At 72.5% G+C, this 115,343-nt stretch carries 95 protein-coding genes and 1 pseudogene (2 of these 96 running past the window's edge); 50 read left to right on the top strand and 46 right to left on the bottom strand.

The genetic code is table 11. From position 1 onward, the window contains the following. Window positions 1-1,583, top strand: the 3' portion of a protein-coding gene (locus AC0VYL_RS14860) for a calcineurin-like phosphoesterase C-terminal domain-containing protein (protein ID WP_475483517.1). 253 nt of this gene lie to the left of the window's left edge; 1,583 of the gene's 1,836 nt are visible here — the last part of the coding sequence; its start codon lies beyond the left edge, outside the window; the stop codon is at window positions 1,581-1,583. Between the two features lie 52 nt (window positions 1,584-1,635). Here the strand turns inward: AC0VYL_RS14860 and AC0VYL_RS14855 are convergent, their stop codons facing one another. Continuing rightward, a complete protein-coding gene (locus tag AC0VYL_RS14855) occupies window positions 1,636-2,199 on the bottom strand; it encodes a snapalysin family zinc-dependent metalloprotease (protein WP_475453409.1) in 564 nt (187 codons plus the stop codon). A 243-nt stretch (window positions 2,200-2,442) separates the two neighbouring features. Here AC0VYL_RS14855 and AC0VYL_RS14850 point away from each other — a divergent pair, with 243 nt between their 5' ends. Together AC0VYL_RS14850 and AC0VYL_RS14845 are read left to right on the top strand one after the other, a co-directional pair. Continuing rightward, window positions 2,443-3,156, top strand: a complete 714-nt coding sequence (locus tag AC0VYL_RS14850) for a class I SAM-dependent DNA methyltransferase (RefSeq protein ID WP_475483516.1) — start codon at window positions 2,443-2,445, stop codon at window positions 3,154-3,156. A 472-nt stretch (window positions 3,157-3,628) separates the two neighbouring features. Next, on the top strand, window positions 3,629-3,952 hold the full coding sequence (locus AC0VYL_RS14845) for a hypothetical protein (RefSeq protein ID WP_475480489.1): 324 nt from the start codon (window positions 3,629-3,631) through the stop codon (window positions 3,950-3,952). On the opposite strand, the gene AC0VYL_RS14840 is transcribed toward AC0VYL_RS14845, so the two are convergent. Together AC0VYL_RS14840 and AC0VYL_RS14835 are read right to left on the bottom strand one after the other, a co-directional pair. Beyond that, a complete protein-coding gene (locus AC0VYL_RS14840) occupies window positions 3,939-4,559 on the bottom strand; it encodes a GNAT family N-acetyltransferase (protein ID WP_475480488.1) in 621 nt (206 codons plus the stop codon). The genes AC0VYL_RS14845 and AC0VYL_RS14840 overlap by 14 nt on opposite strands. Next, complete coding sequence (locus tag AC0VYL_RS14835; protein WP_475480487.1) at window positions 4,552-5,175, bottom strand: TetR/AcrR family transcriptional regulator; 624 nt, start codon at window positions 5,173-5,175, stop codon at window positions 4,552-4,554. The genes AC0VYL_RS14840 and AC0VYL_RS14835 overlap by 8 nt, the downstream gene beginning before the upstream one ends. A gap of 132 nt (window positions 5,176-5,307) precedes the next feature. Between AC0VYL_RS14835 and AC0VYL_RS14830 the strand changes: the two genes are divergently transcribed. Next, window positions 5,308-6,234, top strand: a complete 927-nt coding sequence (locus AC0VYL_RS14830) for a UTP--glucose-1-phosphate uridylyltransferase (protein WP_475480486.1) — start codon at window positions 5,308-5,310, stop codon at window positions 6,232-6,234. A 91-nt stretch (window positions 6,235-6,325) separates the two neighbouring features. Then, complete coding sequence (locus AC0VYL_RS14825; RefSeq protein WP_475480485.1) at window positions 6,326-8,515, top strand: NB-ARC domain-containing protein; 2,190 nt, start codon at window positions 6,326-6,328, stop codon at window positions 8,513-8,515. A gap of 48 nt (window positions 8,516-8,563) precedes the next feature. Here AC0VYL_RS14825 and AC0VYL_RS14820 read toward each other — a convergent pair whose 3' ends face one another. Then, complete coding sequence (locus tag AC0VYL_RS14820; protein WP_475480484.1) at window positions 8,564-10,285, bottom strand: translation initiation factor IF-2; 1,722 nt, start codon at window positions 10,283-10,285, stop codon at window positions 8,564-8,566. A 109-nt stretch (window positions 10,286-10,394) separates the two neighbouring features. On the opposite strand from AC0VYL_RS14820, the gene AC0VYL_RS14815 reads away from it, so the two are divergent. Next, entirely contained in the window at window positions 10,395-10,955 is a 561-nt protein-coding gene (locus AC0VYL_RS14815; protein WP_475480483.1) for an AAA family ATPase, read from the top strand. On the opposite strand, the gene AC0VYL_RS14810 is transcribed toward AC0VYL_RS14815, so the two are convergent. Continuing rightward, the gene (locus AC0VYL_RS14810; RefSeq protein ID WP_475480482.1) at window positions 10,936-12,288 is read right to left on the bottom strand and encodes a PepSY-associated TM helix domain-containing protein; all 1,353 of its coding nucleotides are present in this window, start codon (window positions 12,286-12,288) and stop codon (window positions 10,936-10,938) included. The two genes, AC0VYL_RS14815 and AC0VYL_RS14810, sit on opposite strands and share 20 nt — an antisense overlap. Before the next feature lie 150 nt (window positions 12,289-12,438). Further along, window positions 12,439-14,700, bottom strand: coding sequence for an ATP-binding cassette domain-containing protein (locus AC0VYL_RS14805; protein WP_475480481.1), 2,262 nt, complete (start codon window positions 14,698-14,700; stop codon window positions 12,439-12,441). Window positions 14,701-14,771: 71 nt separating this feature from the next. Here AC0VYL_RS14805 and AC0VYL_RS14800 point away from each other — a divergent pair, with 71 nt between their 5' ends. Further along, on the top strand, window positions 14,772-15,854 hold the full coding sequence (locus AC0VYL_RS14800; protein WP_475453384.1) for a helix-turn-helix transcriptional regulator: 1,083 nt from the start codon (window positions 14,772-14,774) through the stop codon (window positions 15,852-15,854). On the opposite strand, the gene AC0VYL_RS14795 is transcribed toward AC0VYL_RS14800, so the two are convergent. Next, the gene (locus tag AC0VYL_RS14795) at window positions 15,748-18,048 is read right to left on the bottom strand and encodes a penicillin acylase family protein (protein WP_475480480.1); all 2,301 of its coding nucleotides are present in this window, start codon (window positions 18,046-18,048) and stop codon (window positions 15,748-15,750) included. The genes AC0VYL_RS14800 and AC0VYL_RS14795 overlap by 107 nt on opposite strands. Window positions 18,049-18,312: 264 nt before the next feature. Between AC0VYL_RS14795 and AC0VYL_RS14790 the strand changes: the two genes are divergently transcribed. Beyond that, complete coding sequence (locus AC0VYL_RS14790; protein WP_475480479.1) at window positions 18,313-19,059, top strand: thioesterase II family protein; 747 nt, start codon at window positions 18,313-18,315, stop codon at window positions 19,057-19,059. Window positions 19,060-19,111: 52 nt separating this feature from the next. Here the strand turns inward: AC0VYL_RS14790 and AC0VYL_RS14785 are convergent, their stop codons facing one another. Next, the gene (locus AC0VYL_RS14785) at window positions 19,112-20,941 is read right to left on the bottom strand and encodes a glycoside hydrolase family 13 protein (RefSeq protein ID WP_475480478.1); all 1,830 of its coding nucleotides are present in this window, start codon (window positions 20,939-20,941) and stop codon (window positions 19,112-19,114) included. A 214-nt stretch (window positions 20,942-21,155) separates the two neighbouring features. Between AC0VYL_RS14785 and AC0VYL_RS14780 the strand changes: the two genes are divergently transcribed. Further along, entirely contained in the window at window positions 21,156-21,677 is a 522-nt protein-coding gene (locus AC0VYL_RS14780; protein WP_475453375.1) for a GNAT family N-acetyltransferase, read from the top strand. 91 nt (window positions 21,678-21,768) lie between these two features. On the opposite strand, the gene AC0VYL_RS14775 is transcribed toward AC0VYL_RS14780, so the two are convergent. Both AC0VYL_RS14775 and AC0VYL_RS14770 read right to left on the bottom strand, forming a co-directional pair. Then, window positions 21,769-22,647: an aldo/keto reductase gene (locus AC0VYL_RS14775; RefSeq protein WP_475480477.1), complete on the bottom strand. Its 879-nt coding sequence runs from the start codon at window positions 22,645-22,647 to the stop codon at window positions 21,769-21,771. 158 nt (window positions 22,648-22,805) lie between these two features. Beyond that, a complete protein-coding gene (locus AC0VYL_RS14770) occupies window positions 22,806-23,663 on the bottom strand; it encodes an NAD(P)H-binding protein (protein WP_475480476.1) in 858 nt (285 codons plus the stop codon). Window positions 23,664-23,776: 113 nt separating this feature from the next. Between AC0VYL_RS14770 and AC0VYL_RS14765 the strand changes: the two genes are divergently transcribed. Beyond that, window positions 23,777-24,355, top strand: a complete 579-nt coding sequence (locus AC0VYL_RS14765) for a TetR/AcrR family transcriptional regulator (RefSeq protein WP_475480475.1) — start codon at window positions 23,777-23,779, stop codon at window positions 24,353-24,355. Here AC0VYL_RS14765 and AC0VYL_RS14760 read toward each other — a convergent pair whose 3' ends face one another. Next, complete coding sequence (locus AC0VYL_RS14760; RefSeq protein WP_475480474.1) at window positions 24,356-24,514, bottom strand: hypothetical protein; 159 nt, start codon at window positions 24,512-24,514, stop codon at window positions 24,356-24,358. A 26-nt stretch (window positions 24,515-24,540) separates the two neighbouring features. Between AC0VYL_RS14760 and AC0VYL_RS14755 the strand changes: the two genes are divergently transcribed. From AC0VYL_RS14755 to AC0VYL_RS14735, 5 genes are all read left to right on the top strand, one after another. After that, the gene (locus AC0VYL_RS14755; protein WP_475480473.1) at window positions 24,541-25,089 is read left to right on the top strand and encodes a CGNR zinc finger domain-containing protein; all 549 of its coding nucleotides are present in this window, start codon (window positions 24,541-24,543) and stop codon (window positions 25,087-25,089) included. 59 nt (window positions 25,090-25,148) lie between these two features. Further along, window positions 25,149-27,041 (top strand): helix-turn-helix domain-containing protein, encoded by a 1,893-nt coding sequence (locus AC0VYL_RS14750; protein WP_475480472.1) that lies wholly within the window; start codon window positions 25,149-25,151, stop codon window positions 27,039-27,041. 120 nt (window positions 27,042-27,161) lie between these two features. Next, entirely contained in the window at window positions 27,162-28,430 is a 1,269-nt protein-coding gene (locus tag AC0VYL_RS14745; protein WP_475480471.1) for a hydroxymethylglutaryl-CoA reductase, degradative, read from the top strand. After that, window positions 28,430-28,879: a hypothetical protein gene (locus AC0VYL_RS14740; protein WP_475453359.1), complete on the top strand. Its 450-nt coding sequence runs from the start codon at window positions 28,430-28,432 to the stop codon at window positions 28,877-28,879. The genes AC0VYL_RS14745 and AC0VYL_RS14740 overlap by 1 nt, the downstream gene beginning before the upstream one ends. Beyond that, the gene (locus tag AC0VYL_RS14735; protein WP_475453357.1) at window positions 28,876-30,264 is read left to right on the top strand and encodes a tripartite tricarboxylate transporter permease; all 1,389 of its coding nucleotides are present in this window, start codon (window positions 28,876-28,878) and stop codon (window positions 30,262-30,264) included. The genes AC0VYL_RS14740 and AC0VYL_RS14735 overlap by 4 nt, the downstream gene beginning before the upstream one ends. 63 nt (window positions 30,265-30,327) lie before the next feature. On the opposite strand, the gene AC0VYL_RS14730 is transcribed toward AC0VYL_RS14735, so the two are convergent. Then, window positions 30,328-31,131, bottom strand: a complete 804-nt coding sequence (locus AC0VYL_RS14730) for an IclR family transcriptional regulator domain-containing protein (RefSeq protein WP_475453355.1) — start codon at window positions 31,129-31,131, stop codon at window positions 30,328-30,330. Between the two features lie 179 nt (window positions 31,132-31,310). Between AC0VYL_RS14730 and AC0VYL_RS14725 the strand changes: the two genes are divergently transcribed. The 8 genes and pseudogenes from AC0VYL_RS14725 (at window position 31,311) to AC0VYL_RS14690 (ending at window position 37,997) form a co-directional block, all read left to right on the top strand. Beyond that, window positions 31,311-32,177: a CoA transferase subunit A gene (locus AC0VYL_RS14725; protein WP_475480470.1), complete on the top strand. Its 867-nt coding sequence runs from the start codon at window positions 31,311-31,313 to the stop codon at window positions 32,175-32,177. After that, window positions 32,174-32,929, top strand: coding sequence for a CoA-transferase subunit beta (locus AC0VYL_RS14720; protein WP_475480469.1), 756 nt, complete (start codon window positions 32,174-32,176; stop codon window positions 32,927-32,929). The genes AC0VYL_RS14725 and AC0VYL_RS14720 overlap by 4 nt, the downstream gene beginning before the upstream one ends. Window positions 32,930-32,992: 63 nt before the next feature. Then, window positions 32,993-33,148 (top strand): annotated as a pseudogene (locus AC0VYL_RS14715) (3-oxoadipyl-CoA thiolase); the annotation flags it as partial. A gap of 50 nt (window positions 33,149-33,198) precedes the next feature. Then, window positions 33,199-33,951, top strand: coding sequence for a protocatechuate 3,4-dioxygenase subunit beta (gene pcaH, locus AC0VYL_RS14710; RefSeq protein WP_475453347.1), 753 nt, complete (start codon window positions 33,199-33,201; stop codon window positions 33,949-33,951). Then, complete coding sequence (gene pcaG, locus AC0VYL_RS14705; protein WP_475480468.1) at window positions 33,948-34,529, top strand: protocatechuate 3,4-dioxygenase subunit alpha; 582 nt, start codon at window positions 33,948-33,950, stop codon at window positions 34,527-34,529. The genes pcaH and pcaG overlap by 4 nt, the downstream gene beginning before the upstream one ends. Before the next feature lie 34 nt (window positions 34,530-34,563). Continuing rightward, complete coding sequence (gene pcaB, locus AC0VYL_RS14700; RefSeq protein ID WP_475480467.1) at window positions 34,564-35,937, top strand: 3-carboxy-cis,cis-muconate cycloisomerase; 1,374 nt, start codon at window positions 34,564-34,566, stop codon at window positions 35,935-35,937. Then, window positions 35,927-37,066 (top strand): bifunctional 3-oxoadipate enol-lactonase/4-carboxymuconolactone decarboxylase PcaDC, encoded by a 1,140-nt coding sequence (gene pcaDC / locus AC0VYL_RS14695; protein WP_475480466.1) that lies wholly within the window; start codon window positions 35,927-35,929, stop codon window positions 37,064-37,066. Before pcaB ends, pcaDC begins: the two co-directional genes overlap by 11 nt. 97 nt (window positions 37,067-37,163) lie before the next feature. Then, a complete protein-coding gene (locus AC0VYL_RS14690) occupies window positions 37,164-37,997 on the top strand; it encodes an isocitrate lyase/PEP mutase family protein (RefSeq protein WP_475453339.1) in 834 nt (277 codons plus the stop codon). 18 nt (window positions 37,998-38,015) lie between these two features. Here the strand turns inward: AC0VYL_RS14690 and AC0VYL_RS14685 are convergent, their stop codons facing one another. From AC0VYL_RS14685 to AC0VYL_RS14665, 5 genes are all read right to left on the bottom strand, one after another. Next, complete coding sequence (locus AC0VYL_RS14685) at window positions 38,016-38,852, bottom strand: SAM-dependent methyltransferase (protein ID WP_475453337.1); 837 nt, start codon at window positions 38,850-38,852, stop codon at window positions 38,016-38,018. A 109-nt stretch (window positions 38,853-38,961) separates the two neighbouring features. Then, window positions 38,962-39,705, bottom strand: a complete 744-nt coding sequence (locus AC0VYL_RS14680; RefSeq protein WP_475480465.1) for a hypothetical protein — start codon at window positions 39,703-39,705, stop codon at window positions 38,962-38,964. Next, the gene (locus AC0VYL_RS14675) at window positions 39,702-42,710 is read right to left on the bottom strand and encodes a DEAD/DEAH box helicase (protein WP_475483515.1); all 3,009 of its coding nucleotides are present in this window, start codon (window positions 42,708-42,710) and stop codon (window positions 39,702-39,704) included. The genes AC0VYL_RS14680 and AC0VYL_RS14675 overlap by 4 nt, the downstream gene beginning before the upstream one ends. 73 nt (window positions 42,711-42,783) lie before the next feature. Further along, window positions 42,784-44,181: an MFS transporter gene (locus AC0VYL_RS14670; protein WP_475453333.1), complete on the bottom strand. Its 1,398-nt coding sequence runs from the start codon at window positions 44,179-44,181 to the stop codon at window positions 42,784-42,786. A 9-nt stretch (window positions 44,182-44,190) separates the two neighbouring features. Then, window positions 44,191-45,006, bottom strand: coding sequence for a glycerophosphodiester phosphodiesterase family protein (locus tag AC0VYL_RS14665; protein WP_475480464.1), 816 nt, complete (start codon window positions 45,004-45,006; stop codon window positions 44,191-44,193). Window positions 45,007-45,164: 158 nt separating this feature from the next. Between AC0VYL_RS14665 and AC0VYL_RS14660 the strand changes: the two genes are divergently transcribed. Continuing rightward, on the top strand, window positions 45,165-45,626 hold the full coding sequence (locus tag AC0VYL_RS14660) for an Rv3235 family protein (protein WP_475453329.1): 462 nt from the start codon (window positions 45,165-45,167) through the stop codon (window positions 45,624-45,626). 34 nt (window positions 45,627-45,660) lie between these two features. Here the strand turns inward: AC0VYL_RS14660 and AC0VYL_RS14655 are convergent, their stop codons facing one another. Beyond that, window positions 45,661-46,284: a YdcF family protein gene (locus AC0VYL_RS14655; RefSeq protein ID WP_475453327.1), complete on the bottom strand. Its 624-nt coding sequence runs from the start codon at window positions 46,282-46,284 to the stop codon at window positions 45,661-45,663. Window positions 46,285-46,531: 247 nt separating this feature from the next. Here AC0VYL_RS14655 and AC0VYL_RS14650 point away from each other — a divergent pair, with 247 nt between their 5' ends. From AC0VYL_RS14650 to AC0VYL_RS14635, 4 genes are all read left to right on the top strand, one after another. Further along, window positions 46,532-48,430: a S9 family peptidase gene (locus AC0VYL_RS14650; RefSeq protein ID WP_475480463.1), complete on the top strand. Its 1,899-nt coding sequence runs from the start codon at window positions 46,532-46,534 to the stop codon at window positions 48,428-48,430. Between the two features lie 477 nt (window positions 48,431-48,907). Further along, window positions 48,908-49,915: a C40 family peptidase gene (locus tag AC0VYL_RS14645; protein WP_475480462.1), complete on the top strand. Its 1,008-nt coding sequence runs from the start codon at window positions 48,908-48,910 to the stop codon at window positions 49,913-49,915. 83 nt (window positions 49,916-49,998) lie between these two features. Next, on the top strand, window positions 49,999-50,175 hold the full coding sequence (locus AC0VYL_RS14640; RefSeq protein WP_475453321.1) for a hypothetical protein: 177 nt from the start codon (window positions 49,999-50,001) through the stop codon (window positions 50,173-50,175). Window positions 50,176-50,356: 181 nt separating this feature from the next. Further along, entirely contained in the window at window positions 50,357-52,036 is a 1,680-nt protein-coding gene (locus tag AC0VYL_RS14635; protein WP_475480461.1) for a glycosyltransferase family 2 protein, read from the top strand. A gap of 162 nt (window positions 52,037-52,198) precedes the next feature. Here AC0VYL_RS14635 and pstS read toward each other — a convergent pair whose 3' ends face one another. After that, window positions 52,199-53,338, bottom strand: a complete 1,140-nt coding sequence (gene pstS, locus AC0VYL_RS14630; RefSeq protein WP_475453317.1) for a phosphate ABC transporter substrate-binding protein PstS — start codon at window positions 53,336-53,338, stop codon at window positions 52,199-52,201. A gap of 301 nt (window positions 53,339-53,639) precedes the next feature. Here pstS and treY point away from each other — a divergent pair, with 301 nt between their 5' ends. From treY to treZ, 7 genes are all read left to right on the top strand, one after another. Next, on the top strand, window positions 53,640-56,009 hold the full coding sequence (treY, locus tag AC0VYL_RS14625) for a malto-oligosyltrehalose synthase (protein WP_475480460.1): 2,370 nt from the start codon (window positions 53,640-53,642) through the stop codon (window positions 56,007-56,009). 167 nt (window positions 56,010-56,176) lie between these two features. Further along, a complete protein-coding gene (locus AC0VYL_RS14620; protein WP_475453313.1) occupies window positions 56,177-57,058 on the top strand; it encodes a TetR/AcrR family transcriptional regulator in 882 nt (293 codons plus the stop codon). 47 nt (window positions 57,059-57,105) lie between these two features. Beyond that, a complete protein-coding gene (locus tag AC0VYL_RS14615) occupies window positions 57,106-58,005 on the top strand; it encodes a beta-keto acid cleavage family enzyme (protein WP_475453311.1) in 900 nt (299 codons plus the stop codon). 30 nt (window positions 58,006-58,035) lie between these two features. After that, window positions 58,036-59,025 (top strand): 3-hydroxyacyl-CoA dehydrogenase NAD-binding domain-containing protein, encoded by a 990-nt coding sequence (locus AC0VYL_RS14610; RefSeq protein WP_475480459.1) that lies wholly within the window; start codon window positions 58,036-58,038, stop codon window positions 59,023-59,025. Further along, on the top strand, window positions 59,022-59,474 hold the full coding sequence (locus AC0VYL_RS14605) for a thioesterase family protein (protein ID WP_475453307.1): 453 nt from the start codon (window positions 59,022-59,024) through the stop codon (window positions 59,472-59,474). The genes AC0VYL_RS14610 and AC0VYL_RS14605 overlap by 4 nt, the downstream gene beginning before the upstream one ends. A gap of 94 nt (window positions 59,475-59,568) precedes the next feature. Then, complete coding sequence (locus AC0VYL_RS14600) at window positions 59,569-60,417, top strand: putative RNA methyltransferase (RefSeq protein WP_475480458.1); 849 nt, start codon at window positions 59,569-59,571, stop codon at window positions 60,415-60,417. Between the two features lie 67 nt (window positions 60,418-60,484). Beyond that, window positions 60,485-62,302, top strand: coding sequence for a malto-oligosyltrehalose trehalohydrolase (gene treZ, locus AC0VYL_RS14595; RefSeq protein WP_475480457.1), 1,818 nt, complete (start codon window positions 60,485-60,487; stop codon window positions 62,300-62,302). Between the two features lie 415 nt (window positions 62,303-62,717). On the opposite strand, the gene AC0VYL_RS14590 is transcribed toward treZ, so the two are convergent. Continuing rightward, the gene (locus tag AC0VYL_RS14590; RefSeq protein WP_475480456.1) at window positions 62,718-63,302 is read right to left on the bottom strand and encodes a hypothetical protein; all 585 of its coding nucleotides are present in this window, start codon (window positions 63,300-63,302) and stop codon (window positions 62,718-62,720) included. A gap of 30 nt (window positions 63,303-63,332) precedes the next feature. Next, entirely contained in the window at window positions 63,333-64,208 is an 876-nt protein-coding gene (gene erm / locus AC0VYL_RS14585; protein WP_475480455.1) for an ErmE/ErmH/ErmO/ErmR family 23S rRNA (adenine(2058)-N(6))-methyltransferase, read from the bottom strand. A 532-nt stretch (window positions 64,209-64,740) separates the two neighbouring features. On the opposite strand from erm, the gene AC0VYL_RS14580 reads away from it, so the two are divergent. After that, on the top strand, window positions 64,741-65,442 hold the full coding sequence (locus AC0VYL_RS14580; RefSeq protein WP_475480454.1) for a class I SAM-dependent DNA methyltransferase: 702 nt from the start codon (window positions 64,741-64,743) through the stop codon (window positions 65,440-65,442). Window positions 65,443-65,458: 16 nt separating this feature from the next. Here the strand turns inward: AC0VYL_RS14580 and AC0VYL_RS14575 are convergent, their stop codons facing one another. Together AC0VYL_RS14575 and AC0VYL_RS14570 are read right to left on the bottom strand one after the other, a co-directional pair. Then, complete coding sequence (locus tag AC0VYL_RS14575; RefSeq protein ID WP_475480453.1) at window positions 65,459-66,286, bottom strand: aminoglycoside phosphotransferase/kinase family protein; 828 nt, start codon at window positions 66,284-66,286, stop codon at window positions 65,459-65,461. A gap of 69 nt (window positions 66,287-66,355) precedes the next feature. Next, complete coding sequence (locus tag AC0VYL_RS14570; protein WP_475480452.1) at window positions 66,356-67,633, bottom strand: MFS transporter; 1,278 nt, start codon at window positions 67,631-67,633, stop codon at window positions 66,356-66,358. A 90-nt stretch (window positions 67,634-67,723) separates the two neighbouring features. On the opposite strand from AC0VYL_RS14570, the gene AC0VYL_RS14565 reads away from it, so the two are divergent. Beyond that, complete coding sequence (locus AC0VYL_RS14565; RefSeq protein ID WP_475453291.1) at window positions 67,724-68,272, top strand: helix-turn-helix domain-containing protein; 549 nt, start codon at window positions 67,724-67,726, stop codon at window positions 68,270-68,272. Window positions 68,273-68,305: 33 nt separating this feature from the next. On the opposite strand, the gene AC0VYL_RS14560 is transcribed toward AC0VYL_RS14565, so the two are convergent. Beyond that, entirely contained in the window at window positions 68,306-70,555 is a 2,250-nt protein-coding gene (locus AC0VYL_RS14560) for a DUF6351 family protein (RefSeq protein WP_475480451.1), read from the bottom strand. Between the two features lie 240 nt (window positions 70,556-70,795). Continuing rightward, window positions 70,796-71,356: a pyridoxamine 5'-phosphate oxidase family protein gene (locus AC0VYL_RS14555; protein WP_475480450.1), complete on the bottom strand. Its 561-nt coding sequence runs from the start codon at window positions 71,354-71,356 to the stop codon at window positions 70,796-70,798. A 279-nt stretch (window positions 71,357-71,635) separates the two neighbouring features. Here AC0VYL_RS14555 and AC0VYL_RS14550 point away from each other — a divergent pair, with 279 nt between their 5' ends. Further along, complete coding sequence (locus AC0VYL_RS14550; protein WP_475480449.1) at window positions 71,636-72,292, top strand: response regulator; 657 nt, start codon at window positions 71,636-71,638, stop codon at window positions 72,290-72,292. A gap of 16 nt (window positions 72,293-72,308) precedes the next feature. Here the strand turns inward: AC0VYL_RS14550 and AC0VYL_RS14545 are convergent, their stop codons facing one another. From AC0VYL_RS14545 to AC0VYL_RS14520, 6 genes are all read right to left on the bottom strand, one after another. Continuing rightward, window positions 72,309-74,081 carry a sensor histidine kinase gene (locus AC0VYL_RS14545; protein ID WP_475453283.1) on the bottom strand — a complete coding sequence of 591 codons (1,773 nt, stop codon included), beginning with the start codon at window positions 74,079-74,081 and terminating at the stop codon, window positions 72,309-72,311. Between the two features lie 221 nt (window positions 74,082-74,302). Beyond that, the gene (locus AC0VYL_RS14540; RefSeq protein ID WP_475480448.1) at window positions 74,303-77,578 is read right to left on the bottom strand and encodes an NACHT N-terminal Helical domain 1-containing protein; all 3,276 of its coding nucleotides are present in this window, start codon (window positions 77,576-77,578) and stop codon (window positions 74,303-74,305) included. 130 nt (window positions 77,579-77,708) lie between these two features. After that, entirely contained in the window at window positions 77,709-79,094 is a 1,386-nt protein-coding gene (locus tag AC0VYL_RS14535; protein ID WP_475480447.1) for an FG-GAP repeat domain-containing protein, read from the bottom strand. A gap of 279 nt (window positions 79,095-79,373) precedes the next feature. Then, complete coding sequence (locus AC0VYL_RS14530) at window positions 79,374-80,735, bottom strand: MFS transporter (protein WP_475453277.1); 1,362 nt, start codon at window positions 80,733-80,735, stop codon at window positions 79,374-79,376. Window positions 80,736-81,438: 703 nt separating this feature from the next. Continuing rightward, the gene (locus AC0VYL_RS14525; RefSeq protein ID WP_475453275.1) at window positions 81,439-82,122 is read right to left on the bottom strand and encodes a nucleoside/nucleotide kinase family protein; all 684 of its coding nucleotides are present in this window, start codon (window positions 82,120-82,122) and stop codon (window positions 81,439-81,441) included. Window positions 82,123-82,262: 140 nt separating this feature from the next. Beyond that, window positions 82,263-82,799, bottom strand: a complete 537-nt coding sequence (locus AC0VYL_RS14520; protein ID WP_475453273.1) for an NUDIX hydrolase family protein — start codon at window positions 82,797-82,799, stop codon at window positions 82,263-82,265. 459 nt (window positions 82,800-83,258) lie between these two features. On the opposite strand from AC0VYL_RS14520, the gene AC0VYL_RS14515 reads away from it, so the two are divergent. Further along, window positions 83,259-83,612 carry an STAS domain-containing protein gene (locus AC0VYL_RS14515; RefSeq protein ID WP_475463073.1) on the top strand — a complete coding sequence of 118 codons (354 nt, stop codon included), beginning with the start codon at window positions 83,259-83,261 and terminating at the stop codon, window positions 83,610-83,612. 133 nt (window positions 83,613-83,745) lie between these two features. Here AC0VYL_RS14515 and AC0VYL_RS14510 read toward each other — a convergent pair whose 3' ends face one another. Beyond that, window positions 83,746-85,548 (bottom strand): PH domain-containing protein, encoded by a 1,803-nt coding sequence (locus AC0VYL_RS14510; RefSeq protein ID WP_475480446.1) that lies wholly within the window; start codon window positions 85,546-85,548, stop codon window positions 83,746-83,748. Beyond that, window positions 85,545-86,042, bottom strand: coding sequence for a PH domain-containing protein (locus tag AC0VYL_RS14505; protein WP_475453269.1), 498 nt, complete (start codon window positions 86,040-86,042; stop codon window positions 85,545-85,547). Before AC0VYL_RS14505 ends, AC0VYL_RS14510 begins: the two co-directional genes overlap by 4 nt. Before the next feature lie 120 nt (window positions 86,043-86,162). Between AC0VYL_RS14505 and AC0VYL_RS14500 the strand changes: the two genes are divergently transcribed. Further along, window positions 86,163-87,071, top strand: a complete 909-nt coding sequence (locus AC0VYL_RS14500) for an SPFH domain-containing protein (protein WP_475453267.1) — start codon at window positions 86,163-86,165, stop codon at window positions 87,069-87,071. A gap of 16 nt (window positions 87,072-87,087) precedes the next feature. Further along, on the top strand, window positions 87,088-87,336 hold the full coding sequence (locus AC0VYL_RS14495; protein WP_475453265.1) for a type II toxin-antitoxin system antitoxin: 249 nt from the start codon (window positions 87,088-87,090) through the stop codon (window positions 87,334-87,336). A gap of 53 nt (window positions 87,337-87,389) precedes the next feature. Here the strand turns inward: AC0VYL_RS14495 and AC0VYL_RS14490 are convergent, their stop codons facing one another. Together AC0VYL_RS14490 and AC0VYL_RS14485 are read right to left on the bottom strand one after the other, a co-directional pair. Continuing rightward, on the bottom strand, window positions 87,390-88,049 hold the full coding sequence (locus tag AC0VYL_RS14490; RefSeq protein WP_475480445.1) for a Uma2 family endonuclease: 660 nt from the start codon (window positions 88,047-88,049) through the stop codon (window positions 87,390-87,392). Between the two features lie 167 nt (window positions 88,050-88,216). Continuing rightward, window positions 88,217-89,881, bottom strand: a complete 1,665-nt coding sequence (locus AC0VYL_RS14485) for an FAD-binding dehydrogenase (protein ID WP_475453261.1) — start codon at window positions 89,879-89,881, stop codon at window positions 88,217-88,219. A 245-nt stretch (window positions 89,882-90,126) separates the two neighbouring features. Between AC0VYL_RS14485 and AC0VYL_RS14480 the strand changes: the two genes are divergently transcribed. After that, on the top strand, window positions 90,127-90,993 hold the full coding sequence (locus tag AC0VYL_RS14480) for a hypothetical protein (RefSeq protein WP_475480444.1): 867 nt from the start codon (window positions 90,127-90,129) through the stop codon (window positions 90,991-90,993). 43 nt (window positions 90,994-91,036) lie between these two features. Here AC0VYL_RS14480 and AC0VYL_RS14475 read toward each other — a convergent pair whose 3' ends face one another. Further along, entirely contained in the window at window positions 91,037-92,131 is a 1,095-nt protein-coding gene (locus AC0VYL_RS14475) for an alcohol dehydrogenase catalytic domain-containing protein (protein ID WP_475453257.1), read from the bottom strand. A gap of 247 nt (window positions 92,132-92,378) precedes the next feature. On the opposite strand from AC0VYL_RS14475, the gene ddaH reads away from it, so the two are divergent. Together ddaH and AC0VYL_RS14465 are read left to right on the top strand one after the other, a co-directional pair. After that, window positions 92,379-93,218, top strand: coding sequence for a dimethylargininase (gene ddaH, locus AC0VYL_RS14470; protein ID WP_475480443.1), 840 nt, complete (start codon window positions 92,379-92,381; stop codon window positions 93,216-93,218). A 208-nt stretch (window positions 93,219-93,426) separates the two neighbouring features. Next, a complete protein-coding gene (locus AC0VYL_RS14465) occupies window positions 93,427-94,050 on the top strand; it encodes a TetR/AcrR family transcriptional regulator (RefSeq protein WP_475453253.1) in 624 nt (207 codons plus the stop codon). Between the two features lie 45 nt (window positions 94,051-94,095). Here AC0VYL_RS14465 and speB read toward each other — a convergent pair whose 3' ends face one another. Beyond that, window positions 94,096-95,055 (bottom strand): agmatinase, encoded by a 960-nt coding sequence (gene speB / locus AC0VYL_RS14460; protein ID WP_475453251.1) that lies wholly within the window; start codon window positions 95,053-95,055, stop codon window positions 94,096-94,098. 144 nt (window positions 95,056-95,199) lie between these two features. On the opposite strand from speB, the gene AC0VYL_RS14455 reads away from it, so the two are divergent. Both AC0VYL_RS14455 and AC0VYL_RS14450 read left to right on the top strand, forming a co-directional pair. Continuing rightward, a complete protein-coding gene (locus tag AC0VYL_RS14455) occupies window positions 95,200-96,762 on the top strand; it encodes a PucR family transcriptional regulator (RefSeq protein WP_475480442.1) in 1,563 nt (520 codons plus the stop codon). Window positions 96,763-97,173: 411 nt separating this feature from the next. Further along, entirely contained in the window at window positions 97,174-98,523 is a 1,350-nt protein-coding gene (locus AC0VYL_RS14450) for a GAF domain-containing protein (protein WP_475480441.1), read from the top strand. Between the two features lie 305 nt (window positions 98,524-98,828). Here the strand turns inward: AC0VYL_RS14450 and AC0VYL_RS14445 are convergent, their stop codons facing one another. Further along, window positions 98,829-99,443 (bottom strand): hypothetical protein, encoded by a 615-nt coding sequence (locus tag AC0VYL_RS14445; protein WP_475453245.1) that lies wholly within the window; start codon window positions 99,441-99,443, stop codon window positions 98,829-98,831. Window positions 99,444-99,999: 556 nt separating this feature from the next. Here AC0VYL_RS14445 and AC0VYL_RS14440 point away from each other — a divergent pair. Beyond that, on the top strand, window positions 100,000-101,232 hold the full coding sequence (locus AC0VYL_RS14440; protein WP_475463071.1) for an aminotransferase-like domain-containing protein: 1,233 nt from the start codon (window positions 100,000-100,002) through the stop codon (window positions 101,230-101,232). Between the two features lie 55 nt (window positions 101,233-101,287). Next, window positions 101,288-102,238 (top strand): D-alanine--D-alanine ligase family protein, encoded by a 951-nt coding sequence (locus tag AC0VYL_RS14435; protein ID WP_475483514.1) that lies wholly within the window; start codon window positions 101,288-101,290, stop codon window positions 102,236-102,238. A 115-nt stretch (window positions 102,239-102,353) separates the two neighbouring features. Here the strand turns inward: AC0VYL_RS14435 and AC0VYL_RS14430 are convergent, their stop codons facing one another. After that, window positions 102,354-103,097 carry an SDR family oxidoreductase gene (locus AC0VYL_RS14430; RefSeq protein WP_475480440.1) on the bottom strand — a complete coding sequence of 248 codons (744 nt, stop codon included), beginning with the start codon at window positions 103,095-103,097 and terminating at the stop codon, window positions 102,354-102,356. A gap of 56 nt (window positions 103,098-103,153) precedes the next feature. On the opposite strand from AC0VYL_RS14430, the gene AC0VYL_RS14425 reads away from it, so the two are divergent. Further along, a complete protein-coding gene (locus AC0VYL_RS14425) occupies window positions 103,154-103,501 on the top strand; it encodes a MerR family transcriptional regulator (RefSeq protein ID WP_475453239.1) in 348 nt (115 codons plus the stop codon). Window positions 103,502-103,577: 76 nt separating this feature from the next. Here the strand turns inward: AC0VYL_RS14425 and AC0VYL_RS14420 are convergent, their stop codons facing one another. Continuing rightward, window positions 103,578-104,594, bottom strand: coding sequence for an FAD binding domain-containing protein (locus AC0VYL_RS14420; RefSeq protein ID WP_475480439.1), 1,017 nt, complete (start codon window positions 104,592-104,594; stop codon window positions 103,578-103,580). Then, window positions 104,591-107,200: a molybdopterin-dependent oxidoreductase gene (locus AC0VYL_RS14415; RefSeq protein ID WP_475480438.1), complete on the bottom strand. Its 2,610-nt coding sequence runs from the start codon at window positions 107,198-107,200 to the stop codon at window positions 104,591-104,593. The genes AC0VYL_RS14420 and AC0VYL_RS14415 overlap by 4 nt, the downstream gene beginning before the upstream one ends. 219 nt (window positions 107,201-107,419) lie before the next feature. Here AC0VYL_RS14415 and dctA point away from each other — a divergent pair, with 219 nt between their 5' ends. Then, window positions 107,420-108,850, top strand: coding sequence for a C4-dicarboxylate transporter DctA (dctA, locus tag AC0VYL_RS14410; protein ID WP_475480437.1), 1,431 nt, complete (start codon window positions 107,420-107,422; stop codon window positions 108,848-108,850). Between the two features lie 93 nt (window positions 108,851-108,943). On the opposite strand, the gene AC0VYL_RS14405 is transcribed toward dctA, so the two are convergent. From AC0VYL_RS14405 to AC0VYL_RS14385, 5 genes are all read right to left on the bottom strand, one after another. Then, window positions 108,944-110,386, bottom strand: coding sequence for an NCS2 family permease (locus AC0VYL_RS14405; protein WP_475480436.1), 1,443 nt, complete (start codon window positions 110,384-110,386; stop codon window positions 108,944-108,946). Between the two features lie 216 nt (window positions 110,387-110,602). Next, window positions 110,603-113,038: a xanthine dehydrogenase subunit D gene (pucD, locus tag AC0VYL_RS14400; RefSeq protein ID WP_475480435.1), complete on the bottom strand. Its 2,436-nt coding sequence runs from the start codon at window positions 113,036-113,038 to the stop codon at window positions 110,603-110,605. Further along, a complete protein-coding gene (locus AC0VYL_RS14395) occupies window positions 113,038-114,396 on the bottom strand; it encodes an 8-oxoguanine deaminase (RefSeq protein ID WP_475480434.1) in 1,359 nt (452 codons plus the stop codon). The genes pucD and AC0VYL_RS14395 overlap by 1 nt, the downstream gene beginning before the upstream one ends. Further along, window positions 114,393-114,911, bottom strand: coding sequence for a (2Fe-2S)-binding protein (locus AC0VYL_RS14390; protein WP_475453227.1), 519 nt, complete (start codon window positions 114,909-114,911; stop codon window positions 114,393-114,395). Before AC0VYL_RS14390 ends, AC0VYL_RS14395 begins: the two co-directional genes overlap by 4 nt. Beyond that, window positions 114,902-115,343, bottom strand: the 3' portion of a protein-coding gene (locus AC0VYL_RS14385) for an FAD binding domain-containing protein (protein ID WP_475480433.1). 428 nt of this gene lie beyond the right edge of the window; 442 of the gene's 870 nt are visible here — the last part of the coding sequence; the start codon falls outside the window, past its right edge; the stop codon is at window positions 114,902-114,904. The genes AC0VYL_RS14390 and AC0VYL_RS14385 overlap by 10 nt, the downstream gene beginning before the upstream one ends.

Genomic DNA, 115,343 nt, shown 5'->3' with positions numbered 1-115,343 from the left:
CCGTGTCGATCACGCAGCCGTCCGGCTACCAGGTGCCGCTGGACGAGTACAACATCCCGCAGTTCCACTACAACCACCTGCCCGAGGGCTCCCCGGAGCTGCGCTACGGCGGGATCGAGCCCACCGGTCCGCTGCCGTTGCCCGAGGGCTCCCCGGAGCTGCGCTACGGCGGGATCGAGCCCACCGGTCCGCTGCCGTCGGAGGTCAACTTCCCGCTCGTCGAGAGCGAGCTGACCGCCGCCGAGGACCAGAGCTGTGTCATCGCCGGTGACCTCCAGACCTACGACAGGCAGGAGATCGAGTACGCGCGCGCCGGGGCCATCAAGGACCTGTCCGAACGCGACGACTACGCGGGCTGCGGCACGCTCTTCGTCGGTGACGTGGCCGGTGACGACCTGTCGCTCTACCCCGACATCAAGGAACTGGTGGCCGAGACCAACGGCCCGGCGCGGTTCCTGCCCGGCAACCACGACCTCGACTTCGACGCCCCCGGCGCGGAGCACTCCTTCGACACCTTCCGCGCGGCGCTGGCTCCCGCGTACTACTCCTACCAGGTGGGCGACGTGCACGTCGTCGCCCTGAACACCGTCGACTACCCCTGCACGGCGGCCGACGACAGCCCCGAGGGCATCGGGGAGCACTGCGCCCCCGGCGGCAAGGCTGCCTACAACGGTCGGATCAGCGACGACCAGCTCACCTGGCTCGAACAGGACCTGGCCAACGTCGACGAGGACAAGCTGGTCGTCGTGGCGGGCCACATCGGCCTGCTCAACTACGCCGACGAGGGCTCCCCGGTCCACCAGGTCGACCAGGTGGCGCGCGTCCACGAACTCCTGGAGGGCCGTGAGGCCGTGGCGGTGGCCGGTCACAGCCACAGCATCGAGAACCTCAGGACCGGCGACGACGTCGAGGGCTGGCGCGACCTCTTCGGGATCGAGGGGCTTCCGTTCCCGCACCTCACCGTGGGCGCGATCTCGGGTGACTGGTACTCCGGCGAGGTGGGTGAGGACGGCTACCCCACGGCCGTCGGCCGCGACGGCGGGCGTCCCGGCGTGGTGACCCTCGACATCGAGGGCAACCGGTTCCAGGAGCGCTACACCGTCACCGGTGAGCCCGACGGGGTGCAGACCCAGCTCGGTCTGAACAGCCCGACCTACCGCGAGTGGTACACCGAGCGCCGCGAGTGGAACTCCGACCCCGTCGGTGACGCTCCCGAGCTCGCGGAGCCGCTGGAGATCGGCGCCGACGACCTGGCGGGCGGCACCTGGTTGACCACCAACCTCTTCCTCGGCTCCACGGGCGCCACCGTGGAGGTCAGCCTCGACGGAGCCCCCGCTGCGGAGGCCGAGCGCACCCAGCAGCTCCGGGGCGAGGGCGTCCGCGTCGGCGCGGAGTACTCCGACCCCCACGCCGTCGCCCAGCAGCTCGTCCACGGCGGCAGCCTCGCGGACCGCACCATGCACCTGTGGCGGTTCGACCTGCCCGAGGACCTCGCCACCGGAGTGCACACCGCCGAGGTCACCGCAACCGACGCCCACGGGCGCACGTTCACCGACACCCTGGAGTTCGAGGTCGTGGAGTAGCCCCGATCAGCAGGAGGAGGGCCGACGCAGCCGCGTCGGCCCTCCCGTGTCCCTAGTGGCGGTCGACCAGGAGCTGTCCGTCAGCGGCCTGCTGACCGGCCGGTCCGCCGCCGTAGTTGGCCTCGACCCGCGCCCGCTCGGAGGCGTTGGGCTGGGCGTTGGTGCAGCCCACGCCGCCGGTGGAGCCCGACATCAGGGAGGAGCAGGGGCCGGGCTTGGCGTCGGGCAGGCCCAGGCTGTGGCCCAGTTCGTGCGCGGCGATCCGCAGCGGGTCGTGGCCCTCGGCGGTGCCCTGGCGGCCCATCCAGACGGTGACCTGCCCGCCGGGACGCACCGGACCGAGGTGGGCGCGGGGCCAGCCGTCGTCAGCGATGACGCGGATCTCGGCGCGCTGCCCGGCGGAGGCGGGCTCCAGACGGACGTTGTCGACGCTGGAGTTCCACACGTCGACGGCCGAGGCGACGACCGAGGTGAACTCGGCGGCTTGGCTGGAGTCGTAGTAGAGGACGGTGGCGTTCCGGGCCTGCTCGGAGGCGCTCGCCGTGGCGGTGCCCGACAACGTGAGCGCCAGTGCGCTCAGCGCGACCAGGAGGGGTGTGAGGACGCGTCTCAGCATGGGGTCTCCCTGGGGTGAGGGTGCTGATGATCTTCGTGACCCGGTGGGGTCGCGCTGATGCTATGTGTAGTGACAAAGGACCACAAGGAGGGCAGAACGCTAAGATTCCGCAGTGCGGAGACGGGTCCGGAAATCCTCTGGCGCTCGGAGGCGGACCGGCGTTACCGTGCCCGGATGACTGACGTTGAACCGGCACCGGAGCCCCACGAACCGTCCGCGCCGTCCCCGGTGTGGGACGCCGAGATGGCGAGTTCCTACGACACCCCTGGTGAGGGCATGTTCGCCCCCGGGGAGGTGGACCCCGCCGTGGCGGCGCTGGCCGCGCTCGCGGGTAACGGCGGGGCCCTGGAGTTCGCGGTCGGCACCGGGAGGATCGCCGTGCCCCTGGCCGCCCGGGGTGTCCCCGTCACCGGTGTCGAGCTGTCCCCGGCGATGGTCGAGCGGCTGCGCGCCAAGGCCGACGAGGCGACCATCCCGGTGGTGGTCGGTGACATGGCCGCCACGCGGGTCCCCGGCGACTACGCGCTGGTGTACCTGGTCTACAACACGATCTCGAACCTGCTCACCCAGGCCGAACAGGTCGAGTGCTTCCGTAACGCCGCCCGCCACCTCGGGCCCGGCGGACGGTTCGTGGTGGAACTGGGCGTGCCCAGCCTGCGGCGGCTTCCTCCCGGCCAGGACGGCCTGGTGTTCGCCCACCGGGACGGGTACGTGGGGCTGGACACCTTCGACCTCGAACACCAGCACCTGGTCTCGCACCACATCCGGTTCGAGAAGGGCGGCGAGCCCAGCGTGATCCGGGTGAAGCAGCGGTACGTGTGGCCGTCCGAACTCGACCTCATGGCGCAGATGGCCGGCTTCGGGCTGGAGTCCCGGCACGCCGACTGGAAGGGCGCCCCCTTCACCGGGGACTCCCACTCGCACGTGTCCGTCTACCGGTTGCCCGAACGGGCCTAACCACCCCGTCGTACTCCGGGGCGACCACGCCGGTCCGGCCGAGGAAGGGGCCTGACCTGGCCGCCGGAACCAGGATGGAGTGCGGCCCTCGGATGGGGAGCCTGCGTGGAGCAGCGGATTCGGGTGCGCAGGGTCCAAGACCGGGGCGCCCCGGCCGGATCCGGACGGGATCGACCACCACCGGCGGCTCCACGAGGGCTAACGGGACCACCTGGGCTTCGACGTCGCCGCGCACACCCTGTTCGTCCGGGGCAGCTCCCGGGTCTTCCGTGAACAGGGTGCCGCGCTGCGTCCGCTCAGCGAGGAGGGGCCTGCCACCGGTACCGGGATCAGCTCACCTCGGGCCTGTGGACTCTCTGAGGGAGTTGTCCACAGCCGGGAACCACCCGCTTGTGGCCGTCGCACCCGCCGCGCAGACTGGAAACCGGGGTGAACACGCCCCCCTCGCACCCTCCGAGCAGTAGGGACGGCCATGCCGGAACCCATCTTCGACACGCACGCCTGCCTCGACTCCATCGTCCTGTACACGTCCAGGGCCCAGGAGTGCCGGGACTTCTACAACGCGCTCGGTCTGGCCTTCGGGGAGGAACCCGACCCGGACGGGCCGAGCCGCTACTCCAGCAGGCTTCCCCTGGGACCCGTCCTGGAGATCCACCCGGCCCCCGACAGTCTGCGGGCCAGCGACCTCCGGCTGAGCCTGGCCCTGGACGTGACCGAGACCGACCCGCCGCTCTCCCGGGGCGAGCACCTGCTGACCGATCCCGACGGCCGCAGGGTGGCCGTCACCGTGCTGTAGTGAGCCTCATGGACACGTACGCGTGGAACCCGCTCCGCCGGGAGTGGCTGACCCCGCGCCGTTTGTACTCGCGGAAGCCGAGGTGTTCGTAGAGCCCGAGGGCGGGCGCGTTGTTGTCCTTGATGTCCTCCAGCGTGTACTCGTCGTACCCGGGCAGGGCGAGGAGGTGGTTCAGGACGGCCTTGGCGGCCCCTCGGCCACGGAAGCGCCGCGCGCTGGCGACGAAGCCGATCTCGGCGCGGCCGGGCCTGGACCTGGTGGCGCCACCCTGGAAGTGCGTCCGGAACACCCGGTCCGCGATGGTCCCCTTGACCAGGCCCAGATGCCCGCGCAGCGTGCGGGCGTCGTGGTCGATCGCCTCCTGGTCGCCCTCGGTGAGGCTGGCCAGCGCCGCGGGCCGCCCGTCGATCAGCGCCACGTGGAAGCGCTCCAGTACCAGCATGTGCTCGACGGCCTCGGTGAGCCGGGCCGGGTCCTTGGCGAAGTACGCCAGATCATCACCGAACCCCTCGACGAACACCTCCGCGATCGCCCTCCGGTACGCCTCGCCCAGCTCGTCGCCGCGCCTGACCTCGATCACCACCGGTTCCCCGGTTCCGTCAACCATCGTTTCCCTCCTTGAGGAGCAGACCCATCACCGTGGACGTACTCGGCAGCACACACCGCTCACCCAGGGCGGACCGCATCGTCACCAGACCGTCCAGCAGGGCGAAGTAGCAGGTCGCCAGCTCGGCGGCGGGGCCGCGGCGCAGCGCGCCGCCGGACTGCCCGCGCTCCACCAGTTCCACGGTCGCGGCGAGCAGTTCCGTGTTCCGGGTGACCAGCGCGAGTACGGCGGGCGTCCCTCCCTCCGGAGAGTTCCCCTGTGTGAACGCCTGGTGCATGAGCTGGAAGAACTCGACGAAGTCCCCGGTTCCGGCCAGGTCCGACAGGAACTCCTCCGTGAACGCCCGCAGGGACTCCACGGGGTCCCCCGGCCCCCGGAACAGCGCCACGACCTCCCCCATCCCGGCGGCGGCCTCGGTGACGAGGTCCTCGAACAATTCCTCCTTGGTGGTGAAGTGACGGTAGATGGAGCCGGTACTGATGCCCGCCTCCTCCGCGATCCGCCGCATGTTCACCGCCGCGAACCCCTGACGCGCGAACAGCTGAACGGCGGCGGAGCGCACCCGTTCGCGGGTGGCGGCGCGCATCGCCTCGTGCTGTTCCGGACTCCGTGGCATCGAACCTCCGATTTTTGAATGAACACATGTTCATTCTATACCGGTGCGCACCCGGCCCTGTCCTCCGTGCCCGCCGACGATCGCGCGGATACGATCGGCCTCCACCGCACCAGCCACGACCAGGGGAGACACATGACCAGGACGATCCGACGCGCCGTGATCCCCGCGGCCGGTATGGGATCGCGGCTGCTGCCGCTCACCAAGGCCACCCCCAAGGAGATGCTCCCGGTCGGTGACAAGCCGGTCATCGAGCACACCGTCCGCGAACTCGTCTCCTCCGGCATCACCGACATCACGATCGTCGTCTCCGGCGGCAAGTCCCTCATCCAGGACCACTTCCGCCCCGACCCGGCCCTGGTCGCACGCCTGCGCGGCGACGGCAAGCAGGAGTACGCCGACGCCGTGGAGGAGGTCGCGGAGCTGGCCCGCCTGGGGCACATCACCTACCTGGACCAGCACGGCCCCTACGGCAACGGCACCCCGGTCCTGAACGCCTACCGGGACGCCCGCGACGAACCGACGCTCGTCCTGTGGCCCGACGACGTCTTCGTCGCGGACGTCCCCCGCGCCCAGCAGCTCGTGAGTGCCCACGAGCGCACCGGCCACCCCGTTCTCGCCCTCATGCCCATGGACCGCGAGGAGTCCCGCCGCTACGGGGTGCCCCGGGTGGCGGAGGACCTCTCCGAGGGGCTCCTGCGCATCTCGGGGCTGGTCGAGAAGCCCAAGCCCGAGGACGCGCCCTCCGCCTACGCCGCCATCGGGGGCTACGTGGTCACGCCCGACATCGTCGACCAGCTGCGCGCCCAGACCGAACGCTGGTACACCCACCGCACCGGCGAGATCTACCTGACCGACGCCATCAACGCCCACGCCGCCGACCACCCGGTCTACGGGCAGGTCATCCAGGGGCGCTGGTACGACACCGGCAACCCCGCCGACTACCTGGTCGCCCAGTTCGCCTCCGCCCTGGCCCACCCCGAGTACGGCCCGCTCCTGCGCCGCCTGGCCTCCGACCCCGGAACCCCGTCCGGACGACCGGAAGCGGACACCGTCGGGTGACCGGGCCCCCGCCTGACGGCGGGCCCCTAGGATCGTCGGAGGCCATGACCACCCGTCGCGCCCGCGCGAAACCACCCCCAGGAGGCCAGCGGTGCCGGAATCCCACCGGAACGACCTGTCGGGACACGCGGACGCCGCGGTCCAGGCCCGGAGCGTCGGCAGCGTCCACTTCGGGGAGCCCCGGCCGCCCGCACCGCCCCACCAGGCACCCTCCGCCGACCGCAGGTTCACCAACCGGGTGGACGACCTCGTCCGGCTGGACGCCCTCGCCGCCGAGGTCCGGCGGGACCGCCGGGGCGCGCTGGCCCTGCTCCTGGGGGAGTCCGGGATCGGCAAGAGCGTCACCCTCGCCGAGGTCGGCGCCCGCCTGTCGGACCGTTTCGAGGACGGGGTCCTGTACCGGGACCTCGACACCTGGCGCGACCGTGAGGGCAACCTCGACCTCGCCGGAGTCCTGCGCGGCCTCCTCCAGGACCTCCACGTGCGGGACGTGGACGCGGAGACCGACGTCAACGTCCTCATCGGCCGTCTGCGAGGGGTGACCGCGGGAAGGCACCTCCTGCTGCTCCTGGACGGCGCCGCCAGCGACACCGAGATCGACCACTTCCCGCTCGGGTCGGGACCGCACCTGGTCGTGGCCGCCTGTGAGGAGGGCTTCGCCGGAGCCGCCGGGCGGATCGCCCGGGGCGCGGAGGCCCTCACCCTGCGCTCCCTGCCCGAGGCCGACTCACTCAGCCTGTTCCGCTCGTTCCACGCGGTCGACCGACGCATGTCCGACCGCGTGGAGTACGAGGCCGCCACCCGACTCGTGCGACTCTGCGGCGGACTGCCCTCGGCCATCCGCATGGCCGCCGGGCACGTGGACGCCCAGGGCCTGAGCATCAGCGCGCTGGTCGACGCCGTGGTCGCCCGTCAGCGGTCCACGGTCCCGCCGCTGGCGGGGGTGGACGCCGTCATCGACGTGGCCCTGTCCGGACTGGGCGCGGACGACCTGGAGTTCCTGAAGTTCCTGTCCGCCTATCCGGGCCGATCCTTCCCCGCCGAACTGGGTCACGCGGCGGCGGGGGAACGGGCCCCTGAGGTCATGGGCAGGCTCACCGACGCCAGCCTGCTCCACCCGGAGACCGGCGCCGGGAGGGGGATCGTCGAACTCGTCCGCGACCGGGTGCGCGAGGGCTCCACGGAGCGCTGGAGGTTGAACGCCGCCGCCGTCCTGCGGTTCTTCACCGTCACCCACCACCTGGCGGACCGGGCCAGCCTCGGCGAACGCCACCGCCTGACCAACGCGCTGGACACCGCCGAACTGACCGTCGCGCCCGCCGACCACCGGCTCCCCTTCGGCCGCAGGAGCGAGGCGGCCGACTGGCAGGACCGGAACCTGGCACACGTCCCCGCCCTCATGCGGCTGGCCCACGAACTCGACAACCCCGTCGCCGTCCTGGTCCTGGCCGACGCCGTGTGGCCCGCCTGCCACGGCAGACGCCGCCTGGAGATCGGCACGCGCGTCTACGGACACGCCCTGGAAGTGGCCCGCCAGACCGGACAGCGGAGCGCCGTCGCGCGCTGCGCCGTCTACCTGGCCCGCGTCCACGCCGAGCTGGGCCAGGGTGAACGCGCCGCCGCCCTGGTGGCGGAGGCGGCCCGGGCGGCGGAGGGGTCGGAGCCGGACCAGGCCGTGGTGCTGGAGACCCAGGGACTCCTCCGGGGCCGCTTCCCCGAACTGGAGGGGCGGGCCGGTCCGGGGTCGGAACGGAGCCCGGAGGAACTGCTCACCCGGTCCCGGGACATCCACCGGCGCGCGGGTCGTCCGCGCGGTGACGCCCTCCAGACCTACCAGCTGGGAGAGCAGGCCCGGCGCGGGGGAGACGCGACCCTGGCGGAGACGGAGCTGCGGGAGGCCGAGCGGATCGCCGACCACCGGCTGGCCGTGCTCTCCCGCGACGGGGGAGGACGCGAGACGGACTGGGCGATCCACGACTGGGAGCTGCTGCGTGCCCGGGTGCGACTGGCACGGGCCCGCGCACTGGCCGACCTGAACCGCCTCGACGAGGCCGAGACCGGGGCCGACGCGGCCAGGATCGTCTTCGAGGAACTGGCCGAACCGGTCAAGCAGGTCCAGGCGGCGCGGGCCCTGGCCGCTGTCGCGGAGCGGCGGGGAGAGAGCTCCCGGGCCCGCGCGCGGCTCGCCTGGGCACTGAAGATCACCGAGTACTACCACCTCGACGGCGTCGCCCAGCGGATCTCCGAGGACCTCCGGGGCCTCACCGCGCCGGAGGACTGACCCGCACCGACCGGTTGACCCGTCGCCCGGCTGACCCGCCCGCGCCGGTCAGCCCGGGGCCACCTCAACATCCCCTAGGAAGCCCAGTTCCCGCGGGGGGGGGGGGTACGCCCTCAGGTGCAGGGTGCGCCCGCCCAGGCGGACCTGAACGCGGTGGTGCCAGCGGTGCCACGGCAGGCCCTCGCGGGCCCAGCCCACGGCGGCGGCCGCGACGACCGACGCGTCGACCCACGGACGGACGCCGTCCGCGTGGCGCACCCGCATCGCGGCGCCGGAACGGTGCATCAGCAGCACCGACCCCTCACCGAGCGCGGCGACGGCCAGCAGGGTCTTCGGGTAGGTGTCGACCCGCTCCTTCAGCCAGGCCACCGCCTCCTCCTCCGTGCGGCCCCGGCGGTTCGACCACGCGTCGGTCGAGCCCCAGCGCGGCATCACCGCGTCCTCGGCGTCCACCACCAGCGGGCGCACGGCCGACCTGCCCGCCCGCGGCAGGGGAGCCCCGGCGGGGTAGCGGCGCAGACACACCTCGGTCCCGCCGGTGGCGGGTTCCGCAACGTCCGGTGAGGGACGGTCCACCCGGAGGTCCACGCGCCAGGCCGTGACGTCGTCGGGGGAGTCGGGCAGGTCCGGCAGGGGCCGGTAGTACGCGGTCCGCTCCGGTTCGGGCAGGTCGAGCAGGGAGTACAGGAGCGACCGCAGCCGGGGAGCGGACTCGGCGCGGTGCTCCATGAGCAGGTCGGAGACCGGGGGCACCGGCATCCGCACGACGTCCTCCACCTGGTCCGCCACGCCCGCCGGGGTCAGCCTCGGCAGCGCCGCGCCGAACTCCAGCAGCGGGGAGCGCGGGTCCAGGTCGCCGGTGGAGAACGCGGCGAGCAGCACCGGCCGTCCCAGGGCCGCGGCGTAGTAGGTCACCGATCCCACGTCACCGACGACCAGGTCGGCGGCGACGAGCGCGGCCCGCCACCCCTCGGCCGGGGGGACCAGCACCAGCCCGGCCTCGATCTCGTCGGCGAACCACAGCTCCAGCTGGGCCCGGCCGTGCTGACTCCACACGTTGGGATGCGCGACCAGCGCCACCCGGTACTCGTCGCAGGGGAGTTCGGCGAGCAGTCGGCGCACGACCTCTCGCCGCGCACCCAGCAGCGACCCCCGGTTCCAGGTGGAGGAGACCACCACGAGCCGACGTCCGTCCAGGTGCAGGGCGGCCCGGTAGCGTTCGCGGCGCCCCAGGGCGGCGAGCATCCGGTCGAAGGCCGGGTCCCCGACGACCGCGCCGCGCCCTTCGGCCTCGGGGCACGACTCGTGCAGGCGGTCCTCCTGCTCCCGGTGGGCCAGCACGAACCGTTCGGCGATCAGCCGTCCCTCGTGTACGAGTTCGGACGCGTCCAGTCCGGAGGCGTTCGACAGTGATCCGGGGCCGTCCCCCACGCGGCGGTTGTGTCCGGCACCGTGCGGCATGAGCACCAGGGGTGCCTTGATCCGGTGCAGGTCGCCCTTGGCGCTGGCGGCCAGGGCCAGGTCGAACCGGTCCGACCCCGCGACCGCCTCGTCCCAGGGCAGCAGGTCGACCCCGGCGGCGCTGAGCAGGGGTTCGATCCCCGCCTGGGAGGCCGAACCGGGGGTGACCGTGAAGGTCACGCCCACCCGGTCGTCACCGAACAACCCGACCACGTCCAACAGGCGTCCGGCCGCCGGGACGCTGCGCACGACCGCCAGGACCTCGCGGTCGGGGGTGACGGTCGCCCACACGTCGGTTGGGTGCTTCATGCCAGGTTCTCTAGTCGTCGCGCCCGGATGATCCCGGTTCGGCAGGTCAGCCTACGGGAACCGCGTCCCGGCCCCGAAACCCGACCGTCGCCGCGAGTAGTCTGCGCGCATGCTGCTGCTCATCAACGGTCCCTTCGGCGGCGGGAAGACCACCACCGCCGAACTGCTGGTCGAACGGGTGCCCCACAGCCGTCTCCTGGACCCCGAGGAGATCGGCTTCATGCTCCGCCACCTGCTGCCCGACCACCCCGGAGACTTCCAGGACCTGCCGCCCTGGCGCGCCCTGTTCGCCACCGTCGCCGCCCAGGTGCACGCCTTCACCGGCCAGACCCTCGTCGCCCCGATGAGCGTCCTCCGCCGGGAGTACGCGGAGGAGATCCTCCGCGGCCTGTACGCCGAGGGACTGGAGGTCCGCCGGGTCCTGCTGCGTCCCGACCGCGCCACCCTGGCCGCGCGCATCGCGGCCCACGACGTCGCCCCGGGCCACCCCGAGCTCAACGAGGACGCCCGGGCCTTCCGGCGGTCCAGGGTCGACCCGTTCTACCAGGCCGAACAGGAGTGGTTGGGCACGTGGGCGGACCTGGCCGTCGACAACACCGACCTCACCCCGGCCCAGGTGTGCGACCGGGTGCTGCGGCGGTTCCCCGAACTCACCCCGAACCGGACCTGAGCCGCCCGGTACCCCCGGAGAACCGGCCGACCACGACGTCGACCACCAGGAAGGCCAGCAGCGACACCCCCAGAACGGGCAGGGCCAGACCGACCCCGGCGCAGACCAGAACGACCGCGGCCCTCAGGGGCCGGGACAGTGCCAGGAAGGAGCCGCGCGGGTACGGGCGCCCCAGCGCCCAGGCTCCGCCGCGCGTCGGCCTGCGCTGCCACCACATGCGGTAGCCCAGGGCGATCACCCAGATCAGCCCGCCGCAGACCGCCGTGAGGACGAGCTGGTTGGGCACGCCGAACAGCAGCCCCATGTGGGCGTCCACACCCCAGCGGCTGAGTTTGGCCATGAGCGGGTGGTCCTCGAAGCGGACGACGTCCACGACCTCACCGGTGTCCTGGGCGACGGCGACCGAGTCCGCCTGGGTCGGCCAGGAGCGTTCGAGCTGGGTGACCACGTAGGGGGAGGTGTGGTCGGCGGGCAGGTCGACGGTGACCCGCCCGTCGAGCCCGGCCTCCCGGGCGCTGGCCAGGACCGCGTCCGGGCCGACGTCCACCCCGGGGCTGGCTGAGGGGACCTGGGTGGAGACCGCCGGAGTGGTCCAGGACATCCGCTCACGCAGATCGGAGACGTTCGACCCCGCGAACTGGGACCAGGTCAACCCGGTGGCGGACAGGAACAGCAGAGCCAGGAGGACCCATGCCCCCACGGTGGCGTGCAGGGAGACCGAGCGCGCCCGCCCCGCCCGCTGGCGACCGCGTCGGCGCCGGGCGACCCACAGCGCCAGGCCGCCCAGGGCGACCACCCCCAGCCAGCTCGCGGCGAGTTCGCTGTACAGCCGACCGACGTCACCCAGGTGCAGCTCCCGGTGGAGCAGGTCGATCCAGGTGCGCACCGGCAGCGCGCCGCTGGTCCCGTAGCTCTCGGACACCCCCAGGACCTCGCCCGCGTGGGGGTCGACGAACACCGTCGTGCGCGCCCCGGTACCGCTCTCGGCCAGGTCCATCAGCACCCACGTGGAGTCCTCGGGGGCGGTGGCCGGGCGTACCGAGTGCACGGCGGCGTCGGGCACCTCCGCCCGGGCGATCCGCACCTGTTCGGCCAGGGGCAGGGACCCCTCGGCGGCGGGGACCCTCAGCTGGTCGGCGTAGAGCGCCTGTTCGACCTGGGGCGTCCACACGTACAGCAGCCCGGAGACCGTCGCCACCAGGAGGAAGGGCGCCACCAGCACACCCGCGTAGAAGTGCAGCCGCATCACCAGCGGCCTGAGCTGGTTCCACACGCCTGGCCCGGGCGGGGGCGCCCCGTCCTCGGTCACGGGCTTCGTGCTCGCCGGTTCCATGGGTCTCCTCCGCCGTCGCCGTTCCGGTCGACAGTGACGTCGTTCGGAGGGCCCCGGGAGTTCCCGCGACATCCGCATCATTCGGGGGACTCCGGGCCCGGCCGACCGCCCCCGCGGCCGTCGGGCGGCCCGGTCGGAGGGCGCCCGGAGTCATCCGGCCAGGTGGGCGCGCAGGGCGTCCGCGGTCGCCCCCTTCCCTGCGGCGGCCATCCGCGCGGGCGTCCCCTCGAACACCACACGGCCGCCCTCGTGTCCGGCGCCGGGGCCGAGGTCCACCACGTGGTCGGCGGCGGCCACCACGTCCATCCGGTGTTCGACGACCACCACCGTCGCCCCCGCGTCCACCATCCGGTCGAACAGGGCGACGAGCCCGGCCACGTCGCCGCCGTGCAGACCGGTGGTGGGTTCGTCCAGCACGTACAGCCGCGCGGGCTCCGCCAGCTCACGGGCCAGCCGGAGGCGCTGGCGCTCCCCGCCGGAGAGCGTGTCCAGGGACTGCCCCAGCCTCAGGTAGCCCAGCCCGACCCGCTCCATCCGGTCCAGCGACTCCGCGACCGGCCCCTCGAAGACCTCCCGGACGCGTGCCGCCGTCAGCGCCAGCACGTCCGCGATGGTGCGGCCGTCCAGGGTGTACGACAGCGCCCGGTCGTTGAACCGCAGCCCTCGGCAGTGCTCGCACACCGTCTCGACGTCGTCGAGGAAGGCGAGGTCGGTGACGATCACCCCGCGCCCCCGGCAGGTCGGGCAGGCCCCGGTGGAGTTGGCGCTGAACCAGCCGGACGCCACCCCGTTGGCCCGGGCGAACAGTGTGCGCAGGGTGTCCTGGATCCCCAGGTAGGTCGCGGGAGTGGACCGGGGGCCGCCGTGCAGCGATCCCTGGGTGAGCACCACCGCGTCCGGGCGTACCCGGGGCAGCTCCCCGTGGACGAGTGAGCTCTTGCCCGACCCCGCCACCCCGGTCACCGCCGTCAGTACTCCGGTGGGGACGAACACGTCGATCCCGCGCAGGTTGTGCAGACGGGCGTCGCGGACCTCCACCGATCCGACCGGGGTACGGGTACGGGACCGCACCGAGCGGGGCTGGCGCAGGTAGCGGCCGGTGGGGGTGGGCGCGCGGCGCAGCCCCTCCACCGAGCCCTCGTAGACGACGCGGCCGCCCTCGTGTCCGGCGCCGGGGCCGAGGTCCACCACGTGGTCGGCGGCCGCGATCACGTCCGGGTCGTGTTCCACCACCAGCACCGTGTTGCCCTTGTCTCGTAGGCGGCGCAGCAGGGCGGTGAGCCGGTGCACGTCGGCGGGGTGCAGCCCGGAGCTGGGTTCGTCCAGCACGTAGGTCAGGCCGGTCAGCGCGCCGCCCAGGTGCCGGACGAGTCGCACCCGCTGGGCCTCGCCGCCGGACAGGGTGGCCGAGTGCCGGTCCAGGCTGAGGTATCCAAGTCCGACCTCCTCCAGCCCGCGCAGGCGCTCCAGCAGGGCCGAGGTCACCGGGGCCACGCGCGGGTCGTGGATGGCGGCGACCACCGGGCCGAGCCGGGAGACCGGCATGGCGGCCAGTTCGGCGATGTTGTGCCGACCGATCCGGCAGGCCAGCGCGGCCCGGTTCAGCCGTGCGCCCCCGCACTCGGGGCAGGGGCCGCGCCACACCACCCGTTCCAGTTCGTCGCGGTCCCGCGGGTTGACAGACTCCGCGTCCAGCAGGCTGCGGGTGATGCGGGGGACCACCCCCTCGAACACCCCGGTGACCGGGAACTCCGGGTCCGGGTCGGTGAGCCTGAGCCCCTCGGCGTGCAACAACAGGTCGCGTTCCCTGGCGGTGTAGCGGCCCACCGGCTTCTCGCGGTCGAACAGCCCGGCGTGCACGTAGCGCTTCCACCGCCAGGTTCCCGGCGCGAAGGTGCGCAGCCGGATGGCACCCTCGTCCAGTGAGAGGGAGTCGTCCAGGAGGGCTTCGGCGTCGATGCGCCGCAGGGTGCCCAGACCCTGGCAGTCCGGGCACATGCCGCTGGGGTCGTTGAACGAGAAGGCGGGTGAGTAGCCCGCCCAGGGCCGGCCGATCCGGGAGAACAGCAGTCGCAGGAGCGGTGCGAGGTCGGTGGCGGTGCCCAGGGTCGAGCGCGCGTTCCCGCCGAACCGCCTCTGGTCCACGGCGAGCGTCACGGTGAGGTTCTCCAACCGGTCCGCGTCGGGCACGCCCAGGTGGGCCATCCGGCTGCGGGTGAAACTGTCGTGGGCCTCGTTGAGCTGACGCTGGGACTCGGCGGCGATGGTGCCGTACACCAGGGACGACTTGCCCGACCCCGACACTCCGGTGAAGACGACGAGTCGTTCCCTGGGCAGGGTCAGGTCCACCCCGCGCAGGTTGTTCTCACGGGCCCCGGTCACGGTGATGCCTGGTGTGGATGTGGTGCTCATGGCGGTCACACTAGATCGGATTGTGGCCAGAAACCGGCCACAACTGCTCGGTGGTCGGGGAGAATGCTGGTATGGCCGACACCAGTCAGCGCATGCTGCGCCTGCTCTCCCTGCTCCAGAACGGACGGGCCTGGTCCGCCGCCGCCCTCACCGAGGCGCTGGGCACCAGCCCCCGGTCCATGCGGCGCGACATCGACCGCCTGCGCGAGCTCGGCTACCCGGTGGAGAGCCTGCGCGGTCCCGGCGGCCACTACCGTCTGGTGGCGGGCAACGCCGTGCCACCGCTGATGTTCGAGGACGACGAGGTGGTCACCGTGGCACTGGGGCTGCGGATGGTCGCGGGCGGGCTCAGCGGCGTCCAGGGCGCGGAGGAGGGCGCGGAGCGGGCCCTGGGCAAGATCGAACGGGTGCTCCCCTCGCGTCTGTCCCGCAGGGCCAGCACCCTGGCGTCGGCGGTGGAACCCGGGCGGAGCGTGTGGCCCGGAGCCTCGGTCGACGTGCTCACCGGGCTGAGTGAGGCGGTCGCCGCGGGACACCGGATCCGGATGAGCCACCGGGGTCGCGACGGGCGGGAACTCCGCCGCCACGTGGACCCCTACCGGCTGGTCCTGCTGCGACGGCGCTGGTACCTGTTCGCCTGGGACCGCGACCGAGGGGACTGGCGCTCCTTCCGGCTGGACCGCATCACCGACATCACCCCGACCCGCGCCGCGTTCACCCCCAGGGCGCTCCCCGCCGAGGACCTGGCCGCGCACCTGGAGGAGGGGTTCGGTCCGGGCCGGGAGCGGCACTCCGTCACGGTTCTCTTCCACGCCTCGGCGGCGGAGGTGGCCGCCCGTCTCACCCGGGTGGACGGCTCGCTGGAGGCGGTCGGCCCCGACCGCTGCCGGTACGTGGCCCTCGTGGACTCCTACGAGTGGATCGTCATCGTGCTGGCCCTGGCCGGTCTGGACTTCACCCTGGAGGCGCCGGAGGAGTTCGTCGCGCGCACCGCCGAGCTCGCCACCCGGCTCGGGCGGGCGGTGCCACCCGAGGCCCGGGGGCCGCTCACGGCGCGGGCGGGAGCAGGTGGAGGGTCGAGACGCGGTGCCGGTCCACGGCCGCGCGGGAGTAGAGCAGCGGGAAGTGACGGCCCCGAGCCCACAGGTCGGTGAGGTCGTCGTGGTGGGGGCTGCGCGGGTCACCGGACTGGCCGGGGGCGTTGACCGCCACGGACCCGTCCCAGGCGTCCACGTCCACCACGATCCGGAAGGACGCGCCGTGGTACTGGCGGCCGGAGGAGTCCGCCGCGGTCAGGTCCACGGTGTCCGCGCTGCCCGGACGCGCGACACGCCGTCCCCGGGCCCACAGCGGAGGGTCCGGAAGCGCGGCGAGGGGGTGGTCCAGCCGGGCGAAGTGGTGCTCTCCCCAGTGCCAGGCCGGACCGGGGGGACCGAGCCGCCCGGTCAGGTCCCGGTGGGCCGCCCCCAAGGAGCGCGCCACCAGCGCGCGTCCCCGCTCACTGAGGACCGCCTCCGCCAGCAGGCGCATGGTCACGCGCGGGTCCGCAGCCCGGTCCGCATCGGGGGTGAGGGCCGCCACCGCCGCCTCGACGCGGTCGGGGGCGACCAGCTCCAGCAGGCGCTCACGCAGCAGTGCGGGACGCAGACGGTGCGCGAACCAGTGCTCGAACAGGGTGGGCTGGGGCAGGTCGACCGCCATGGTCCCGTCCCAGCCGCCGGCCCTCAGCAGTCCCAGGGCCCGCGCGGTCCCCGGGTCGGTGTCCGGTAGTGCGTCGAGCACCCCCAGGGCGGCGCGCGCGACCGGGCTCAGGTGGTCTCCCTGGAGGCGGCAGGCGTCCTCGACGGACCAGTCGGCGCGTGCGGACAGCTCCGCCGCGATGCGTTCGTGACGCAGCGGGGCCGCCCAGTCCCGGGTCACGGTGAACGGGTCCCAGTCCGGGGCCCGGTGCGTGTTGTACTCGTTGGCGGAGGCGAACCACCCCTGTTCGGGCCGGTGCACGGCGGGCAGGCCGGTGTGGAAGCCCGCCCACTCGTGGCTTCCGTCACCGGGTACGGGCAGCGAGCCGTCCCAGTTCGGGCGTACGGGGACCCGGCCCGCCGCGATCCAGCCGATCCCCTCCGCGTCGGCGTACACCTGGTTCTCACCGGGCGCGCCCCACACCCGCAGGGCGTCGCGGAAGTCCCGGCTGTTCCGGGCCCGCATGTACTGGACGCTGCCCAGGTAGGGCGCCATACCGGGACCCAGCCAGGCGGCGCGTACGGCGAAGGCGGCGTTCCGCTCGGGGTCGGAGCGTACAAGCGGTCCGTGCACGGTGAACTCCAGCCGCACCTCGCGGTCGGGGCCGCCCCGCACCGGGACGCGCTCGGTGACCGTATCCAGCTCCCGCCAGCCGCCGCGGTGCCGGTACCGGCCGGGGTCGTCCGGGTGGAGTTCGTAGACGTACAGGTCCTCCTGGTCGATCGGGAAGATGGTGAGACCGAAGGCGACGTGTCCGTTGTGTCCGATGGACACCCCGGGCAGGGCGGGCTCGCCCGCACCGATCACGTCGAACTCCGGGCAGGTCAGGTGGGTGACGTAGCGCAGTGCCGGGGCGCCGACCGCCCGGTGGGGGTCGTTGGCCAGGATCGGGCGGCCGGTGGCGGTGCGCTCGGCGCCGATCACCCAGTTGTTGCTGCCGTCGGGTTCGAGGGGGGCGGTGGACGGCGCGGCGCCCGACAGGTCCAGGGGCGCGCAGGCCAGCCGGTACACGTCCAGGACCCCGGGGTGGAGGACGTCCAGGTCCAGGCCCGCGGGTACGCGCAGGGGCCCTTCGGGTTCGCGGACCGCGCGCAGGTCCTCGGCTCCGGGGCCGAAGTCGCGGAGGGTGAGGGCGCGGGCGAGCTCCTTCTCCACGTTGGCGTAGAGGCCGTGGGAGCGGATCCGGGCCAGGTCCTCGGGAGCCCAGCGGTCGGGGGTGAACCCGAGCTCGGCGAACTCCGGTCCGAGCAGCGCGGGCTCGCGTTCGGTGAGGGCGACGTAGGCGTTGATTCCCGAGGTGAAGAGCTCGGCGGTCCTGCGCACGCCCTCGCCGTAGGCGGCCCACTCGGCCTCCATGTCACCCCGGTAGAGGAAGAGCCGGGCCGCGCGGTCGCGTTCCAAGTACCCGTCGCCCAGGACCTCGGAGAGCAGGCCGAGGCCGCGGCGCCGCCACAGGTCGAGCTGGAACAGCCGGTCCCGGGCGGCGGTGAAGCCTTGGGCGACGAACGCGTCGTCGGCGCTGGCCGCGCGCACGTGGGGGACGCCCCACCGGTCGCACACCACCTCGACCGGTGAGGCGAGCCCGTCGACGACGTGGGTGTGTTCCATGCGGACCTCTCGGTGCGGGGCGTGGGCGGGGCGCCGGAGGCGCGGGTGGTTCGTACCCTTCGTTGGCCTTTGTCACCGCGCGGAGCGGGAAGGTTTCCCTTCACGGCGGAGTCGGGGGACCCGCCGTGGGCGAGGGGCGGCGCCCGGACGCGGGTGTGGCCGTGCTCACGCGGGGGAGCGGGCCGGGTTCTCCGGGTTACCCGAAGCTCATTACCGACTGGTAGGTTCGCGTGGTTACCCATCGGTAGAAAGGAGGGGAGAGCCGTGCACGAGGGCGCCCTGAACCGGCTCAGACCCGTACCCCACAGCCGGTTCCGGCTCTTCGTCCTCCACCACGCGGGCGGCTCCCACCTGGGCTACCGGGGCTGGGTCCGCCACTTCCCCGAGGACTGGGAGATCTGCCTCCTGGACGCGCCCGGACGCGTCCGCAGCGCCCACGAGCCGCCCCTGCGCGACGCCGACGCCCTGGCCGAGCGCATGCACGAGGTGATCCGTCCCGAGCTCGACCGGCCCTTCGGCCTCTTCGGCCACAGCATGGGCGCACTGGTCGCCTACGAACTCACCCTCCGCCTGACCGACGCCGGGACCCCGCCGGTCTGGCTCGGTGCCTCCGCGTGGAGCCCGTCGCCCGGACCCGAACGCGCCGAACCCCGTCACCTGGTCTCCGCCGACCGCCTACGCGAGACCATCGCCCGCATGGGCGGCACCCCCCGGCGGGCCCTGGACGACCCCGACCTGTGGTCCTTCGTCGAACCCCTGGTCCGCGCCGACCTGCAACTGGTCGACACCTGGAGCCCCGACCCCCGGACCCCGCCCCTGCGGGTCCCGCTCTCGGTCTTCGGCGGCGCGCGGGACCAGGGCATGACACCCGAACGCCTCGCGGGCTGGTCCGACCACGTCGAGGGCGGCTTCGCCCACCACACCCTGCCCGGCGACCACTTCTACTTCACCGGTCGCACCGTGGACGTGGTCACCCGCATCACCCAGGACGTGGAGCCCCTCCTGGGGTGAGGCCCGGCTCCGCCGGTCCGGGCACGGGGCGGGCGCCCCGTGCCCGGACGCGTCAGCCCTGCGAACGGGTGCCGACCGCGAACAGGTAGCCGGGGCCGTCGGCGGACAGCGCCACCGGGTCACCCAGGCGAACCCGCACCGCGCCGTCGCTCTCCACGACCTCCAGCCCCGCCGCGTCCAGATCGCCGGGGGCGGCGACCCGTTCCCCGTGCGGCCCGTCGGTCAGGTGCACCAGCACCACCTGGTCGCCCAGCGTCCGCAGGAACGTCATGTGGTGCTCGCCCGCGTCGAGCCAGCGCAACCCGCCCTCCTGGAGCGCGGGGAGGTTCCGGTGCAGGGTGAGCAGGCGCCGATGGGAGTCCAGGACCCGCCGGTCCCAGTCCTGGGGGCGGTGCCAGGGCATCGTGCGGCGGGAGTTCTCCCCGTCGCGCCCCTCCAGCCCGATCTCGTCCCCCGCGAACACGAACGGCACACCCGGTAGCGCCGCCTGTGCCGCCACGCCGACCGCCTGCCGGAGCGGGTCGCCCACCACGGTGCGGAACCGGGCGGAGTCGTGAGTGCTCAGCGCGTTGACGCTGTGGGTGCGCACCCGCCAGGGCAGCCCCGCGTTGGTGGCCCGTATCGCCCGCACCGCCTCGACCGCCCCGCTGCTGGGCAGCGGCGCCGACGTGTGCGTGGCCGCGTACCGGACCCCCTCCGGCCCGGTGTTCAGCCAGGCCCACACCGGCCGCGTGAACCCGGCGTAGTTCATCACCCCGTGCCAGCCGTCGTGGCGGGTGTCGGGTCCCGCGTCGTAGAAGTGCTCGGCCAGCAGCCAGGCCCGCGGGGCGGCCTCGCGCATCCGTGCGGCGATCTCGCCGGACACCTCGTGGTTGACGTCCTGGCTCCCCAGGCGCCCGGTCATGTTGGCCACGTCGATCCGCCAGCCGTCCAGGCCCTCCTCGCCGCCCAGCCGGTTCACCAGGACGGAGTCGTCGGCACCGTAGACGCGCTCGCGCAGGGCGGCCGAGGAGTAGTCGAGCTTGGGCAGCGAACGCACGCCCAGCCAGCTCACGTAGCTCTCAGGGTGCTCCTCGAAGTAGTAGTACCCGGCCTCCTCCGAGTCCGGGTCGGTCCGGGCGGCCAGGAACCACTCGTGCTCGTCACCGGTGTGGTTGGTGGTGAGGTCGCCCATCACCCGCATGCCGCGCGCGTGCGCCTCGCGGGTCAACGCGAGCAGCGCCTCGTCGCCGCCGAGCAGCGGATCCACGCGGTCGAAGCTGGAGGCGTCGTAGCGGTGGGTGGAGCGGGCCGGGAAGAACGGGGTCAGGTACAGCACCCGGGCTCCGATCTCCTCCAGGTGGTCCAGGTGGCGGCGGACCCCCTCCAGGGTGCCGCCGTAGTACTCGCCGGGCGCGGCCGGGCCGAACCCCGAGGGTTCGTCGTCCCAGGCGCGCGGCACCGCCCACTCCGGGTGCTCGGCGAGGGGTTCCACGGAGTCGTCGTCACGCGCGAAGCGGTCCGGGAAGACCTGGTAGACGGTGGTCCCCGGGACCCAGGAGGGCGGGTTGGGCGCGTTCACCAGCCGGAAGTCGGCGTCGTCGGTGACCTCGTGGTCGTGTGCGCCCTCCTGGTTGAGCCAGGTGTAGCGGCGGTCGCGCACGATCGCGAAACGGTAGGGGGTCGCCACGGGCTGGAGGGGGATCTCCACCGCGAACCAGCCCACCCCGTTCGCGGTGCCCTCCGGTTCCGCCTCGACCAGCCCCGCCTCGCCGTCCTCCACCACGTACGCGTACACGGCGTCGGCGCCGCCGGGCACCCGGACCCGAAGCCGAGCCCGGTCGCCGTCGAGGGTGACGTAGTCGGGGGACCCGTCGTGGTGGGGGTCGTGGCTGAAGAGCATGTGGGACTCCAGGTGCCGGAGGGAAAGTGCACGTCACATGATGGCAAGAAAACGTCGCGAATGCGAAAGTTTTTGCGCACTGTTCTTGCAGGGTGGCGGTGTTGCGCATCCCTCGCGGCCCCAGGCCCCTTCCCCCGTCGCGGTTTCCGTCGCGGGGGCAGTCTCTTGCTCCGCACCCCTGTCCCGCCGGATTCTTCCGGGTTACCGTTGGTATATGAGCCTTGAGCTGCCAACCGAACGACTCCTGATCAGGGAGTGGGAGCTGGGCGATGCCGACGCGGCCCTCCAGATCTACGGGGCCGAGGAGGTCGCGCACTGGCTGACACCGGAATGGCACCCGGTGACCGACATCAGCGCGATGCGCTCCGTGCTCCACGCGTGGATCGAGGCGGGACCGAACCTGATCCCACCCGCCGGGCGCTGGGCCATCGTCAACGAGAAGGACGGACAACTGGTGGGAGGGCTGTCCCTTAAGCTCCTCCCGCCCTTCGAGGAGGACTTCGAACTCTCCTGGGTGCTGCGTCCGGACGTGTGGGGGCGGGGCTACGCCACCGAGGCGAGCCGGGCCATCATCGACTGGGCGTTCAGCCAGGGGATCGAGGAGGTGTTCGCGGTCGCGCGCCCCCACAACGAGCGGGCGATCGCCGTGGCGCGCCGACTCGGGATGGAATGGGTCGGTGAGACCGAGAAGTACTACGACATGCGCCTCCAGGTGTTCCGCATGCGCCCCGGTTGATCCGGGAGCCCACGGCCGCCCGTGCGAACGGACGGCCACACGGGCGCGGCCCAGCGAAGGACTCCTCCGCTGGGCCGCCCCCGTGTCCGGATCAGGACAGGAGCTGGCTGATCCGCTCGACCTCCTCCTCGGACAGCCGCACCGCGGCCGCCGCCGTGTTCTCCTCCAGGTGGGACACCCGCGAGGTGCCCGGGATCGGCAGCATCACGGGGGAGCGGTGCAGCAGCCAGGACAGGGCGAGCTGGACCGGGCTCACCCGGTGCTGGGCGGCGATCCCGGCCAGAGGGGAGTCGGTCGCCGCCATCTCGCCCCGGCCGACCGGCGCCCACGGCAGGAAGGCGATCCCGTCCTTCTCGCACTGCTCCAGGACGTCCTCGGACTGGCGGAAGGACGGCGCGTACTGGTTCTGCACCGAGGCGATCGGGGTGATCGCGCGGGCCGCCGACAGCTCGTCCACGCTCACCTCGCTCAGCCCGATGTGCCGGACCTTGCCCTCCCTCTGGAGGTCGGTGAGCACACCGAGCTGGTCGGCCAACGGCACCTCGGGGTCGATCCGGTGCAGCTGCATCAGGTCGATGCGCTCCACCCCCAGGTTGCGCAGGCTCAGCTCCACCTGCTGCCTCAGGTACTCGGGGCGCCCCAGCCGGTGCCACTCCGAGGGTCCGGTGCGCACGAAGCCGGCCTTGGTGCCGATGACCAGGTCGTCCGCGTACGGGTAGAGCGCCTCGCGGATCAGCCGCTCACTGATCTGGGGGCCGTAGGAGTCGGCGGTGTCGATGAAGTTCACCCCGAGCTCGGCGGTCCGGCGCAGGACGGCCAGGGCCTCGTCCCGGTCGCGGGGCGGTCCCCACACCCCCTCGCCGACGATCCTCATGGCGCCGAACCCCAGGCGGTGGACGGGCAGGTCTCCTCCGAGGAGGAGGGTGCCCGCCTGTTCTGCGACGGGGGGAGTGGTGTGTGCGTCGGTCACGGTCTTCCTTCCACTGCGGCACGACGGCCGGGTTCGTGCCATGGTGCCAGGTCGGTGCGGGTGCGGCTCGTGTCCGCCGCCCCGTGTCGCCCTGGCCGGGGACCGCAGGATTCCAGGTGGCGCGGGGGCGCGCAAGGAGTTCGGGGCCCGGGTGCGGGTCAGCGGAAGGCGTCGAGGTGGTCGTCGACCCACCGGGCGTAAGTGCGCCCGGGGCGGCCCATGACCCGCTCGTAGTCCGGGGACACGCAGTCGCCGGGGTCGGCGTCTCCGTCCCCGTGCGGTTCCCACAGCAGCCAGTCGCAGATCTCCGGCGGGACGCCCTGTGCGAGCCACAGGTCGCGGGCCTCGGCCAGGGTCAGCTCCACGAAGGTCACCTCCCGCCCCAGGGCCCCGGCGATCACGGCGGCGCGCCCGGCCGGGGTGACCGGCTCGGGGCCGGTGATCTCGTAGGCGTGGCCGTGGTGGCCGTCCTCCAGCAGCGCGGCCGCCGCCACGTCCGCCATGTCGGCCTCGTGCACGGGAGCCCCGGGCTCGTCTCCCCTCGGAGCGCGCACCACCCCCTCGGTGCGGATGGAGTCGGGGAGGGAGTCGAGGTCGTTCACCATGAACTCGCCCCCGCGCAGGTGGGTCCACTCCAGGCCGGAGCGTTCCACCGCCTCCTCCACGGGGCGGTGGTGCAGGTGACCGTGGTTGTGCTCGGTGTCGGCGTCGGGGTCGGTCTGGACCGAGGCGGAGGACATCAGGACGATCCTGCGCACCCCGGCCCGGCGGATGCGGTCCACGACCTCCTCGGCGGTCTCGGGGTGCGGGTAGAGCATGACCGCGTCCACACCGTCGAAGACTCCGTCCAGGGTCGCGGGGCGTTCCAGGTCGCCCGCGACGGGGTCGACGCCCTCGGGGAAGACCCGGTTGGCGGGGTCGCGGCTGAGCGCGCGGACGGCGGCGCCGCGTTCGAGGAGTCTCGGGACCACCAGGGAGCCGACGGTTCCGCTGGCTCCGGTCACCAGGATGCGCATGGCGAGGGTTCCTCTCCAGGAGGTGATGGGAACTCCACCAATCATAATGGGACATTGATGTCCCATAAAAGGGATCCGGGTTCTCTTTTTGGTGCGGGCGGTAGGTTGGCGCCATGACGAGCACGGAGAACCCGAGGACGGGGGTGCGGGCCCGGACGCGGGGGGCGATCCTGCGCGCCGCCGCCACCGTCCTGGCCCATGACCGCAACGCCCCGCTCTCGGAGGTGGCCGAGGCGGCGCGCGTGGGTCGCAGCACCCTGCACCGCTACTTCCCCGACCGCGACGTGCTGCTGGCCGCCACCTACGCGGAGGCGCTGTCGGAGATCGGACGGGTCATGGACGAGGCGCGCGTGGACGAGGGGTCCGCCCTGGACGCCATGCGGCGCGTGGTCGCCGCCCACGTGGAGGTGGGCGACTGGGTGGTCTTCGCCTTCGGTGACACCGCCAACGAGGTCTTCGACGACAACCCCGACCCCGCCGGCCCCGAGCCCGAGGTCCTGACGGGCCTGGTCCGGAGGGGGCAGACGGAGGGCGTCTTCGACCCGGGCGCCGATCCGGCCTGGGCGGTCCAGGTCCTGTGGGCGCTGGTCTTCACCGGGCTGGAGCGGGCCGGGCGCGGGCAGATGCCCCGGCACGCGGTGGCCCCGGCGGTCGTGCGCACCCTGGAGCGGGGGATTGGCGTCGGGGCGTGATCAGCGGCCGTGTCGCCCGGAAGTGGCCGTGTGTGCCTGGAGGACCGGTGCGGCCAAGGCCACGCGGTGCTCTCCGCAGCGGCAGCGCTGGTAGATGACCACGCCCTCGCTGGTCGGGTGGGAGGAGTCGGTGGTCCACTGGTGTTCGTGCTCGGTCATGGCCCCCAGTCTGGTGTAATGGCATTATGCATCTCAACCCTTACGGCCAGGGTCCGCTCACCCTGGCCGTGGACCTGACCAACCGGCCCTGCTCCGGCACCGCCGACCTGGAACGGCGCTGTGCCGAGGTGGGCTTCCTCCTCGAACGCGCGGTGGGGGAGGACGACCTCTCCGAGGTCCGCGACTTCCTGACCGGATGGGCCGCCGTCGTCGACGGCGCGGACCCGCCCACCCGCGCCGAACGCCTCAACACCCTGCTCACCGAGTACTCCGGCCCACCGAGGCTCACCGACCACGCGGGCACCGGCTGGCACCTGCACTACCGCCCCGACGACCTGCCCGCCCACCGGCAGATCGCCTCCCTCATCGCCGTCGGCACCGCCCTGCACCTGACCGGCCGGGGCATGCACCGCCTCGGCCGTTGCGCGGCCCGGGGGTGCGCCCACGTGTACGCCGACTTCTCCCGCAACGGCCGACAGCGGTACTGCTCCCCCGCCTGCGGCAACCGCGACGCCGTCCGGCGCCACCGAGCCCGCACAGCCGAGGAGGTCGAGGGGGCCGACGCCGGGCTCTGAGCCCGCTGCCGCGGGGGTCGCCCGTGCCGCCTCACCAGCCCGGATGTGAGACTGGTGCGATGGAAGAAGGTCTCCCGCGTTTCGACGCGAGCAGCCAGCGGGCGCTCGCTGCGCTGCTGGTCCGCTTGGAGGAGGGCGAACACCCGTCCACGGACGACGTCACCGACCTCCTGGGGCCCGTGGGCGGCGCACTGGTCGAGCGGGTCAGGAGCCTGTCCTCGCGCCTCACGCGCCTCCGGCGGCGCGAGGGGGAACTCTCCGCGCTGATCGCCAGCACACGCGACCTCGTCGAGGTCCGGGACGTGGAGCCGCTGCTCAGGCGGCTGGTCGACCGCGCGCACGACCTCGTCGGAACGGACGTCACCTACCTGTCGGTCCACGACAGGGACACCGACGAACTCTTCGTCCGGGCCAGCCGGGGCACCGTCTCCCCGCGCTTCCCGGGCCTGCGCGTCCCGGCCGGAGCCGGGATCGCCAGCCGCGTGGTGCGGACCAACACCCCCCAGTGGACCTCCGACTACGGCGTTCGGGACGACTTCGACCGCGACCCCGGAATCGACGCCGCCATCGCCGAGGAACAGCTGCGCTCCCTCGTCGGGGTACCGATGTCCGCGAACGGAGAGATCCTCGGGGTCCTCTTCGCCGCCGACCGCGCCTCGCGTCCCTTCGCCCGTGAGGAGATCGCCCTGCTGTCCGCCTTCGCCGACCAGGCGGCGGTCATCCTGCACACGGCCCGCCTCTTCGCCGCCGCCACGGAGGCGGCGGACCGGGCCGAACGCCACTCCGAGGCGATGGCCGCCGCGGCCCGCGTGCACGAGCGGCTGACCGCCCTGGTCCTGTCCGGCCACGGCCCACACGAGGTGGCCCTGACCCTGGCCGAGTCCCTGGGCCGCCCCGTCGCCGTCGCTGACCGCGACCACCGCACGGTCACCCGCACCTCGGAGGAGGCCGCCGCGTGGTGGCCGGGCGGCCGACTCGCCCCGGCCACCGCGAAGGCCCTCGCCCGCAGCCGCGAGTCCGGTCACTGCGCCCCGGTGGAGGGCCCGGGTCCGGACGTGGTGGTCGCCGTCTCCGCCGGGGCCGAACTGCTGGGGGTACTGCTCGTGGGGCGGGGCGACGGCAACCTGAGCGACGTCGAGCGCCGCACCATCGAACGCTCCGGGCAGATCCTCGCCCTCCTCACGATGCAGAGCGAGGCGGTCACCCACGCGGAGGAACGGGTGCGCGGGGAGCTCGCCCTCGACCTGTTCTCCGGCACCGCGGACACCGACACCCTCCGGCGGAGGGCCTCGGCGCGCGGCATCGTCCTCGACCAGCCCTGGACCGTGGTCGTCGTTCCCGTCCCCGACCGACACCGGCACGCCCCGCACCGGGCCCTGGCCGTCCATGAAGGGTGGATGGCCGCGGCTCAGGGGGAGGGCGTGAGCGTGCTCGTCCCCGGCCGGGACCCGACCGCCGCCGCCGAACGGGTCGCCCATCGGGTCGGGGCGGCCACGGAGTCACCCGTCCTGGCGGTGGGCTCCGCCGTCGGTTCCCTCTCCGACCTGCCCGCCGTCCTCACCGAGGCCTGGGAGTGCGCCGCGTTCCTGCCCGCCCTGGGCGTGCGCCACGGAGCCTTCGAGGTGGACGACTACGCGCCCTACCTGGCGATGTTCGGCACCGACGGCGGCCGTGCGCTCTCCTTCGTCGACCGCGTGATCGGCCCCGTCGTGGCCTGGGACGCCCGGCACCACACCGACCTCACCGGAACCATCACGGCGCTCGCCGGAAGCGGCGGGAGCGTGACCCGCGCCGCGCGTGCCCTGTACGTCCACCCCAACACCGTCAAACAGCGGCTGGAGCGGGTGGCCTCGCTGCTGGGTGAGGACTGGCGGTCCGCCGACTCCATGTTCCGGGTGACCGTGGCCACCCGCCTCCACCTGCTCCGACAGGGCGGGAAAGTGACAGGTTGACCGCCGGTTTCCTGTCCGTTTCGGACATGTCGCCGGGGTGAACGGCGCTGCTTGGATGGACCAATCCTCAGTGACGTACCCCACATCGGGGGCGCCCTTCCCTCAGGAGTGAATCCACACGTGGTGCAAACCAGCAGGTTGTCCGGTTTCCGTTCCCTCAGCGTCCAGGAGCGGCGCGCGAGCCTGGCCTCCGTCAGCGGCCTGGACGCGTCCGTGTTCGACGCCCTCGACCAGCACGGACTGAGCGTGGCCGCCGCCGACCACATGATCGAGAACGCCGTCGGAGTGATGGGCGTCCCGGTCGGCGTCGCCACCAACTTCACCGTCAACGGACGCGACGTCCTGGTGCCGATGGCCACCGAGGAACCCTCGGTGGTGGCCGCCGCCAGCAACGCCGCCCGCATCGCCCGGGTCCTGGGCGGCTTCCACACCAGCTCGACCGGCCCGGTCATGCAGGCACAGATCCAGGTCGTGGACGTGGCCGATCCCGAGGCCGCCCGCCTGCGGGTCCTGGAGGCGCGCGCCGAGCTCGTCGCGCTGGCCAACGCCCAGGACCCCCGGCTCGTCGAGGTCGGCGGCGGCGCACGCGACCTGACCGCGCGCACGGTCACGGCGTTCGAGGAGACCTACGTCGTCGCCCACCTCGTGGTCGACGTGCGCGACGCCATGGGGGCCAACGCCGTCAACACCATGGCCGAGGCGGTGGCGACGCGTCTGGCCGAGGTGGCCGGGGGCCGTCCGGTCCTGCGCATCCTCACCAACAAGGCCGACCTCCGGCTCAGCCGAGCGCGGGCCGTCCTGGACACCGAGGCCCTCGGGGGCGAGGCCATCGCCACCGACATGATCCACGGTTACCGCCTGGCCGCCGCCGACCCCTACCGCGCCGCCACCCACAACAAGGGCATCATGAACGGCGTCTCCGCCGTCGTGCTGGCCACCGGCAACGACACCCGAGCGGTCGAGGCCGGAGCCCACTCCCACGCGGTCGACGCCGAGGGACGCTACACCTCGCTGTCCACCTTCGAGCGCGACGCCGACGGCAACGTCGTGGCCACGCTGGAACTGCCCACCCCTGTGGGCCTGGTCGGCGGCGCGACCCGCACCCACCCGGCCGCCCAGGCCGCCGTCGCCCTCACCGGGGTCGCCGACGCCACGGAGCTCGGTGAGCTCGTCACCGCCGTGGGGCTGGCCCAGAACATCGCCGCGGTGCGCGCCCTCGCGGGCGAGGGCATCCAGCGCGGCCACATGTCGCTGCACGCCAGGAACATCGCGGTCGCCGCCGGAGCGAGCGGTGACGAGGTGGACCGCGTCGTGGCCGTCCTCGTCCAGGAGAAGGCCGTCCGACAGGACCGGGCCGAGGCGGTCCTCGGCCAGCTGAGGGGACGATGATGACCGAACCCACGACGGAGCAGGAGGAGGACGGCGGCCGCCTCCTGGAGATCTGGGGCGACACCGTCGACTCCCGCCACACGATCTGGGCGATCGCCCTGGGCGTCGGTCTGACCGTGCCCCTGTACCTGGGGGCGGAACTGCTGTTCTCCCGCCTGGTCGACGACCAGACCGTCGCCGGGACCTACGCCCTCCTGGTCGGACTCGTCGGCTGTCTGCTGGCCGGGTTCGGTGGGGCGCTGCTGTTCCCGCCCAAGCGCGTGGTCACCGAACACGCACCCACCGAGCAGAGCAGGCGGGCCGCCATGGACGCCGTCGAGGCCGACTACGGCCCGCTCGGCGACCCCACCGAACTGTCCGAACCCGTACAGAGGGAACTGCGTGCGCTCGGACTCTTCGACGACCTGCTGGCGCAGCACCGCCGCCGCAGCGAGGAGCAGAACCCGTGAGTCCCGAACTGCTGACCGACGCCTCCTGGGCCCTGGGCATGGGCCTGATCGGAGCCGTGGTCTTCGCTTTCATCGGCCTGGCCTCCTACACCGACGAGACGGCCACGATCGCGCCGCTGACCCTGCTGGTGGTGCTGCTCGGCGTTCCGCCCGCCGGGGTGTTCACCTTCTTCATGGCGGGGATCGTCGCCAAGCACATCACCCACGCCATCCCCACGGCCCTGTTGGGCATCCCCGGCGACACCCTCGCCGTGCCCATGCTCAGGGACGCCCAGCTACTCCGTGAGCTCGGCGTACCGCACATCGCGCTGCGCAAGGCGATCTCCGGCGGCGTGATCGCCGCCTTCCTGTCGGTGCCCCTGGCCGTGCTGTTCGCGTGGGCGCTGAGCCCCTTCGCTGACGCCATCGGCGAGGCGGCGCCGTGGATCTTCGTGGTCGCGGCCGTGCTCATCGCCTACACGTCCAAGGGCAAGCTGGCGGCGGTACTCGCCCTGGTGCCGTTCGTCCTGCTGGTCGTGGGCATGCAGGCCTTCGTGTCCCAGACGACCGGGGGGACGCTGACCATCAGCTTCTTCCTGGGCATCGCCACCGGGCCGCTGATCGCTGACCTGTTCCTGTCACTGGCGCCCTCGGGGCGGGAGTCGCTGCGGCGCCGCGCGAGGCGACGCTTCGACCTCGCTCCCGACACCCGGACCTGGTCCGGGCGCATCCCCAACCCGCTCAAGGTGCTGGACCGCAAGCAGGTCGCCTACACGAGCGCCGCCGCCGGGGTCTCCAGCGCGACGTTCGTGTTCTCCCCGGTGGCCATGACGGTGCTCATGGGCGAGATCGTCGGTGCCCGGATCAAGAACGGGTACCACCGGCTCACCACGGTGATGTCGGTGCGCAACGGCACCACCGAGTCCACCTACATCGCCGAGACGCTGATCCCGCTGATCGCGCTGGGTCTGCCGCTCTCGCCGATGGCCGCCGGACCGGCCGCGCCGCTGTTCAACGCGCCGCCGGTGCACACGGTCAACACCGAGACCGGGGAGACGCACAACCTGCACGACCTGATGTCCAGCGGCGAGTTCCTCGTCTACGGACTGCTGGGCGTGGTCATCGCGTCCGTCATCGCCTACCCGTTCGCGATGACCTACGCGCACCGGGCGGCCTCGTTCGTCATGCGCCGGATCTCGCACGAGGCGATCATCGGCGCCTTCGCCGGGCTGATCCTGGTGATCTGCCTGTACGAGGGCGGCCTGCTCGCGGTGGGTGTGACCCTCACGGTGGGACTGGTCGGAGGGCTGTTCGGCAAGATGTTCAACATGCACAGCGGCGTGCAGTTCATGGGCTTCTACGTCGCGGTCCTGACCGTTCCCCAGCTGCTCGCGCTGGCGGCCTGAACCCACCCGGACGCTCCGCGGCCCGACCCCGTCCTGGTCGGGCCGCGGAGCCGTGTCCGGTGGTCAGTGCACGGCGTCGCGGCGGGCGACCGCGGCGAGGTCGGCCTCGATGCGCGCGGTGGTCTCCAGCAGGGCGGGGAGCAGGTCGCGGCGCACGTCCTCGATCGAGGAGCGGTTGGCGTGCGCGGACACGTTGGTCGCGGCGATGACGCGACCGCCCGCGTCGCGGATGGGGGCGGCGAGCGAGCGCAGGCCCTCCTCCAGCTCCTGGTCGACGATCGCGTATCCCTGCTCGCGCACGCGCAGGACCTCGGCTCGCAGGTCGGCGGGGCGGGTGAGGGTGTACCTGGTCAGCGGACGCAGTTCGACCCGGTCCAGGTAGGCGTCGAGCTCGGCGTCCCCGTACCCGGCCAACAGGACCCTGCCCATCGAGGTGGTGGAGGCGGGGAAGCGGGTGCCCACGGCGATGGACACGGCCATGATCCGCGAGGTCGCCACGCGGGCGACGTACAGGACGTCGTCCCCTTCGAGCACCGACACCGAGGCGGACTCGCGCACCTTCGCGGACAGGTCCTCCAGGTGCGGCTGGGCCACGTCGGGCAGTCCGGCGGAGGCCACGTAGGCGTACCCCAGCTCCAGCACGCGCGGTGTGAGGGCGAACATGCGACCGTCGGTGCGCACGTACCCGAGGTCCACCAGCGTCAGCAGGAACCGCCGGGCTGCGGCGCGGGTGAGGTCGGTGGCGCGGGCGACCTCACTGAGGGTCATCGACGGGCGCTCGGCCGAGAAGGCGCGGACGACCATGAGTCCCCGCTCCAGGGACTGCACGAAGTGTGCGCCGCGTCCGGGGACGTCTTCGGTGGTCATGGGGCCTTCCAGGTCCGGGTTCGGGGGTCGTTCTGGCGCCGCGTCGGGTCGCGGCCATCGCGATGTTCTCATACCGAACAGCCGGACCGTGCCTTGACCGGCCCTGTGATCGGCGCTACCGTCATACCCAGATGTTCGCACTGTGAACATTTATTCGCTATACGAACGGGAGGGTCGCCATGGCCGTGCCCCTGGACGAGGCGGTCCGGCAGCTCATCCACGACGGCGACACCGTCGCCCTGGAGGGGTTCACCCATCTCATTCCCGTGGCCGCCGGGCACGAGATCATCCGCCAGGGTCTGCGGGACCTGACCCTGGTCCGCATGACGCCCGACATCGTCTACGACCAGCTCATCGGTGCCGGATGCGCGCGCCGCCTGGTCTTCTCCTGGGGCGGCAACCCCGGTGTGGGCTCGCTGCACCGCTTCCGTGACGCGGTCACCCGTTCCTGGCCGGTCCCGCTGGAGATCGAGGAGCACAGCCACGCGGGGATGGCCAACCGCTACGTCGCGGGCGCCTCCGGCCTGCCCTTCGCCGTCCTGCGCGGCTACACCGGCACCGACCTGGTCGAACACAACCCCCACATCAGGACCATCACCTGCCCCTTCACCGGGCAGGAACTGGCCGCGGTCCCCGCGCTCAACCCCGACGTCGCCGTGATCCACGCCCAGCGAGCGGATGCCCGGGGCAACGTGCAGCTGTGGGGCATCACCGGCATCCAGAAGGAGGCCGCCCTGGCCTCCGAGCGGGTCCTGGTCACCGTGGAGGAGGTCGTGGACGCCCTCGATCCCGTCCCGGGCCAGGTGATCCTGCCCAGCCGGGTCGTGGACGCCGTCAGCGTCGTCCCCGGCGGCGCCGCCCCCTCCTACGCCCACGGCTACTACGAGCGGGACAACGCCGCCTACCGGGCCTGGGACGAGATCGGACGCGACCGCGCGGCCTTCACCGCCTGGCTCAGCGACCTCAACGCCGCCCCCCGGACCACCCCCTCCTCGCCCGCCGCCACCGGCGAGGGCGGGACCGCACCCGTTGGGGGAGGCGCGTGACCACCGTGACCTGGACGTCCGACGAGATCATGACCGTGACCGCCGCCCGTTCGCTGCGGAACGGGATGGCCTGCTTCGTCGGCATCGGTCTGCCCAGCACCGCCGCCAACGTGGCCAGCCGTACGCACGCCCCCGACCTGTGGATGATCTACGAGTCCGGCACCCTGGGCGCCTCTCCCGACCACCTGCCGCTGTCCATCGGGGACGGGATCCTGGCCGACACCGCCGACACGGTGGTTCCGGTCCCGGAGGTCTTCAACTACTGGCTCCAGGCCGGGCGCATCGACGCGGGGTTCCTCGGTGCCGCGCAGATCGACCGGTACGCCAACATCAACACCACCGTCATCGGGGACTACGCGAACCCGAAGGTGCGCCTGCCCGGAGCGGGCGGCGCTCCCGAGATCGCCGCGTCCTGCCGCGAGGTCGTCGTGATCATGCGCCACAGCCGCCGGGCGTTCGTGGAGAAGGTGGACTTCGTGACCTCGGTGGGCCACGGATCGGGTCCCGGCGACCGCGAACGGTTGGGTCTGACCGGGTCCGGCCCGGTGCGGGTCATCACCGATCTCGGCGTCCTCGAACCCGACCCCGACACACGCGAACTCACCCTGGTGGGACTGCACCCCGGTGTGGAGCTTCCGGCCGTACGCGAGGCCACCGGCTGGGACCTGCGCGTCGCCGACGACCTCTCCCGCACCCCCGCGCCCACCGACACCGAACTCTCCGTGGTCCGCTCCCTGACCGGCGCCGCCTGAGCCGTACGACGGACCCACCCCCGGCCCTGGAGGTCCACGGTGACCGCAGTCCCCGTCCTCGACGCCGTCCGCACCCCCTTCGGCAGGTACGGCGGCGCCCTCGCCGGAACCCGCCCCGACGACCTCGCCCACGAACTGCGCCGACGCGGTGGAGGAGGGGGCCTGGCCGCCCTGTGCATCGGGGTGGGCCAGGGCCGCGCCGTCGTCCTGCACGTCTGAAGACCCGGGCCCCGGCCGTCCTCCGGGGCCCGTCCGAAAGGAAGGACCGCATGTCCACCACCTCCGACGAAAGCGGGTCCCACGTGCCCGGCTACGTCCGGGACCACGGCTCCCACCCGCCCCTGGACTTCCCCGGCTACGGGAGCACCGCGCTGCGCCACCCCCGGCGCCCGCTCACCCTGCTGCCGCACACGCTCACCGAGATCACCGCACCCGTCCTGGGGGAGGACCGCCTCGGCCCCCACGACCACGACCTCACCCGTCAGCACGACGGCGAACCCCAGGGCCAGCGCGTCATCCTGCACGGCCAGGTGCGCGACAGCGACGGCCTACCCGTCCCGCACACCCTCGTGGAGATCTGGCAGGCCAACGCCGCCGGACGCTACCGCCACGCCGGGGACACCTGGCCCGCCCCGCTCGACCCCAACTTCACCGGGGTGGGGAGGGTCCTCACCGACGCCGGGGGCCGGTACCGGTTCGTCACCGTCCGGCCCGGCGCCTACCCCTGGAAGAACCACCGGAACGCCTGGCGCCCCGCCCACATCCACTTCTCGCTGTTCGGGCGCGCCTTCACCCAGCGCCTGGTCACCCAGATGTACTTCCCCGACGACCCCCTGTTCTTCCAGGACCCCATGTGGCAGTCGGTCCCCGACGAACGGGCGCGCGAACGCATGCTGGCCCGGTACGACCACGACGCCACCGAACCCGAGTGGGCCCTGGCCTACCGGTGGGACATCGTGCTGCGCGGACGCGAGCAGACCCCGTTCGAGTCCGAGGAAGAGGTCCTGGAGGAGGACGAATGACCCCCCGCCCCACCGGCGACGAGGTGCCCACCACCCCGTCGCAGACCGTCGGCCCCTACCTGCACATCGGTCTGCCCTGGCCGGACGGCCCCTTCGCCGTCGCCGAGGGCACGCCCGGCGCGGTCCGGCTGCGCGGCACCGTGTACGACGGTGCGGGAGCCCCGGTCACCGACGCCCTGGTCGAGACCTGGCAGGCCGACCCGGACGGGCGCTTCGACCACCCGGACGATCCGCGCGGGGCCCGCTCCCTGCCCGGCTTCCGGGGGTTCGGCCGGTGTCCCACCGACGCCACCGGCTCCTACGAGATCCTCACCCTCAAACCCGGCCGGGTCCCGGGACCCACCGGCACGCAGGCGCCCCACGTCGACGTCTCCGTCTTCGCGCGCGGCATGCTGCACCGGGTGGTCACCCGCCTGTACTTTCCCGAAGAGGAGACGGCCAACGCGGCCGACCCCGTCCTGGGCTCCATCGAGGACCCGGCGGCCCGCGCCACCCTCGTGGCCGACCGGGAGGAGGACGGCTACCGTCTCGACATCCGCCTCCAGGGGGAGGGGGAGACCGTCTTCTTCGACGTCTGACCCGCCCCGATCCCACCCGACCCAGGGAGCACCCATGACCGGCCTGTTCGACGGTGTCCTCAACCACGGCCCCCTCGGACCGCTCACCGACGACACCGCCTGGATCCAGGCCATGCTCGACGCCGAGGCCGCCCTGGCCCGGGCCCTGGCCGACACCGGCGTCATCACGCGGGGACGGGCCGAGACCATCGCCGCCGCGTGTGTGGCCGCCCGCCACGACCCGGCGGCCCTGGGCCGGGCGGCCGAGGGCGGGGGCAACCCCGTCATCCCACTGGTCAGGCAACTCACCGCGGACGTGCGCGAGACGGACCCCGAGGCCGCCCGCCACGTTCACCAGGGAGCCACCAGCCAGGACGTCATGGACACCGCCGCCATGCTCCTGGTCCGCCGGGCCGGCCGCGCCCTGCGCACCGAACTGACCGCCCTCACCGAGGAGCTGCGGGCCCTGGCCGACCGCCACCGCGCCACCCCCGTGCCCGGCCGCACCCTGCTCCAGCAGGCGCTGCCCACCACCTTCGGAGCCGTCGCCGCGAGCTGGACCTCGGGCCTGGCCGGAGCGGCCGACCGGCTCGACGAGGTGCTGGACCACCACCTGGCCGCCCAGCTCGGCGGAGCCGTGGGCACCCTCGCCTCCCTGCACCCGCACGGTCCGGCGGTGGCGGCCGCCTTCGCCGTCCGCCTCGGCCTGCCCGAACCCCTCCTGCCCTGGCACGCCGAACGCGGCCGGATCACCGAGATCGCCGCCGCGCTCGGCCGGGTGGGCGGGGCGGCCGGGAACGTCGCGCAGGACGTCGTGCTGCTGGCCCAGACCGAGGTCGGCGAGGTCACCGAGGAGGGCGGGAGCGGCGTGGGCGGATCCTCCACCATGCCGCACAAGCGCAATCCGGTCGCCGCCGTCAGCTCCCTGGCCGCCGCCCGGCAGACACCCGGGTTGGTGGCCACCCTGTTCGCCGCGCAGATCCAGGAGCACCAGCGCGCCGCCGGGGCCTGGCAGGCCGAGTGGCTGCCCCTGACCGACCTGCTCCGGCGCACCGGCTCCGCCGTCTCCTGGCTGCGCGTGAGCGTCGAACGGCTCCGGGTGCACCCCGAACGCATGGCCGCCAACCTCGACCTCACCGGAGGGCTGGCGCTCAGCGAACGCCTCACCGCCGACCTGACCCCCGAACTCGGCCGCCTGGCGGCCCACCAGCGCGTCACCGCCGCCTGTCGGGCCGCCGTGGACGGGGGCGGCGACCCGGTCGAGGTCCTGGCCGAGCACCTCCACGGCCTGCGCACCCGCGACCGGATCAGGACCCTGCTCGACCCCGCCGACTACCTCGGCGCCGCACCGGTGTTCACCGACCGGGTGACGGGTAGGACCGGCCGGACGGACCCCACCGACCAAGAAGAAGGAACCGATGAGCGTTGACCTCCACCACGTCGTGAGCGGACCGGCGGACGCACCGCCCCTGGTGCTGGCCGGGTCCCTCGGCACCACCGGGCGGATGTGGGAACCGCAGGTGGACGCGCTCTCCACCGTCTTCCGGGTGATCCGCGTGGACCTGCGCGGACACGGAGGCTCGCCCGCGCCTGAGGGCCCCTACAGCATGGCCGACCTGGGCGGGGACGTCCTGGCCCTGCTCGACCGGCTGGGGATCGGCCGCGCACACTTCGCGGGCCTGTCCATCGGCGGCATGGTCGGCCAGTGGCTGGCCGTCCACGCCCCCGAACGCGTCGACGGCCTCGTGCTCCTGGCCACCTCACCCCACATGGGGCCCGCGCGGAACTGGCGGGACCGCGCCGCCCTGGCCCGGGAGCGGGGCACCGCCGCCCTGGCCGACGGGGTGGTGCAGCGGTGGTTCACCCCGGCCTTCGCCTCGGAGCGCCCCCACGACGTCACGCTCCTGCGCGACCAGATCGTGGACACCCCCGACGAGGGGTACGCGGGCTGCTGCGGCGCCATCGAGCACCACGACGTGCGCGAGGACCTGCACCGGATCACCGCGCCCACGCTGGTCGTGGCCGGGGCCGACGACCCCTCCACCCCGCCCGAGGGCCACGGGGCACTCATCGCGGAACGCGTGCCCGGGGCGAGGTTCGTGGTGCTGGAGGGCGCCGCCCACCTGCTCTCGTGGTCGCACGCGGACCGGGTCAACACGCTCATCACCCAGCACCTGGCCGGGACCGACCGCCACGGCGCCGGGACGCGGGTGCGCCGGAGCGTGCTCGGTGACGCCCACGTGGACCGGGCCGAGGCCCGCACGACCACGTTCACCGAGCCCTTCCAGGACCTCATCACCCGCTACGCCTGGGGTGAGGTCTGGACCCGGCCCGGCCTGGACCGGCGCACCCGGAGCTGCATGGTGCTCACCGCCCTGGTCGCCCAGGGGCACTGGGGCGAAGTGGCCATGCACGTGCGGGCCGCCCTGCGCAACGGTCTGGCCCCCGACGAGATCGGCGAGGTGTTCCTCCAGGCGGCGGTCTACTGCGGTGTCCCGGCCGCCAACAAGGCGTTCGCCATCGCGCAGGAGGTCTTCGAGGAGGACGGGACCGGGTGAACCAGGTGCTGGAGCGGAGGCGGTGAACCGGTGTGGGTGACCGCTCCGTGCACGCCCGTTCCCGGTTCTGTCGGTGGCCGGGTGTACAAGGGAGGGCATGGACCACAACGGACGGGAACTGACGGCGCGGGGCGAACGCCTCCGTGAGCTGCACCGGGGGCCGGAACCCTTCGTGATCGCCAACGTCTGGGACGCCGGGTCGGCCCGGCTGCTCGGCGGTCTCGGCTTCACGGCCCTGGCCACCACCAGCGGAGGGCTCGCGCACGGGCTCGGGCGCCGGGACGGCGCCGGTCTGGTCTCGCGCGAGGAGACCCTGCGCAACGCCTCGGTGATCGCGGCGGCCACGGACCTGCCGGTGTCGGCGGACCTGGAGGACGGGTTCGGACGCTCCCCTGAGGAGGTGGCCCGCACGATCACGGCGGCCGGGGCCACGGGGGTCGTGGGCGGTTCCGTGGAGGACACCACCGCCGACCCCGACGCACCGATCCACGAGTTCGGTCTGGCGGTCGAGCGGGTCCGGGCCGCCGTGGAGGCGGCGCGGACCCTGCCCTTCCCGTTCACGCTCACCGCCCGCGCGGAGAACCACCTCCACGGCCGCCCGGACCTGGAGGACACCATCCGTCGGCTCAGGGCCTTCGAGGAGGCCGGGGCCGACGTGCTGTTCGCCCCGGGGCTGCCGGACGCGGACGCCATCCGTGCGGTGTGCTCCTCGGTGAACCGCCCCGTCAACGTGCTGGCCTCGGGGGCGGCGGCCGGGATGTCCGTGGCGGAGCTGGGTGCCCTGGGGGCCCGGCGGATCAGCCTCGGGTCGGGGCTGTCGCGGTCGGCGCTGGCCGGGGCCCTGGACGCCGCCAGGGAGGTCGCTGAGCGGGGGACCTTCGGACGGATGTCGGCCGCGGTGTCGAAGTCGGAGATCGACGGACTGCTCTGATCGGAGCGGTGCCCGGGGTCAGCGCTTGAAGGCCACCCCGGCGGTCTCCCACCGCTTGACGTCGGCGTCCGCGGGGCGCAGGCGCGGTTCGTGCTCGGGATGGCGCCAGCTGGCGCAGTCCACCAGGCTCGGGGTCTGGTCCCGGCCGTCCGTCCAGGGGCTGACCGGCTCCAGACCGTCGAACACCCGGGAGGCCTCCTCCTGGGTGCGGACCCGCCCCCACGCGGTGCCGAACTCCAGCATCATGCCGTCCATCCAGGCGGCGGCCTCGGGGTCGTCGGAGACGACGTGCGAGTAGATGACGGCGGACCCGGGGGCGACCCGCTCCATGAGGGAGCGCACCATGCCGAAGGGATCGCTGTCGTCGGGCAGGCAGTGCAGCAGGGAGACCAGCATGACGCAGAGCGGCCGGTCGAGGTCGATCAGCTTGGCGGCCTCGGGGGAGTTCAGGATCTCGTCGGTCTCGCGGACGTCGGCGTGCAGGAACGCGGTCGACTGGCTGTCACCCAGGAGCGCCCGTCCGTGGGCGAGCACGATGGGGTCGTGGTCGACGTAGAGGACCCGGGCCCCCGGCTCGGTCCGTTGCGCGACCTGGTGGGTGTTGTCGGTGGTGGGAAGCCCCGCGCCCAGGTCGAGGAACTGGTCCACCCCGCTGGAGACGACGTGGTCCACGGCACGACCGAGGAAGGCCCGGTTGTCGTTGGCACAGGCGACGAGCTCGGGCATGTGCTCGGCCAGCGCCTCACAGGCCTTGCGGTCCGGCGCGAAGTTGTCTTTCCCTCCCAGGAGGTAGTCGTACATCCGCGCGATGCTCGGAGTGTCCATGTCGATGTGTGGGGGGAAGCGATCGGCCATAGAGAGAGGTACCAATCAGGACTAGTCGTGCGGGGTCATCTCCAGGCGAATCGTAACCGTGTTTCGGTGTTCTTACCGGCGTTTTCCACAAGAAAATCGATCGGGAACGTCAGGTGTCATCCCCGGTCTCCGAATAGCGCTTCACGGAACGGTCGAAACCGGGCAGGTGATCCGCGACATGCCCTGGGGCCACGGCCCTGACACGGTCTCCGACCCCCTCAGGGAGGGGAGGTGGCGGGGGTGTGACGGGGGAGGACCAGAAGCCCGCCGGGGAAAGGGGATTGGTCGTTCGCGCCTGTGCGGCGCAAACATCGATTCCGGTTTCACGGAGTTCACGGGAATGGTCTCCGTCCCCGCCGTTCCCGAACTCCGTGCCCCCGGAGGCCGTGCCCTTCGCGCCGCCCGGCAGCCCCCGGACCAGTTCCACCAACGCGCGCCGTTCCCGGCCCGCCCACCGGGTGAGGACGAAGGGGTCCCGGTCGGCCTCGGCCCCCAGCGCGGCCGCGGCCGCCACCAGGTGAGCGCACCGTCCGCCCCAGTGGTCACAGGAGCACGTCGCGACGAGACCGGCCCAACCGTCCGGCACCAGGTCCAGGCCGAGCAGCGCGAACACGCGGGCCGCCGCCTCGGGCAGTTCCCCGGCGAGCACACGGGCACGGAACACCGGCTGCGAGGCCAGCGCCGCACCCACACGGTCCCACTCCGGCCCCTCCCACACGGTCCGGATCAGGCTCACCTCGTGCCCCCGGACCCGGGCGGCCACCTCACCGGGCCGCACCGAGAACCGCTCCACCGCCCCGGCACCGCGGCCGACCGCGCCCAGGGCCCCGCCCACCAGCTCCGACCAGCTCATCCCGAGACCGCCTCCGGCGCCAGCCGCACCACCTCGCGCAGGTCCGCCACCGACAGACCGCCCAGCCAGCCCTCCCCGGTGGCCACGGCGCCGTCGGCCAGCACGCTCTTGCGTTCGATCATCTCGTCCACCCGTTCCTCCACGGTGCCCACGCACACCAGCTTGCGCACCTGCACGTTCCGGCGCTGACCGATCCGGAAGGCCCGGTCGGTGGCCTGGTTCTCCACCGCCGGGTTCCACCACCGGTCCACGTGCACCACGTGGTTGGCGGCGGTCAGGTTCAGCCCGGTCCCGGCCGCCTTGAGCGAGAGCAGGAACACCACCGGCCCCGCCACCGTCTGGAAGTGCTCCGTCATCCGCTCGCGGTCGGCGCGGGAGGTCCCGCCGTGCAGCCACAGCACGGGCACCCCCAGCCGCGACCTCAGGTAGGGAGCCAGCCGCTCACCCCAGCGGGCGTACTGCGTGAAGCACAGCGCCTTGTCCCCCTCGGCCACCGCCTCGCCCAGGATCGACTCCAGACGGTCGAGCTTGCCCGAGCGGCCCGCCAGCGCCGATCCGTCCCCGAGGAACTGCGCCGGGTGGTTGCAGATCTGCTTGAGCCGGGACATGGACGACAGCACCAGACCCTTGCGCTCCTTCTCGTCGGCCTCCGCCATCCGCTCGGCCAGGTCGTCCACCACCGCCTTGTACAGCGAGGCCTGCTCCGGGGTGAGCGTGCACCAGGTGCGCATCTCCTGCTTCTCCGGCAGGTCCGCGATGATCGAACGGTCGGTCTTCAGCCGCCGCAGCACGAACGGCCCGGTCAGCCGCCGCACCAGGTCCGTTCCCTCGCCCGCGCCCTCCTCCGCCTCGGCGCGGTCGGCGACCGCGCGCTGGAAGTCGGCCGCCGTCCCCAGCAGTCCGGGGTTGGCGAACTCCATCACCGACCACAGCTCGCCCAGGTTGTTCTCCACCGGGGTCCCGGTGAGCGCGATCCGTGTGGCGGCGGGCAGCGAACGCACCGCCCGCGCCTGCTGGGTGGCGTGGTTCTTCAGCGCCTGGGCCTCGTCGCAGACCACCCGGTGCCAGGGCATGCCCGACAACTCCTCGGTGTCGCGCGCCACCACCCCGTAGGTGGTCACCACCAGGTCGCAGGCGCCCACGATGCGCGCCAGCGCGTTGCCGGTCGGCCGCTCGGGCCCGTGCTGGACGTGGACCCGCAGGCCCGGGGCGAACTTCTCCGCCTCCTTGCGCCAGTTGCCGACCAGTGACACCGGGCACACCAGCAGGGTCGGCCCGGGCGCCGGGCCCTCGGCGCGCTCGTCGGTGAGCAGCGCCAGCAGCTGCACGGTCTTGCCGAGCCCCATGTCGTCGGCGAGCACCGCGCCCAGCCCGAGCTCGCCCAGGAACCGCAGCCAGGCCGAACCCCGGTCCTGGTAGGGGCGGAGCGTCCCCTCGAAGCCCGGTGGGGTGCCCATCGGCCGGGGCACGGCCTTGGCCCCGCCGTCCAACAGGGCGCCCAGCGGCCCGTCGGCCACCACGTCCGCCACCGGCAGCGGGGTCGGCTCGGCGCCGATCGCCGTCCGCAGCGCCTCCTCGCGCCGGATCGGTCCCCGCCCGCTCCGCCGCATCAGGTCCAGTGCGGCCTCGACCCGTTCGGGGTCCATCTCCATCCACCGGCCGCGCACCTGGACCAGGGAGCGCTTGAGCCGGGCCAGCTCAGCGAGCTCGTCCAGCTCCGCGTCGTCCAGCGGCTCCTGTGCGCCGGGGCCGCGCAACAGCGCCTCGAAGGAGACGTTCACCAGTTCGGTGGGCCCCACCCCGCCGCGACCGCGCCGTTTCGGTTCCCCACCGACCGTCATGCGCAGCTCGAGGGCGCCGCGACCGCTCCATTCGGGCAGGACCACGCCGAACCCCGCCGAGGTGAGCCGGGCGGCGGCCCCGCCCACGAAGGCCTGCGCCCGTGCGGTGTCCATGGTCAGACGGGCCGGGGCCAGGTCCGCGAGCGCGCGGTGGAGGGCGGGCAGGTGGCGTGCGGCCCGGCGTAGGTCGGCGAGGGCGGTGGTCCCCACGTCCTCGGGCAGCCAGGCGGCGCCCTCGCCCAGCCAGACCCGCTCCAGGGGCAGGCGCAGGCCGGGGTCGGAGGTGGAGCGCACCCAGAACTCCAGTGTCCAGGGGCGCGGGCCGCCGTGCGCGCCCTCGGGCTCGGGTTCGCGTAGGACGAAGAGGAGCTGGGCCCGGCCCCCGCCCCGGACCCGGGAGCGCCACTCCCGCAGGGGGCCGCGCAGCGCGTGGGCGGTGTCGGCGTCCACCCGGGTGCGCTCCCCGGTGAGCGCGGCCGCGAGCCGGGCGGCCGGTGGGGCCCCGGAGTCCGTGCGCGTGTCCGCACCGGCCCCGGGCGCGGCGGTGGCCAGGCGCCGGGCGACGGCGTCGGTGAGCAGTTCGAGCGGGGCCAGCACGCACAGCCGGGCCGCCTCGGTCCGCTCCCCGGGGGACAGGTGCGCGACCGCCGCCGGGGGGAGCGCACGGGTGAGGGCCGACAGGTGCTCCTCGGCGGTGTCCAGGGGGGCGGGGCGCCACCGTGCACGGGGCGGGTCACCGACGAGGTCGGGCAGGACGCCCCCGGCGCGGACCAGGCTCTCCGCGAGGGCGTGCACCGCGCCCAGGTGGGTCAGGGCGGGCCCGGCCGTCACGGGCAGGGAGTCGAGCGCCGACAGCAGGGTGTCGGCCTCCGCGGCGGTCAGCTCCAGCCCGGGCACCGTCCAGGATCGGAACTCCGCGGAAGCGGAGTCGTCGGTGTCGGACGGGGCGGGGGCCGAGGAGTTCCCCGGCAGCCGCAGGAGCGGAGCGGTGGCGCCGGGGGAGTCGGGGTCGATCCCCGCCTTGGCGGCCACCGCGCGCAGCTCCGCCACCCCGGCGGCACCGGGGTGCGCCCCCGTCCCCGGGGCCGTGGGGCACTCGCGCTCCCCGCCCTCGCCCCAGAGCACCAGCGTGTCCCTGGACCACACCGCGTGCAGAACCCGCACCGCACCCCCCGCACCGAACACGAACGTCGTCGGCACCCAGTATCACCGGGGCCGACGACGTTCCGGGACGCGGTCAGAGGTTGTTCGGCACGGTGTTGCCGACCGACTCGATGCCCTTCCTCAGGTCGGTGCGCCACAGCAGGACGCCGCCGATGACGAAGAAGACCACCAGCGAGAAGATGGCGGTACGGAATCCGCCGGTCAGGTTGACCACCAGGGTGATCGAGGCCGCGCCCAGCAGCACCGAACCCCGGTCGGCCAGCTGGAACAGGCTGAAGTACTCCGCCTCGCGCCCGCGCGGGATGAGCAGCGAGTACAGGGCCCGGGCGAGCGACTGGGTCCCGCCCAGCACCATGCCGATACCCGCGCCCAGCAGCAGGAACAGCGCCGGGTCGTCGGGCGGCAGGTAGTAGCCGCAGGTGACCAGGGCGCACCAGGCGACCAGGCTCGCCAGGACGGTGTTCTTGGTACCGAACCGGCGGCCGACCCACCCCATGAGCAGCGCGCCCGCGAAGGCGACGAACTGGATGAGCAGGATGGTGGCGCTCAGGACGGCCAGCGACAGGTTGAGGTCCTGGCTGGCGAAGCTGCCCGCGAAGTAGATGACGGCCTGGATGCCGTTGTTGAACAGCACGAACGCGATGAGGAACTTCAGCGTGTTCGGGAAGTGGCGCATCTCCCGCAGCGTGCGCCAGTACTGCTTCAGGGACACGCCCAGCTTCGGGGGACCCGCCTCGGCCGCGAGCCCGCCGTAGCGGTTGCGCAACAGGCGGATGCCGATCACCGAGAAGACGAACCACCACAGGCCCACCGACGCGAAGGCGATGCGGACCGCGTGCCCCTCCGAGACCCCGAGGGAGTCGGCCGAGGCCAGCAGGCCCATGTGCGCGGCGAGCAGGAGCCCGCCGCCCAGGTAGGCCATCGCCCACCCCGTCACGGACACGCGGTTGCGCTCCTCCGAGGTGGCGATCTCCGGCAGGAAGGCGTTGAACACCACCAGGGACATCCCGTAGAAGGTGTTGCCGGTGATGAACAGCAGCGCGGCCACCTGGTAGTCGCTGGTGAGGTACAGCGAGCTGACGCACACCGAACCGGCGGCGGCCAGCCAGAACAGCCAGCGCTTCTTGTGCTGGGTGTGGTCGGCCAGGGCCCCCACGATCGGCAGCATCACCAGGAGGATGAGCCCGGCGACCGTGGTCACCATCGGGTGCAGGGAGTTCGGGTGCATGCTGATCCACTCGACCCCGAGCGGGTAGAGCACCAGGCCCGGCTGTGAGCAGTCACCGGCCGCCCCCGCCTCCGAGCAGGCCAGCCCCGACAGGTAGGGGCCGATGAGCACGGTGACCACCGAGGTGATGAACACCTGGTTGGCCCAGTCGTAGGTGTACCAGCCGCGCTGCTCGCGTCTGCGCTGGGCGGGGTCGGCCGCGGGGGAGTTGTCCGCCGCCGGTGGCGAGGGTGTGGTGGACATGGAGGGGGGCTATCCGTTCTTCGTTGTTCTGGGGCCGGGCTGGTTCCAGCGTCCCCGTCGGACGAGCACCTCGCGCAGGGCGACGGTGTTGTCGGTGATGATGCCGTCCACGCCCGCGTCCAACAGGCGCTCCATCACCTCGGGCTCGTTGACCGTCCACACGTGCACCTGCATGCCGAGCCGGTGCGCGGCGCGGATCACGTCCCGGCTGAGGATGGGGAAGCCGCCGTGGCTCATGGGGATCTGCGCGCAGACCGGGACGCGGCTGGCGGTGGGACGCAGCAGCGGGGAGAGCGAGGCGAGCCGCAGCCGGGCCACGTCGACCGGGCCGCAGGAGGTGGCCACCCGGGGGCCGTAGAGCCGTCGCGCGCGCTCCAGGCGGGCCTGGTCGAAGGAGCCCACGCACACGCGGTCCCAGGCCTGGGTGCGGCGCAGTACCTCCAGCATCGGAAGGACGGCGCCGTCCGACTTGAGGTCGATGTTGAACCGTGCCTCGGGCCAGGCGCCCAGCAGGTCCTCGAGGAGGGGGACCGGTTCCTTGCCCGCCACCCGGGCGCGGGCGACCTCCCGGTGGGGCAGCGCCGAGATGGCGCCGTCCCGGTCGGTGGTGCGGTCCAGGGTGTCGTCGTGGAAGGCCATGAGCACACCGTCGCTGGTGGCGTGCACGTCCGTCTCCAGGTACGTGTAGCCCAGGTCGACGGCGTGTTGGAAGGCCACCGCCGTGTTCTCCAGCTCGGTGCGGCGCACGCCCTGGTCGTCGGTGAGCCATCCGCCCCGGTGGGCGAGGGCGACGGGAACGGGGGAGGAAAGGTACGCGTGAGTCACGTCTAGAAGTATGACGGTTCCCAGGTGGGGGGCGCTCGTCGAGGGGTGGCCGTGTCGACGGTCGTGCGGAACCTGGAATGCCAGGTGGCACGGACCCGCGCCCACACGCTCCTGGAAGGGCGTCAGGGTGTCGTTCCTCCCCCGGAAGGAATCCGTTCATGTCGCACACCTCCCACGGCCACCCCTGCCGACAACGGCTCTGCTCCCGCGCCGCCGCCCATCCCTGGCGGCCGGTACGGACCCCCGCCCGTTCCCCGCGCCGGGGCATGACGTCGGGCCGGTGCGCCGCGTCCCCGCTGGCGGGCCATCGGACCCCCGGTGACGTGCACCGGCTGGCGCAGCAGATGGCGGAGGTCCTGGTGGGCAGGCGCGCCCCGGAGGTGCTGCGCGACCACGTGACCGTTCCGGTCCGGGAGGAGCTGCGCCGCCTGCGCGGCACGGTCGACTGCGCGATGGCGCCCCGGCTGACCCGGGTGTTCCACCAGCCGCTCGGCGCCGGAGGGATGGAGGCCAGCGCCGTGATCGCCTGCGACAGCCGCACCCGGGTCTTCGCCTTCCGCCTCCGCCGCGAGGGGGACCGCTGGGTCTGCACCCGACTGGAGACCGACCGGATCCGCTGACCGCCGTCGCCGCCACCGGTCCGCCCCGTCCCCGTCACACGGCGGGTCGGGGCGGCCCAGGCGAGATCCTCCGCTCGTCGGCGGTGAGCGCGCGGAGCTTCCACACCCCGTACAGCGCCAGCAGCGGTTTGCCCACCGCCCACTCGCCGGGACGGTAGTCGTCCGCCCGCACGAGCCTCGCGGCGAGGTCCGGCCGCTGCCGCCGCAGGTACGCGCGGGCCTTGAGCGCGTGGGCGGGCTGGGAGACGATCTTGATGCGATCCGCGCCCTCCAGCAGCGGGATCACGTTGGCGACGTTCTCCCACGTCGTCGTGCTCCGCTCCTCCAGGAGCACCGTGCCGTCGAACCCGAGCACCGACCCGGCGTGGTCGGCCATCAACCGGGCCTCCGAGGCGTGGTGGGTGGTCGCGCCGCCGCTGAAGATCACGCGGGTGCCGTGCGTTCCGCCGGCCGTGACGGAGCGGAGGGCGGCGCGGACCCGCCAGCGGTTCACGAGGTTGGCCGTCGGCTGGGGGTTCCGGTACCCGAGCACGACCACGGCCTCGGAGGTCCCCGGGGCGTTCCCGACCAGCGTCCTGGACCAGCGCCAGTTCACCCACTCGCTCCAGGCCAGGACCACGGCGGCCCCGGCCAGCGCCAGACCTGCTCTTCGTCGCATGCGGTGACTCTAGGGCACCGGGGGATACGAAGGCCGTGAGGCCACCGGTCGGACCGGGGAACGGATCGGGGGGTCCGCGGCCCGCGAAGACACACTCATGGTGCGAAAAGTATGGATGTGACGAATCGTGCGTCGATAGGGTCCGTGTGGGATGACCCCCTGACCGGGGGGCGCCTTCGGTCACCGGCATCCCCGTACCCCAAGGGAAGGAGACGGCGGACCGCGCCCGCGCGGCCGCCACTCGTGTATGAAACCCGTTGACATCGCCCGCCTGCACGGCCTCAGCGCACCCTCACTCTCCCCGGACGGCGCCCGTGCCGTCCTCGCCGTGTCCCGCCCCGACCTGGAGGAGGACGCCTACCTCGGTTCCCTCTGGAGCGTGCCCACCGACGGCTCCGCACCCGCCCGCCGGATCACCCGGGGCACGCGCGACGGTGCCCCCGCCTACTCGCCCGACGGCCGCTGGATCGCCTTCCTGCGCCCCGACGAGGACAAGCGCCCCCAGATCCACGTCCTGCCCTCGGACGGCGGTGAGCCGTGGAGGATCACCGACCACCCGCTGGGCGCCGGAGCGTTCACGTGGAGTCCGGACTCCACGCGCCTGGCGTACAACGCGCGGGTGCCCGAGGAGGGCCGCTACGTCGACGGCACCCCGGACCAGGAGCCCCCGCGCCGGATCACCGCCCTGAAGTACCGGCTCGACGACTTCGGCTTCACCAACGACCGGCGCCAGCACGTGTTCGTGAGCGCCCCCGTCGACCCCTCGGGCGAGGTGGGCGAACCGGTCCGGGTCACCGAGGGCGACGCCGACCACGGGCGCCCGACGTGGACCCCGGACGGCACGGGGCTGGTGTTCGACGCCGCCCTGCACGCGACGCGCGACACGGACCTCGTCGGTGACGTGTGGGTCTGCCGCCCCGAGGCCGGGGCGGAGCCGCGCCGGATCACCCGGGGCGACCTGAAGGTCGGGGCGGTGAGCCTGTCCGAGGACGGCTCCACCGTGTACTTCGTCGGTGACGAGCTCGGCCCGGACCTCGACGACTTCGTGGGCCGGGGGACCGGCCTGTGGTCGGTGCCCTTCGACGGCTCCGAGGCGCCCAGGAGGCTGACCGGGACCGAGGACCCCCGGATGAGCTCGCGTCCCCAGGAGACCGGCGAGGGCGTCCTGGTCGCCGGTGAGAACCGGGGCGCGGTCGAGCTGTACCTGGTCACCCCCGGCGGCGTGCGCACCACGGTGTTCGGCGGGCGCGTCCAGGTGGGGGCCTTCGACCACGCGGGCGGTGTCACCGTGGTGACGGCCGCCGGTGAGCGCGACAGCGGCGAGCTGTACGCGGTCACCGAGGACGGCACCCGGGCGCTGACCTCCTTCACGGACCCGGAGCTGGACCCGGTCGCGGTCACCGAGCTGACCGCCCGCACCGAGGACGGCAACGAGGTCCACGGCTGGCTGGCGGTGCCCGGAGGCGAGGGCCCGCACCCGGTCGTGCTGATGATCCACGGCGGCCCGTACGCCCAGTACGGCTGGCAGCTCTTCGACGAGACCCAGGTGTACGCGGCGGCCGGGTACGCGGTGCTCTACTGCAACCCCCGTGGTTCGTCGGGCTACGGCCAGGAGCACGGTCGGGCGGTCATCGGCTCGGTGGGCGCCACCACATCCGTCGACGTCCTGTCCTTCCTGGACGAGGCGTTGAAGGACGAGCGGCTGGACGCCAACCGGGTGGGGGTCATGGGCGGCTCGCACGGCGGCTTCATGACCACGTGGATCGCGGCCCACCACGGCGAGCGCTTCCGCGCCGCCATCAGTGAGCGCGCGGTCAACGCGATCGACAGCTTCCAGGGATCGTCCGACATCGGTTCGTTCTTTCCGGAGCCGCTCTACGGCCCGGAGGAGACCTGGGCCAAGGAGAGCCCGCTCAGCCACGCGGACCGGATCGACAGGCCGTTCCTGATCATCCACTCCGAGCAGGACTGGCGCTGCCCCGTGGAGCAGGCCCAGCGCCTGTTCGTGGCGCTCAGGAAGCGGGGGCACGAGACCGAGATGCTGCTGTTCCCGGGGGAGGGGCACGAGCTGTCGCGTTCGGGCCTGCCCAGCCACCGGGTGGCCAGGTTCGAGGCGGTCCTCGACTGGTGGGCCCGCCACCTGTGATCCGTCGGGGTCGGGCACCCCGGGTGTCCGACCCCCTTCCCCGTTCGGGTGTGAGACGCGTCATGGTCAAGCCGGGGCTTGGCCCGGTTTTGACTCGGCCTCCCTGGGAAGAACGACGCGCCACCCGCGCCCCCGGCGGGGTTCCGGGGAGGGGCGCGCCCGCTTCGGGCCGGTCGGGTCGCCCATCGGGAGGTAACGAACGGGTCGCGTCCGGTCCAGGGGATGAATTAGTGTTCCCCCAGGTCGGAACGCCCCAGTTCGTCACCACCAGGGTGACAGCGTACGACCTGCCGTTGCACCCCGCTCAGCAGCTGTCCTTGTCCCAGGAGCGGGGGCCGTCACGACGCCCGGCGAGTTCCCGCGACCCTTCCCGTCGCCGCCGGTATCCCTCCGCCACGCATCCCCGCGCCGTCCCTCGGCGCGCCTTCGGGATGCCCCGTGCCGGTAAACGGGTGTGGGAGAAAGGCAGTCGGTGCTTTGACTCGCAACCCCGAACCCACCCGTCGCCTGACGACGGTCGGCTTCGTCGCTCTCGGTGCCGTGGTCCTGTCCTCCGGCGTGGCCCTGGCCGACCAGACCGAGTCGGAGGCCCGTGAGCGCTACGAGGAGCTCCAGGAGGAGCTCTCCGGGCTGAACGCGGACTTCAACGAGGCCAAGGAGGACCACGCCGCGGCCGAGGTCGAGCTGGAGGACCTCCAGGAACGCCTGGAGAACGCGCAGGAGGAGCTGGACGCCAAGTCCGGTCAGGTCTCCGTCATCGTGCAGGGTGCCTACACCGGCGCCACCCACAGCTCGATGGGCGTGCTGTTCGGCAGTGACGCCGACAACGCGCTGCAGAACATCGCCGACCTCGACTACCTGTCCGAGGGGCAGCAGGCGACCCTGGCCGACTACGTCACCGAGGTCGAGAACTCCGAGGAGCTGTACAACTCGGCCGAGGCGACCGAGGAGGCCGCCGCCCAGTCCCTGGAGGCAGCCGAGGAGGCCGTGGCCGCGGGCGAGGCCGCGCTCGACGAGCAGGCCGAGGTCCTGGAGAGCCTGGGCGGTGTCGACCCGACCGTGGGCGAGGCCGCCACGGACGCCGGCGCCGCCGGTGCCTCCGGCGGTACCGCCGCCGTCTCCGGTGACGTCCAGGCCGTCCTGGACTTCGCCCGCGCGCAGATCGGCAAGCCCTACGTCTGGGGCGGTACCGGGCCCGACGGCTACGACTGCTCCGGCCTGACCCAGGCCGCGTGGGCCCAGGCGGGCGTGAGCCTGCCGCGCACCACCTACGACCAGGTCAACGCCGGGACCCCGGTCTCGCGCGACCAGCTCCAGCCCGGCGACCTGATGTTCTTCTACGACGTCTCGGCCCCGAGCCACGTGGGAATCTACTCCGGCAACGGCATGATGATCCACGGCTCGAACCCGTCGAAGCCGCTGGAGGAGGTCTCACTGGCCGCCTACTGGGACGGCGTGTTCACCAGCGCCGTCCGTCCGGGCTAGGCCGTGCGGTGCTCCCCGGTCCGCCCTCTCCGGAGGGCGGGCCGGGGTTCCGTCGTGCGGGGTGCCCGCGTATCCTTCGGCGCATGGGTCGTCTCGTTCTCAGGGTCGCCGCGGGTGTCGCGGTCGTCGTCGCCCTCTTCTGGTTGTTGTCGGTGATCGTCGGCCTGTTGGTGTGGGGCGTCATGATCGCCCTGGTCGTCGGGGTCGTCCTGCTTGGCGTGCGCATGCTGAGGTCCGAGGGGTCCGCCCCGCGCCGCTGACCGGCCCGGTCCGGCCCTCGCGCGGCCCGGACCACGCCCGCGTCGCGAGCGGGACCCGGCGCGGAGACACATCGACGAGGGGTGACACTCACCCTGTGTGGGGAAACATCGCTATAGTGACTCTGTGTCACTGAATAAGCACGTAGGGTCTCATGTCGACGGGGTGTCGCACCGTGGCCGGGTGGAACGGGTCGCGACCCGCGTCTTCCGCAACGACTGGAGCGCGCTGACACCACCCGCCACCGGCTGCTGGACACCGGAACTCACCGTCAGCGTCATCATCCCCGCGAGGGGCGGCCAGGATCACCTCGACCTGGCGCTGGCCTCCCTGTCCGTCCAGACCTACCCCGAGCACCTCTTCGAGGTCGTGGTGGTCGACGACCACTCCGCCCCACCGCTCACGCTCCCCGACCACCGCCCGCGCCGCTGCCGGGTGGTGGCCGCCCCCGACGGCGGCTGGGGCGCGGGATACGCCCGCGCGTACGGAGCGCACGCCAGCACCGGCGACATCCTCATGTGGATGGACGCCGACATGGTCGCCTGCCCCGAGTTCGTCGAGGCCCAGGCGCGCTGGCACCACACCCACGCCGAGTGCGTCACCCTCGGCCGCGTCCGCTTCACCGACACCGACCCCCACGGTCCCGGGGCGGTCCTGGCCGCCGCCCGCTCCGGCGACCTCCACCGCGACCTCGACACAGGGGGCCGCCACGACTGGATCGAACACCTGCTGGACCAGAGCGACGACCTGCGCGACGCCGACCACCTCGGCTTCCACGCCTACCTGGGCGCCGCCGCGGCGGTGCGCCGCAGCCTCTACGAGGCGGCCGGAGGCGTCGACCCCGACCTGGACCTCGGTCAGGACACCGAGTTCGGCTACCGGCTCTGGCAGGCCGGGGCGGTCATGGTCCCCGAGCGCACCGCCACCGCCTGGCACGTCGGCCCGGCCTCCACGGCCCGTACCCGCCTGCCCTCGGAACGCTTCCGCACCGAGGTCCTGGCCGAACTCATGCCGCACCCGCACGCCTACCGGGAACGGGTCCCCGAGGCCCGCCGCCGCACCCCGCTGGTCCACGCCGTGGTGGACGTGGCCGGCGCCCCCTACGACCTCGTCCGGGGGTGTGTGGACCGGCTGCTCAACGGCACCGAGACGGACCTCGCGCTGACCCTGGTCGCTGACTGGGAGGGGGCCGGGTCGGCCACGGGCGGCTTCGACGGGCCCCAGCTGGACCTGCGTCTCATCCAGGCCAACTACCTGCGGGAACCACGGATCTCCTTCGCCGCCACCGCGCCCAGGACCGGATTCCCCTCACCCTTCCTCCTCCAGGTGCCGGTCGCCTGGGGGCTGGGGGAGCTGGCGCTGTCCCGGCTCCTGGCCAGCGCCGAACGCGCCCGCGCCGGGCTCACCGAGCTCTTCCTGGCGGCCTCGCCCACCCGTGACGCCGGGGTCCGGCTCTGGCGGACCCGGGCACTGGCCCGGGCCATGCGGGTGTGCGACGACGAGGAGGACCTGGCCGACGTGGTCGCCGCGCTCCACGGCCGCTACCGCATCCACGGCGGGGAGGGCACCCTCACCGACCTCACCCTGCACCGTTCCGTCCCGCCGCCGCCCCGGGCCGCCGTCGAGTACCCGGGGCCCGTCCCTATGGGGTTCGTCGACGCGTGTCGGGGCGACGCGGAGCCGGGCGACGCGGAGGGTGACGAGGAGGAGGGGGAACGCAGACGTTGGTGGCGCCGACGTCGGAGTCGGCGCCGGAGGCCACGGGCCCGGCTCCGCTCGCTCTGGTACCGGGCCTGCCGGGCCTGCGGGCGTGAGATGCCCGACGAGGAGGACCCCGGCGGGGGCCCGGCCGCGGCCGGATAGGTGGGGGAAGACACCGACCCGGCCGGACGGGCCCGTCGCACCGCACAGCGCCCGCCCGTGACACCTGACCCAGCGCTACGTGGTCAGTACGTAAGGTACCGGATCAAAGGTGTGGAACGGGCGCGCCACCTTGGTGACGCGCCCCGGGAACCACGGTGTCCGCTAGGAACCGATCGCCTCGATGGAGGCCAGCAGGTCCTCGCGCAGGGACTCGTTGACCGGAGTCGAGTCGGTCTCCTCGGAGGCCGCCTCCTGGCCCTCCGGGCTCACCACGTACCGCAGGAACGCCTTGACCCGCTCGGCCTCGGCCTGGTCCGGGTAGTCCAGGCACACGGTCTCGTAGCTGACCAGCACCAGCGGGTAACTGCCGGGCTCGGTGGTGCCGTAGTCCAGGGCCAGCGCGAGGTCGAACTCGCTGGTGTTCTCCTCGCGGCGGGGGGAGTCGGCCACGACCTGGGCGGCCGCCTCCGGCGAGATGTCGACGAACTCGTCTCCCACGCCGATGCTCGCGGCGGGCAGGCCGTGCAGGTGGGACATCTCCACGTACCCGATGGCGCCGTCGGCCCGCGAGACCGTGTCAGCGATACCGCTGTTGCCCTGCGCGGACTCACGCGGGGTGATCGGCCACTGCCCGTCGGCCTCGTGCGGCCACGCGTCGGGGGCGGCCTCGGCCAGGTAACGGGTGAAGTTCTCCGTCGTCCCGGAGTCGTCGGCCCGGTTGACCTGTGTGATCGCCAGGTCCGGCAGGTCGACGCCGGGGTTGTCCTCCGCGATCTGCGGGTCGTTCCAGCGCGTGATGTCCTGGTTGAAGATCTTGGCCAGGGTGTCGGGGCTCAGGTTGAGCTCCTCGATCCCGTCGAGGTTGAACACCACCGCGATCGCCACCACGTACGCGGGCAGGTTGATCGTGTCGGAACCACCGCAGCGCGACACGGCGTCGGCGTTCTCCTCGGCGTCCATCGCCGCGTCGGTCCCGGCGTAGGTCACCGCGCCGTCGATGAACTGGTTGCGGCCACCGCCCGAACCGATCGAGTCGTAGTAGATGCGCGCGTCCTCGCAGGCCGACTGGAAGCCCGCGATCCACGTCGTCATCGCGTTCTCCTGGGCGCTGGACCCGGAGCCGTGCAGGCTCCCCGAGAAGCACTCCAGGTCGTCGGGGACGGCCGGGCCGGCCCCCTGGACGGCGTCGTCACTGCCGCAGGCGGTGGACGCGAGCAGAAGTCCGGCCAGCGCGGCCGAGGCCGCGCCCCGGTAGGCGTTCGATCGGCGCTGGGTGCGGGTGCGCTTGTTGGGCGGGAGCACGCTTCCTCTATCCCCTTCGTCGGAATCGGTGGTCCTCGTCGTCCTGACCACTGGTCGCCGGTGCCCGGCGCGTTGTCGCTGGTGATGGAAGACCGCCGATGAATTTAACCATTGCCGGACCGACTTCCCCAACGCGGGTGTGTGCGGAACCGGACGTGTCCGTGGCGGTACGGGGGACTCTGGGTGGACAGGAGGTGAACGAGGAGTTTTCGACCGGTGAAAGTCGTTCCCTCGGGCCCTTCGGTGTGAGTGGGCGCGGGCATGTATGACACGCCGAACGACCGGGCACGGGTCCTGGGTGATGAGCGCGCACAGTACCGACCCGAACGGGCGGCAGGCACCCACCTCGACCTACCGCGTCCAGCTGAGGCCCGGTTTCGGCCTCGCTGAGGCGACCGCACTCCTGGACCAGCTGCACCGGCTCGGGGTGGGCGCCGTGTACCTGTCACCCCTCCTGGCGGCCACCCCCGGATCGGACCACGGGTACGACGTGGTGGACGCCACACGCGTCTCCGAGGCGCTGGGTGGTGAGGAGGCCCGCGCGGCCCTGGTCGCGCGGGCGCACGCGCTCGGGATGAAGGTGGTCGTCGACATCGTCCCCAACCACATGTCGGTGGCCCGGCCCGACGCGAACCCGTGGTGGTGGGACGTGCTCGAACACGGCCGGGACTCCGTGTACGCCCGCTGCTTCGACCTGGACCACGGCTCCGGGCCGATCCTGGTGCCGGTCCTGGCCGACGACGGCGACGACGGCCGCGCGGCCCTGTCCGAGCTCACCCTCACCGACGGACACCTGGTCCACTTCGACCAGCGCTTCCCGGTGGCCCCGGGCACGTACGCACCCGGCGACGACCCGGCGGACGTGCACGAACGCCAGCACTACCGGCTGGTCTCCTGGCGGCGCGGAGACAGCGAACTCAACTACCGCCGCTTCTTCGACGTCGACCACCTCGCCGCCGTCCGTGTGGAGGACCCCGGGGTCTTCGACGCCACCCACGCCGAGATCCTGCGCTGGGGCGTCGACGGACTGCGCGTGGACCACGTGGACGGGCTCAGCGACCCGGGCGGCTACCTCCGACGCCTCGCGGAACGCTTCCCCGGGTGGATCGTGGTGGAGAAGATCCTCGCCCCCGGTGAGTCCCTGCCCGCCTCCTGGCCCGTCGCCGGAACCACCGGCTACGACGCCCTGCGCACGGTCTGCGGGGTGTTCGTCGACCCCGACGGCGAACCCGTCCTGACCGCCCTGGCCCGCGAACGCGGAGTGCCCACAGACACCGAGGCCGTCGACCACCAGGCGCGCTCCCACGCCGCCAACGAACTCCTGCGCGCGGAGGTGCGCCGGATCGCCGCGACCCTGCCCGACTCCGAAGGCAACGAGGAGGCCGTCAGTGAGCTCCTCGCCTCCTTCGACGTGTACCGCTCCTACCTGCCCGAGGCCGAACCGGCCTGGGCCCGCGCCGTCCGCGCGGCCGCCGAGCGCCGACCCGACCTCCAACCCGTCCTGAAGACCCTCGACCGCACCGTCCGCGAGAACCCCCACGGCGAGACCGCCCGCCGCGTCCAGCAGACCAGCGGCATGGTCGTGGCGATGGGCACCGAGAACACCGCCTTCTACCGGGGCACCCGCTTCGTCGCCCTCAACGAGGTCGGCGGCGACCCGGCCCGGTTCGGCGTGGGCACCGCCGCCTTCCACGAGGACAACCTGCGCCGTGAGGCCGCCGAACCCCTCACCATGACCACGCTCTCGACCCACGACACCAAGCGCTCCGAGGACGTCCGCGCCCGCCTGGCGGTCCTCTCGGAGATCCCCGCCGAGTTCGCCGACGCCGTCCGCCGCTGGGGCGCCCGCGCCCCGCTGCCCGAACCCGCGCTGGACCTCCTCGGGTGGCAGACCCTGCTCGGCGCCTGGCCCCTGAGTGACGAACGCCTGGTCGAGTACCTGCTCAAGGCCGCCCGCGAGGCCCGCCTCGGCACGTCCTGGACCGCGCCGGACACCGACTTCGAGGACCGCGTCCGCTCCTGGCCCGAGCGGCTGCGGGCCGACGCCGACCTGTACGCCGAGGTCCGGGCCATGGCGGAGTCGCTGCGGGAGCCGGGATGGAGCAACGCGCTCGGGCAGAAGGCGGTCCAGCTGCTCGGCCCGGGCGTGCCCGACCTCTACCAGGGCACCGAACTGTGGGACCTGTCCCTGGTCGATCCGGACAACCGCAGGGCCGTGGACCACGGGGCGCGCGCCGCGCTCCTGGACCGCCTCGAACAGGGGTGGCGCCCGCCCGTGGACGAGACCGGCGCCGCCAAGCTCCATGTGGTCCGCACGTGCCTGCGCGCCCGTGAGGCGCTCCGCCCCACCGGTTACCTGCCGCTGGCCGCCCAGGGGCCGTCCGCCGAGCACGCCCTGGCCTTCGCGCGTACCGTGCGGGGCACCCGCGGGCCCGCGCTGGCGGTGGTGGCCACCCGGCTCCCGGTGACGCTGGCCGACGCCGGGGGGTGGGCCGACACCGTGCTGCCGCTGCCCTCGGGGCCGGGGGAGTGGACCGACCTCCTCACCGGCCGCACGCTCGCGCCGGAGAGGGTGGACGGCCTCACGACCGCCCGCCTGACCGAGGTCCTCGACCACTACCCGGTGGCGGTCCTGGCCAGGGGACGCACCCCTGGTTCGGACACTGACTGATCAATCAGTCAGTTGCGCTTCGCTGCCGAGCGGCATCGGACCACCACCGATGCCCTGTTCGTGTCGGGTATGTCTGGGTTCGTCACGGGTGGATCGACGTCTCCATCGGTGGGGCGATCTTGGCTCTCATGTTGCGATAATCGCCATGGCGTTGTTACGTTCTCATCGTGAACGACAACGTGGCCGACGACGTACGCGGCAGGGCCCGCGAGGCGATCCGCCGATCCGGTCTCTCCCAGCGGCAGTTCGCGACCAGACTTGGTATCGACCCCAGCAAACTCTCCAAATCCCTGACCGGCACCCGGCGGTTCACCGCCCTGGAGCTGGCCGGTATCGCCGACGAGACCGGAGTGACGGTCAACTGGCTCATCAACGGTGAGGACGACGCCGAGACGGTCGCGGCGGCCCCGCGCGACTCGTCGGCGGTCAGACCGCCGTCCGCGAGCCTGGCGGACCACCCGAAGGCCGCCCGGGAGCACAACCGGCGACTCCAGATCATCGAGGCCGCCTGGACCCTCATCGCGGAGCACGGATACCACTCGGTGCGCGTCGCCCAGGTCGCCCAGGCCTGCGGTACCTCCAGCGCCACCGTCCACTACCACTTCCCGACCCTGAACGACCTCCTCGTCGAGGCGCTGCGCCACTCGGTCAAGCAGGCCTTCGACCGCCAGGTCGCGGAGCTGCACACCATCGGGGACCCGTACGAGCGCCTGCTCCGGCTCATCGAGCTCCAGCTGCCGGGCTCGGACCGCCTGCGCCTGGAGTGGTCGGTCTGGCTCCAGGTGTGGACGGCCGCCGCACTGGACCCCGGCATGCGCGAACTACACGCCGACTCCTACCGCCGCTGGCACGAGACGATCGCCCGCACCCTCCGCGAGGGGAAGGAGAGCGGAACCTTCGTCGACCTCGACGTCGAGGAGACGACCAGACGCCTCACCGCCCTCATCGACGGTCTCGGCATCCAGGTCATGACCGGGATGCCCGGCCGGTCCGTCGACCACATGCGTCACACCCTGCGCTCGGTCATCGACCGTGACGTCCTCGGGTGAGACGCCCCGTACCCGCACCACCCCACGCCCAGAGACGGAGCCCCGCCTTGAGCGACCTCATGAACCCCACACCCATCCTCACCTGCGCACTCACCGGTGCGGGCGACACCGTCGGCCGGAGCGAGCACGTCCCCGTGACGCCCCGACAGATCGCCGCCGCCGCGGTCGAGGCCGCCGAGGCGGGCGCCAGCGCGGTGCACATCCACGTCCGCGACCCCGAGACCGGCGCCCCCTCCCGCGACAACGCCCTCTACCGGGAGGTCGTCGACCGCATCCGCCAGACCGGGATCGACATCGTCATCAACCTCACGGCGGGGATGGGCGGCGACCTGGTGATCGGCCAGGACGATCCGCTCCAGTTCGAGGAGGGCACCGACCTGGTCAACGGCCTCGACCGCCTCCCGCACGTGGAGGAACTGCTTCCCGACATCTGCACGCTGGACTGCGGCAGCCTCAACTTCGGGGACGGCAGCCAGGTGTACGTCTCCACCCCGGACATGCTGCGCGCGGGCGCCAGGCGCATTCAGGAGCTGGGCGTCCGCCCGGAGCTGGAGATCTTCGACACCGGCCAGCTGTGGTTCGCCAAGACGATGCACGCCGAGGGCCTCATCGACGACCCGACGATGTTCCAGCTGTGCACCGGCATCCCCTACGGGGCGCCCTCGGACCCGGGCGTCCTCCAGTCGATGGTGAACCTGCTCCCGGCGGGCGCGCAGTGGGCCAGCTTCTCCATCGGCCGCAAGCAGATGCCGTGGGTGGCGCAGTCGGTGCTGCTCGGCGGGCACGCCCGGGTGGGCCTGGAGGACAACCTCTACCTCAGCCGCGGGGTGAAGGCCACCAACGGCCAGCTCACCGAGAAGGCCGTCGCCATCATCGAGCACCTCGGCGCCCGGGTGGCCACACCGGACGAGACCCGCGCCATGCTCGGACTCCGCGGCGCGTCCTAGCCCCGAACCCCCGACCACAGGAGAAGCACGATGACGGAGAACGCGAGAACCACCCCCGAGGCCGTACGGACGGTCGCCTGCGTCGGAGCGGGCGTCATCGGGGGCGGCTGGGTCGCCCACTTCCTGGGGCGCGGCTACCGGGTGGTCGCCTGGGACCCCGCCCCCGACGCCGAGACCAGGCTGCGCGGGCTGGTCGCCTCCGCGTGGCCCGCCCTGGAGGAACTGGGCCTGGCCGAGGGCGCCGCCAAGGAGAACCTGCGGGTCGTGGACACACTGGCTGAGGCCGTGGCCGACGCGGACTTCGTCCAGGAGAGCGCCCCGGAGCGCCTCGACCTGAAGATCGACCTGCTGGCCGAGATCGACGCCGCCACCCCCGAGGGCGTGGTCATCGCCTCGTCCACCTCCGGCTACGGCATGAGCGAGATGCAGACGCGAGCCGCCACACCGGGACGGCTCGTGGTCGGCCACCCGTTCAACCCGCCCTACCTGGTGCCCCTGGTCGAGGTCGTCGGCGGTGAGCGGAGCGAGCAGTGGGCCGTCGACTGGGCCTCGGACTTCTACCGCGCGGCGGGCAAGTCCGTGATCAGCATGGAACGGGAGCTCCCCGGGTTCATCGGCAACCGCATCCAGGAGGCCGCCTGGCGCGAGGCCCTGCACATGGTCGCGGAGGGAGAGGCGACCGTCGAACAGATCGACCTGGCCATGACCAGCGGCCCCGGCCTGCGCTGGGCCTTCTTCGGGCCCTGCCTGACCTTCCACCTGGCCGGGGGAGAGGGCGGCATGGCGCACATGCTCGACCACTTCGGCCCGTCACTGAAGGCCCCGTGGACCCGCCTGGAAGCGCCCGAACTCACCGAGGACCTGCGCGACCGCATGGTCGCGGGCACCGACGAGGTCGTCGCGGGGCGCTCCACCGCCGAACTGATCGCCCAGCGCGACCGCCGCCTGATCGCGGTGGCCCGCGCGCTACAGGAGGTCGAACGCGCGGAGGCCGCCGAGCGGGACGGGGGTGCGGCGTGAGCGCGACCCTCACCCAACGGCTGCGACCCGAGTGGATCGACTACAACGGCCACCTCAGCGAGGCCTACTACGTCCTGGTCTTCGGGTTCGCGACGGACGCGCTGATGGACCGGGTCGGCCTGGGCGCCGACTACCGTGCCGCCTCCGGCTGCTCCCTGTACACGGTGGAGGCGCACGTGCGGTACCTGCACGAGGTCGGTGCGGACGCCGAGGTGGAGGTCAGCACCCGGGTGGTCGGTCCGGACCCGGGCCAGTCCGGTGCCAGGAAGGTGCGGATCTGCCACGAGATGCGGGTCGGGGACGTCCTGGCGGCGACCGAGGAACTGCTGGCGCTCCACGTCGACCAGGCGCTGGGCCGGGCGGTCCCCTTCCCTGAGGAGGTCGCCGCGCGGCTGGCGGCCCTCACCGAGCCCGCACCCGACTACGCGGGCCGGGCCATCGGCTCCTAGACCGTGGCCGGTGGACGGCGCCGGGCCCCGTCGGCGGGAACGCGCGACGGGGCCCGCTCCGACACCCTGGTCAGACGGTAGGCTGACCGCGATCATGACGAACAAGACCGGCCCCGAACTGCGCATGCCCGCCTCCCTGGCGGCCTCCCTCACCTGCCCCGTCTGCGCGCGCCCCCTGGACCAGGGGCTCAGCTGCGCCGACGGCCACAGCTTCGACGTCGCCAGGGAGGGCTACGCGAGCCTGCTCACGGGCGCCACGCCGCCCGGGTCCGGTGACAGCCGGGAGATGGTCGCCGCGCGACGGCGTTTCCAGGAGCGGGGGCACTACGACCCCATCGGTCGGGCCCTGGCCGAGGAACTCGGGGGTCGGCGCGTCATCGTCGACGTCGGCGGCGGCACCGGCCACTACCTCACCCAGATCCTCACCGCCCTCCCGGACGCCGTCGGCCTGACCACCGACGTCTCCAAGTTCGCCGCGCGGCTGGCCGCCAGGGCCCACCCCCGCAGCGGCGCGGTCACCGCCGACTCCTGGCGGCGCCTGCCCCTGGCCGACCACACCGCCGACGCCGTGGTCAACGTCTTCGCCCCCCGCAACGCCCCCGAGTTCCACCGCGTCCTCCAGCCCGGAGGGGTCCTGCTGGTCGTCACGCCCGCCCCCGACCACCTGCGCGAACCCCGAGCGGCCCTGGGCCTGCTCGACGTCGACCCCCGCAAGGACGAACGCCTCGCCGAGAGCCTGGGGGACCACTTCGTCCCCGTCGCCACCCGGGAGCTGCGTTTCACGATGGACCTGGCCCACGAGGAGGTCCTGACCGTCGTGGGCATGGGGCCCAGCGCCCGGCACGTCACCCCCGAGGAGCTGCGGGCCCGCGTCGCCGCGCTCCCGGACCCCTTCACCACCACCGCGTCGGTCCTGGTCCGGACCTACCGCAGGTCCGAGTAGCGGACGACCACGCGGGTGGGGGGACCCCTCGGCGTGGCGCACGGACCACCTGGGTAGGCCACCCTCCGTGAACGAACCGGCCACGCACCCCGCACCGTCCAGCTCCGTCGGCACCGCGCCGCCCGCCACCCCCGGACGCGGCGTCCACGGGGACTTCTCCGTCTGGGCGCCCCGGTGCCGCCGCGTGCGCGTGCGCGTGGACGGCGCCGACCACCCCATGGAACGCACCGACGACGGCTGGTGGCACGCCGGGGTGGACGGCGCCGGGCACGGATCCGACTACGCCTACCTTCTCGACGACGACCCCCGGCCCCTGCCCGACCCCCGTTCCCTGTGGCAGCCCGAGGGGGTGCACGCGCCCAGCCGGGTCCACGACCACTCCACCCGCGCCTGGTCCGACACCGCCCGCCCCGCCTGGACGGGCCGACCGCTCGCGGGGGCCGTCGTCTACGAACTCCACGTCGGCACCTTCACCCCCGAAGGAACCCTCACCTCGGCCATCGACCGCCTCGACCACCTGGCCGACCTCGGCGTCACCCACGTCGAACTCCTGCCGCTCAACGCCTTCGACGGAACCCACGGCTGGGGCTACGACGGTGTCCTGTGGGCCGCGGTGCACGAGCCCTACGGAGGTCCCGACGCACTCAAGGCGTTCGTCGACGCCTGCCACGAGCGCGGCCTTGCCGTGCTGCTGGACGTGGTCTACAACCACCTCGGACCCTCCGGCGCGTACCTGCCGCGCTTCGGCCCCTACTTCTCCGGGGAGAACGCCTGGGGCCCCGCCCTCAACCTCGACGGCCCGGACTCCGACCCGGTCCGGCGGCTGGTCATCGACGGCGCCCTGGACTGGCTCCGCCACTACCACCTGGACGGGCTGCGCCTCGACGCGGTCCACGCCCTGCGCGACGACCGCGCCGTGCCCCTGCTCGCGGAACTCTCCGCCGAGGTGGACGCCCTGGCCGCCGGTCTGGGGCGCCCCCTGTCCCTCGTCGCGGAGTCCGACCGCAACGACCCGCGCACGGTCCTGGCCAGGGAGGCCGGGGGCCTCGGTATGGCGGCGCAGTGGTCGGACGACCTCCACCACGCCCTGCACGTCGCCCTGACCGGGGAGAACCACGGCTACTACGCGGACTTCGAGGGTCCACACGTGCTCGCCGAGACGCTGCGCCGGGTCTTCTGGCACGACGGGACCCACTCCACGTTCCGGGGCCGCGACCACGGGGCCCGGGTCGACACCGCGCGGATCCCCGGCAGCAGGTTCCTCGGCTACCTCAGCACCCACGACCAGATCGGCAACCGCGCCCGGGGCGACCGGATGGGTGAGTACGTCTCGCCGGGCCTGCTCGCCTGCGGCGCCGCCCTCGTCCTCTGCTCGCCCTACACCCCGATGATCTTCATGGGCGAGGAGTGGGGGGCCACCACGCCCTGGCCGTTCTTCGCGTCCTTCACCGACCCCGACCTGGTCGAGGGGGTCCGCCGTGGGCGCCGCCGCGAGTTCGCCGCCCTCGGCTGGGCGGAGGAGGACGTCCCCGACCCCATGGACCCGGCCACGCGCGACAGCGCGGTGCTGGACTGGTCCGAGGCGGGCAGGGGGCCGCACGTCCGCGTGCTGGACGCCTACCGGGCCCTGATCGCCCTGCGGCGGGCCGAGCCCGAACTCGCGGACCCGCGACTGGACCGGTTCGTGGTCGACGCGAGCGAGGACGGTCGCACGCTGACCCTGGTCCGGGGGTCCCTGCGCCTGGTCTGCAACCTCGGTCCCGGGGAGGCCAAGGTGGACCTGGCCGCGGAGCCGCGCGAGGTGCTGTGGGAGAGCGGGCGGGCGAGGGTCACCGGGAACACGGTCGCCCTTCCGGGGGAGTCCTTCGCGGTCCTGCGGCTCTGAGCGCGGCGGGCGGCGGAAGTCAGCCCCCGCCACCTCCGCCACCCCCACCACCGCCTCCTCCCCCGTCACCGCCGCCGAAGCCGCCACCTCCGTCACCCCCGAATCCGCCGCCTCCGTCAGCGCCGCCCCAGACACCCCAACCGGAGCCGCCCCTGCCACCGGACCCGTGACGGTGGCGTCCGGTGCCGTGGCCACCTCCACGGGCGCCGCCGCGACGGCGCCAACGGGACACGTGGACGTAGACGAGGAGGATCCAGGTACCGACGAAGAGCAGGAAGGGGAGGAGGGCGAGCGGGCCCCAGAGGGAGGGGAGGGTCAGGAACGGGACAAGGGCTGGAGTGAGGGGCGTCATACCCGTGTGATGACCTCGGGGCACCGACCGGTTCGCGCCCGGGCCCGGTCCCTCCCGCACCACTCACCCCACGGGACCCCGGAAGTCCGCCTCGTCCTCCCCGTTCACCACCGAGACCAGCACGGAGGAAGGGGAGCCCGGCCCCTCGCACGCCATGTCCGCCGCGTGCGTACCGGACTCCAGCTCACCCAGTGGCGCCTCCGAGGTGGCGGGACCCTCGTGCCCCTCGTACGCGCACCGCACGTCCAGGAACCCCGTGCCGAGGACCCGGCCCAGCTCCGGAACCCGCACGGTCAGGGTGAACCCCACCTGACCGGAGGGTGTGAGGGCGACGTCGTCCACCGTGTAGACCACGTCCTCCTCGACCCCCTCCCGGAACTCCTCCTCGTAGGCGCCGACCGGGTACGGGAAGACGGCACCCTCACCGAAGGCGTACTCGGAGCCCCGCACCCCGCCCTCACCCTCGGCGGAGCCGCCGCCCTCCTCGTCCTCCCCAGGGTCCACCGCGTCGTGTGACGGGCCCTCGGACGCGTCGGTGGCGGTCGCGGACGGGGTCGGTGGCCCCGCGGAGACCTCCCCTTCCGGGGAACCGCAGCCGGTGAGCAGGAGGATCGGCAGGACCAGGGCACAGGGGAGGATTCTTCGCATCCCCCCACGCTAGGCCAGGGGTGTCCGCCCTCACCGTGTCCGTCGGCCGCCCGTCCGACCGGGACCGGCCAGCGACCAGAAGACCTCCACCCACTGGTCGGGGTGGACCAGCCCCACCGGCGCACCGCCGGCCACCCGCGCCGACCTCAGTGCGGCGGCCACGCGCCCGGCCGGATACTCCCGGGACAGCGACGCCGACAAGGAGCCGCCCACGCCGCCGAAGCCGAGTTCCACCATGCGCCGGTACTCCGCCCGTCGCTCCACGGGCACCAGGGGTTCGGACCGCCTGCCCAGCACCATGATCCCGGCGTCCACCCGGGGCACGGGGTGGAAGCGGTTCCGGTCGATCCGACCGGCCAGCCGCCACGACCACCACGGCCAGCTGAGCACGGTGACCAGACTCCACTTCCCGTAGGCGCCGGTGCGTTTGCGGGCGTACTCCAGCTGCGTCACGAGGGTGGCCGAGCTGAGCCCCGGGGCCTCCAGACACCAGCGGACGATGTCGGAGGTCCGGGAGTAGGGGATGTTGCCGACCACGGAGAACGGCTCACGCGGCGGCCGTGCCCGGGTGAAGTCGCCGTGCACCACCCGCACGCCCCGGGAGGGGTCGCGGTAGCGGTCCGCGAGCCGTTCGGCCAGTCGGAGGTCGAGTTCGTGGGCGATCACCCGGCGGGCCGTCCGGGCGAGGAACCGGGTGATGGCGCCGTCGCCGGGGCCGATCTCGACGACCAGGTCGTCGGCGGTCACCCCGGACAGCCGTACGACCCAGCGGGCGGCGCCGGGGTCCGTGAGGAAGTTCTGGGAGAGCCGCCGCCGGTTGTTCGGTCGGGTGCCCCCCGTGCCGGAACCGTCTTTCCGTCCGCTGGGGTTCCGGTAGGCCGGGTTTCTGCGGGAGTGGCGTGCCACGCGTGGTCCGTTCTGCCGCCTCGGAGGGCGGACTGACGTGGACGGGCAGCACGAGGGAACGCCTCACCCGGAGGGAGAGCGCACACCGGAGGAACCGGGGTGATCCGAGGCTGCCCGTCCGAAGGAGAGAAGGACGTCGGCAGGGCCTGGACCGATACGCGGCTGATCTGACACTCGTCCCGTCCGGGGCACGGCGAACTGGGCGACGTGCCCCGACACGGGCGTGACTCCCCTGGCACCGCCGACGTCGCCCCCGGGGAAAACGGGGTGCGGAAACGGCGGTGCGCTCGAAGGGGTTCGGCTACCGGTCCAGTGGGGCGGACCGGTGACGGGTGTGGGAGGGAGCGACCACGGACCAGGCGTACTGGCCCCGAACGATCGCGAAGAAGGCTGACATGGACAGCACGTTAGGGGAGGGGGCGGCCGTGCGGCAACGGGTTTTCCGCCGCGTGCGGACCGTCCGCCCCGCGCGCCCCCGACCCGGTGAAAACACGCTCGCGCGAACCAGAGGGGCCGGGCCATACTCGGCCCCATGCCTGACTTCTCCGACTTCGACACCCGCCACTACCGCACGGTCGACGTGGCCACCGGCTACGACGGCTGGTCCAGCACCTACGAGGACTCGGTGCTCGACGCCATGGACCTCGCCCTCCTCGACGGACTCACCGCCCCCGACTGGTCGGGGGTCCGCCGCGCCGTCGACCTCGGCTGCGGCACGGGCCGCACGGGATCATGGCTGCGCGGCAGGGGAGTGGAGCGTGTGGACGGGGTGGACCTCAGCGCCGGGATGCTCTCCCTCGCGGAGAAGCGGGGCGCCCACGACACGCTCACCCAGGGCGACGTCCGGGCCACCGGTCTGCCGGGTGGCGCCTACGACCTGGTGATCGCCTCGCTCATCGACGAGCACCTGCCCGACCTCGCACCCTTCTACGCCGAGGCGTGGCGGCTCACCCGGCCGGGCGGCCGCTGTGTGCTGGCCGCCTACCACCCGCAGTTCATCATGGCCTCCGGCATGCCCACGCACTTCACCGACGCCTCGGGGGAGGAGGTCGCCATCACCACCCACGTGCACCTGATCGGTGACCACACGAGGGCGGCCCTGGCCAGCGGCTGGCGCCTGGAGGAGCTGGACGAGGCGGTCGTGGACGACGGCTGGGTGGCGGCCAAACCCAAGTGGGAACGGTTCCGGGGGTACCCGATCTCGGCCGCGTTCGCGTGGGTCCGGCCCGACTGACCGGGCCGGGGACGGCTCACGGCTCCGTCAGCACCTCGATCCAACGCTCCTGGTGCCGTTCGACGTAGTCAGCGGCCGGGCCCCAGTGGTCGGCGTGCCCCTCAGCGTGCAGACGCGCCCAGGGAAGCCGACCGGTACGCGCGCCCTCCTCCAGGATCTCGAACATCCCGCGCACCCGGCGCAGCGCCGCACCGGGGAGGGTCCGGCGCTGGTCGGCGTCGCAGCCGTAGCCGTCGGCCAGCGCCCGCAGCCTCCGGCCGTCGGCCTCGGGGGCGCCGCCCGCGTGCAGAGGAACGAACCCGTGCGCGGCGTAGCCGAGGTCGCCCATCCGGCTGGCCGGACCGGCGCCGTCCCAGTCGATGAGGCACCAGGACTCGGTCCGTCGCCCGCCCCCGTCGAACGCCTCCTGGACCCCGTCCGGATCACGGACCAGGTTCCACGGGGCGAGGTCGTTGTGGCAGATCACCTCGGGTTCCTCGGGCGGGAAGAGCCGTTCCCACCCGGCGTCCTCCGGAGGCCGGAAGTCGGCGGTGAGGTCGTGCAGCCGCCTGGCCATCGCGCCCAGTTCACGGAGCTCGCCGGTGGTCATGGGCGGCATCCGGTCGGCCGTCGTGCCGGGGACGTGGGCCAGGCTCTGGTAGCCCTCGGGCCGTTGGCCGTGGCTGACCGGGGCACCGGTGTATCCCCGCCGGTGCAGGTGGTCCAGCAGGGAGGTCACCGCCGGGGAGGAGGGCAGCCAGGGCTTGCGCACGGTGGCGCCGATCCGCAGGACCCGGTCGGAGACGTTGCCGCCCTCCAGGACCTCGACGTCGTCCTCAGGGCCGTGGTGGTCGTCGTGTGTCACGCGGCCATCCTCATGCAGGGAGCGGGCGGCGTCCACCGGATATCCCCAGCCGCGTGCGTTCCGGTCCCCCTACCCGCCGTCCGCCAGGTCCGCCTCGTCCATCCGCCACAGCGGGACCAGCAGGGTCAGCATGAGCACCCCCATACCGAGGAACACCGCCCTGAGCCCGAGGAACTCCGCGACCAGCCCGCCCACCACCCCGCCCAGCGGCATGGTGCCCCAGGCCACCAGGCGGTAGACGCTGTTGACCCGTCCCATCAGGTCGGCCGGGGTCACACGCTGGCGCAGCGACACGGTGATGACGTTCCAGACCGTGATCCCGATCCCGCCGACGCAGAACCCGGCCCCGACCAGCCAGACACTGGGGGTCAGCCCGGGGACCAGCAGCAACAACGCGAAGAGGGGGACGCACAGCCGCAGCGCGAGGGCCCGGCCCAGCACCCGCTCACACCACTCGGCCACGAACGACCCCAGCAGGCTCCCCACAGCCATGGCGGTCAGCAGTGCGCCGTAGGCGGGTTCGGACAACCCCATCGGGGAGCCGGGGCCCACCGCGTACAGCACGATGACCGCGAAGGAGGCGCTGGTGGCGAAGTTGGAGACCCCGACCATCACGGCGAACGAACGCAGGAGGCGGTGGGACCACAGGAACCGCAGTCCCTGTCGGATGTCGGCGCGCACGCTCGTGGGCGGTCCGCCGCGTTCCACCCGGAACCGTCCGCGCACCAGGAGCAGGACGCCCAGGGCGGCCACCCACAGCGCGGCCGGGGTCACGAACGCCAGGGCTGCGCTCACCCCCACCAGCGCGCCGCCCAGGGGCGGGCCGACGAACTGGTGGGAGGTGAACTCCACCGCGTACAGCCGCCCGTTGGCCCGGGAGAGCCGGTCCCGGTGGACCATCTGCGGCAGGATCGACTGCGCGGAGGTGTCGTACAGGGTCTCGGCCGTGCCGATCAGGAACGCGGTCGCGTACAGCAGCCAGATCGACCCCACGTCCAGGGCCAGTCCGACGGCCAGCAGGAGGACGAGGGCGCCGCGCACGGCGTTGGCGCCGACCATCGCCCGCCGCCGGTCCAGGCGGTCGGCCAGGGCTCCGGCGGGCAGGGCGCACAGGAGCCAGGGCAGGCCCAGGGCCACGGTGACACCCGCGACGAGCACGGGGGAGTCGGTGAAGCGCAGGGCCGCCAGGGGCAGGGCGACCTTCAGGACACCGTCCGCCAGGTTGGAGAGTCCGGAGGAGGTCCACACCCTCCAGAAGTCACCGCCCAGGGAGTGGGGCGCGGGTTGGGTCACGGGATCGGGGGACGCGGGGGGCGTGGGGGGCGTGGGCCCCTGGGGGTCGGACATGGATCGAGACTGACAGATCGATTGGGGAAACTCAATCGATTGGTATTAACCAATCGACTCCTGGAGCCGGACTGGCCCTAGGCTTCAGCCATGGCAGAACCGGACCCCGAACAGCCCGCCCGGCGCCAGCGGCGCCCGGCCACCGCCCGCGAGGCCAAGGCCCTCGGTCACCCGCTGCGACTGCGCATCCTGCGCCTGTGCCTGAGCAGGGACCGCACCAACCGGGAGCTCGCGGACCGGCTCGACACCAACCCGGGCACGGTGCTGCACCACGTGCGCACGCTGGTGGACGTCGGCTTCCTCGTCGCCGGGCCGGTGCGCAAGGGTGCCGCCGGAGCCCTGGAGAAGCCCTACCGGGCCACCGGGGAGACCTGGTGGCTGGACGACCCGCTCCGTGGCACGCCCTCGGAGGAACAGTCCTCACCGCTCGCCGCGTTCACCACCGAACTCGACGAGGCCGACCCCGACTCCGTCCGGCTCGTGGGGCGGTTCGCCCTGCACCTGAACGAGGAGGAGGTCTCCGAGTTCAACCGGCGGCTCCTCGCCGTCGTCGACGAGTACGTGACCACCGACCACGAGCGCCGGGACCGGCCCCTGCGCGGCGGGGCGCTCATCCTGCACGACATCCCCGAGGACTGACCGGCGGGCGCGGGTCGGTCACGGGTCCTCGGTTCAGAAGGACTGCCACGGCCCCTTCGGCGGCCGCTGGCCCTCACCCGGCTCCGACCAGTCACAGACCCCGTCCGCGAACACGTCCCGGGCCCGCTCGGCCTGGTCCTCGTCGAACTCCGCCGGGTGCGCCTCTTCGTCGAACTCGGTGAGTCGGCACTTGACGACGTCGGAGGCGAGCGGCCCGCCCGCGCCGATCCTCGGTGAGCCGTACGTGGGGAAGGCGTCGGCGCAGCGGTCGCCCCGCCCCTCCGGCAACGGCAGCTGCGGGGCGACCACGCGCTCGTCCCCGATCCAACAGGAGTCCGTCAGCCACTCGGGGCGGGACCGGCGCAGGTGCTCGGCGGGTGCTCCCTCGGGCTCGTCCCGGGCGAGCTCGGCGGCGGAGGTCACCCAGGCGTCGAGTTCGGTCAGGGCGCGCCCGGCCACCGGTTGGTCGGCGGAGAAGACGCCGCCGCGGTGCGCCTCCACCAGCATCACGTGGTTGTCGGCGGTGCCGTTGGCGGCCAGCAGGCGTTCGCGGGTGCTGAAGGAGTGGTACCGCATGTGGATGTCCCCGTCCGGCGCGTGGTCCTGGTGGGGGCGGTGGTCCACGACCGGGACGGCGGCCAGCCCGCCGCCCCCGTGGAGCAGCCGCCCGCTGTCGTGGGCGGCCCGGATCGCCGCCGGGTCGCCCACGGTGCGTCCGGGCACCACCGAACCGTCCCGGTCGAACCCGCCGACGTGCTCGTTCAGGTGCAGGAACTGGTCCGCGTCGATGTCGCCGTCGAGCAGCGCGGACAGCCCGTACTGCACCCCCACGTTGTCCAGCGGGAGCCGGGGCCGACCGGTCTCGGGGTCGGTGCCGTAGACGTTGCGGGCGTGGGAGAACACGTCGCAGCGTGCGCCGTCCGGGTTGTCCTCGGGGTGGTAGCGCTCCTCGGCGGGCAGCGCGGACGGACACACGCCCCGGGGGTCGATCCGGGCGGCGGCGTCGGCCATCGCGTTGATCCCCTCCCAGGTCCCGAACCCGGAGACCGCCCGTTGCTGTTCCCTGGTCAGGGCGTCCGGGTGCGCCTCGGCGTAGGTGCGCAGCAGCAGGGCGTCCGAGACGGCGGGAACGGTCGCGAAACCGACGTCCGGGTAGCTCTGGGAGACCACGATCCCGTCGAGCAGCCCGGGATAGTTGTCGGAGATCTGGTGGGATTGGTAGGCGCCGCCGGAGGAACCCCAGCCCAGTGTGTGGTCCGGGACGCCGAGGGAGAGGACGAACCGCTGCTTGACGGCGCTCATGGTCTCGGCGGCCAACAGGTCGTCACAGTTGTGCCCGAACACGTTCAGGGAGGCCGAGGCCACCGCGTACCCCTGGGAGAGCATGCCGTGGTCCACCACCCCGGCGGTGCGGTTCCCCTGCACGAACCAGCCCCCGGGGCAGCCGCCGCCGAACTTGTACACCAGGCGGCGGTTCCAGCCCTCCGGAGCGGTCCACGGGTCGGGATCGGGGTCGCGGGGGTCGTGCAGGACGGCCGTCTCGTACACGGACCGGTTGGCGGTTCCGGTCTCCACCCGGACCGTGTACGGCACCTCCTCACCGGTGGAGGTGGTCGTGCGGGCGACGTCGGCGGGCAGGGAGCCACCCTCCGGGAGCGGGGCGAACCGGCCGTCCGTGGTGCGGTACACGTAGCCCACCACGGTCTCCACCGAGCAGTCGTCGTCCAACGGGTCGCCCAGGTCACCGCCCCAGGCGAGGGCGAACTCCCCGGTCTGGCAGACGAACGGTTCCTGGTGCGGCCCGGCGAACACGGGACCGGACCCGGGGTGGTTGATGACCACCACCCGGGCCTGGGCCAGGGTGCCGGAGGCGGTTGCCGCCTCCTCGGTCAGCGCGGCCACCAGGGCGGACCTTCCCTCGGGCAGGTCCGTGACCAGCCCCTCCAGCACGTGCCCGCCCTCGGGGAGGAGTACGGGGCGCAGCGCGTCCGTGACGTCGGTGCCGTCCGCCTCCAGACGCACCTCGTGCGGTTCGACTCCGGGCGGCGGTTCCACGCGCACCAGCGCGCTCCCGCCTGTGACGGTGTCGGGCCGGGAGGACAGCACACGCACACGGAGGCCGTCGGGACCGCCGTCCGGGGGTGACACGGTCGGTGCCGCGGACGAGGGCAGCGTCAGCGCCGTGGCGTGGTGGAGCAGCAGCGGCGTACCGGAGACGGTGAGGACGGCGGCGGTGGCCGCGGCGCCCGCACCCAGGGCGACCCGGCTCCACAGGGGCCTCAACGACCGTCCCCCGCGCGGGTCGACGCGATCGTCCCCGTGCCGGAGCCCGGACCGTGATGGCAGTGGTGGCCGCTGTCGCACGAGGCGATCGTCTCCGTGCGGCACGGGTCGGGGTCAGGGACACACCGGGGGTGAAACGGGCTTTGCGCTCCCATGTGGCCACCGATACCCCGATCGGTGGCGAAACACACCAAAGGTACGGGACCCGGGTGTGCGGTTCCCGGGTCCGGCGTACCGCTGTCAGGTGTGGTGGATGTCCCGGCCGGTCACCCGGCCCGGAGTGATCCGTAGGACCTGGTCGCGCGGTCCCGCCGCCCAGGGCTCGGGGAGCCGACCCTGGGGGATGCGCTCCAGTTCGGACTGGTCGCGCACCCAGCGGCAGCGTCCGGAGGCCAGCACGCTCCACCCCTCACGCCGCTCCTCGTCGAAATGGTCGATCTGGAAGGCGGCGTGCCCCCGCGCGTGGCGCATGATGGTCCCGGCCAGCGTGGACCGGAAGACGATCGTGTCGTGCACCATCGCGTAGTTGACCGGCAGCACCGTCGGGGCGGCGTCCCCCTCGATGGTGAAGGCGACCCTCCCGATGTCGTGTGAGGCCAGGAGGTTGAAGCAGGTCTGGCGCTCCAGGACGGTGAACGCCGAGTGCTGTTCGTCGGCCAGATCGGTCCCGACCGTCATCTGGGCGCTCTCGGAGAGCCGATCGGTGCCCTCCTCGGCGCTCCGCTGTTCCGGAGGCGAGGCCGATCCCGTCACCCAGCTCCGATTCCGAGCGGACGCGTCCGTACCGCCTGATCCAGTCATCACGAACCCCCGAAGTGCCGTGCCCTCAGTTCCAGCCTTCGCCATCATCGCTGGCCGTGCTCCCGAAGGCCGTGGGGCACGAGCCCCCTGTCCGACGGCGAAGGTCCCCACCTGCGGACTACCCGCCAGGACACTCGCCCCAAACAGAAAAGGACGTTTGACTCATATGCCGCTATTCAGAACTGTCTAGGGTGGGAGGCGCACCGTGTCACCCCACACGACCCGAGGCGGCCGCGCCGCCACCGGGCACCGCACTCAGCGCTGAGGAGAACCGCCCCGATGGCCGGCGACGCAACGATCCGGGTGTTCCTGGTGGACGACCACGAGATCGTCCGACGAGGGGTCGGAGCACTCCTCGACGACGAGGACGGCATCGAGGTGGTCGGAGAGGCCGGAACCGCCGCACGGGCCCTGGCGCGGGTTCCCGTCCTCGAACCCGACGTGGTCGTGCTCGACGTCCGTCTCCCGGACGGCGACGGCGTTAAGGTCTGCCGGGACATCCGCTCGGCGCTCCCCGAAACCCGCGTGCTCATGCTCACCTCCTACTCCGACGACGAGGCCCTCTACGGCGCCGTCATGGCCGGGGCCTCCGGCTACATCCTCAAGCAGATCCACGGCACCGACCTGGTCGGCGCCGTCCGCACGGTCGCCGGGGGACGCTCCCTGCTCGACCCCGAGTCGACCACGCGCATGCTCGAACGGCTGCGCGCGGACGCCGTGCGTGAGGACCCGCTGAGCGAACTCACCGACCAGGAACGCAGGGTCCTGGAACTCATCGGTGAGGGACTCACCAACCGGGAGATCGGCACCAGGATGTACCTGGCCGAGAAGACCGTGAAGAACTACGTGTCCCGGGTCCTGGCCAAGCTCGGCATGGCCCGCCGCACCCAGGCGGCCGCCTACGCCGTGCGGCTGTCGATGAACCAGACCGCCTGAGCCGGAGGCGGCCCGGCTAGACCGTCCGCCTCTCGACGCCCTGCCGGGCCGGAACCGACCACTCCACCACGGTGCCCTCCTCCGGGCCGGTCACCACCGAGACCGCCCCGCCCAACTCCTCGGCGCGCGAGGCGATGTTGCGCAGACCGCTGCGGTGACCCCCCTCCCGGAAACCCCGGCCGTCGTCGGAGACCCGCAGCACCAGCGCGCCGTCACCGACCGACACCTGGACGTCCACCGACGCGGCCCCGGAGTGCCGGGCGGCGTTGGACAACAGCTCCCGCAGCACGGCGACCAGGTGCTCGCCGGTCCCGTCGTCCACCCCGTTGTCCACCGGGCCCTGGGTGAGCAGGCGCGGCGCGAACCCCAGGGACTCCGTCGCGGAGTTCACCACCGCCAGCACCTGGGAGCGCAGGGACGCGGAGTCGTCACCGGTGGAACTCTGGAGCGCGAAGATCGTGGACCTGATCTGCCGGATCGTGTCGTCCAGGTCGTTGACGGCGGACTGGACCCGCCCCGCCGACGTGGAGTCGTCGATCCGCCGCACGGTCCCCATCAGGGTCAGGGCGGTGGCGTAGAGGCGCTGGATCACCGTGTCGTGCAGGTCCCGGGCGATCCGGTCCCGGTCCTCCAACACACTCAGCCGTTCGGAGTCCAACCGGGCCTCGGCCAGTTCGAGGGCGACCGCCGCCTGGTTCGCGAACGAGGACAGCATGCTCAACCAGTTGCTCTGGAAGGGCTCCCGGTCCTGGTCACGGGCGAGCACCAGGACACCCCGTGCACCGTCCGGCGGACCGAAGGGCAGCACCAGCACCGGGCCCATCCCCAACCGGCCCAGGAACCCGACCCCGAGATGGTCGAACTGGGCGACGTCGGTCCGTACCGGGATCCCGCTCAGGTAGACCCGCCCCAACAGGGTGTCGGCCTCCCGGGGCAGGGTGGCGCCCCGCACCCCGTCGGACGGCGGCGCGCACGGGTCGTCGGGACCGTCCCAGACCCGCACGGTGAGGGTCTCGGGCTCCTCCCCGGGCATGGCGATCACGGCGAGGTCGGCGTGGGCCATCACCCGGGCGCGCCGGGCGACCAGCCTCAGGACCTCCTCCGGGGCGGCGCCGGACAGCAGCCGGGTGGTGATCTGCCCGGAGGCGTCCAGCCAGGTCTCCCGGCTCTGGGTCTGCGCGAAGAGCTGCGCGTTCTCGATCGCCGTGCCCGCCGCCGTGGCCAGCGCCCGCAGCAGGAGCTCGTCGTCCCCGGTGAACTCCGCGCCACCGAGCTTGTCGGTCATGTAGAGGTTGCCGAACACCTGGTCCCGGATACGGATCGGCACCCCGAGGAAGGTGTGCATGGGCGGGTGACCGGCGGGGAACCCGCGCGACTCGGGGTGCTCGCGCACGTCCCGCAACCGCAGGGGTCTGGGTTCCTTGATGAGCAGCCCGAGGATGCCCTCGCCCTTGGGCCAGTGCTCGATCTGGTCGATCTCGTCGGGGGCCAGCCCCACGGGGATGAACTGGCTCATGTCACCCTCCGGTCCGATCACCCCGAGCGCGCCGTACCGCGCCTCCACGAGGCTGGTCGCGGTCTCGGTGATCCGCAGCAGGAGGGGTTCGAGCTCCAGGCCCTCCCCGATGGAGACGACGGCCTCCAGCAGCGTGCGGATGCGCTCCTGGGTGCGCGAGATCTCGGTCATCCGGGACCGGACCTCGTCGAGCAGATCGTCCAGCCGTACCTCGGGCAGCGACAGCCGGTCCTGGCCGAGGTGGCGGTGGGAATCGCCGTCTGGCGCGCGCATGGGGGACTCTTTCCGGCAGCTGTCCTGGGGCCGTTCCCGAGTCTAGGCGGGTGTTTCCGGCCCCCGTCGCCGCCTCCGAGTCGGTCAGGTGTTCCAGGTCACCGGCGATGACCAGGCGGTTCTCCCAGCTGCACCTCTACGGGGCGCAAGTGCCAAAGGCCCCCGCCAGAGAGGACCTTCGCCCCCGAGCACGGTCATGCCGTCCCGGCGCCTGACCGCCGTCAGAACACGTATGGAACATCTCTTACTAGGCGGGAATTATTGCCAAGCGCCTCGGTTCCGTTCACGGTTTGTGATCGAATCTCGGTAGCTTCCACGGTTAGATTGGGTGTTCCCTCCAGGGGCGACAGGTCTACTGGCTTCTCTCCCTCAACGCGAAGCGTTTGTAATTGTGGAATATCCCTAATCCACGATGGTACGGAAATCGATAGGTTGAAGTGTCGGAGTGTAAGTTTTTTGAGTGACGGGAGTTCAGTTAAGGCCCATGTGAGGCTTTTGTTCTCTGTGAGTTTGAATTCGATTTCTAGTTCTTCTAGGTGGGCGAGTTGTCCAATAATAGAAGGTAGGTTCGCGGGTGTGGGGTCGCGGTAGGTGAGGTGCGTGAGGGATTGGTGGTGACTGAGAATTCCTTCCGCGCTAAAGATGTTAGGGCAATCTCGGATTTCAAGCTTGTGAAGCTTATTGGTGGCTGTATTGAGGTAGTCAAGGTTCCTTTCGTGATACTGAGCCGAGAGTCTGAGGCTCAGGGTTCTTCCTGGATTTGGCAGGATGGTGTCTAGTGAAAGCTGCGGAAGGCTGGTTTCGAAAGAAATATCTGTCAGTTCATGGAAGGAGGAAAGGATGTGCAAGTCTGATATTTTGTCGGGGTGGCTGAGGCTTAAGGTTGATATAGGGCTTTGGGTAAGTGGTTCTATCTTGGCAAGGGAGGTATCTTTGTTCTGATGAAGGCCTCTAAGGCTTTTCATGCCATGCAAGGGGGTGAGATCAATCCCATGCCATGGGGCATGAGTGTCTGCGAATAGGTACACTTGTGACAAGTGCTTCATTTGTTTCAGTGGATTTAGATTATCGCTTCCCTTTCCTGTGATTACTGCTTTGGATGTTTCGGGGGCGTGCTTGTTCAGTAATTCCAGGTGTTCGGTTGAAATTGTAATGGAATAGGAATAGGTGGTGCAGGCCTCTCGGAGTATCACGCGGGCTAGTTCAGGTGAGGCCCCTCTGTTCCACGCTGTGTGCAGAGCGCTGAAGATTTCATGGCTTCGGAAAGGTAGACACTGTCCGATGATCGGGACTGATGCGGGGCCGCCGATCAACGAGGCTGCCTCGATGGTCTTCGCTGCCTGTCTTGCGTTCTTCGGTGGGCTTTTCGCGAGCAGGGGCAGTGCGGATTCACCGACCATTCCCAGGGCGTGAACGTGATCCTTGGTTCTGGGCGGCAGGATGCTGAGGACGCGTTCCTCGATCTCCTTTCGCAGGCGCTCGGCCAACTGGGGTGAGGTCTCCAGGCAGGCGAAAGCCACCAACAGCAGCCGGTCGTGGTGCTTCTTCACCTGGTCGGCACGCTCCAGCAGCCCGGTGACCAGCTCCTCCCTCTGCTTCGGGGTTGCGTGCCCGGCGGCCATCACGACCACCTCGTGCCACTGGTCGTCATGCGCCTTGCTGACCAGCAGGGGGAAGCTGTCCTCCTCCACGATCGCCTTGGCCGCCAGGTACTCCTCGAAGGTGCGGTGGAGGAAGCTCACCCGGTCGACGGTCGGGCACTGGAGCAGCCCGCTGCGGACGATGAGGTGGGTGAAGACCTCCTCAGGTTCCTCGTCGACCCGGTGCATGCTCCTCAACACCCTGGTGACCTGGCGCTGTGCGGTCGCTCTTGGAGCATCCGAACTGCCGTTGATGACGAGCCACTTGGCGAGTTCCTGGAGCAGCAGCACCAGTTCACCTCGGGACAGCTCCACCCCCGCGATCCCGCGCTGGTGGTCACGGTCCTTCAGGAGCATCGCCAGGGCGGCCTCGTACACCTCCATGCGGTCTCTGGGCAGCGATGTGTTGCGATCCCGGTGCAGGGCACACAGCAGCGCGCAGAGGAGGGGCGTCGCGGCGATCGCGCGCAGGTGCCGCTGCCCCAGGACCTTGCGTGTGAGCTCGGTTTCGTAGGTGTTCAGGAGTTCCAGTTCGGTGTCGTCCGCGACCTCACTGCGTACCGCCTCGTGCCAGTGGTGGATGAAGGAACTGACGTCGTCGTCGGTGAGCGGTTGGAGTTCGGCGCTGACGAACCCGTCCGCCTCCAGCCAGGACTCCTGGGCCGCCCCGGGCCTGGTGGTGACCACGTACCGGCACTCGGGGAAGTCGGTCATGAGCTCCCGTAGCCACCGCCGGGCGGCCTCACGTTGGCTCTGGGGGAGTTCGTCCACCCCGTCGACCAGGACGATCCCTCTGCCCTCGGCCAGCACCCTGGTCACCCACCCCTTCGGTGCCTGATCCGCCAGGTGGCGTCCGGTGTGCCGGACGAAGTCGGCGGGCTCGGGCAGCTTCTCGCCCACGTACTGGCGGAGCGGAACCATGAAGGGGATCAGGCCGTTCCAGGCGGACATCGCCTCAGGGAAGTCACCCCGGCAGGCGCGCACCCCCACCCAGCGCATCAGGGTGGTCTTGCCGGTCCCGGCCGGACCGCGCAGGAAGGTGCGCCGGTGGGAGGCCAGGGCCTGTTCCACTCGTAGATGGCCGGTGTGCACGGTGTCGGCCCACAGGACATCCTGCTCTCGGTCCTCCTGCTCCCAGGACACCCGAAGGCTCAGGTACGCCAGGGTCAGCGGGTACCTCTGGGTCCGCGCGTCCGTGCCGAACAGCTCCAGGACGTCCCACCGCTCCGCGGCGGTCCTGCGGTACGCGGTCACGAAGGCCGCCTCGGCGTTCTCCTCCCGTCCGTGCCCCTTCTGGTCCTCCGCCTCCGGGATGCGGTCCAGCAGCTCGTCCAGCTTCTCCAGGACCAGGCTCTCCCGGCGCAGCAGTTCGCCGAACGCTCCGGCCTGGAAACGCGGCAGGGTACCCAGGGTGGCCATCACGTAGGCGCACGACTCCGGGAGGACCCGGTCGTAGAGGGCGACCGCCTGCCCGCTGAGGTCCCTGGTGGCACCCGCTGCCCTGGACCGCACGTACCGCTCCAGGTACAGGGGGTCCAGGTCCTGCTCGAACAGGACGCGGTCGGTCAGACCGGCCCGCTCGAAGGCGTCCGCGACAGCCAGCACCGCCGCCTCGCGCTCGTTCTCGGCCAGCCCCTGGAACTCGTGGTCGAGGTAGCCGACCACCCGGTCGGCGATGCTCTCCTCGATCTCCGCGAACTTGCGTTCCAGCTTGCGCTGGTCGCGTCTGCCGGTGACCTTCTCCTGGACCAGGTCCACCACCGTGGTCGCCGCGCTCTCCGCGATCGGGTTGCCGATCCAGATGCCACAGGCGGCCTTGACGACCGAGACGCCCAGCTTGAGCGCGGCTTCGTACACGTGCGTACTCCGGGGGGTCGGAGGGTTACGGGGGCAGGATCCACACTAGGACGCGAAGGGCCGGTCCGGGCGTTTTCCACAGCCCGGACCGGCCCCTGGCCGAAGGCGGCCTCCCGTACTCCGACCGCCCCTACAGGGCCTCGGTGGTGAACTCCACCGGCTCCGGGTCGAAGCCGTCGGGGCCGCCGCGGAACAGCGCGTACCCCGCGTTGTCCTCCGGCATGGCCGGGTGCACGGTGCTCAGCAGCAGGTCCGGGTGGCCGTCACCGTCGTAGTCGGTCAGCGAGTGGTGGCGGTAGGAGCCCAGGTCGTTCTCCGGGACCGGGAGCGCCGCCGCCCGCTCACCGGTCAGCCCCTCGGGTCCGCCGAACAGCAGGGTGGCGGCCTCGTAGGAGTGGAACGGCCCCGTCATGGCCACCGCGTCGTCGTATCCGTCGCCGTCGACGTCACCCACCAGGAGGCCGTTGCCGAACCCGTCCCCGTCCCCGGCATCGCCGGGAACACCCTCGCTGTCGAGGGTGAGGCGGGACGGTTCCGCGTCCAGGAAGCCGTCACCGCCCGCGTAGGCGTCCACGTACCCCGGGTGCAGTTCGTCCTCGTGGCCTGGCTCGTTGTTGGGGATACCGCTGACCCCCACGAGCAGGTCCGGGTGGGCGTCACCGTCGAAGTCGCCGTTCGCGTACGCGTGGCCCAGCGCGGTGTCACCGAGGACCTCCTGCGCGGGGCCGTCCGGGCCCGAGCGGAGCACCAGGTGGGGTGCGGGGGACTCGTCGCGGTTCCGGACCAGCAGCAGGTCCAGCGCCGCGTCACCGTCCGCGTCGATCACGTCGAGCTCGGCGTCCCCGGCGTCGCTGGGCAGGGTCACCTCGCCGCTCTCGGCGGGGGAGCCGTCCCGTTCGAAGGGTCCCTGGTGGAAGGTGGCCTCGTACTCGTCGACCGGGGTGCCCTGGAGGTGGTCCAGGACGGTGACGTCGGTGTTCCCGTCCCCGTCGAAGTCACCGACGACCAGGGACACCGCGTACATGTCGCTCGGGTCGTCCTTCTCCAGCCAGGGCAGCGGCACGGCCTCCCCGGCGGGGCCCTCGGGCCCGCCCCACACCACGTATCCGCTCCCGGCGTCCACGAGCAGGTCGGTGTGGCCGTCGCCGTCGAGGTCACCGGTGCCCAGGACGGTGAGGAGTTCGCCGTCGTCGGCCAGCCCGAGGTCCGCTCGGGTCAGGGTGACGGAGCGGTCGGGGGACAGGCCGTCCGTCCCGCCGAGCAGCACCCCCACGTAGGGCTGGCCGGTCTCGGCGTCTCCGGAGCGCCCGCTGATCGGCACGTCCGAGTACCCGTCGCCGTTGACGTCGTTCGGCGCCGGGGTGGTGCTGCTGGTGGTCTCCGCTTCGTTGAGGTCGGTGCTCGGCGCGCCACAGGCCGTGGCCAGCAGCACGAGTGCCGCGCTCAGGGGGACGGTGGTTCGGTGAACGATGGGGATCTCCCAGGGGTGAGGGGGACGGGAATCCGTCCGGTTCATGGGCAGTACGGACCTCGGGGCGTTCACCGGTTCAGGGGCGTGGTCCCGGCTCGCTCCGGGGCCGTTCTGGTACACCCCTCCGTGTACTCGCCGGTCGATAAGTTCGGCGTGAAGGTCGCGCGTGCGCCAGACGACGGCCGTGCGGGCCGGGCCGGGACCCCCCGAGGGCCCTTCTTTCCCTTACGCGACGGGCGGTGTGAACGGTTCGGACGCGCGGAAGGGCCGGGGCGCGTGCCGCCCCGGCCCTTCCCGTCCCGGGGGAGATCCCCCGTCACTCCGCTACTTGGTCACCTTGGCGGAGATGGTGTCCAGGTCGTCGTGCCTGGTCTCGCGGCTGACGATCAGCGCGCCCAGGGTGATGGTGCCGACCAGGACCAGGTAACCGCCCACCCAGGCCAGCCCGAAGGTCCCCGCGAGCCAGGTCGCGATGTAGGGCGCGAACGAGGCGCCCAGCAGGCTGGCCAGGTTGTAGGCCGCCGAGGCGCCGGTGTAGCGCACCTTGGTCGGGAACAGCTCTGGCAGCACCGCCGCCATCGGGCCGAAGGTCAGACCCATCAGGGACAGGCCGATGATCAGGAAGGCCATCACGCCGACGGTCCCGCCGCTGCCCATGAGCGGGCCCATGGCGAACCCGAACGCGATGATCGTGCAGGTGACCGTGATCAGGACGGGCCTGCGGCCGAACCGGTCCGCGAGCAGCCCGGAGATCGGTGTGAACAGCGCGAAGAACAGGACGCCGATGAGCAGGAAGACCAGGAAGTCGGTGCGCTCGTACCCCAGTCCGGTCTCCGCGTCCGTGCCGAAGCCCAGGGAGAAGACGGTCATGAGGTAGAAGAGCACGTAGGTCGCCAGCATGATGAGCGTGCCGATGACCACGGCGGGCCAGTTGTGCCGGAAGACCTCGACGATGGGGGTCTTGACCCGCTCCCCGGAGGCGATGACCTTCGCGAAGGCGGGCGTCTCGTGCAGGGTGAGCCGCACCCACAGGCCGACGATGATCAGCACGGTGGACAGCAGGAACGGGATGCGCCAGCCGTAGGCCAGGAAGTCCTCGTCCGACATGGCCTGGCTCAGGATCAGGAAGACGCCGTTGGCCAGGAAGAAGCCGATCGGCGCGCCCAGCTGCGGGAACGTGCCGTAGAAACCGCGCTTGCCGGGGGGAGCGTTCTCGGTGGCCAGCAGCGCCGCACCGCCCCACTCGCCGCCCAGGCCCAGACCCTGGCCGAACCGGCACACCGCCAGGAGCAGCGGCGCGGCCACGCCGATCTGCGCGTAGGTCGGCAGCAGCCCGATCGCGATGGTCGCGATGCCCATGGTCAGCAGGGACGCCACCAGGGTCGCCTTGCGACCGATCCGGTCACCGAAGTGGCCGAACAGCCAGGAACCGATGGGGCGGGCCACGAAGGCGATGGCGAAGGTCGCCAGCGACTGCAGGCGCGCCGCCATCATGTCGCCCTCGGGGAAGAACAGGTAGGGGAAGACCAGGACCGCGGCGGTCGCGTAGATGTAGAAGTCGTAGAACTCGATGGACGTGCCCACAAGGCTCGCCGTGAGGACCTTCCGCTTCGGGTTGGTCGGTGGCGCCGCCGTCTCGGCTTGTGGCCGTTCCGGCGCCGGGTTGTCTTCGGCGACGTCCTTCATGAGGAGTTTCTTTCCAGGTCAGTGCGGGTCGATGGTGGGATGCTAGCCGCGGTGGACGATATTTGGAACTTTTGTCTCAACATGTGGACAGTTGGGGTGATGGTCGACGTCCCTTCGCATGTGCGGGCAAAACGGGATCACCCGCCCTGTCGGTCCTCCCGTCCTCCCGGTGATCCACCTCACCGGTGCCCGGTGTCACGCTCCGGGACACCCGGTCCGTCCTGCGGGTCGACCACTCGAAGTGTCGAGGAGGAGGACCGATGACCCCTCAGATCCTGGTGCCCGGCGCGGGCCACGCCGGGCTCGCGGCGGACGGACGGGCCGCGCACGACATCCGCCGGGACGGGCTCGACGCCAGCGTCACCCTCGTCAACGCCGCCCCCACTTCGTCGAACGCGTCCGCCTCCACCAGATCGTCGCGGGGGGCGTGGGCGTGGGCGTGGTCGTCGGGAGCGGGCGGTGTCGGCTCCGGCTCCCCGTCGAGCCCGACGAAGGCGCGGACGGGTGGTCGAGCCGCCGTGTGTTCCGGCGGCGACGGGACCCCTTCGCCTCCGGCCCCGGACCTCCGGGGAGACCGGGGCGCTCGGTGCGGGGCGGCGGGGGCAGGTCCGGATCGAGCTCCGGTGCCCTCGGTGCCGCGCGCCACACGGTGTCGCCCGGGCGGTGACTGGTTCCTCCCCGGGGATCGGCCCGGGGGGAGGGGTCAGCGGGCGGAGTAGCGGTCCCTCGACCCGAGCCTGGGGACACCGCTCACCCGCACGACCCGGGTGCAGTGGTCCCGCAGGGTCTTCACGAGTTCTCCGTTGGGCCGGTCGCTGCGCTCGACCCACTCCTGGGCGGCGCTCACGCTCGCGCCGCCGGCCATCTGGCGGCGGCGCAGACGCTTCTCGCGGACCCGGTCCTCGGCCTCCACGTACCAGAGCTCCGCGAACAGTTCGCGCACCCCGGCCCACGGCTCCTCGTCGCTGGCGAGGTAGTTGCCCTCGGTGACGACCAGCCGTGTGCGGGGCCCGATCACGTGCTGGGCGGCGATGGGCTCGTGCAGCCTGCGGTCGTAGTCGGGGACGTACACCGGGTTGCCGGTCTCCGCCAGGAGTCGGCGCACCATCGCCAGGTAGCCGAACGCGTCGAAGGTGTCGGGCGCCCCCTTGCGGTCGCGGCGGCCCAACCGCTCCAGCTGGGCGTTGGACAGGTGGAAGCCGTCCATGGGCAGGTACCCGGCGGTGCCCGCGCCCGCCCGCTCGTCGACCGCGTGCACCAGGTAGCGCGCCAGAGTGGACTTGCCGGCGGCGGGGGCGCCGGTCAGTCCGAGGATCACACGAGCGGGACCCGCGCGCGGGTCCTCGGGTACCAGGGCGAGCGCGTCGGCGACGAGGGATGCGAGCATGGCCTCCAGCCTAGACCCACTCCTCGTAGGAGATTCGGAGGTCGCCCCGCACGCGAGGGGGGAGATCCCGGGCCCCGGGTCCGCGAAGGACCCGGGGCCCGGGGCCCGCCCTCAGCCCTGGCGGGCCCCGGCGAGCGGCGTCACGGCGCGTGCCCCACGTGGGCGAGCGCCTGACGGACCAGGACGCCTTGGCCCCCGGGCATCTCCTCGCGCACCTGCGGGCTGGTGGCCTCCTCGGGGGTGAACCACACCAGGTCCAGGGCGTCCTGACGGGGCTGGCAGTCGCCGCTCACCGGCACCACGTAGGCCATGGCGACCGCGTGCTGGCGGGGGTCGTGGAACGGCGTGACCCCGGGGGTGGGGAAGTACTCCGCGACGGTGAACGGCTGCGGTGAGCTGGGGATACGCGGCAGGGCGACCGGGCCCAGGTCCTTCTCCAGATGGCGCAGGAGCGCGTCCCGCACCCGCTCGTGGTAGAGCACCCGACCGGAGACCACCGAACGGTTGAAGCTGCCGTCGGGGTCGGCGCGCATCAGCAGCCCCACGTGGGTCACCGACCCGGACTCGTCCACCCGAACGGGCACCGCCTGGACGTAGAGCACGGGCATGCTGGCGCGGACGTTCTCCAGCTCCTCGGAGGAGAACCATCCGGGCTGGGTGTCAGCGGTTTCGGTCATTGGGGTCGCGGTCGGCGCACTGCCCGGGGCAGCCGCGTCCCGCTCCCTCCCTTCGCTCTCTTCGTGTCCATGAGGGCGGTCGGGGCCCGTTCCCCAGGGGGAACGCCGCCACCGGCCGACACACGGGTGTCCAAGTACCGCTTTTACCGCACGAAGGCGCGGAAAGCACGGTGCGGGGGTCGGATCGGGAGTGTCCGAGAGAAAGGAATGGGGGTCCTGTGGAACCGGGGCCCGCGCGACGAGGCGACCAAACCCGGGGGACGGTGACACCGGGGTGGCGGTGGGGTCATATCAGCGAGATTCCGGCGGTTTTTCTCATGGAAACCCTCCCGGAAGCTACCTGAAGAGGTTACGATCTCGTACGCGGTTGCGTAGTGGAAAGGTTACGTCCGGTGAGAGGTGGCCCGAGTGGCGAAGGATGGCCCGTTCTCGGCCCAGGAACGTTTTCCCTGCACGGGAGTGACGGTGGTGCGCGTCCACGGTGAGGTGGACCTGGCCACCGCCGAACACCTTCGGGAACGGCTGCTCCAGGCCGCGGAGGCCTCCCGGTGCGACTGCCTGGTCGTGGACATGTCCGGGCTCGGCTTCTTCGACGCCAGCGGAGTACGCGCCCTGGTCGCCGTCTACCAGGTCCTGACCGGTCAGGGCCGACACGTGGTCCTGGCCGAACCCGCGCCCATCGCGGAGCGCGTGCTGGAGGCCCTCGGGATGCGGCGGCTGTTCGAGGTCTACCCCATGGTGGAGATGGCGCTCAGCCACACCAGCGGCCTGCGGGTGGACGGCGAGCCCATCTTCGACAACCCCGTGCCCTGACCCGCCGATCCCCGGGCGCGACCGTGCCCGGACACCCGGCACGTGCGCGGAGGCGGCCGTGTCCCGGCGCCCGGGGAAGTGGGGCACCGGGACACGGTCCCGCACGTGCGCGGCGGGCCCGACCCGCGTGCCGCTAGGGCAGCACGGAGGTTCCGGAACCGGGGACCCCGCCGTCGCCCTCCGCACGCACCAGGAAGGGTGCCAGGAGCTCGGGAACGGCCTCGTCGGCCCAGCCCAGGCCCTGCCCCAGGCCCACGTCCAGGGCCGCGTACATCCCCTCGCCGGAGGCGGTGGTCGCCGCCACGTCGGCCAGACCGAGCCGGCGCTGGAACGGCGAGCGCGTGATCCGCCAGCCGATCACCGCTCCCCGCTCCAACGTGACGGTGTCGCGTGAGGCCATCCCCTTGCGCACCACCAGGTACTCCGGGTGCAGACCGTGGCCCAGCCCCCGGTACGAACCGACCGCGTACCAGAACGCCGCCGCCGCGAACAGCAGCGCCACCGCGAACCAGCCCCACCCTGGGGTGGCCTCGACGGTCGGGGTGGCCAGCGGGAACGGCATGAACTGCTCCTCGGCGGTCCGCAGCGCCTCCCACCAGGCCTCGGTGGCCACCTGATGGAGCCAGGCGAGCCCGCCCGCCAGGGCCAGAGCCACCAGCGAACACACCGTCGCCCGGGTGAACCGGCGGCGCAGGGCCGCCTTCGGGTGGCGGGCCAGCGGCGCGTCCAGCGCCGAGGTCGGCCCTCCCATGAGGGCGGCGCCCAGCTCACGGGCCCGCCTCCCCGGCATGGCCGGGGACAGTCGGCTCTTGGCCTCGGCCTTCTCCGCGTCACCGGCGGACAGTCCGGTGGCCACCGCACGGACGGAGGCGCCGCCCACCGTCCTCAGCACGAAGGGCTCGTGGAGCACCACGCCGTTGAGGCGGCGGCCCTCCACCGACAGCGAGACGCTGGTCAGCAGTCCCCGCCGCAGCCGGACGGTGCCGTCGGGTTCACGGACGAGCCGGTAGTCCCACCAGGTCTCCACGGCGACCAGGAGCAGGACCGCCACCCCCGACACCAGCAGGGCCAGCAGCACGCCGGGGACGACCAGCAGCAGCTGCCCCATCACGAAACTCGACATCGCCTCCGCGCTGGGCAGGTCGGCCTGCTCCGCGATCCACTTCCACCCGTGGCCGCCGCTCTGGGCGTTGACACCGACCAGAGCGGCGATCACACCGAGGCCGATGCCGAAGGTGGCCGAGGTGGCGGGCGCGTAGGCGAACCAGCGCGGGTTCAGCCGGGCCAGCTCCGTCTCCTCCCCGTCCGGGACCTCCCCGGAGCCCTCGGGGCCGCCCGCGGGACCCGTGGCCGGGGCGGCGCGGCGCAGGAGTTCCCGGCGGAGCCGTTCTCCCTGGTCCGCGGTCACGTACTCCAGCTTGAGCTGGTCGCCGCCGCCGGAACCGGCCGACTCACCGGTGCCCACGGTCACCGCGCACAGGCCGAAGATCCTCGTGTAGACCGGGGCCGCCACGTCCACGGTGCGCACGCGTTCACGCGGGATGGACCGGTAGGCCCTGGCGATGATGCCCGAGCGCATCTCCATGCGCTCGGCGGTGACCCGGTAGCGCACCGCGCGGAGCCGCAACATCTCCAGGTAGGTCATCAGGGCGACGAAGGCCAGGGTGGCCGGGACCGGTACCAGCGCCCACCACGGGAGCCCCACGACGAGCAGGACGACGGTGCCGACGACGGCCGCCGGGACCAGGAACACGGAGACGATGACCGCCGAGGCCCACACGCTGAGCGGGCTCAGTCCCTCCCAGCCGTCCTCGGCGTCCGCGGCGACGGGTGGGGTGCCCTCCGTGGGCGGTTCGACGTGCTCCGGGGCGGTCCCGCCGTGGACGTGCTCCACGGGTGGGGCCTCTTCGGGGCGGTGGTCGTCATGGGAGGTCATGTCGCGTCCCCCGGAATCGCCTGGGTGCTGTCGGTGAGCTGGTCGGCCACCTCGGTCGCCAGCTCGTGGTCGAGGCCGCTGATCTCGATCGGACCGGCGGCCGAGGCCGTCGTGACGGTCACGCTCGACAGCCCGAAGACCCTCTGGAGCGGTCCGCGTTCGGTGTCCACGGTCTGGACGCGGGACATCGGGGCCACCCTCCACTCCTGCCAGATCCACCCGCTGGAGGTGTAGACGGCGGTGTCGGTGACCTCCCAGCGGTGCACCCGGTACCGCCACTGCGGCATGACGACCGTGATCAGCAGGCCGATCCCGCCGATGACCCCGGCCGCGACCAGGAACCAGAAGCGCACCGGTTCCCAGATCAGTGCGGGGATGACCGGGATGACGGTGAGCAGGACCGTCACCGCGAGGGAGCGGGTCGTCCACCACCAGATGGCGCGCCGGTCCACGCGGTGGTGCGGCGGTCGCAGGCGCAGAGCGTCGGTGCTCATCGCGTCCACGTCTCCTCTCAGTCAGGGCCCCGGGGGGAGGCCGTCCATAAAAAGTGATATCACAATGCTATGCTCAAGTCATCACACGAGGAACGAGCTCCAAGGAAGGAAGGCCGACAGATGAGCGAGACGTCCAGCGTCGTCAGGCCAGCACCGCAGTACAGGGAACGTGAGGCCTTCGGGTCCGGCGGCATCCCCATGTTCGTGGTGTCGGTCGTGCTGTTCCTGGGCGGAGCCGCGATCGCCGCCCTGCCCCTGCTCGGCCTGCACGGGTCCCTGATCGCCGTCGGCGTCGTGATCGCCGCCGTGGGCGTCGTCCTGGCCATCGGTCTGACGATGGTCGCGCCCAACGAGGCCCAGGTCGTCCAGTTCTTCGGCCGCTACGTCGGGACCATCCGCACCGACGGTCTGCGCTGGGTCAACCCGCTCACCGTGCGCAACGCGATCTCCACGCGCATCCGCAACCACGAGACCTCCGTCATGAAGGTCAACGACGCCTCGGGCAGCCCCATCGAGATCGCCGCCGTCGTCGTCTGGCAGGTGGAGGACACCGCACGCGCCTCCTTCGAGGTCGACGACTTCATCCAGTTCGTCTCCACCCAGACTGAGGCCGCCGTCCGCCACATCGCGGGCAAGTACCCCTACGACTCCTATGGCGACGACGCCGTGCCCTCGCTGCGCGACAGCGCCGACGCCATCACCGAGCAGCTGTCCAAGGAGGTCGCCGAGCGGGTCGACGCGGCGGGCGTGAAGGTCGTGGAGTCCAGGTTCACCCACCTGGCCTACGCCCCGGAGATCGCCCAGGCCATGCTCCAGCGCCAGCAGGCCAGCGCCATGATCGCGGCCCGCGCCGAGATCGTGGAGGGAGCCGTCACCCTGGTCGACCGCGCGCTGGAGCGCCTGTCGGACGAGGACGTCGTGGACCTGGACGAGGAGCGCAAGGCCGCCATGGTCAGCAACCTGCTCGTGGTGCTGTGCTCGGACCGCCCCGCCAGCCCCGTCGTGAACACCGGGACCCTCTACCAGTAGATCCGGGTGAGGTGCCGTGCCCGAGCGCAAGAAGGTGCTGCTGCGGCTCGACCCCGCCGTCCACGACGCGCTCGCGCGCTGGGCCGGGAACGAGCTCCGCAGCACCAACGCCCAGATCGAGTTCCTCCTGCGCCGCGCCCTGGACGAGGCGGGCCGGATGCCCAGGGAGGCCAAGGACATCCCCCGCAGGGGGCGCCCGCGCAAGGGTGCCTCCGAGGACCCGGAGGGTCCGACGGATCCGGAGACGGGAACGGAGCGGACATGACGGAGCCGGGTGCCCGACGGGCACCCGGCTCCTCCCAGTCGTGGGTCGGGCGTCTAGGCGTCGTTCTCCGGCTTCTCCGTCTCCTGCTCCGCGTGCGTCTCATCCGCCTCCCTCGGTCCTCCGACGTGTTCCCGCCAGTCTCCGTCACTGCGGAGCAGCCACTGGGGTGCGACCCGTACCGGGAACGGCAGATCGGTGTCGAGGACGTCCTTACCGAACGCCGCCGCCACCTCCGTGTACTCACCGTCCTTGAGCCGCAGCTCGATGATGCTTGGGGCGTTGGGGTCGGGGGTGATCAGCCAGTACGAGGGGATACCGAAGGCTGCGTACTCGTGCTTCTTGGTGTGGTGGTCCCGAAGGACGCTCTCCGGTGACACCACTTCCACTGCCAAGAGCGGGGGCCTGGTCAGGTACGGACTCTCGGCATCCTCCGCGCGAATGACCACCAGGTCCGGAATTCGGTGGTGGGTCCGGTCGGCGTTGAAGTTGATGCCGGGCGCGGTCACCACCTCGAAGTCCACCGGTGCCACGGCGCTCAGATGAAAGCCGAGCCGAGATTCGACCCGGCTGTGCAGGAACACGGGAGCGGGAGACACGTCAAGCCTCCCGTCGACCAGCTCGTACCGCCGTCCGTCGTCCGGCGTGCGTTGCAGGTCGTCCACAGTGAGTCGTGTCGGTTCCGGGTCCGTTTCGCCGGTAGTCATGACACTCATGATGCCTCCTTGGTCGCATGGAGACCAGCGTGTCGGACCCTTTGGCCGCTCCGTGCGGGAATAGCGAAATTCGCGAGTAAGTGACCACATCATTCGCTTCTCGGGTCTGCCCGTAAACCAGTGGAAGGGGAGGGTACGTACCCGCCGTACCCGCCCCCTCGCCGCGCCTAGCCCAGGGCGGCCGCGGCGGCCCTGCCCGCCGTGCGGCCGGAGAAGAGGCAGCCGCCCAGGAAGGTGCCCTCCAGGGACCGGTAGCCGTGCACGCCGCCGCCGCCGAACCCCGCCACCTCACCGGCCGCGTACACCCCCGGCAGAGGCGTGCCGTCGGCCCGGAGCACGCGGGCGTCCAGGTCGGTGTGCAGGCCCCCGAGGGTCTTGCGGGTGAGGACGTGCAGGCGCACCGCGATCAGCGGACCGGCCTTGGGATCGAGGATCTGGTGGGGTCTGGCCACACGGGCGAGCCGGTCCCCCCGGTAGTTGCGGGCGCCGTGGATCGCCATGACCTGGAGGTCCTTGGTGAAGGTGTTGACCATCTCCCGGTCGCGGGCCACCACCTCGCGGGTCACCGTGTCGGCGTCGAGGACGTCGTCGCCCGCGACCTCCCTCATCTTCCGGATCAGCTCGGGCAGCCGGTCCGCGACCACGAAGTCGGCCCCGTTCTGCTTGAAGGCCTCCACCGGTCCCGGGGCGCCGGGGAGCACCCGCTGGAGGACCAGCTTCACGTCCCTCCCGGTCAGGTCGGGGTTCTGCTCGGAGCCCGAGAGCCCGAACTCCTTCTCGATGATCTTCTGGGACAGCACGAACCACGTGTACTCGTGGCCGCTCCTCATGATGTGGTCCAGCGTGCCCAGCGTGTCGAACCCGGGGAAGTACGGGGCGGGCAGCCGCCGACCGGTCGCGTCCAGCCACAGCGACGACGGGCCGGGCAGGATACGGATGCCGTGTCCCGCCCAGACCGGGTCCCAGTTCTGGATGCCCTCGGTGTAGTGCCACATCCGGTCCCGGTTGATGATCTCGCCGCCGGCCTCCTCCGTGATGCCGAGCATGCGACCGTCCACGTGGGCGGGCACCCCCGACAGCATGTGCCGGGGCGCGGTGCCCAGCCGCTCCGGCCAGTTCCGGCGGACCAGGTCGTGGTTGGCGCCGATTCCCCCCGCGGTCACGATGACGGCCTGCGCGCCGATCTCGAACTCGCCCACGGACTCGCGGCTGCTGGCCCGTCCCCGTTCCACGTCGCTGGGGGCCAGCACCGCGCCGCGCACCCCGGTGACGGTTCCGTCGGTCACGACCAGACCGTCCACCCGGTGGCGGAAGCGCAGCGAGACCAGGCCGCGCTCGGCTGCCGCGCGGACCCGGCGTTCGAAGGGTTCGACCACGCCCGGTCCGGTGCCCCACGTGATGTGGAAGCGCGGTACCGAGTTACCGTGCCCGTCCGCGAGGTAGCCGCCGCGCTCCGCCCACCCCACCAGCGGGAAGACCTTGAGGCCCTGCTGGCGCAGCCACGAGTACTTCTCCCCGGCGGCGAAGTCCACGTAGGCCTCGGCCCACCTGCGCGGCCACGCGTCCTCGGGGCGGTCGAAGGCGGCGGTTCCCATCCAGTCCTGGAGGGCCAGCTCCTTGGAGTCCCTGATGCCCATGCGCCGTTGTTCGGGGGAGTCGACGAAGAACAGCCCCCCGAACGACCAGAAGGCCTGTCCGCCGAGCGACTGCTCGGGCTCCTGGTCCAGCAGGATCACCCGCTTCCCGGCGTCGGCCAGTTCCGCCGTGGCGGCCAGTCCGGCCAGCCCCGCCCCCACGACGACGACGTCGGCCTGGTCGACTCCGGTACCCATGTGGTTCTCCTCGGGGGTCGTCCGCGCCCCGCGGGCGCGGCGTGCGTGATGGTGTCGACTGTGCACCGGCCTGGATCGTGCGACAAGTCCGGTGTGTGTCCGCCGCCACATCCTTTGTCAGGGGGTGACAAGCCCAGGTGTGACAAAAGGTGATTGTTCGGACAGAATCTCGCTGTCGCGCACCCGAGGTTCGTTGCCTCGGACCATCACGGGTCATCGAGCGCGTCCTCCCGAGAAGGTTCCCCGTGTACTTCCAACCCCCGACCCTCGATCCCGGCCCGGTGGCCACCGTCGTGGCGCTCGTCCTGCTCGCGTACTCCGTGGTGTCGCCCCCGTTGGCCCGGTCCTGGGCCGCCGCGCGGTGCGAGCGCGGCACGGGTCCGCACACCACCCACCACGCGGACGGCCTCCGCGCCGGTGCCTGGTTCCTGCTCGTCGAGGTCCTGCTGGCGATGGCCTTCGTGGGTACCGCCGACGGGGTGTCCGTCGCGGACCTCGGCTGGTCGGCGCCGGTCCCCGGCGACCTCCCCGAACCGGTCCTCGCCCTGGCGGGCACCGTTCTCGTGGGCGGTTTCCTGGCGTACCTCCTGCACCTGGCCCGGTCGAACCGCGCGCTCCTGCGCCGCGTCCGCTCCGGGAGGCCCCTGCCCGAGGAGGACTGGTTCCGCGTCCTCCAACTGCCCGGCGACCGGCGCGAGTTCACGGCCCTGGCCGTCGGCCGCGCCCTGGGGGTGCTGTCCGACGTGCTCGTCGTCTACACGGTGCTCCTGCCGGTGATGACGCTCGCCTTCGACTCCGTGCCCCTCGTGGTGACGGTGCTGGCCCTGCTCCTGGGCTGGCAGCACGTGGGCGGCGGCGGTGAGACGCTCTGGACGCAGACCCTGCTGGCCGTGCTCGGCCTGCTGGTCTACACGATCGTCCTGCCCGGATCCCTGGTCGGGCCGGTCCTGGTCGGGGCGGCCTACTGGACGGTCGTCCTGGGCACCCAGCGGCCGCTGGTCGGGCTCCCGGTGCCCGGCCGGGCCCGCCCCCTGCCCGAGGTCCAGGTGACCCTGCTGGACGCCCACGGGGAGCCGGTCGAGCGCCCCGGAGGGAGAACGGCCGACCGCTGACCCCCCGAGGGCGCCCGCCGTCCGGGCCCGGCGCCCCGTCCGCTCAGGAGCCGAACCGGATCAGCGACCGTCCCCCCCGCCCCCGGCGCATGCGCTCGAAGGCGCCGGGAACGCCCTCCAGCGGGATCTCGTCGGTGACCATGGCGGCCAGGCGCAGGTCACCGGAGCGGACCGGCTCCGCGAGCAACGGGATGTCCCGGGCCGGGTCGGAGGACCCGTACACACAGCCCTGGAGCGTGCGGGCCTGGTGGAACAGCTCCAGGGCGCTGAAGGACACCTCGTCCCGGTGCGAACCCACACCCACCACCGTCACCGTCCCGCCCCGCCGCGACGAGTTCCACGCGGTGCGCACCACCTCGGCCCGGCCCACCACCTCGAAGGCGTGGTCGACCCCGCGCCCGGCGGTGAGTCCCCGCACGGTCCGGTGGGTGTCCGGGCCCGCGACCAGGAAGTCGGTGGCACCCAGCGAGCGGGCCAGGTCCTCCTTCTCCGGGGAGACGTCCACCGCGATCAGGGGGTCCGCGCCGGCGATCCGGGCCGCCTGGAGGAGCGACAGACCCACCCCGCCCATGCCCAGGACGAGCGCGGACTGGCCCGGGCGCACCTTCGCGGCGTTGTTCACCGCGCCCCAGCCGGTGATCACGGCGCAGCCCAGCACCGCCGCGACCGCCGGGTCGACGCCCTGCGGCAGCGGCACCAGGGCGCTGACCGGCACCACCGTGGCCTCGGCGAAGGCACCCGTGTTCAGCCCCGGGTAGACGGGCGTGCCGTCGGCGAGCTCGGCGTAGGGGGAGAGCGTTCCGTCCAGCGCGCGCTCGCACAGGTGGGGTTCGCCCTGTTCACAGAACCAGCAGACCCGGCAGGCCGGTGCCCAGTTCAGGATCACCTGCTGGCCCGGCACGACCCCGGTCACCCCGGGGCCGACCGCCTCCACGGTGCCCGCGCCCTCGTGGCCGAGCACGGCGGGCCAGGTCTGCGGGAGGGTTCCGTCGGACAGCGAGAGGTCGGAGTGGCACACGCCCGCCGCGACCATCCGGACCCGCGCCTGGCCGGGGCCCGGTTCCGGCAGGACGACGTCGCGGATCTCGGGGGGAGCACCGGTGGCGAGGAAGACGGCTGCCCTGACGGTCGTACTCATGGTGAGCTCTCCAATCGCGGAAGTCCCGCGACCCTAGCAATACCGGCCGGTCGGTCTCCTGCCCGGGTGCGCCTCCCCGAGAGCCGTGTCGCCTGTCGGGCGCCGAGGGCCCCCCTTTGCGGAAAGCCTGTGTTGGCGGGGCTTCGGGGCGGGTATCTCCCCTCTGTCCGCCGGAGGCCGCGGTGTGGTCAGGGCTCGGACCAGCGCGCGCCGCTCGGTCTCCGGTACACCTCGACGGGGAGGTTCCATGGCTCGACCCGACGGCCCCGTGGCCGCGCTCCCACGACGGCACTACCTGATGTGCCGTCCCACCTACTTCGCGGTGGAGTACGCGATCAACCCCTGGATGGACCCGGCGGCCGGGGTGGACCGCCCCCGCGCCATCCGCCAGTGGGAGGGCCTGCGGGACCTCTACCGGTCCCTCGGCCACCGGGTCAGCGAGATCGCGCCGATCGAGGGGCTGCCCGACATGGTCTTCGCCGCCAACGGCGCCCTGGTCGTGAACGGCCGCGTCTACGGCGCCCGGTTCGCCAGCGCCGAACGCACACCGGAGGGTCCGGCCTACCTGGACTGGTTCCGCCAGGAGGGGTACACCGAGACCCTGGAGCCCAAGTACGTCAACGAGGGCGAGGGCGACTTCATCACCCTCGACGACGTCATCCTGGCCGCCACCGGGTTCCGCACCGAGGCCGCCGCGCACCAGGAGGCCGAACGCCTGCTGGGCCGCCCGGTCGTCACCCTGCAACTGGTCGACCCGCGCTTCTACCACCTGGACACCGCGCTGTTCGCCCTGTCGGGCGACCGGATCGCCTACTACCCCGGCGCCTTCTCCGAGGGCAGTCTCAGGGTGCTGCGCTCGCTCTTCCCGAACGCGCTCATCGCCACGGAGGAGGACGCCTCGGTCCTCGGGCTCAACGCCGTCTGCGACGGCCGTGACGTGGTCATCGCCGCCGAGGCCGTCGGGCTCGCGGACCGCCTGCGGGCGGAGGGCCTCACGGTCCACCCGGTCGAGCTGGACGAGCTGCGCAAGGCCGGTGGCGGGGCCAAGTGCTGCACCCTCGAACTGAGGGACGCGCCCACGCGGTGACCCGCCCGGGGACCGGCGCCGGGCGGATACCGCGGGTACGCGGTGTCCGCCCCGGCCTCCGCGCTGTGGGATGCGCCACGTGCCCGACCCGGCGTGGCCGAGGCCGCACAGGTCACGCCCGCCCCGCACCTCCGTGCCGGAGCCGGTCCGGCGGCCCCGGACCAACGACCCGCGGCCGTGACCACCGACCCCCTTAGGCTCGGTTCACGTGACGACCAAACAACGCAGACTTCCGCGCGGTGTCAGGGAACAGCAGCTGATCGACGCCGCCGTCTCCGTGTTCTCGCGCGGCGACTACCGCACGGTCAGCGTGGACGAGATCGCGGCGGCCGCCGGGACCTCCAAGCCGACCGTGTACCACTACCTGGGGTCCAAGGAGGGCATCTTCGTCGCCTGCGTCCGCCGGGAGATGGAGCGGCTGGTCGAGGCGGTCCGATCCGCCGTCCACGACCCCGGCGCGCCCGAGGGCGACGACCCGCTGCGCCGGGGGATCCAGGCCTTCTTCACCTTCGTCGTGGACAACCGTGAGAGCTGGACCGTCCTCTACCGGCGCGCCGCCGTCCAGGGCGAGCCCTTCGCCGGCGAGACCACCCGGATGCGTGACCGCGTCACCTCCGAGGTGGCCGAGCTCATCACCTCCTGTACCCGGGACGGCTACGGCACCCTCGAACCCCGCGACGCCCAACTGCTCGCGCGCGTCGCGGTGAGCACGGCCGACGCCTTCGCGGACTGGCTGCTGGACCACCCCGACGAGACGCCCGACACCATGGCCGGGCACGTCACCGCGCTCACCTGGTCGCACCTGCGCGAACGCCACCCCGCGGGCTCCTGAGCGGGGCCGCCGCCGGTCGCGCGCGGAATGATCCAAGAACACGACCTAGCCCTCGGACCTCCGCTGGTGGTTCAGGGCCAGCAGACCGACCAGGTCGTAGGCCACGTGCGAGGCGGCCGTCGAGGTGATCTGGGCGTGGTCGTAGGCCGGGGCGACCTCGACCACGTCGGCGCCGACCAGGTTCAGGTCGGCCAGCCCGCGCAGGATCTCCAGGAGCTCGCGGCTGGTCAGGCCACCGGCCTCGGGCGTGCCGGTGCCGGGGGCGTGCGCCGGGTCCAGGACGTCGATGTCCACGGACACGTACAGCGGACGGTTCCCGATGCGCTGGCGCAGGGCGTCGGCGACCTCGTCCACACCCTTGCGCATGACGTCGGCGGCGGTGACGATCCCGAATCCGAAGCGGCGGTCCTCCTCCAGGTCGCGCTTGCCGTACAGCGGTCCCCGCGTGCCCACGTGCGCGATCGCCTCGGTGTCGAGGAGCCCCTCCTCCACGGCCCGGCGGAACGGGGTGCCGTGTGTGTAGGGCTCACCGAAGTAGGTGTCCCAGGTGTCCAGGTGGGCGTCGAAGTGCAGCAGGGCGATCGGACCGTGCTTGCGGTACAGCGAACGCAGCAGCGGCAGCGCGATGGTGTGGTCCCCGCCCAGGGTGACCAGCCGGGTCCCGGCGTCGACGAACGCGGAGGCGCCCTGGTCCAGGGTCTCCACGGCGTCCCCGACGGAGAACGGGTTCACGGCGATGTCCCCGCCGTCCACCACCTGGAGGCGCTCGAAGGGGGCCACGTCCAGGCCCGGGTTGTACGGGCGCAGCAGGCGGCTGGCCTCGCGGATCGCGGACGGCCCGAAGCGGGCCCCGGGCCGGTAGGACACCCCGGTGTCGAAGGGGACTCCCACGACGGCCACGTCGGCGTGTTCGACCTGGTCGATCCGGGGCAGCCGCGCGAAGGTCGCCGGGCCCGCGAAGCGGGGGACGAGGCTGGAGTCAATGGGTCCGATCGGGCTGTTCATCTGGTCCGTTCCTGTCGCGGGCTCGGTCACGGCCAGCGTAGGGAGCGGCTAGGCTCCGCTCCAGTGGCCGAACCGTACGAGGCGGCTCCGTTCTTTGGATGAACCATCCAAAGGACGCGCGTGGTGCGCGGGGGAGGGGGACACATGGTCGGTGCTACGGGTGCGGCGGACAGCCACGACGTGCCCCTGAGCGTGGTCACGGGCCGCCGCGACCTCGCCCTGACCACCGTGGTCGAGGCGGGCGACCCGGGCGTCACCTGGGCCGTGGCCAGCGAGATGGTCGAACCCGCCGCCTACCTGCGCGGCGGTGAACTCCTCCTCACCGCCGGGGTCAACCTGCCCGACACCCGGGAGGAGGCGCGCGCGTACGTGGCCTCCCTGGTGCGCGCGGGGGTCGCCGCCGTCGGCTTCGGAGTCGCCCCGGTCCACGTCACCGTGCCCGTGCTCCTGGTCGAGGAGTGCCGTGCCCAGCGGCTGCCGCTGGTGGAGGTGCCCGGCTCCACCGCCTTCGCGGCGGTCAGCCGGGCGGTCGGTGAGGAACTGGCCGAACGCCACCTGCGCGACGTGCGCCGACTCGGTGAGGCCCATCAGGGGCTGGCCCGCGCGGCCACCGCCGCCGCCCCCGTGGAACGGGTCCTCGCCGTGCTGGCCGACGCCCTCGGCGGCTGGGCGGCCCTGGAACCCACGGACCCCGCCGCACCCGCCCACCGCACCCCCGGCGCGCCCCGCACCGTCGCCCCCGACCTGCGCCCCCTGCTCGACCGGCTCACCGCACCGGCGGGGCCGCGCGGCGCCAAGGCCCCCAGCGATCCCGACGAGGTCTTCCTCCACACCGTCGGCTCCCCGCCCTGGGGCGTGGTCCTCGTGGGCCGCCCCGAACCCCTGGGCATCACTGACCGCGCCGTCCTGCGCACCGCCACGGCCCTGCTCGACCTGCTCGCCCGCACGGTCGACGACACCTCCGCCGTCCCCGGCAGGCTGCTCACCGGCCTCCTCCTGGACGGTGAGTTGGACGAGGCGGCACTGCCCCTGCTCACCGGGCTCACCGCCCCCGGGGGACCAACGGACGCGACCGGACTCCACCGCGTGCTGCGGGCCCGGCCCCCGGCGGCCGACGGCACCGGGGCGGCGGGCCCGTCGCTGGGCACACACCTGGTCGACCGCGTACGCGCGTCCGACGGCGGCACGCACCCGGAGGACACCGTGCGCGCGGTGCTCGCGGACCGGGGCGAGGAGGCCCACAGGGAGCACCTGGACCTGCTCGGGTCCCGTGGGTGGATCGCCGCCCTCAGCCCGCCCGTGCCGCCGCGCGAACTGCCCCGGGCCGACCGCCAGGCGGCGGCACTACTGGTCCGCGCCCGCGTCCTGGGGGCTTCGCGGCTCTGGGGTGAGGGCGCCGACCCCTTCGACACCCTCCTGGATCCGGCCGGGGCCGAGGATCTCAGCCGCGCGCTCCTGGGGCCGCTGGCCCGGGACACCGCGGCCGCCCGGACACTGCGGGAGACCCTGCGCACCTGGTTGGCCCGCCACGGCAACTGGGACCGCGCCGCCGCCGACCTGGGAGTGCACCGCAACAGCGTCCGCTACCGGATCGGTCGCATCGAACGGGACCTGGACGTGGACCTGGCCGACGCCGAACAACGCATGCGCCTGTGGTTCGCCCTCACCCGCCATACCGGTTCCGAGCCCGACGGGCGACCCCTATAGCAGAAGAACTCCGCCCAGTGGAGCGGGTGGCCGCTTCCGGCCACGCCCACGCCCGGGTCGCGTGTTCGAGAACTCCGGTGGTGCGATGCCTTCCCGTGGAGGAACCGTGGTGAACAGCGAGGCTCAGTCGCCGCTGATCCCCACAGGAATCGGAAGGAGCCGCCCGAAAGACCCTCCGAATAGAACGCGTCTCGCGGTTCCGTTGGCCCCGCCCGACCCGAACCAGGAAACTGGGGTTCTCCTTGACGAACCTGAGGACCTGGGGGCCCACATGATCGCTAGTGACCAGCTGAGTGGGTTCCGGTCCACGGGCGGGCGCGGGGTGGTCGGGCCCGAGGCCCCACCCGACTGGTGGCGCCACGTCGCCGGGGACCGCCTCCGCGGCGCGACCGCGCTCCGCCGGAGTCCGCTGTGAGTGGGCGGGGCCAGTCCCTGGGCCGTGGCCAGGGCGTACGTTTCCCCCGGTTGGACACCGCGCTGCCCTCCGGGGCCAACGCCCGCGAGCACGCCGTCCTGCTCCGACGTGTCCACGACGCGCTGCTCACCGGGAGGCCGCAACCCGCGCCCCTGCGCCCGGTGATCGAGGACTCCTGGGGGCGCATGCGCCAGTTCGGTATCGACCCGGACAGCGCGCCGCCGCCCAGGATGGCCCGGCTGGACGAACTCCAACGCTACCGGGACGCCTCACCCATCTCCGAGGTGCTCCCGTTGATCCGCCGCTCCCTGGTGTCGGTGGCCGACGAGGCCGAGCACATCATGCTGGTGACGGACGCGTCCGGGCAGGTGCTGTGGCGGGAGGGCTCGCGCCGGATGCGCACGGTCGGGGACCGGGTCGGCCTGGTGGAGGGCGCCTTCTGGAACGAGGGCAGCGTGGGCACCAACGCCATCGGTACCGCGCTCGTGGTGGGGCGCCCGCTCCAGGTCTACTCCGCCGAGCACTACGTGCGCAGCCTGCACGCCCTCACCTGCGCCTGTGCCCCCGTGCACGACCCCCGTGACGGGCGCCTGCTCGGTGCCATCGACGTCACCGGCCCGGTCTCCACCGTCCACCCCACCACCCTGGCCCTGGTCAACGCGGTCGCCCAGCTGGCCGAGGCGCACCTCCAAGGCCTGCACCACAGCCACCTGGAGCGGCTGCGCTCGGTGGCCGCGCCGCTGCTGGCGGGGCTCTCCCGGCCCGCGCTGGTGGTGGACGACACCGGCTGGACCGCCGCGGCCGTCCACATGGAGCCGGTCCGGCGGGTGCTGCTGCCCAAACACTGCGAGGGCGGGACCGCGTGGCTTCCGGCGTTGGGGGAGTGCGCCCTGGAACCGTTGCCCGGTGGTTGGCTGATCCGTCCCAGCCCGGGGGACCGGGCCGTGCCCTCCACCGTCACCCTGGACCTGACCCGGTCCGGCTCCGCCACCGTGTCGGTGGCGGGGGACAGCGGCGAGTGGTCGCAGCGCCTGTCCCCGCGCCACACCGAGCTCCTCCTCCTGCTGGCCGTCCACCGCGACGGACGTACCGGGACACAGCTCTCCCATGACGTGTTCGGATCCGACCAGCACGTGGTGACCGTACGGGCCGAGCTCTCCCGGGTGCGGCGCAACCTGGGCGGGGTGATCGAGAGCCGCCCCTACCGCTTCTCCGACGACGTGCGGGTCCGGGTGCTCTCCCCGGAGTCGTCGGTGGACCTGCTGCCCGGTTCGTCGGCGCCGGGTGTGCGGGAACTACGGGAGCGCGTGCGCAGGGAGGACCTGTTCGATCGCTCTGGGCGATGACGTCGCAACCTGTTGCAACCGTTGCCGACGCCGTGGGAATGGGATCAACTGTTCCTGCGCGGCCCGCACACCGGTGGGCGGCCTCCGGGCAAGAGAGGGCACGGCGGGCTGTTCACCGGTGCGGGACGCGTCCGCGTCCTTCGCGCCTTGAGGGGGGTGACGGGGGCTCACAGCGGACGCGCCGACGGGCTGGTGCCCCGGGAGTGTCGGGGGAGACTCCGGGGCCACCGCGCACACGAAGGTACGGCCCGGGGATGTGTGCATCCCCGGGCCGTACCATCACGCGTCGGAGCCGGGCGTGGAAACTACTCCGTCTCGGCGGGCGGCTCGGCCGCCTCGGGCGACCCGGAGGCCGCCGCGTCCTTCTCCGGTGGCTCCGCGTTCGAGGGCGAGCACTGGAAGCAGTCCATCGTGAAGACCTCCTCCTCACCGACCAGGCCGGTGAAGTCCCCGCGCAGGCTGTCGTCACCGACCTCGCGCTCGGCCAACGCCTCGCGCAGCAGCCGCCCCTCGAAGAGGACCTGCTCGCCGTCCCGGCTCTGCCCCGTGCACAGCACCTCCAGTCGGCCCCCACGCGCCTGCTCGCCCGACGCCCCCTCCTGGTCCCCGGCCGCGGCCTCCTGGTCGCCGCCCGCCGTGACGGCGTCCTCGTCCAGGTCCTCGGAGGGCCCGGCGGAGGGTCCGCCCTCGGGTACGGCGGTGCACTCGAGCGGCGCGGCCACGGGGTGGCCCTTGCGGGCGAAGGCGCGCTCGGCTCCGGGGCGCAGGATCGACACGGACAGGGCGTCGGCGGCTCGCTCCAGCTCCAGCAGCGCGGCGTCGGGGCTCTGCTCCGGTGCCTCGTCGGCGGTGCACGAGGTGAGCGGTGCGCACAGGAGCAGCGCCAGTGACGCGGTGACGGTGGTCGAGCGGACTCCCATGACTTCCCCCTGGGGTCGGTGGCGCCGTGCCCGGCGCGCTGGTCCACCGAACCAATGTCGCTGATGTGGCTTAAGTGCCCTATGTCCGACTCAGGATATAAGGGTGAAAAGTGCGCCATGTTCGAGTCAACCCGGTGTGAGTCGGGACACGCGTGTGGGTACCGTGCCCGGTGAGACGACGGAACCACCCGGTGGGGGCGACGACGGGAAAGGGCAGGCCACACACCGCGCGAACGCGCGGACACCGCCGCTGGGCTAGACTCGGGACATTTCCCGAACCGTGTTCCACCACGGTTCACTCCAGCCGAACACCGCACCGCCAGGCTCCCCACGGCCCGAACGCCACAGGGGGCCAACGGTGAACCAACGGGCCGTGACCGGCGTCGAACCAGGGGATCAACGACGATCCCCTGATCGTCCCGCACCGACGGCCGCCCACAGACCGTCCTTCCTTCGGAGGTGGATCGTGTCCGCTGACCACCGAGAGCAGCAGCCCAGCCAACAGGGTTCGCGTATCGACCCGCACGTCGGCCGCTACGCACTCCGAGCACAGGGCATGGTCGCATCGGAGGTCCGGGCACTCTTCGCGGTCGCCTCACGGCCGGAGATCGTCTCCCTGGCGGGCGGTATGCCCAACGTGGCCGCCCTGCCCCTCGAACAGCTCGGTGACCTCGTCAAGGACGTCGTCTCCGAGGAGGGCGCCACCGCGCTCCAGTACGGCTCCGCCCAGGGCGACCCCGTCCTGCGCGAGCAGATCTGCGAGTACATGACCCTGGAGGGCGTCCAGGCCAGCCCCGACGACGTCATCGTCACCGTCGGATCCCAGCAGGCCCTGGACCTGGTCACCCGGGTCTTCGTCGACCCCGGTGACGTCGTCCTCACCGAGGCCCCCACCTACGTCACCGCGATCAACACCTTCGCCGCCTTCCAGGCCGACATCCGCCACGTGGGCATGGACGACGAGGGCGTGGTTCCCGAGGAGCTGGAGGAGGCGCTGGTCCGCGCCGAGCTCGACGGGCGGCCGGTCAAGTTCTTCTACACGATCCCCAACTTCCAGAACCCCGCCGGGATCACCATGAGCGCCGAGCGCCGCGCCCGGGTCATGGAGGCCTGTGAGCGCCACGACGTGCTCGTGGTCGAGGACAACCCCTACGGCCTGCTCCGCTACGACGGCGAACCCGAACCCACCCTGTACTCCCAGGGCAGCGGCAACGTCATCTACCTCGGCTCCCTCTCCAAGACCCTCTCCCCGGGCCTGCGCATCGGCTGGGCCCTGGCCCCGGCCGCCGTGCGCGCCAAACTGGTCCTGGCCGCCGAGTCCGCGATGCTCAGCCACTCCACGTTCAACCAGCTCGTGGTGCGCCGCTACCTGAACACCTTCCCCTGGAAGGAACAGATCAAGGCGTTCAACTCCATGTACAGCGAGCGCCGCGACGCGATGCTCGGTTCCCTGGAGGCGATGATGCCGGCCGGATGCACGTGGACCCGCCCCGAGGGCGGGTTCTTCGTGTGGGCCACCCTGCCCGAGGGCATCGACGCCAAGGCCATGCTGCCGCGCGCCCTCAACGAGCGCGTGGCCTACGTGCCGGGCACCGGCTTCTACGCCGACGGGCGCGGCCGGGACAGCATGCGCCTCAGCTTCTGCTACCCCACCCCCGAACAGATCCGCGAGGGCGTCCGCCGCCTCGTGGCCGCGATCGAGGGCGAGATCGACCTGCGCGACACCTTCGGTCCCGCGATCTCCACGCCCACCGAAGGCAGCCAGGCACCCACCCCTGACCTGCCCTGACATCCTCTCGTAAGGGCACAGCACCATGACCGCAGCACAGAAGGAGGTCCGCGCCGTGGCCGACCTTGACCGGGTCCTCGTCCTCGCCGGAGGGCTGTCCCCCGAACACGAGGTGAGCGTCCACTCCGGCCGCAGCGTCGCGGAGGCCCTGCGCCGCCTCGACGTCGAGGTCCAGGTCGCCGACGTCGACGCCGGGCTGTTGAACCGGCTCGCCGCCGACCCGCCCCAGGTGGTCTTCCCCGTCCTGCACGGGGCGGCGGGGGAGGACGGCGCGATCCGCGAGGTCCTGGAGCTGGTCGGCGTGCCCTACGTGGGCGCCCGGCCCGACGCCTGCCGCCTGGCCTACACCAAGCCCGCCGCCAAGGCCCTGCTCGCCGAGAAGGGCGTGCGGGTGCCGCGCGGCGCCACCCTGCCCAAGTCGGCCTTCCACGACCTGGGCGCCCCGGCCCTGCTGCACCGTCTGACCGACCGCCTGGGCCTGCCGCTGTTCGTCAAGCCCGACCGCGGCGGCTCGGCCTTCGGTGCCACACCGGTCACCTCGGTCACCGACCTGTCGACCGCTCTGGTCTCCTGCTTCGCCTACAGCGACTCCGCGCTCGTGGAGGAGCAGGTCCAGGGCACCGAACTGGCCATCGGCGTCCTCGACACCGGCGACGGCCCCGTGGCCCTGCCCCCGGTGGAGATCGTCCCGGACGGCGGGGTCTACGACTACGCCGCGCGCTACACCGCCGGGCGCACCGAGTTCTTCTGCCCGGCCCGGCTGGACGAGGACGTGGTCGCCGCCGCCACGGAGGTGGCCCTGACCGCCCACCGCACCCTGGGTCTGCGCGACTTCTCCCGGACCGACCTCATCGTGGACGCCGACGGCGAGGCCATCTTCCTGGAGACCAACGTCGCCCCCGGCCTGACCGAGACCTCGACGTTCCCGATGGCGGCGGCCGCCGCCGGACTGGACTTCGCGGTCGTGTGCCGCGAGCTTGCCCACCAGGCGCTCCTGCGCGGCTGACGCGGACCAGACCGAACACCGGCCCCGAGGGCCCGCCGTGCTGGTGGGCCCTCGGTGTGTGTCGGGTCGGCCCGCCGGGTCGGACCCGGCGTTCACGCGGCCCGACGGGCGCGGTTCACACGGCTCCGCCGCTGATCTCCGAGGCCAGGCGTGTCGGATCGTCGGCCAGAGAACGCTTCACGTGGGCGCTCCACTCGTCGGCGAGCACCTCGACGGCGCCACGGGTCAGACCGTCGAGCCCGGCGCGGACCGAGTCGCCGGGATCGCCCTTGGGGCCGTCGTAGGCGGCGCTGAAATCGGTGTCGACGGCGCCGAGGTGCAGCCCCGTCACCAGGGTGCCCTGGTCAGCGAGTTCCAGCCGGACGCCGTTGGTCAGGGCCCACTGCGCGGCCTTGGTCGCGTGGTAGCCGTTGGTCCCGGGGAAGGCGAACCACGACTGCGCCGACAGGACGTTCAGGATCGCGCCGCCGCCGTTCGCGCCGAGCACCGGGGCGAAGGCGCGGACCATGGCGAGCGTGCCCCAGAAGTTGGTGTCCATCTCCTGCCGGAGCGCGGCGAGGTCGCTCGTCACGAGGTTGGTCCAGTTGCTGATGCCCGCGTTGTTCACGAGCAGGGTGACGTCCCCCGCCCGTGCCAGGGCCGATCCCACGGAGGCGTCGTCGGTGATGTCGAGTTCGAGGGGCACGACCCCGGGGAGATCGATCTCCGCCGGGCGGCGGGCGGCGGCGTACACGCGCGCCGCGCCGCGTTCCACGAGCTGCTTGGCGAAGAGTCGGCCGAGACCGCGGTTGGCGCCGGTGACGAGGGCGACGGAGCCCTCGACGGCGAAGTGCTGGGTGCGGGTTGACGAAGTGTCCATGTCCGGGACACTAGGACCTGACGTCAACGTCAGGTTCAAGGGTCGGGGAGGGATTCGTGCGCATCGGTGAGGTCGCCAGGCGTTCCGGAGTCAGCGTGCGGGCGCTGCGGTACTACGAGGAACAGGGCATTCTCCGCTCCGAGCGGGGTCCGGGCGGGCAGCGCGAGTTCGACGAGGGGGCCGTCGACCGGGTCCGCCTGTTCCAGCAGTTCTACGCGGCGGGCCTGTCCAGCCGCCGGATCGCCGAGCTCCTCCCGTGTGTCGAGACCGGGGCCACCAACGCCGAACAGCGGGCCATGCTGGTGCACGAGCGCGGCCGCATCGTCGAACGGATCGACGCCCTGGACGCGGCCCTGGCCCGCATGGACGACCTGATCCTCGCCGCGGCGGACCACTCCGACTGAACCACGGGCCGGGTGGGCCGCCACGCCACGGCGGCCCACCCGGCTCCCACCCCGGATCACGTGCCTCCGGCCGGTGTCATCCGGCCGGTGCGTCCAGGGCCCGTTCGAGGACGTCCCGCACGGTCTCCTGGAGCAGGTGGACCTTGTACCCGGTGTCGGGCAGCGGGGAACAGAGATCCACGATCCCCTCCAGAGCCCGGTCCACGGCCCCGTCCAGGGCCCGGCCGGGCACCGCGCCCACCAGGGCGCGCTCCACGCCGGGCAGCCGCAGCGGGGTGCGGGCCACCCCGCCCACCGCCACCGACGCGCGGGTCACCGGACCCCGGCCCTCCTCCGCGCACTCCAGGCGGACCACCGCCTCGACCAGCGGCCACTCCGCCCGTGCGCGCCCCGCGACGCGCAGGTGGGCCGCGCGCCCGCCCCGCACCGGGGCGGGCAGGGCCACCGCGACCAGCAGGTCGTCGGGGGCGAGCACGTGGTCCCGGGTGGGGTCGCCGCCGTCGTACAGCTCGGCCAGGCCCCGCTCGACCTCCGCCCCCGACCCCCGCTCCAGCACCACCACGGACGCGTCGTAGGCCAGCAGCGCCACCGCCAGCGACGACGGGTGCGGGGCCACGCACGGGCCCTGGTCCACCACCACGGCGCGCAGGTGGTCACCGGAACGGGCCGGGCACGAGTCCCCGCCGGTCTGGAAGCAGTCGAAGGCCGGGTTGCGCAGGTAGGGGCATCGGTTGCGCTGGAGCAGGTTGCCGCCCACCGTCGCCGTCCCCCGGACCTGCGGGGTGGCCAGCGCCCGTGCCGCGGCGGCCAGACCCGGGTAGGCCTCGGCCAGGAGCGGGTCGGCTCCCAGCTCCGCGACGCTGGTCATCGCGCCGATCCGCACCGCTCCCTCGGCGTCCCACCGGGGTCCGCGCAACTCGGGTACGCCCCACAGGTCCACCAGGGGGCCGGGCGCGATCACCCCGGCCTCCACGCAGGTCGCGAGGTCGGTGCCCCCGGCGCGCGGCCGCGCGCCCGCGACGACCTCCCGGACGGCTCCGGCCACGCTCGTGGAACGGGTGACGGTCGTGGTGGTTCCTCGCGGCGTGCTCAACGCAGTCCTCCGATCAGTCGGTCCGGGCGCAGCGGCAGGTCGTGCGGGCGCCAGCCGGTGGCGTCGTACACGGCGTTGCCCAGGGCAGCCGCCACACCCACCACCGAGACCTCGCCCAGGCCGATCCCGCCGCCCGCCACGTGCTCGAACCCCTCCTCGTGGAAGTACACCTCGGTCTCGGGCACGTCGCCCATGCCGGGGAGGCGGTAGTCCTCCAGGTCGTCGGAGAGCACCACACCCGTGGCGAGGTCGTCGCGCCGCTCCTCGAAGAGCGCGTAGCCCACGCCCTGGACCACCGCCCCCTCACACTGGTTGCGCGCCAGCCGCTCGTCATAGACGCGACCGGCGGCGATCCCCGCCCAGCAGCGGGTGGGGCGCACTCGACCGAGCCGGGTGTCCACCTCGACCTCCATCACGTGGACGGCGCCGCTCATCCCGCGTCCGACGGCCAGGTCGCCCAAGTTCGGGGTCAGCTGCCCCCAGCGGTCACGGCGGCGCTCCCCGACCACGCTCACACCCTCGGCGGCGGCCAGCGCCTCCTTGAACACGTGCTCGGGGACGGGTCCCGAGGCGGGCACGTCGGGGGAGTGCTCGCGCAGGGCCGCGCGCAGCCGGTCGGCGGCGTCGGCGGCGGCCGGTCCCATGGAGGTGGTCGTGCGACTGCCGAAGGAGCCGGTGCCGTGCACCGACGAGCTCCGGCCGATCTCCACCCGCAGGTCCGCCGCGTCCACGCCGAGCCGGTCCGCGACCACGCCCCCGAGTACGGCGCGGATGCCGGTACCGATGTCCTGGGTGGCCGAGCGCACCACCAGGGCGCCGCCCTCCACCGCCAGCTCCACCCGGGCGTCGGGCGCCAGCAGGTACGGCCAGCCGGCGGCGGCCAGTCCCACCCCGCGGCGATACCTCCCGGTGCGCGACCCGCGCCGCCGGTCCCGCCACAGGGGGAGTTCGGAGACGCGTTCGTACAGGGCCCGACGCTTCGGGTTGCCGTCCCAGCGGCGGCGCAGGGCCAGCGGGTCCTCGCCCAGTCGCAGTGCCATGGTGTCCACGGCCTGTTCCAGCGCCCAGGCCATCGGCGGCCCGCCGGGACCCCGCATGGGCGCCGCCGGAGGCCGGTTGGTCACCACGTCGTAGTCGCGGACCCGGCGGGGGGAGCGGCCGTACATCAGCGCGGCCAGGACGGCCGCGTTGGAGCCCACCGACACCCCGCCGTCGCCGTGGGAGTCCACGCTCAGCGCCCGCAGGGAACCGTCCCCTCCGGCCAGCAGGGCCACCCGGGTACGGGTGGCGGGCCGGTGCCCGGCGTCGGTCAGCTCCTCGGAGCGGTCCAGGCACACCCGCACCGGGCGGCCGGTCAGCCGGGCCAGCTCCACGGCGGCCACCACGTCGGGGGAGAGCGAGTTCTTGGCTCCGAACCCGCCGCCGACGTACTCGGCCACCAGGTGCACGCGCTCCCAGGGCAGGTCCCAGCGCAGGGCCGCCATGTCGGCGATCTTGCTGACCGACTGGGTGGACACGTGCAGGAACAGGTCCCCGTCCACCCACGAGGCCACGCTCACGTGCGGCTCCAGCGGGCTGTGCACCTGGGTGGCGGTGGTGTACTCCTCGGCCACCAGCAGTGGGTCCCGGCGACGCGCGGCGGCTCGGAGCCGGGCCACGGCGGTGGGTCCGCGCCAGCTGAGCACCCCCGGGCCGCGCACGTTCCCGTTCCAGGGGGCCGGGGGAGTGGGGGCCTCGCCGTAGGAGGGCGCGGCCTCGCGCTCCTCCTTGGTGCCGTAGAGCACCGGGGCGCCGGGGGCGGCCGCGGCGCGGGGGTCGGTCACCGAGGGCAGGGGGTCGAGGTCCACCCGCACGGCCTCCGCGAGCTCCCGGGCGAGCGACCGGGTGGGGGCGGCCACCGCGGCGATCGGCTGGCCGACGTAGCGCACCACCCGGTCCTCCCCGAGCAGGTCCACCAGCGGCGACGGGGCTCCGTCGGGGCCGGGGGCGGCGCTCACCTTCCGGACCCGCGCGTGCGGCGCCGCCGAGCGCACGATCACGCCCTCCCAGGTGCCGGGCGGGGCGTGGTCGGCGCTGAACCTCGCGCGCCCGGTGACCTTGTCGGGGGCGTCGGAGCGCGGTGGCGCCTGGTCGGGTTCGGTGTCGAACTCCCCGGCGCAGGCGGCGGCCACGGCCGCGAAGATCCCTTCGTAGGCACCGCACCGGCACAGGTGTCCGGCGAGCGCGTCCGCGACGGCTGCGCGGTCGGGGCGGGTGTCCCCGTGTTCGGCGCGCCAGGCGTCCACGAACACGGAGGCCTCGACGGCGAAGCCGGGCGTGCAGTAGCCGCACTGGAGTCCGTCGTGGGCGGCGAGGGCGCGCTGTACGGGGTGGACGCCGTCCAGGCCCTCCACGGTGGTGACCGACCGTCCGGTGAGGTGGTCGGCGGGCAGCAGGCAGGAGGCGGTGGGAGCGCCGTCCACCAGGATCGTGCAGGCCCCGCACACGCCGGAGCCGCAGGCGATCTTGGTGCCGGTCAGTCCGAGCCGGTCGCGCAGGTGGTCGGCGGCGCTCAGGCCGGGGTCGTCGGGGGCGGGGGAGGGTGCGCCGTTGACGCTGGTGTCCATGGGCGGCTTCCCTGGGAGGTTCGGAAGTTGACATTGACAACTTAAGGCGGCGAAAAGTCCGGTGTCAAAGGCCCTGGGTGTGGCCACCGTTGTTACCTGCCGGTTTGTGCTGATGTGCCTTGCGTGGCCAATGTGACGCCCGTTACTCTGTCGGAATCTCTATTCCGCCATGAGGAATAGAGATTCCGAATGTCAAAGAACCCCCTGTGGAGGGCCCGCATGGCAGCAGCCACGGAAACCGAAGCACCCGACCGCCCCCGCCCCCGCTTCTACCGGTCCCTGTTCTTCCAGGTGATCGTCGCCGTCGTGGTGGGTGTGCTGATCGGACACCTGTGGCCCTCGTTCGGAGAGAGCCTGCGCCCCCTGGGCGACGGCTTCATCCGACTGATCAAGATGCTCATCGCCCCGCTGATCTTCTGCGTGATCGTCACGGGCATCGCCAAGGTCGGGGACCTGGGCGCCGTGGGCCGGATCGGGATCAAGGCGCTGGTGTACTTCCAGGTCGTCACCGCCTTCGCCCTGCTCTACGGCATGGTCGTGGCCAACCTCCTCAAGCCCGGCGTGGGCTTCGAGGTCAACCCCGCCGACCTCGACACCGGCGCGCTGGAGGAGGTGACCCAGGGCGGTGAGATCCCCGGGTTCGCCCAGTTCCTCCTGGACGTGATTCCCGAGAGCGTCGTGGGCGCCTTCGCCGAGAACTCGCTGCTCCAGGTGCTGTTCTTCGCCGTGTTCGTCGCCCTGGCGCTGTCCAAGATGGGGGAGCGGGGCAAGCCGATCCTCGACCTCATCGACCGCTTCACCGACGTCATCTTCACCTGCATCGGCTGGATCATGCGCGTCGCCCCGCTGGGCGCCCTGGGAGCCATGGCCTTCGTCATCGGCGCCTACGGCCTGTCCTCGCTCAGCAGCTTCGGCATGCTCATCATCGCCTGCTACTCCGCCGCCGGGGTCTTCCTGCTGGCCCTCGCGGTCATCGCCCGCGTCCTGGCCGGGGTCAACCTCTGGAAGTTCCTGCGCTACACCAAGGAGGAGTTCGCCCTCGCCATCGGTGCCGCCTCCTCCGAGGCGGTCATGCCGCGCATCATGCAGAAGCTCACCAACGCGGGCTGTTCCAAGGCCACCACCGGCCTGGTGGTGCCCACCGGGTACTCCTTCAACCTCGACGGCGCGGCCATCTACCTGCCCATCGCCGCGCTCTTCCTCGCCCAGGCCTTCGGCGCGGACCTGAGCATCGCGGACCAGCTGATGATGGTGCTCATCCTCCTGCTGACCTCGAAGGGCATGGCCGGGGTCCCCGGATCGGCCTTCCTCGCCCTGTCGGCCACCGCCACCGCGCTCGGCGCCTTCCCGGCCGCGGGCGTGGCCCTGCTCCTGGGCGCCGACCGCCTGATGGACACCATGCGCGTGTCCATCAACCTGCTCGGCAACTGCGTGGCCACCTTCGTCATCGCCAGGTGGGAGGGGCAGCTCGACATGGAGCGCATGCGCGCCGTCCTCGACGGCAGGGAGCCGCCCGCCCGCCAGGAGGACACCGAGGCCGAGGACACCCCGGAGCGCGCGGAGGAGGCGGGGGACGCGGAGCCCGTCACGGTGTCCGCCCCCGCGGCCGAGGGGCGGCGGAGCGAACCCGAGCCGGGGCCGGAACGGTAGCCGCGACGGCGACGGCCGGGCCGCCCGTCGGATGACGGCGGCCCGGCCGTGCCGGGTGGAGGCGGGGCCGTGTGCGGACGGCTCCCGGCCGGCCTAGAGCCCCAGGGCGTGCATCGCGAAGTGGAAGGCGAACACCGCGCTCAGGATCCACATGAGCCAGCCGACCTCACCGAACCGCCCCTGCGCCGACCTGATCACGGTGTGCGCGATGATCCCGATGCCGATCCCGCTCGCGATGTCGTAGGCGAACGGCATGATCGCGATGGTCAGGAACGCGGGGATGGCCACCGAGACGTCCGTCCACGCGATCTGCCCCACGTGCATCATCATCATGGCGCCGACCAGCACCATCGCCACGGACGCCGCCTCGGCGGGCACCATGCCGAACACCGGGGCGAAGAAGACCGCGCTCAGGAACAGCAGCCCCGTGACCACGCTGGCCAGGCCGGTCCGGGCGCCCTCGCTCACGCCCGCCGTGGACTCCACGAACACCAGGGTCGCCGAGGAGCTGGTCAGGCCACCGGTCACGGCGCCGGCGCCGTCGGTCACCAGGATCTGGTTGACCCGGGGCATCTGCCCGTTCTGGTCGGCGATGTTGGCCTTGGTGCCGATCGCCAGGATCGTGCCCAGGGCGTCGAAGAAGCCGGCCAGCACCAGAGTGAACAGGATGACCCCGGCGGTGGTCGGTCCGGCCGTGGTCCACGCGCCGAACATGTCCACCTGGAACAGCAGGCCGAAGTCGGGCGTGGACACCGGGCTGGAGGGCAGCGCGGGCACGCCGCCGCCCCAGGAGTCGGGGTCCAGCCGCAGGGCGGAGTGCAGGACGACGGCGAGCACGGTCGCGCCGATGATCCCGTAGAAGATCGCCCCGGGCACCTTGCGCGCCAGCAGCACGCTGGCCAGGACGAGCCCGACCACGAACACCACGACGGGCCAGCCGTCGAGGTGCCCGCCGCCGTCCGCGGCCCCGATCTGGAGCAGACTGCCGCCGTCGCTCGCGCTGACGAACCCGGCGTTGGTGAGGCCGATCAGTGAGACGAAGAGGCCGATGCCGACCCCGATGGCGAGCTTGAGGTCGTGCGGGAGGGCGTTCATCACGGCGGTGCGGACGCCGGTGACGACCATCAGGATGATGGCGACGCCCTGCCAGACGACCAGGCCCATCACCTCGGGCCAGGCCATCTGCGGGGCCGCCTGGTAGGCGACCACGGCCATCACGCCCAGGGCCGCCGCACAGGCGATCGGGGCGCGGCCGACCACGCCCATCATGATGGTGACCAGCCCGGCGGCCAGGGCGGTCATCGTGGTGAGTTGTCCTGCGGAGAGGTGGTCGCCGTTCACGTCGGCCACACCGCTGAGGATGATCGGGTTCAGGACGATGATGTAGGCCATCGCCATGAACGTGGTCAGTCCGCCGCGGACCTCCTGCCCGAAGGTGGAGTTCCGCTCGGAGACGAAGAAGAACCGGTCGAGCCAGGATCGATCCGTACCCGAGCGCGGGCCGGGCCGCGCTCCGGTGTCGTTGGATTCGGTCACGTCCCCTCCTGGAGGGATATGAGCACGGTGGATATCACCATGGGTGGGGGGTTTGCTACTTCGAGTAGTCAACCTTGGGTCGGGTCAGGGCGTTTCCGTCCTGACGACCCGCCCCGGGGCCGAGGGCGTCAGAGATCCGGGGCGGGCGACTGAGGGGGAGGGGCGAAGGGCGCCGTCACCCCTCCGGGTGCGGCCGCCGCACGCGGCGGCCGCGGGTCACAGCTCGATGCCCACGATGTCCTCCGGACGCACCGGCGCGTGCGTCAGCGGACGCCCGGTGGCGGCGCGCACGGCGGCCACGATCGCCGGGGTCGACGACAGCGTCGGCGGCTCACCCGCGCCCCGCAGTCCGTAGGGGGCGTGCGGGTCCGGGTGCTCCAGCACGTCGATGCGCATCGGGGGCATGTCCAGGATGGTCGGGATGAGGTAGTCGGTGAAGGACGGGTTGCGGATCTCGCTGTCCTTGACCTGGATCTCCTCCATCAGCGCCAACCCCAGCCCCTGGGCCGAACCGCCCTGGATCTGACCGGCCAGCTGCTGCGGGTGGAGCACCTTGCCGACGTCCTGGACCGCGTCCAGGGCCACCACCTTCACCAGGCCCAGATCGACGTCCACGTCCACCACGGCACGGTGCACGCACATTCCGAACTGCGTGTGCGAGGCCCCCTGTCCCAGGGTCGGGTCGAGCACCTCGGTGGGCCGGTGGTGGTGCTCGCGGGTCTCCTCCACGACCGTCCCGCCGCTGGCGGACTCGCCCAGGAGGTCGGCCAGGGACACCAGGACCCCGGCGCTCTCCGAGACGACCTTGCCACCGACCAGCGACAGCTCGGCGTCGGCGACCTCCGGCGGGACGATCCCGCGCTCACGGGCCAGCGCGAACACGGACTCCCGGACCGCCTCACAGGCCATCTTCACCGCGCCGCCGGTCATGTACGACTGCCGGGAGGCCGAGGACGAACCCGCCGAACCCACCTGGGTGTCGGAGGGGGCGATCGCCACCCGCTCCACCCCCAGCTCGGTCCGGGCGATCTGTCCCTTGATCGTCACCAGTCCCTGGCCGACCTCGGCTGCGGCCGTGTGCACCAGCACCACCGGCTCACCGCCCACGATCTCCATGCGCACCCGCGCCGTGGAGTAGTCGTCGAAGCCCTCCGAGAAGCACAGGTTCTTCAGACCGACCCCGTACCCCACGCCGCGCACCACACCCTCGCCGCGCGTGGTCCCGGCCACGCCGCCCGGAAGGGTGCGCTGGTCGGAGGGGTCCTCCAACGCGGTCCGCTCCACCGGCATCGGCAGGTCGCGGGCGCGCTCCAGCATCTCCACCATGGGCAGTGGCATGTCGATCTCCTGGCCGGTGATGATCCGGGAGCCCTGCGCCATCGCGTTCTTCACCCGCAGCGCCACCGGGTGCATGCCCAGCTCCGACGCGAGCTTGTCCATCTGCGACTCGTAGCCGAAGCAGGCCTGCACCGCGCCGAAGCCGCGCATGGCGCCGCACGGCGGGTTGGTGGTGTACACGCCGTAGGCGTCCACCATCACGTGCGGCACCTCGTAGGGGCCGATGCCCAGCGAGGAGGCCACACCCACCACCGCGGGGGTGGCCGACGCGTACGCGCCGCCGTCCACGACGATCTCCAACGTGGCGTACACCAGCGTGCCGTCGGCCCTCGCGCCGTGCTCGAACCGCATCCTGGCCGGGTGCCGGTGCACGTGGCCGTAGAAGGACTCCTCGCGGTTGTACACGAACTTCACCGGCTTGCCGGTGCGCAGCGCCAGCATCGCCGCGTGGATCTGCATCGACAGGTCCTCGCGGGCACCGAACGCGCCGCCCACCCCGGCCAGGGTGAGCCGCACCTTCTCCTGGGGCAGGCCCAGGGCCGGGGCGATCTGCTTCTGGTCCACGTGCAGCCACTGCGTGGCCACGTACAGGTCCACGCCGCCGTCCTCGGCGGGCACCGCCATCCCCGACTCCGGGCCGAGGAAGGCCTGGTCCTGCATGCCGACCTCGTACTCGGTCTCCACGACCGCGTCGGCCTCGGCGCGCAGGCGCTCCAGCACCCGGGTCCGCTCCTCCTCCGACTCCGCCGCTGCCACGAAGTCACCGGTCCGGATGGGCTGGTGGCGCACCCGGTTGCCGCTCTGCCGGTACTCCTCGTGGACCGGGAGGGTGCCCTCCTCGTGGACGAGCGGGTACCCGGGATCGTGGGCGGCCCGCAGCGGGTCGCTCACCGGGGGCAGCACCTCGTAGTCCACCCGGACGCGCTCCATCGCCCGGCGCGCGGTCTCCGGGTGGTCGGCGGCCACCACGGCCACCGCCTCGCCCTTGTAGCGCACCTTGTCGAAGGCGAGCACCGGCTGGTCCTGGTACTCCAGGCCGTAGCGCTTCGCGCCGGGCACGTCCTCGTGGGTGAGCACCGCCTCCACACCCGGCAGCTTCAGCGCCTCGGTGACGTCGATGCCCAGGATGCGGGCGTGCGGGTGCGGGCTGCGCAGGGTCGCGCCCCACAGCATGCCCTCCATCCACAGGTCCGAGGAGTAGGCGAACTCGCCGGTGACCTTCAGCGTGCCGTCGGGGCGGCGCGGGCTGGCGCCCAGGCCGTCCTTGGTGGTGCTGGACAGGTCCGTGGTCACGGTCTTGGTCGTCGCCGTCATCAGCGGTTCGCCTCCTGCATGAGGGATCGGTGCGCCGCACGACCCCGCGCGGCGGCGGTCTCGGCGGACAGGGTGCGCAGCTCGCCCCGGTCGACGACGGTGTTCCCGCCGACCAGGAGCCGCTCCAGGGGCGGGACGGGACCGAAGGTCAGCGCCACCACCGGGTCGGCGATCACGTCGGGGCCGAAGCCGTCCACCCGCCACAGCGCGACGTCGGCCTGTTTGCCGACCGTCAGCGAGCCCAGCTCCGCGTCGCGGCCCAGCACCCGGGCGCCGCCCAGGGTGGCCAGCTCCAGGGACTGGCGCGCGGTGAGCGCCTGCGGGCCCTTGCGGGCCCGGGCCATCAGCAGGGCCTGGTGCATCTCACCGGCCAGCCCCGTCAGCTCGCTGGACGCCGGACCGTCCACGCCCAGCCCCACCTTCGCCCCGGCCTCCAGCAGCTCCGGCACCCGGCAGATACCGGCGCCGAGGCGGGCGTTGGAGGTCGGGCAGTGCGCGACACCGGTACCGGTGGCCGCGATCCGGCCGATCGCCGCGTCCGACAGGTGTACGGCGTGCGCGAACCACACGTCCTCACCCAGCCAGCCGAGCCTCTCCGCGTACTCCACGGGGGTGCACCCGAACTCGGTCAGGCACTGCTCCTCCTCGTCGAGGGTCTCCGCGAGGTGGGTGTGCAGGCGCACGCCCCGGTCCCGGGCCAGATCGGCGGCGCCGGTCATCAGCTCACGGGAGACCGAGAACGGCGAGCACGGCGCCACCGCGACCCGCGTCATGGACCCGGCGGAGGGGTCGTGGTGGGCGTCGATCGCCGCGGCAGTACCGGCCAGGGCACCCTCCAGGGTCTCCACCACGCTGTCCGGCGGCAGTCCTCCCTGGCTGTGCCCCCGGTCCATGGAACCGCGCGCCAGGTCCAGGCGGACCCCCACCTCGCGGGCGGCCTCCACCTCGGCCGCGACGATGTCGCCGCGCCCCGCGGGGTAGATGTAGTGGTGGTCGGAGGCGGTGGTGCACCCCGACAGCGCCAGGTGGGCCAGACCGGCCGAGGTCGTCCCCGAGACCACGTCGGCGTCCAGCCGGTGCCAGATCTCGTAGGAGCCCACCAACCACTCGAAGAGCGTGCCGTCCGCGAACAGGCCCTGGGTGGCCCACTGGTACAGGTGGTGGTGGGTGTTGACCAGACCCGGCGTGGCCACGCAGCCCCGCCCGTCGATCCGCTCGACCCCACCCTCCAGCCGGGGGGCCGGTCCCGCGCCCACGGCGGTGATGACACCGTCCCGGGACACCACGTGCCCGTCGGCGTACGCGGCGCCGTCCACGGTGACGACGTGGGCGCCCTCGATGACCACGGTCCGGCTCATGAGCCGCTCCCGGCTTCCTCGGCACGACGCTCGGCCGCCAGGTGCACGGCGTCGATGATCTTCTCGTACCCGGTGCACCGGCACAGGTTGCCCGCCAGCGCCTCGCGGATCTCGGCGTCGCCGGGAGCTCCCCGGCCCGCGCCCACCGTGCGCTCCAGCAGGTCGTCGGTCTGCACCAGCAGACCCGGCGTGCAGAAACCGCACTGGACGGCTCCCGCCTCCACGAACGCCTCCTGCACCACGCCCAGGGTCCGGTCGCCGCCCTTGCCGGGCCCCTCGGCCAGACCCTCGACGGTGCGCACCTCGCGGCCCTCGGCCTGTCCGGCGGCGATCATGCACGAACACGCGGTCACGCCGTCGAAGTAGACGGTGCACGAGCCGCACTCGCCCTGTTCGCAGGCGTTCTTGCTGCCCGGCAGGCCCAGGCGCTCACGCAGTACGTACAGCAGGCTCTCGCCCGGCCACACGTTGTCGGCGGTGACGTCCTCACCGTTGACGTTCAGATTCACGCGCATCGCGCGGACCCCTTCCGGTAGTCGGTGACGGACCAGCTCAGCGCGCGGCGCGCCATGACCGAGAGGGCGTGCCTGCGGTACTCGGCGGTGCCGCGCTGGTCGTCGATGGGACGGGAGGCGGAGGCCACGAGCTCACCGAAGCGGCGCACCACGGCCTCCGAGAGGGGGCGGCCGTCCTCCCAGTCGAACTCACCCTCCAGGAACTCCTCGGCCGCCTCCGACCGCAGCGGCGTCGGCCCGGCCGAGCCGATCCCGGTGCCGACGGCCCGCCGCTCGGAGTCCAGCGCGAGGCTGAAGGAGGTCACCGCGATCACCATGGCGTTGCGGGTGCCGATCTTGGCGAACTGCTGCGGACCGGTGGCCTCGGGCAGCAGGACCGCCGTGATCAGCTCGTCCGGTCGCAGCGCGGTGGTGCGGAACGACTGGTAGAAG

It is taken from the genome of Nocardiopsis sp. iso_238, from assembly GCF_056173325.1.
This window is presented reverse-complemented; position numbering and strand designations above follow the sequence as displayed.

Coding starts and splice junctions, on each gene's coding strand:
- AC0VYL_RS14855 (WP_475453409.1), bottom strand. CDS start 2,199: ATGCTGAGACGCGTCCTCACACCCCTCCTGGTCGCGCTGAGCGCACTG.
- AC0VYL_RS14850 (WP_475483516.1), top strand. CDS start 2,443: ATGGCGAGTTCCTACGACACCCCTGGTGAGGGCATGTTCGCCCCCGGG.
- AC0VYL_RS14845 (WP_475480489.1), top strand. CDS start 3,629: ATGCCGGAACCCATCTTCGACACGCACGCCTGCCTCGACTCCATCGTC.
- AC0VYL_RS14840 (WP_475480488.1), bottom strand. CDS start 4,559: ATGGTTGACGGAACCGGGGAACCGGTGGTGATCGAGGTCAGGCGCGGC.
- AC0VYL_RS14835 (WP_475480487.1), bottom strand. CDS start 5,175: ATGCCACGGAGTCCGGAACAGCACGAGGCGATGCGCGCCGCCACCCGC.
- AC0VYL_RS14830 (WP_475480486.1), top strand. CDS start 5,308: ATGACCAGGACGATCCGACGCGCCGTGATCCCCGCGGCCGGTATGGGA.
- AC0VYL_RS14820 (WP_475480484.1), bottom strand. CDS start 10,285: ATGAAGCACCCAACCGACGTGTGGGCGACCGTCACCCCCGACCGCGAG.
- AC0VYL_RS14815 (WP_475480483.1), top strand. CDS start 10,395: ATGCTGCTGCTCATCAACGGTCCCTTCGGCGGCGGGAAGACCACCACC.
- AC0VYL_RS14810 (WP_475480482.1), bottom strand. CDS start 12,288: ATGGAACCGGCGAGCACGAAGCCCGTGACCGAGGACGGGGCGCCCCCG.
- AC0VYL_RS14805 (WP_475480481.1), bottom strand. CDS start 14,700: ATGAGCACCACATCCACACCAGGCATCACCGTGACCGGGGCCCGTGAG.
- AC0VYL_RS14800 (WP_475453384.1), top strand. CDS start 14,772: ATGGCCGACACCAGTCAGCGCATGCTGCGCCTGCTCTCCCTGCTCCAG.
- AC0VYL_RS14795 (WP_475480480.1), bottom strand. CDS start 18,048: ATGGAACACACCCACGTCGTCGACGGGCTCGCCTCACCGGTCGAGGTG.
- AC0VYL_RS14785 (WP_475480478.1), bottom strand. CDS start 20,941: ATGCTCTTCAGCCACGACCCCCACCACGACGGGTCCCCCGACTACGTC.
- AC0VYL_RS14780 (WP_475453375.1), top strand. CDS start 21,156: ATGAGCCTTGAGCTGCCAACCGAACGACTCCTGATCAGGGAGTGGGAG.
- AC0VYL_RS14770 (WP_475480476.1), bottom strand. CDS start 23,663: ATGCGCATCCTGGTGACCGGAGCCAGCGGAACCGTCGGCTCCCTGGTG.
- AC0VYL_RS14765 (WP_475480475.1), top strand. CDS start 23,777: ATGACGAGCACGGAGAACCCGAGGACGGGGGTGCGGGCCCGGACGCGG.
- AC0VYL_RS14760 (WP_475480474.1), bottom strand. CDS start 24,514: ATGACCGAGCACGAACACCAGTGGACCACCGACTCCTCCCACCCGACC.
- AC0VYL_RS14755 (WP_475480473.1), top strand. CDS start 24,541: ATGCATCTCAACCCTTACGGCCAGGGTCCGCTCACCCTGGCCGTGGAC.
- AC0VYL_RS14750 (WP_475480472.1), top strand. CDS start 25,149: ATGGAAGAAGGTCTCCCGCGTTTCGACGCGAGCAGCCAGCGGGCGCTC.
- AC0VYL_RS14740 (WP_475453359.1), top strand. CDS start 28,430: ATGACCGAACCCACGACGGAGCAGGAGGAGGACGGCGGCCGCCTCCTG.
- AC0VYL_RS14730 (WP_475453355.1), bottom strand. CDS start 31,131: ATGACCACCGAAGACGTCCCCGGACGCGGCGCACACTTCGTGCAGTCC.
- AC0VYL_RS14725 (WP_475480470.1), top strand. CDS start 31,311: ATGGCCGTGCCCCTGGACGAGGCGGTCCGGCAGCTCATCCACGACGGC.
- pcaH (WP_475453347.1), top strand. CDS start 33,199: ATGTCCACCACCTCCGACGAAAGCGGGTCCCACGTGCCCGGCTACGTC.
- pcaG (WP_475480468.1), top strand. CDS start 33,948: ATGACCCCCCGCCCCACCGGCGACGAGGTGCCCACCACCCCGTCGCAG.
- pcaB (WP_475480467.1), top strand. CDS start 34,564: ATGACCGGCCTGTTCGACGGTGTCCTCAACCACGGCCCCCTCGGACCG.
- pcaDC (WP_475480466.1), top strand. CDS start 35,927: ATGAGCGTTGACCTCCACCACGTCGTGAGCGGACCGGCGGACGCACCG.
- AC0VYL_RS14690 (WP_475453339.1), top strand. CDS start 37,164: ATGGACCACAACGGACGGGAACTGACGGCGCGGGGCGAACGCCTCCGT.
- AC0VYL_RS14685 (WP_475453337.1), bottom strand. CDS start 38,852: ATGGCCGATCGCTTCCCCCCACACATCGACATGGACACTCCGAGCATC.
- AC0VYL_RS14680 (WP_475480465.1), bottom strand. CDS start 39,705: ATGAGCTGGTCGGAGCTGGTGGGCGGGGCCCTGGGCGCGGTCGGCCGC.
- AC0VYL_RS14670 (WP_475453333.1), bottom strand. CDS start 44,181: ATGTCCACCACACCCTCGCCACCGGCGGCGGACAACTCCCCCGCGGCC.
- AC0VYL_RS14660 (WP_475453329.1), top strand. CDS start 45,165: ATGTCGCACACCTCCCACGGCCACCCCTGCCGACAACGGCTCTGCTCC.
- AC0VYL_RS14655 (WP_475453327.1), bottom strand. CDS start 46,284: ATGCGACGAAGAGCAGGTCTGGCGCTGGCCGGGGCCGCCGTGGTCCTG.
- AC0VYL_RS14650 (WP_475480463.1), top strand. CDS start 46,532: ATGAAACCCGTTGACATCGCCCGCCTGCACGGCCTCAGCGCACCCTCA.
- AC0VYL_RS14640 (WP_475453321.1), top strand. CDS start 49,999: ATGGGTCGTCTCGTTCTCAGGGTCGCCGCGGGTGTCGCGGTCGTCGTC.
- treY (WP_475480460.1), top strand. CDS start 53,640: ATGAGCGCGCACAGTACCGACCCGAACGGGCGGCAGGCACCCACCTCG.
- AC0VYL_RS14610 (WP_475480459.1), top strand. CDS start 58,036: ATGACGGAGAACGCGAGAACCACCCCCGAGGCCGTACGGACGGTCGCC.
- AC0VYL_RS14600 (WP_475480458.1), top strand. CDS start 59,569: ATGACGAACAAGACCGGCCCCGAACTGCGCATGCCCGCCTCCCTGGCG.
- AC0VYL_RS14590 (WP_475480456.1), bottom strand. CDS start 63,302: ATGCGAAGAATCCTCCCCTGTGCCCTGGTCCTGCCGATCCTCCTGCTC.
- AC0VYL_RS14580 (WP_475480454.1), top strand. CDS start 64,741: ATGCCTGACTTCTCCGACTTCGACACCCGCCACTACCGCACGGTCGAC.
- AC0VYL_RS14570 (WP_475480452.1), bottom strand. CDS start 67,633: ATGTCCGACCCCCAGGGGCCCACGCCCCCCACGCCCCCCGCGTCCCCC.
- AC0VYL_RS14565 (WP_475453291.1), top strand. CDS start 67,724: ATGGCAGAACCGGACCCCGAACAGCCCGCCCGGCGCCAGCGGCGCCCG.
- AC0VYL_RS14555 (WP_475480450.1), bottom strand. CDS start 71,356: ATGACTGGATCAGGCGGTACGGACGCGTCCGCTCGGAATCGGAGCTGG.
- AC0VYL_RS14550 (WP_475480449.1), top strand. CDS start 71,636: ATGGCCGGCGACGCAACGATCCGGGTGTTCCTGGTGGACGACCACGAG.
- AC0VYL_RS14545 (WP_475453283.1), bottom strand. CDS start 74,081: ATGCGCGCGCCAGACGGCGATTCCCACCGCCACCTCGGCCAGGACCGG.
- AC0VYL_RS14535 (WP_475480447.1), bottom strand. CDS start 79,094: ATGAACCGGACGGATTCCCGTCCCCCTCACCCCTGGGAGATCCCCATC.
- AC0VYL_RS14530 (WP_475453277.1), bottom strand. CDS start 80,735: ATGAAGGACGTCGCCGAAGACAACCCGGCGCCGGAACGGCCACAAGCC.
- AC0VYL_RS14525 (WP_475453275.1), bottom strand. CDS start 82,122: ATGCTCGCATCCCTCGTCGCCGACGCGCTCGCCCTGGTACCCGAGGAC.
- AC0VYL_RS14520 (WP_475453273.1), bottom strand. CDS start 82,799: ATGACCGAAACCGCTGACACCCAGCCCGGATGGTTCTCCTCCGAGGAG.
- AC0VYL_RS14510 (WP_475480446.1), bottom strand. CDS start 85,548: ATGACCTCCCATGACGACCACCGCCCCGAAGAGGCCCCACCCGTGGAG.
- AC0VYL_RS14505 (WP_475453269.1), bottom strand. CDS start 86,042: ATGAGCACCGACGCTCTGCGCCTGCGACCGCCGCACCACCGCGTGGAC.
- AC0VYL_RS14500 (WP_475453267.1), top strand. CDS start 86,163: ATGAGCGAGACGTCCAGCGTCGTCAGGCCAGCACCGCAGTACAGGGAA.
- AC0VYL_RS14490 (WP_475480445.1), bottom strand. CDS start 88,049: ATGAGTGTCATGACTACCGGCGAAACGGACCCGGAACCGACACGACTC.
- AC0VYL_RS14485 (WP_475453261.1), bottom strand. CDS start 89,881: ATGGGTACCGGAGTCGACCAGGCCGACGTCGTCGTCGTGGGGGCGGGG.
- AC0VYL_RS14475 (WP_475453257.1), bottom strand. CDS start 92,131: ATGAGTACGACCGTCAGGGCAGCCGTCTTCCTCGCCACCGGTGCTCCC.
- ddaH (WP_475480443.1), top strand. CDS start 92,379: ATGGCTCGACCCGACGGCCCCGTGGCCGCGCTCCCACGACGGCACTAC.
- speB (WP_475453251.1), bottom strand. CDS start 95,055: ATGAACAGCCCGATCGGACCCATTGACTCCAGCCTCGTCCCCCGCTTC.
- AC0VYL_RS14455 (WP_475480442.1), top strand. CDS start 95,200: ATGGTCGGTGCTACGGGTGCGGCGGACAGCCACGACGTGCCCCTGAGC.
- AC0VYL_RS14445 (WP_475453245.1), bottom strand. CDS start 99,443: ATGGGAGTCCGCTCGACCACCGTCACCGCGTCACTGGCGCTGCTCCTG.
- AC0VYL_RS14440 (WP_475463071.1), top strand. CDS start 100,000: ATGGTCGCATCGGAGGTCCGGGCACTCTTCGCGGTCGCCTCACGGCCG.
- AC0VYL_RS14430 (WP_475480440.1), bottom strand. CDS start 103,097: ATGGACACTTCGTCAACCCGCACCCAGCACTTCGCCGTCGAGGGCTCC.
- AC0VYL_RS14415 (WP_475480438.1), bottom strand. CDS start 107,200: ATGGACACCAGCGTCAACGGCGCACCCTCCCCCGCCCCCGACGACCCC.
- dctA (WP_475480437.1), top strand. CDS start 107,420: ATGGCAGCAGCCACGGAAACCGAAGCACCCGACCGCCCCCGCCCCCGC.
- pucD (WP_475480435.1), bottom strand. CDS start 113,038: ATGACGGCGACGACCAAGACCGTGACCACGGACCTGTCCAGCACCACC.
- AC0VYL_RS14395 (WP_475480434.1), bottom strand. CDS start 114,396: ATGAGCCGGACCGTGGTCATCGAGGGCGCCCACGTCGTCACCGTGGAC.
- AC0VYL_RS14390 (WP_475453227.1), bottom strand. CDS start 114,911: ATGCGCGTGAATCTGAACGTCAACGGTGAGGACGTCACCGCCGACAAC.